Below are 115001 nucleotides of genomic sequence, written 5' to 3'. Positions count from 1 at the left end.
GGTCGGCGGCACGATTGAGGTACGGCGCGGCAAAGCTGCCGGCCCGGACCCGGACGCCAGGCCGGTGACTGCGGTCTGCTACAGGTCGGTGGCGTCCGCCACGTCGCCGAGGTCGACGAACTTGAAGCCGGTCGCGGGGCGTGCGCCTGCCTCGCCGGGCGGGAGGTCGGGGGTCTCGTGCCCGTCCTGGACGACCAGCAGGCCGTTCGGGAAACGGCTGCCCAGTGGTGCGTTCAGGACGGCGGCGCCGTCGCACTCCTCCGCGCCGTCGAGGGTCGTCGAGGCCGCACCGACACGGAAGCCGCCCTCGTACTCGTTGCCCTCGCTGACTTCGCGGTCGTAGAGGGCGAAAGTGTCGTCGCCCTGACTGGAGGCGAAGAGGTAGCCGTCGCCGTCCGGCTCCTGGAACAGTGTCAGGCCCTCGACGTCCGCTGACAGCCGTTCGCCACCGTAGCCGGGGTCTGCGCCTGCCGTGCACTCCTCGGTCGCCTCGTCGTAGACACCGGGAACGCCGTACTGGCGGACCTTGTCCACCAGGGCCGGCCTGGCGGTGAGGTCGGCGCGCATCCGCCAGATGCCGACGTCCTCCTGGCCGGCATAGAGCATGCCGGTGGCGGGGTCCACCACCATGCCCTCGATCTGCGGGAGCTCGCCCGGCTCCGCGCAGGGGGACCAAGTGGTGCCGTTCGGGAGGCGGAAGGAGGAGGGCAGGTCGAGGGTGCGGACCTTGTGGTAGGTGACGGTGCCGTTCGCGGTCGGCTGCAGTTCTACCAGTGCGAGGCGCGTCCGCTCCCGTCGGCTGACCAGGGCGTAGGAACGCCCGGTGGTCTTGTCCTGCCAGGTTGCGAGGCCGTAGGCGGTGCGCTGTTCGTTGATCTCGCCCTGGTCGCGGGAGAAGACCGGGGCTGCGGCCGGGTCGGTGATGTCGGTCAGCGGGCCGCCGGGCCGCCGGGGGTCGATGCGGTAGATCCTCAGCCGGTCGTTGCCACGGTCACTGACAACGGCGACGTCGGCCCGGCCGGTGGCGGTACGGAGACCGGTGACGAGGTCGACGTTGTTGAACCGGCCCGGAGCATCCTCCTCGGCGGGCGGGGACGGCGCGGGGAGCGACTGCACCAAGCGGGCGCCCAGGTCGTACACGCGGAGGCCGCCTTCCTTGGCCGTCGCGAGGACGAGGCTGCGGCCGGGCTCGTCCGGGTTGCGCCAGATCGCCGGGTCGTCCGCGTCGGAGTTGCCGCCGGCTTCGTCGTCGTAGAGTGCGGGGGTTTCGCCGACGGGCGTGACCGTCGGCAGGTTTCCTCCATCCGCTCCGGCCTGGGTCGGGGCCAGGAGAGCGAACACGGCGGCGCCCGCGGTGAGGGCAACGGTTGGGAATAAGCGGCGATGCGATCTCACTGGCGCTCCCTGGGTCGATGTTGTGAACATGCCCATGATGCGGAGACAACTTTGCGCGCACCAGGCGTCGATCTGTACGAATGAGCACCGACGAGACGGCGCACGCCTACTGCCGTTCATGATCTCTCCATTGCGGGCAGCTCCGGGATACCCCGTGTCTTTCCGCCGCCGCTGGCGCCTCCTCTTCTCTCTGCGCCTGCATGGAACCCTCACAGGCGGGGCAAACGGTGTCTCTGACGTGGGGAGGATGCCATGACCATGACGGAGCGGTCCGTCGAGCCAGAAGGCCACAACACCACTTGCTGCGCGGGGCACGACAGCCCGCGGGCGACACCGGACAGGGAATCGCCCGAGACGCCGCATGAACGGGTCAACAGACGCTGGAACGAGATTCTGCAGGAGACGCGGGTCACCCAGACCGGCGTGCAGATTCTCTTCGGTTTTCTGCTCAGCGTGGCCTTCACACCGCTCTTCAGGGAGCTGGAGGCCTTGGACCGCGGCATCTACGTGGCCACCGTGGTGCTCGGTGCGGCGGCCACCGGATCCCTCATAGCGCCGGTATCCATCCACCGCTTCCTGTCCGGTCAGCGCATGAAGGACGACGTGGTGGAGATCGCCGGCCGTTTGATGATGTGCGGCATGGTCCTCCTCGCCCTGACCATCGGCTGCACGCTCCTGCTGATACTCCGTTTCGTCGTTCCCGGAGTTCTCGCCGAAGTGCTGGTCACCGGCGTCATGCTGTGGTTCGGCCTGTGCTGGTACGGGCTGCCGCTCTATCTTCGCCGCCGTGCCGACCGACGCTCCCGGCACGCGACGCGTAAATGACCCTGCCGTCCTTCCCTCCGGCGGCGCGGTAGTCGGTGGTCGTGAGCGGGGGGCGAGCCCATGGCCCGACGCTCTTGGCGGCAGACCGTCAGCATTGGCGGGCCTTCCCGCCTGTCACCACGCCAGGCGCCCCGGCCGGGGGCCTTGAGCGCTTCCAGTTCCGCGTCGCCGAGCGTCTTGCGGCGGCGGAACGCCTCCGTCAGCAGCGGCTCACCCGTTGATCGACGGCTCCACTGTGGGGCCGGTGGGCAGGGCGCCGGCATCGCGGGAACCATGGACGTTCCCGCCCGCAGTGGGTGTTCCCGCGACCAGCAGCGCGTCTCGAACTCGAAGGGTCGTGCACGCGTCCCGGTGCAGGCCGTCCAGAGGTCCTGCAAGCTGGGGCGTCGGCCCACCCGTCGGCGTGGTCCATGGTTGCGCGACATGCTCCCTCCACAACGGACCTCGCATCATCCGAACGGGTGAAGGTCCCTTTGCTCCGCAACCGCCGGACCAGGGGGCATGTCCTTCGCAAGCGACACCACCCGCTCACTCATCGGGAGCGCGCCCTCTTGCGCAGGAACCTCGTCACGGCTGCCGCTGCTGCGGCCGGAGTACTGACCGTCATGTGCTTGCGCAGCCTCCCGTTCTCGCCCGGCTGCATCGGGCTTTGAACAACCGCTGCACGCTTCAGAGGCCAGAACTGCCTGCCTCAAGAACCCCTCGAAGGGACCAAAAGCTCCATGGGCAAGAAGAAAGGGCGTCCGCACGGCATCGGCCACACGACGATGCCAGGCCGGAGAGAGGAGAGCCGCTCCAAGCGTGTGTCCGGCAAGTTCGTGCGCATGTACCGCCGCTACCACGCGTGGCGCTCTCCGTTCCCCCTGTGGGCGCGGCTCGTGTGCGACATCCTGTTCTGGGCCGTCATCGCCGCAGCAGCCTACGTGGCGATCGGCAGCCTGTGCGGAGCGATCCTCATCGCAGCTCCACTCCTCGGGTTCCTCGGGCTCGCGTCGAGCAAGGAGTACGACGACGGCATCGATTGGGGCGATCACCGCATGGGAGGACAGCCCAGGAACCCCGGACCCAAAATCTAGGGCGGGCGCCCACACGGTCCATGGTCGGCTTCCCTCGTGGACCACGCCAACGACCGCCCCTTCGCGCGGGTGGACGACGAACGAAGCGATGTTGACCAGGCGTGCGTGGCCGCCGCTCACCGTGCACGTGGCCTTCTGCGACACGTCAATCCTCGGATCGTCCTGCGCGAGGATGGCCTCCGGAGGCTCGGCGACTTCGTCCGTTCCTCGGATACCCCACGACTTCTGTGAGGTTCGCCTCAGCCCGCCGTGACACTGGCGACAGAACGGTGACGAAGCACCACGGGTCTCATGATGCGTGGACGGCAACGACCCGCCGTCTCCGACGCATTGGCTCAGACCACAACCGGGGGAACATCATGAAGTCGACCCGCCGCAAGGCAGCCGACGTCCCCGACGACGGGCAGTGCCTGACGTGGAGCGGTTCGATCGACATCTACTTCGACTCGGACAACGGCAAGTGCACCTGACCGACGCCTTACGGTCGCAGAGCCCGTCGACCGGCGAGCTGTGACAGCTGACCTCTTCGGGAGCATCAGCGAAGGAAGCGAGGTCGCGCCCGGCACGAACACGTCGCTTCCACGACGGGGACGACGCCGCGCCCCGCCTCCAACCCGTTTCTTATCTCTGGCACGGCCGGACAGTCTCAGGCCTTACGACGGGCTCACGCCGGGATCCGCCTGTGGACCAGCCATGCTGGCCAGGATGTGAGGAACTGCATCGCGCAGATGGACGAAGTGGCGATGCACTCCCTCCACCGCAGCAGCGGCGTTCACGCCCCACACCGTCATCCCTGCGCGTAGCCCGGACTGCACTCCGGACGGGGCGTCCTCGATGACCAGGCAGTCTCCTGGCTCGGCGCCCAGCCGAGCAGCGGCCCGCAGATAGGGCACGGGGGACGGCTTGCCCTCTTCTACAGCGGCTGCGTCCACGATCACGTCAGGAACAGGCAGACCCGTTCTCAGGAAACGGCCGCGCACTCGGTGCTCGTAGTTCGAGGTCACCAGCGCCCAGGCCCGGGGCGGGAGGCCGCGCAACACGTCCGACGCGCCGTCGAAGGCCGCATAGACGCCGGATCGGACGTCTTCGTCCTCCAGCTCGTGCAGCAGGGCCAGGCACTCGTTCGGGTCACGGTCGGCAGCGACTTGGGCGAACGTCTCCAGCGGCCGCGTCCGCAGGGCCACACGGTAGACCTCGTCCGCATCGAGCCCGTATCGCAGCGCCCAGTTCTCCCAAACGCGGCGCTGGTTGCTCACCGCGTCGATCAACGTGCCATCCACATCGAACAGGACGTACTTCATACGGTCCGGCCTCCCGGGTCTCCTCGTCACGCGTCGATCATGCCAGGCAGCCGGCAGGCGATTGCTGGACAGTTCGAGGGCCGTTGGCGGGGATGGCCTCGCCCCGTCCATGAAGCCTCGACGCCCTCGATGAGCCTTTCTGTCCGACGGCGTCGGGAGGAATGTGGCAACGGGCCGTCGCGGATTTCATGTTGCCGGCCATTCTCGGCCCCGGTCCGCTGCCGGGGGGAGCGGCGGTGGACGTCGGGCCTCGGTTCCGTGGCCGCGGTCGCAGCCGAAGGCCGCTCGTGCCACGGGCTGCCCGGTCCACGCGTTACTCACCGGCATCCGATCGGGGGACGCTCGCCGGTGGACCGCATCCGGTGCCGGTCCGGCGGGGACTCATCGCCCGTACGCGTGCCCCACCTCCGGCGGAAGGCTTCCGGCCATGCCCACCCCGCACTGGCTCTTCGGTGACCAGCTCGGCCCGCATTTCCTCACTCCCGCCGGTGAGCACGGCCCCGAGCCCGGGGCACCCGTGGTGATGATCGAGGCAAGGTCGGTGTTCCGGCGCAGGCGTTTTCACCGCGCCAAGGCCCATCTGGTGCTCGCGGCGATGCGGCACCGCGCGGCGGAGCTGGGTGAGCGCGTGACGTACGTGCGGGCGGAGACCTATCGCGAAGGTCTGCGCCGGGCGGTGGGCGACGCTCCGGTGACCGTGTGCCATCCCACCTCGTACGCGGCGTTGCGGCTGGTGCGTTCCCTGCCGGGGGTGCGGGTGCTGCCCGCCCGGGGCTTCCTGGTCTCGCACGAGGAGTTCGCCGAGTGGGCCGGGGAGCTGGGTGGGCGGCGGCTGCTCCAGGAGAACTTCTACCGCTGGGTGCGTGCGCGGCACGACCTGCTGATGGACGGCGGCAGCCCGGCCGGGGGCCGGTTCAACCATGACCACGACAACCGTGAGCCGCCGCCGCGCGGCGCCCACGCACTGGATGTGCCGGGGCCGTACCGGCCGCGGGAGGACGACATCGACGCCGGGGTGCGCCGGGACCTCGACCGGTGGGAGCGCGAGGACGGGGTGCGGTTCGTCGGGCGGGACGGCCCCCGCCGCTTCCCCGCCACCCGGCGCGAAGCCCTGTCGGCGCTGCGCCGCTTCGTGGCGCACCGGCTGTCCGCCTTCGGGCCGTACGAGGACGCGATGCTGGCCGGTGACCCGGTGATGGCGCACAGTCTGCTGTCGTCCTCGATGAACCTGGGCCTGCTGCATCCCGCCGAGTGTGTGGAACGCGCAGAGGTCGCCTGGCGGGAGGGCACCGTCCCGGTGAACAGCGCCGAGGGGTTCGTCCGGCAGGTCGCGGGCTGGCGGGAGTACGTCTGGCAGCTGTACTGGCACTTCGGCGAGGACTACCGGCACGGCAACGCTCTCGGTCACACGGGGGAACTGCCGGCCTACTTCAGCGAACTCGACGCGGACGCGGTCACCGCCCGCTGCCTGTCGGAAGTGCTGGCCCAGGTCCGGGACACCGGATGGACGCACCACATCCCCCGCCTGATGGTGCTGGGCAGCCACGCCCTGCAGCGCGGCTGGGACCCGGCCGCCGTCACCGACTGGTTCCACCGCTGCTTCGTCGACGGCTACGACTGGGTGATGCTGCCGAACGTGGTCGGCATGTCCCAGTACGCGGACGGGGGCCGGATGACCACCAAGCCGTACACCTCCGGGGGTGCCTACATCCACCGCATGAGCGATCTGTGCGGCGGCTGCGCGTTCCGGCCCGCCGACCGCACCGGCCCGCGCGCGTGCCCCTTCACCGCCGGGTACTGGGCCTTCCTGCACCGGCACCGGCACCGGTTGTCCGGCAATGCCCGCATGCGGCGCGCGGTGCAGGGTCTGGACCGGCTCGGCGACCTGGAGCAAGTGCTGCGTCAAGAGCGGCACCGAGGGGACCAGGCTCCGTGACACAGGTCGCGTGGCGGTCGGTACTCGCCCCCCCGCCTGGGCGGCCACCACCCGACACGCCCGCTGGGGCCGTGGCGGCCGTCGACTGGGCGGAGGTGAGTCCGACGACAACGTGTTGTGTCAGGAGCGCGTCAGCAGAGCAGCACGGAATCCTTGAGACGCGGTGTCATCGCGTGGTCTGCACCCTGGTGGTCTGCTTGTCGCCTCGCGGGATGACCGGCGCCCCCGTAGGGGCATGTCAGGGCAGTTCGAAGCGACCACCGAGATCGACCGGCCCGTCGAGGCGGTGTTCGACTACCTCGCCGACGGGCGTAACGACCCGCAGTTCAGTCCTCGCGTACTGAGGATCGAGAGCGAGCGGTTAGGGGCTCATCGTGACTGCCGAGAAGGGGCCCGACCGCTGTTCGATCGACGCGGGGTGCTGCTTCCACAGCGGCCCGGCTACGCCTCGACCGCAGTGCACGGAGTCGGGGCCGGACGCCGGCCCGCCAGGAAAGCGGCCGGTGGGACGCCCATGAAATGCCGGAACTCCGCCGTCATGTGGGACTGGTCGTAGTAGCCCGCCGTCGCGGCGATGTCCGACCACCGGCCGGCCTCGGCCGCAAGGACGTGGCGAACGCGGTCGATGCGTGCGAAGTGCTTCGGGGAGAGGCCGGTGCCGTCGGTGAACAGGGTGTGGAGGCGACGCTCGCTGATGTGCAACCGTGCCGCGGTCGTGGCGACACCGGCGCCGGCGAGCAGACGTGCCGCCTCACCGAGCCGTCCCGGCGGCTCCGGGCGGTCGGCCAATGCCTTCTCGAGTGCGGCGATCGGGTCGGTCGCGAGCCGGTCGACATCCAGGCCCGGTAATGCGTGGAGTGGCAGGGCTCGGTCGGCGAGATCGCGCAGCGGACGGCCGAGCAGGGCCCGGGCACGACCTGGCCGCAGGCGGATCCGCACGCACGAGTGGCCGGGCGCTGCCTCGTGATAGGCGGCGCGTGTACGGGGTCCCATGACGATCAGCTCGTGCTTGTCGGTGCGCATGACAAGCGTGGTGGCGTGATCGGGCACATCGACCGCCGCCGAACCGGACGCGGTGGCGATATCGATCCCGGCTATCCAACGCAGCAGACCGGGCGGCAGGTTGGGAGTGCTCACGCGGCCCACGATAGTGCCGAATTCTCCTATCAGGCGGCGTGAGAGCACTGGCATCGTCAGAGCATGATCCTTGTTACCGGTGCCACAGGCACCATAGGTGGTCACGTGGTCCGTCTGCTCATCGAGCGGGGCGTACCGTTCCGGGCGATGTCCCGTCGCGAGCGGCCCGGCGGGGTGCGGGCCGACTTCGACGACCCGGCGTCGCTGGCCCGCGCCGTGGTCGGCGTCGACACGGTCTTTCTCGTCACGGTGCCCCCCGTGCCGACCGCGGACCACGACATCGCCCTGCTCGCGGCCGCGCGGGCGGCCGGTGTCCGCAAGATCGTCAAGCTGTCCGCCATCGGCAGCGGCGAGCGGTTCGACGGGGGGACCGTCGGCGCCTGGCACCTCGCCGCGGAGGAGGCCATCCAGGCGAGCGGGCTGGCGTGGACGATGCTCCGTCCGCCGAGCTTCGGCTCGAACTTCTTGTGGTACCGCGCGCTGATCCAGGCCGGACAGCCGATCCCCGCCCTGACCGGCGACGCTCGGCAGGCCGTCGTCGACCCGAGGGACGTGGCTGCCGTCGCAGTCGCCGCCATGACCAGCGACGCGCACGACGGGCAGCGGTACGACCTGACCGGGCCGGAGCTGCTGACGTTCGCGGACCAGGCGTCGATCCTGGAGCGTGTGCTGGGCCGGCCTGTCGAAATCACCGACGCGGGGGCGCCCGACCAGTTGCCGGCCGGGGTGATCACCGGCATCCGCTGGGCTCGCGCGGGCGGTGCGGCCTACGTCACCGACCACGTGCGTCGGGTTCTCGGCCGGCCTGGGGGTACGTTCGAGCAGTGGGCACGCGACCACCGGGAGGCATTCGCGGCAATGCCGTAATCCGTTTCGGCAGCTGGTGCTCGGGCTTGAGGGGACTCGTCAGGGCCGAGGTTCCCTGTGTGAACCTGGTGTCGATCGTCGAGGGAGTTCGCCATGCCCACCGCCCCGCGTATCGCACTCGATTCTCCGGCAGCCGTCGACGGGCGCCATATCCGGGCCGTGACCTTCCAGTCCGTACGGATGGAGTATCTGCGGCGTGTGCTCGGGGAGCTGAGCCTCGAGACGGCCGGCAGCCGGGCGCTCGTCGTGGGCAGCGGGCGAGGCCTTCTGGCCCGTGGTCTCGCCGGGCTGGGGTTCGAGACCGTGGCCGTCGATCCCTCCCCCGCCGCGACGGCTCTTGCCCGGGACACGGACGGCGGGACCGGCGTCACGTACGTGACGATGCCCGCGGAGGAACTCGACCTGGCGGACCGCTCTTTCGACCTCGTGTACTGCACCGACACCCTCGAGATCACCGAACGGCCCGCTGCGGTCCTCACGGAGGCGGCACGCGTCCTGCGTTCCGGCGGTGCCTTCGTCTACGACACGGTGAACCGCACCCTCGTGTCCCGTCTCGTCTACCTCGGCGCCTTCCAAGCCGTCCCGAGCACACGCATCGTGCCCAGGGGCCGCTACGCCGCTCACCGGCTGCGCCGCCCCGTGGACCTTGCCGAGTCCATGGACCGCGCCGGGTTGTCAGCGCAGGAGGTCTCGTCGTTCAAGCCGCGCGACGTGCGCGCTCTGGTGCGCGCGACGCGGGGGCGCCGGCGTGGCCGTCTGACCGACGACCAATTGCCGGAGCTCGTCGGCATGGTGCTCGAGCCGGAGGGCAGGCCGGTCGTCACGTACCTGGGATACGCGGTTCGCCGGGTTTGAGTCACGCTTCCGTACCCGGCCCGGTCATCCCGAACGGAACGACGTGGCGGGTCAGGGCTGCGTCGTCGCGACCTTCACGCCGAAGCCGATGAGGACGACGCCGGTGACGCGGTCCATGGTCCGACGCACGGCGGGCCTCCGGAAGAAGACACTCGCCTTGGCCAGCAGCATCACGTAGCCGCTGAGCCATGCGGCGGTCAACGCCGCGTGGAGCAGGACCAGCAGTGCCATACCGCTGTGAGGGGAAAGCCCGGACGGGGCCAGCGTCGGCAGCAGGCCGGTGTAGAAGACTGCGATCTTGGGATTGAAGACGTTGCTGACCAGGCCGGTCCGCCAGGGGTTGCCGGCGGGGGCGTCGGGGAGGCCGCCGGGACCCTGGGCCCGAGCGCGTCGGCTGTGGAGCAGCGCCCGGGCTCCGAGGAAGAGCAGGTAGGCGGCACCCGCCAGTTTGACCACCGTGTACGCGGTGGCGGAGGCGGCGAGGACCGCGGCCAGGCCGACGACCGTGAGCACGCCCCAGATGAGCAGTCCGGCGGTGATGCCGCCGACCGTCCGCAGCGCGTCCTGCCTTCCGCAGGAGACCGCCCGCTTCGTCACCACGGCCATGTCCGGCCCGGGCACCATGGTCAGCACGGCGAGCACACCCGCCGCGGTGAGGAACTGTATGAGCATGCCTGCAGTTTCACACCCCGCGGCCCGTTGCACGGGGCCGCGGCGGCCCGGACACCCGGCGAGCGGAAGCGCCTGAGTACGGGTACTCAGACCGCCCGAGCTGTCCGCCCCTGCTGCCCTCGGGCCGGTCGTAGCCACACTGGACCGCCTTGTCCCCCTACGAAGAGGTTCCGATGGCCCGTGCCCTCATTCTGCGTTCCGCCACTGCCGGCGACATGTCCTGGATCCATCAACTGCGGCACCGCGTCTACGCGCAGGAGTTGGGCCAGCACGTACCCAACGCCGAGGGGCGGCTGGTCGACGGGTTGGACGGCGACAACGTCTATCTGGTCGCGGCTCGGGGTGCGGATCGTGCCGGGTTCGTGAGCGTGACGCCGCCCTGGGCCGGCCGGTACGGGCTGGACAAGTACCTGAGCCGGGCGGAACTTCCGCTCCTCGACGAGGCGGACGTCTTCGAGGTGCGGTTGCTCACCGTCGAGCCCGACGCACGGGCGGGCGCGGCGGGCGCGCTGTTGATGTACGCGGCGCTGCGCTGGATCGCGTCCCGGGGCGGGCGGCGGGTGGTGGCGATGGGCCGTGCCGACCTGCTCGGCATGTACCGGGCGGCGGGGCTGCGTCCCGTCGGCCGCACCGTCCGCAGCGGAGCGGTCGACTTCGAGGTACTGACCGGGGAGGTGGCGGAGCTGTCGCGAGGTGCCGCGGGGCGGCATGCGGCGACGGTGGCCCGGTTGGCGGCCGGCGTGGACTGGCGGCTGGACGCGCCGTTCGCGCCCCGGCCGGACGGCTGCGAGCACGGTGGGGCCTCGTTCACCGCGATCGGCGCGGACTTCCGCACTCTCGAACGGCGTCGCGAGGTGGTCGCGGCCGACGTGCTCGACGCCTGGTTCCCGCCGGCTCCCGGGGCGCGCGAGGCACTCACCGGCGACGCGGGGTGGGTCGCCCGGACCTCACCGCCGACCGGTGCGGAGGGATTGCTCGCGCAGCTCGCAGAGGTCCGTGGCCTGCCCCCGGAGACGCTCGTGGTGGGCGCCGGCTCCTCCGATCTGATCTTTCGGGCCTTCGGCCGGTGGCTGACGCCGACGAGCCGGGTCCTGCTGATGGATCCCGGCTACGGCGAGTACGCCCATGTCACGGAGCGGGTGATCGGCTGCCGCGTGGACCGGTTCCGGCTGCGGCGCGACGAGGGCTGGCGCGTTGATCCGGTGAGGTTGGCGGCGGCCGTCGCCGACGGGGCGTACGACCTTGTGGTCGTGGTCAATCCGAACAACCCGACCGGTCGTCACGCACCGGCCGCCGAGCTGTGCGAGGTGATCACCGGCTCCCCGGCCCGGACCCGGTGGTGGATCGACGAGGCGTACCTCGGCTACGTCGATCCCGCCGAGTCGCTCGCCCCGTTCGCCTCGCGGGACTCGCGCGTGGTGGTCTGCACCTCGATGTCGAAGACGTATGCGCTGTCCGGCGTGCGGGCCGCATACCTCGTGGCCGACCCGCATACGGCGGCGGAACTGAACCGGTGGACGCCGCCGTGGGCGGTCGGGCTTCCGGCCCAGCTCGCGGCCGTGGCGGCCCTGCGCGACCCCGCGTACTACGCAGCCGTGCTGCGGCGCACGCACGAGCTGCGCGGCCGGCTCGCCGCCGATCTGGCCGCGGTGGACGCCTCCGTCACGGTCGAGGAGTCGGTGGCCAACTTCCTGACGCTGACCCTGCCGCAGGACGGGCCGAGCGCTGCCTCCCTGGTCGCGCAGTGCCGGCGCCACGGGGTGTTCCTGCGGGATCTGTCGCCCTTGTCTCCGGCGTACGAGGGCCGCACCGTGCGCGTCGCGGTCCGCGACACCGGCGAGAACGCGCGCATCGTGGACGCCTTCCGGACTGCCCTCGGCGACGTGCGCGCGGACGGCCGCGCTGTGCCGGGTGCCGGGGCGGCACGGTGACCTCGGTGGCGGCGCTGGCTCCGTGGCTGGGCGGCGCGCTGCTGGTGAGCGGTGTGGCGGTGGGGGCGTCGCGGCGGCGGGAGTTGATGGTCCGGTGGTGTGCGTGGGCCGTGGGTGTGCCGGTGGTGACTGCCGCGTTCTGGTGGGGGCGGCCCGGGATCGCGCTGCTGGCCGGAGTGGTCGCGGTCGTCGCGGTGCTGGAGTTCGGGGTGCTGGCCCGGCTCCCCCGCGTCGACCGGGCGGTGCTCGCCACGGCCGTGGCAGGGCTGATCGTCGCCGCCGCGTGGGTGCCGCACCAGACCTGGCGGGTGGGCGCCGTCGGGGTGCTCGCGCTGGTCGCCGTCCTGCTCGTGGCCGGCGATGCAGAGGACGGACTACGACGGCTCGGCACCGGTCTGCTCGGCTTGGTCTGGCTGGGCGTGCCGGCTGTGCTGGTGCCGCTGGGGACGCTCGGTCTGGCGCTCTTCGCCGCGGTGTCGATCGCCGACGTGGTGGCGTACTTCGCCGGCCGACGGCTGGGCGGGCCGCGGTTGTCGCCCCTGTCCCCCGCCAAGACGTGGAGCGGAACGCTGTGCGGCGCCGCGGCGGGGCTCGCCGTACTCGCACTGCTGTCGGCGTGGAGCTGGCCGGCGGCGGTCGCGGTGGCCGTCGGCGGACCGGCGGGCGACCTGGTGGAGTCCCTCGTCAAGCGCGGCGCCGGGGTGAAGGATTCGGGCCGGTGGCTGGCGGGAGCGGGAGGGCTGCTGGACCGGATCGACTCGCTCTTGGGGGCGTTGGCGGTGGCCGTCCTGCTGGGGTGAACGGGGCGGCGGGCCGAGGACGGAAGTACGACGAGTGATCAGGTCCCTTCGCTGCCCGGGCGGGACAGAGAGCCGGTTTGTCCGTGGCCTCCTGCGGAATTGTCCGAGATCCGTAACGGAGGGATCCCGCAGCCACTGTCCGTCGTCCTGTCAGGTGGTCGCAAGGCGGCCGGGGATCGGGCGAGGAACTTCCAGGGAGCGGGGCGGACATGGCGCGGCACGGTGGTGGGCGGGGCTGGTACGGCAAGGTCATCGGGGCGGCGCTCGGGGTGACGGTGCTCGCCACCGGTGCCTCGGTGTGGACCGCGCAGGCCGGCGCCACCCGCACTCCGGCACCGAACCCGACGGCGTCCGTCTCGCCCGGCGGTGACTCCAAGCCGGTGGCCGTCGGCATCGCGCACGCCTCCGAGAAGGGGGCGCGTGGCGTCAACATCACCATCGACGACGGGCCCGACCCCGTGTGGACCCCGCACGTGCTCGACGTGCTGCGGGAGTACGGGGTGAAGGCCACGTTCTGCATGGTGGGGACGCAGGCGCAGGCCCACCCGGACCTCGTGAGGAAGGTCGTCGCGGACGGGCATCGGCTGTGCGACCACTCCGTGTCGCACGACACCACCATGGACAAGAATTCCCGGGCCCATCAGTCACAGCAGATCCTCGACGCCGAACGCATGATCACCAAGGCGTCCGGAGGGGTCCGGCCGATGTACTACCGGGCACCGGGCGGAGCGTTCACCCCGTACAGCCGCAAGCTCGCCGCGTCCCGGGGGATGCGGCCTCTGGGCTGGAACGTGGACACCAAGGACTTCGAGCGGCCCGGCGCGGACGCCATCGTGGCCACCGTGCAGCGCGAACTGCCCAACGGGCCGACGCTCCTCTTCCACGACGCGGGCGGCGACCGGTCCCAGACCGTCGAGGCGCTGCGCCGGATCCTCCCCTGGCTCAAGGAACAGGGCTACTCCTGCGGCTTCCCGGTGCGTTGAGGGGGCCTGCTCCGGCGTTGTCCAGCCGCAGTGCCGCGCGCAGCCAGTCGTCCGCGGAGCCCGGGGTCGGCTGCGGGGGGCTGCCGGGCGGGGTCAGGACGATCGCGGCGAGTTCCCAGTACCGGTCCAGGCGCTCCTCCGCCGACAGCCGGGTCGCCAGCGAGCGGCGGAAGGAGCGGGTGTCGCGGCTGCGGTAGGCGCTCGCGTAGGCCGCGACGTAGGCGTCCAGGGCCTCGCCCGGCTGCGGGTCGTGGGCGCGGCGCAGGTGCGGGGCGGCGAGGTCGAAGGCTTCGTTGAGGCCCGCGTACAGCAGGACGGCGCCGTCGGCTCCTGCGGTTCGGTGGACGTCCGGCTGGGGCTGCCGCCCGCCCGGGCAGGGGGCCGTCGTCATCGCGTGCAGCCGGGCGAAGGCGAGGACCTGGGACGGGTGTGGTTCGTCGGGCGGCTGGGGAACGGCGGCTTCCAGGAATGCGGCGGTCGCCCGGCGCGGCATCCGGGCCGGCAGCCAGGTGCGCCAGAACCTGGCCAGTGGTGCGGTGCTCGGCGGGGTGTTCAGCGTGCCGAGCAGCCTCAGCCGGTCTGCGCGCTGAGCCGGCGGGCAGACCCGCACCAGCTGGAGTGCCGCCTCCCGCCAGCGCAGTGCCTTCAGCTCACTGCCGAGCTCGCGCAGGCGGCTGTCGAGGGCGCCCTCCAGTGCCCGGCCGGCTGCCTCTTCGTCGTCGAGGATGCGGCGTACCTCGGGCAGGGGCAGGTCGAGGGTGCGCAGGGAGCGGATCAGCTGCAGTCGTTCCAGTGCCTGCGGGCCGTAGCGGCGGTGTCCGCCACTGGTGCGGGCGGCTTCCGGCAGCAGGCCCTGGTCGGAGTAGAAGCGGACGGTCTTCACGGTGGCACCGGCCCGCTCGGCGAGCTCTCCGATGCTCCACAACGACTCGTGTGAAGTGAACAGTTGAACCTCCCTCAGGGGGAGTTCCTACGGTACCGGGGCGCGGGCCGGGCGGATGCCGTCGCCCGCGGACGAGGGCGTGCGCGACCGGCGTGGCGTCAAGGGATGAGTCCGGGAGGGCTTTGTGCGGGTGTTCATCATGGTGGCGGGTGTGTTCACCGGGTCTCATGTCTGGCAGGAGACGGCCGCGCGGCTGGTCGCGGCGGGCAGCGCGGCGCACGCGGTCCCGCTGACGGGCATCGACCCGGCCCGGCCCGCCGCACCGGCCCACGTCGGTCTGGAGACGCACATCGAGGACGTGCTCGCGGCGATCGACGCGGTGGACGTGGCGTCCGGGCGGGAGATCGTGCTGGTGGGGCACGACTACGGGATCCACCCGGTGCTCGGCGCCGCCGACCGGCGGGCGGAGCGCATCGCACGCGTGGTGTACCTGGACAGCGGGATGCCGCAGAACGGAGTCCCGGCACTGGCCGCCGTGCCGGACCAGGCGCTGCGCGCGCGGCTGGCCGAGCGCGCCGAAGCAGGCGAGCGCGAGGGGGTGCTGGCGCCACCGGCTCGTGACGGGTGGGGGCGCTGGGGCAGTACCGATGGCGTCGGCGAGGCGGCCCTGGAGCGGCTCACCGCCCTGGCGGCGCCGCAGCCGCTGGGCACCCTGCTGCAGCCGCTGCGGCTGACGGGAGCGGTCGCCGCGGTTCCCGTGACCGGCGTGCTGTGCGCCGGGAACGGCGCCGGGATCGGCATGGCGCAAAGGCTCGTCGACTTCGGCGACCCCGCGCTGGCGGCCCTGACCCAGCCTCAGTCCACCTTCTTCGAACTTCCCACCGGGCATTGGCCGATGCTGTCGTGCCCGGCCGAATTGGCAGAGGTCCTGCTGCGGGCCGCGGCCGGTGAGGGGCACCGTCTGCGGCCGGTCGGCGGCGACGCGCCGGTGCCCGCCCACCTGCGCCCGTTCCCGCTGGACTTCCCCGAACCGCCTCGCGACCGTGAGGGCTCTGTCGATCTGTACGTTCCCGAGGGCGAGGGACCGCGGCCGGCTGTGGTGATGGTGCACGGGGGGCCGGTGCCCGCCGGGGCGCGGCCGCGGCCGCGTGAGTGGCCGACCCTGGTGGGCTACGCCCGATTGGCCGCGGCCGCGGGCATGGTCGGCGTGACCCTCGACCACAGCCTGCACGACGTCACGGACTACGAACGCGCCGCCGCGGACATCGCCGCAGCGGTGGACCGGGTGCGCGCCGATGCGCGGGTGGACGCGGACCGGATAGCGCTGTGGTTCTTCTCGGGCGGCGGCCTCCTCATCACGGACTGGCTGACACGGCCCCCGGCCTGGCTGCGCTGCCTGGCCGCCTCCTATCCTGTCCTGGCCCCTCTTCCCGCCTGGGGATTGGCCGGCAGCCGCTTCCACCCTGCCCGGGCGGTCGAGGAGGCGGGGTCCCTGCCTCTGGTCCTCCTCCGTGCCGGGCGGGAGGCGCCCGAGATCGCCGCGACCGTCGATGCGTTCGTGACCGCGGCCGAGAAGTGCTCGGCGCGACTCGAAGTGGTCGAACTCCCCAACGGGCACCACGGGTTCGAAACCCTCGACGCACCTGAGGAGACGATCCCGGCCCTGCAACGGGCGATGCGTTCGGTGGTCGCGCACCTGACCGAGTGACGCCCGCGGCCACGGCGACGGGCTCCGGTCGGGAGGGGGACGGCGATCGGCGGCCGCGCTGCGGCCTTCCCCCCGGAACCAGGGTGGCGCTAGCTCCACCTCAGACAGGGGGTGGACACCATTATGCCGTCGGGGAATGACTCGGATACTGAGTCGCATGACCAATCCACTGGTGCTTCCGGCAGTCCCGCCGACGCGAGGAGAACGACAGGAGAGAAAGCGGGGAAGTGACTTCTCCGAATTGTCCCGGCGCATATCCGAGGCCGGTCTTCTCCGGCGGCGTCCGCTGTATTACACGGTCCGTTTCGGACTGGTCGCCCTGGCTCTTACGGGGTGCGTGGGAGCGTTTGCCGCGCTGGGGGACAGCTGGGGTCAGGTGTTCGTCGCCGCCGCCCTGGCCGTGGTCTTCGGCCAGCTCGGGCTGGCCGCCCACGACCTGGCTCACCGACAGGTGTTCTCCGGCCGGCGGCCCAGCGAGGCGGGGGGACTGCTGGTCGCCGACCTGCTGCTGGGCATGAGCTACGGGTGGTGGATGAACAAGCACACCCGGCATCACGCCAATCCCAATCACGAGGGGAAGGATCCGGACGTCTCGCCCGACATTCTCGTCTGGTCGCGTCGACAGGCACGTAGGGCCCGGGGTCTGCCGCGGTTCGTCGGGAAGCATCAGGCCGCGCTCTTCTTCCCGTTGTTGACTCTGGAAGGGCTGAATCTGAGCTTCAGCAGCTTTCGAGCGCTGAGAAGTCCGTCGATGAAACGGCCCGTACTCGAAGGCACGCTCTTGGTGGCGCACTTCGTGGTGTACTTCGGCGGCCTTTTCACCGTCCTCTCCCCCGCCAAGGCGCTTTGTTTCCTCGCGGTGCACCAAGGTCTGTTCGGGATCTACCTCGGTTCGGTGTTCGCGCCCAACCACAAGGGGATGCCGATGATCGAGGAGGGGACCCGGCTGGACTTCCTGCGCCGCCAGGTTCTCACCTCGCGCAACGTCCGGGGCGGGGCGGTGGTCGACGCCTTCATGGGCGGGCTCAACTACCAGATCGAGCACCACCTGTTCCCCAGTATGCCGACACCCGCACTCGCCAGGGCCCAGGTCATCACCGAGCGGTACTGCGCGGAGTTGGGCATCCCGTACCACCAGACCGGGCTGATCGCCTCGCACCGGGAGGCGCTGCGCCATCTCAGGAGCGTCGGTGAGCCGCTGCGCGTCCGGTCGGAGGGCTGACTCGGCGGGGCGCCCGGCTGTGGCCTTCCCTCTGGTGCGCTGACCCTCTCCGGCCGGTGCCTGGAGGTGCCCTTCTGCAGCTCGATCGCCCCTGCCGGTGCTTCGGCCTGCTTTCCGGCGCCGCGATCTGCCGCCTATGCCCTTCCGGCCCGGGCGCCGGAGTGGTCCTGGCGTGGAACAGTGGAGACAGGGGGGACACGTGCCCTCGAGGGTGCGGGCCGGACGAAGGAGGCCGGGATGCGTCCCTCTGTGCTGGCGGGCATCGACGGATCCGCGTGTGCGGCGGCAGCGGCCGACTGGGCGGCGCGGGAAGCCGCTCTGCGCGGCGTTGCGCTGCGGCTGCTACAAGTGGCCCCGCGGCTGTCGGGGACCACTGTTCCGGGCCCGGCGCTGGAACGTCTGCAACGGATGGGCGCGCAGCTGGTTCGGCGGACGGCCGAGGACCTCGCCGCCCGCCACCCGGATCTCGAAGTGACGGGCGAGCAGGCGGACGAGCCCCCCGTCGCGGCCCTGCTCGGTGCGGCACGCGATGCCGGACTCCTCGTCGTGGGCACGCGCGGAACAGGCGGTTTCCGGGATCTGGCGGTCGGCTCGGTCGCCCTGCGGATGGCCGCGGCGACCCCCTGCCCCGTCGTGCTCGTCCCTCCCCCTGCCGGTGCCTTCGCCGACGGATCGTCCGCGACGCGTGGGACCGGCCTCATCGTGCTGGGATTCGACGCCCACCGGCCGGCCGGTGAAGCGGCCGACTTCGCGTTCGCGGCCGCCGACGCCCGCACGGCAAGCCTGCGCGTGGTGCAGGCCTGGGCCCTTCCCGCGGAGTCGGTGTCGCCGCGCACCTACGTGGTGACCGAGGAGGACCGGGCCACCTGGGAAGACCAGGAGGTGCTGAGGCTCTCCGACGCGCTGCGTCCGTGGCAGGAGAAGTACCCGCGCGTGGCGGTGGCCACCGATCTCATGCTGCTCCATGCCGCGGAAGCGCTTCTGAACGCCTCCCGCAACGCGGACCTGCTCGTCGTGGGGCGCCGCACCGACCCGGGCGCCGCCGAGGGCCGGCTGGGCCCGGTCGCACACGCCGTGCTGCACCATGCCCGCCGTCCGGTAGCGGTCGTACCGCACGGAGCATGACGACTCAGCCGAAGAACACCTCGAACTCGTCGTACAGCGACGGCTCCACCACCTTGTTCTTCGCCGTGGCGGCCGCCAGGGGCACCCGGACGATGCGGGTGCTCTCCAGAGCGACCATGCAGCCGAACTCCCCGTCCTCGACGGCCTCGATGGCGTGCAGCCCGAAACGCGTGGCCAGCCATCGGTCGAAGGCACTCGGAGTGCCACCGCGCTGGATGTGCCCGAGCACCGTGGTGCGGGCGTCCTTCTGGGTGCGTGCCGAGATCTCCTGGGCCAGCCACTCCCCGATGCCGGAGAGCCGGACGTGACCGAACTCGTCCAGCGACTGGTCCTTGAGGATCATCTGCCCTTCCTTGGGGACGGCGCCTTCGGCCACGACGACGATCGGCGCGTAGTTGATCTGGAACCGGCTTGTCACCTGCTCGCAGACCTGTTCGATATCGAAGGGCCGCTCCGGGATGAGGATCACGTTGGCGCCGCCGGCGATGCCGGCGTGCAGGGCGATCCAGCCGGAGTGCCGTCCCATCACCTCCACCACGAGGGCTCGCATGTGTGACTCGGCGGTGGTGTGGAGGCGGTCGATGGCCTCTGTCGCGATGCCGACGGCCGTGTCGAAGCCGAAGGTGTAGTCGGTTCCCGTGACGTCGTTGTCGATGGTCTTCGGCACGCCGACCAGGTTGATTCCCTGCCGGCTGAGCTCCGTGGCCGCCCCCAGCGTGTCCTCGCCGCCGATGACGACGAGGGCGTCCACCTCGTGCGCGGCGAGGGTCTCCCGTACGCGCTGCAGCCCGTTCTCGTGCTTGAACGGGTTCGTGCGGGAGGATCCGAGGATGGTCCCGCCCCGGGGGAGGATCCCGCGAACGCCGGCGATGTCCAGGGGGACGACATCGTTCTTGAGCAGGCCCAGCCAGCCGTCGCGCACCCCGACGAAGTCGAACGAGTACTCCTGGACGCCCTTGCGGACGACGCTGCGGATCACGGCGTTGAGGCCGGGGCAGTCACCGCCACCGGTCAGCACTCCGACCTTCATGGGTCCTCTCCCATCCGCCGCACACTGCCCGCCGACGGCCCTCGCGACGGCCGTGGTGAGCCGGGGCACAGGAATCGCCCCCTCGCTTACAGCGTCCCTCGTTTCCGTCCGCGATGGCCACTCGGAGGACGCCCAACCGGAGGCCCCGCCCGGCGAGCCGGGGGGCCGGCCGACGCGACCCGTGCGTCTCGCCGGCCGCCGTGCAGGCCCGCCCGTCGGCCAGTACGGTGCCTGCACGGCGTCCTGATGGAACCCCGGAGCGGGAGACGGCATGGCGGACAGCAAGGCGGCGAAGCTGCCACGCAAGGTGTACGAGAAGGAACTGCTGCGTCTGCAGATGGAGTTGGTGAAGCTCCAGGAGTGGGTCCGGGCCGAGGGGGCCCGGCTGGTCGTGGTGTTCGAGGGGCGCGACGCAGCCGGTAAGGGCGGCACCATCCAACGCGTCAGCGAGCACCTGAACCCGCGGATCGCCCGGATCGCCGCGCTGCCCAAGCCCACCGAACGCGAACGCACCCAGTGGTACTTCCAGCGGTACATCGAGCATTTGCCGGCCGCCGGCGAGATCGTGCTGTTCGACCGGTCCTGGTACAACCGGGCCGGCGTCGAGCACGTGATGGGCTTCTGCACCAGGGAGGAGTACCAGCTCTTCCTGCGGCAGTGCCCGATCTTCGAGCGGATGCTGGTGGAGGACGGCATCCTGCTGCGCAAGTACTGGTTCTCGGTCAGCGACACCGAGCAGCAGGAGCGCTTTCGCAAGCGTCTGGAGGACCCGCTGCGCCGCTGGAAGCTGTCGCCGATGGATCTGGAGTCGATCACCCGCTGGGAAGCGTACTCTCGCGCCAAGGACGCGATGCTGGTGCACACCGACATCGTGGAGGCGCCTTGGTACGTCGTCGAGAGCGACGACAAGCGCCGGGCCCGGCTGAACATGATCGCCCATCTGCTGGAATCCGTGCCGTACCACGAGACGCCCCCGCCGGTACTGGAGCTGCCCGACCGACCGCCCTCGACCGGCTATCAACGGCCGCCCCGCGATCTGCAGACCTACGTTCCGGACCACGCCGCGGGGCTGTGAGGACGTCGCTACGTCGCGGTGTGGCGGGGGGCGTGTTGTCCTGAAGTAGTAGTACGCAGGGAGTGCACCCATGCGGCGTTTCCGGACTTCCGTCCTCGTCTCCGCGCGGTCACCCGCACCCATGGGGCCGGGCGGGGGGTTGCTGCCGGCTCGGCAGCTCGCGGTCGCCTGGTCGGTGGTGGTCCTCATCACTGTTCCCGCCTGGGTGCTGACCGTCGGGCAGGCCCGGGACATGGGCGTCGAGCCCGGCACGATGGGGTTGGCGCTGCCACTGTTCCTCGTGCTCTGGGTGGCGATGACGGCGGCCATGATGCTGCCGTCCATGGCGCCGGTGGCCCTGACCTGGGTACGGGGGCTCGGGCGCCGTTCGTCCGGGTGGAGCCGGGCGGGGCACGTCCTGGAGTTCCTGAGCGGGTATCTGCTGGTGTGGACCGTCTTCGGGCTGTTCGCGTACGTCGCTCTGGACTTCACCGGCGAGCTGGTGGGCGATCATCCGGCGGCGGGACGCTGGATCGGAGCGGTGGCCTTCCTCCTGGCGGGCCTCCACCAGCTGGGCCCCCTCAAGAACGTCTGTCTGCGGCATTGCCGCGACCCCATGAGCCAGCTGGTGCGCTACGCCGGGTTCCGGCAGCCTGCCCGCGATCTTCGGGTGGGCCTCCACCATGGCGGCTACTGCGTCGGCTGCTGCGCGGGCCTGATGGTCGTCCTCATACCGCTCGGGGTGATGAACGTGGCGGCGATGGCCGGGCTGGCGGTGGTGATCTTCCTCGAGAAACTGTGGTCGCGGGGGCCGCTGCTCGCCGCAGTGGTGGGTGTGGTCTTCCTCGTCCTCGCCGTGCTGGCGCCGTTCCAGGACTGGCTGCTGCCGGGCCTGCAGCAGTCCGCGCCGTCGATGAGCGACATGTGAGCACCTGCGGCAAGCTGGAGGAGAGGCCGCCTCGCGATCCGCGTGCGGGCTCGGGACATGCGGTCTCGCCACTCCGATGGAGCTCCCTCGGGCTCGACGGGAGGGATGCGAGATGACGGAACAGGTCAGCAACGAAACCAGCTGGCATCTGGCGGGCGACTGGTTCGACGTGTGCAAGTGCGCCATACCGTGCCCCTGCACGTTCGCACAGCCCCCGACCTACGGTGACTGCGAAGGCGTGCTGGTCTGGCACATTCGCGAGGGCAACTACGGCGACGTCCGCCTCGACGATCTCAACGTCCTGATGCTGGGCGCCTTCGTCGGCAACGTCTGGGCCGGCGAGCACAGCGACGCGTACGCCGCCGTCTTCCTCGACGAACGCGCCGACGACCGGCAGCGCGCCGCGCTCGGGGCCGTCTTCGGCGGTGAGGCAGGCGGCTGGCCGGCACGGTTCGGGGAGATTCTCCGGCCCGAGATGCGCGGCATGGACGTCGTGCCGATCCGGGTGGAGATCGACGAGGACCTCGCCACCTGGCGAGCCGAGATCCCCGGCCGTGTCACGGCCACCGCCGAAGCGCTCACCGGCCCGACGACACCGGAGGGCACACGCGTCCAGGTCCACAACGCCCCGGGCGCCGAGGTGGGGCCGGGCCAGGTCGCAACCTGGGGCAGGGCCACCGCGGACCGCGCCGACGCATTCGGCTTCTCGTGGGAACGCTCGGGAAAGTCGAGCAAGTACTTCCCCTTCGACTGGAGCGGGCCCGACTGAGCGCGGGCGCTTTGGCCCAGCGCATGACCAGACGCGTGCGCGGCGTGGCAGGACCTGGGCCATGTCCCTCAGCGTTCCACGCCTCCGGATTGGCTCCACCGAGGTCATCGCACTCGCCGACGGAGAGGGCCCCTTCTTCTCTCCGCGCGCCGAGGCCTTTCCCGAGGCGACGTCCGCTCAGTGGGCCGAGGCCGACCGCTATGACCCGGATGCGGTCGACGCCGAGGGGCGTTGGCGGCTCCGGTTTCGTGCCTACGCGATCCGCGGCGACAAGGGCCTCACCGTCGTGGACGCCGGGATCGGTCCGTCGGACGGCCCGGCCGCGTCGTGGGCGCCCGTGCCCGGCGTGCTCCCCGAGTCGCTCGCCGCCGCGGGCATCGACCCGGCCGACGTCGACACCGTGGTGCTCACGCATCTGCACACCGACCACGTCGGGTGGGCGGTCGTGACCGAGGCGGCCGTTCCGGCAGCGAGCGGCGCAATGGACGGCAACGCTTCGGACGGCAACGCTTCGGGCGGCAGCGCGACCAGCGGACGCCGCCCCTACTTTCCCAACGCCCAATACCTCCTCCAACGCGCCGAGTTCGCCGCTTTCGACGTGCTCAACCCGCAGCTTCGCGAGACCCTCACCGACCCGCTCGCGGCCGCCGGCCGGCTCCGGCTTCTCGACGGGGACACGCCGCTGCGGGCCGGGCGTGTGGTCGCCACACCCGGTCACACACCCGGGCACCAGAGCGTGCTCGTCGAAGACGGGCGCGAGCCGGCGCTCGTCACCGGCGATCTCCTGGTGCATGCGCTGCAGCTGCTCCACCCGAGCTCGCCTACGCGCACGAGACCGACCCCCCGCACCGCGCCATACACGGCGACCAGATAGGAGACGGCGAGCACGTCGAACCCGGCCGCCTGATACCCCACGGCACTCAGTCCGGTGACGGCCAGGACCGGAAGGGGAGCCCGGCGGCCGGCCGCGAGTGCCAGCCCGCCGCCCGCCAGCAGGGCGTAGCCGAGCAGGTCGCTGCTCGCCGTGGAGCTCTCGGCGGACAGACCGGTGCCCAGCAACAGCGCCGCGACGCCGATGGCGACCGCCCAGTCGCGCACAGCGGCCGGGATTGCTGATCGCTCTCTGCCTATACGCGCACCCTAGCCGGACGCGGTCACGCGCGAGTCCCGCTCAGGAAGGAGCGGCCGGCTACCGCAGGCGCGGTATACGGGGCCCTGCTGCCGCAGCCGCAGGAGGCGCATGCCCCTCCGGCAGCAGCGCGCATTGTCCGCGTCTGCTGGACGACCGACGGCGGGGCCGACGGAGATGCTGGGCCGGCATCGAACAGCAGGAAGACGAGGAGGCTTCTCATGGCGGTTCCCTTCGTACTTGCCGCTCCGGCAAGCGCGCACATCGCAGTCCACTCGGCTGCCACCACCGGCCTGACCTCCGGGCGGCTGGTGGGCAGCACGGCTGCCCTCGTGACACTGGCCGGCATGATCATCGGTGGTCTCGCCCTGGCCCGCTCAGCCGATCGTCCCGGCACCGGCGCCAGGCGGAACAGGGCCGTCATGGCCCTGGCGGCTGGGGTGATCGGCCTGTCCATGGGGGTGGTGAACCTGGCCGTCGCCGACGGGGGCCCCGGCACCGGCAACGGCGTGGTCGCCGGTGCCATGGCTCTGGCATTCGGCCTGATCGGCACGGTTCTCAGTGGTCTGGCACTCACCCGCGCTCGGCGCACCGGCTGACGGTGGCAGGGGCCGGTCTGTACGGCGTGGCGCCGGCCCCGGTCCTGCGTGGAGAGGGCGACCTCGTGCAGGGCGGTCACTTCGAGCGGGCGGTGAGTGCCTCGTACAGTTGGATGACGGGAAGCTTCTCTACTCCCTCGCACCCATCCGTACGGGAGCACTCATGCACCACCCGTCCGGCAGCCCGGGCGACGGCCCCGACGCACTGTTCGAGCTCGACGCCCTCTCCCCCGGGCCCGTCGCAGCCGATCGACGCTCCGCGTTCCGTGCCTCCGCCGTGGCCGGCCGGCTGCTGCCCGTGCGGGAGATCTACGCCGAGCCCGCGGCGGCCGCGTCCCCCCGCGGGAGGCAGATCAGCGCCCGGTTTCCCGACGCCCGGGTGACCCTGGTGCAGTCCCACTGGGGCATCCCCGGGCTGCACGGCAACCAGGGCAACATCGAGCGCTGGGTGCGCGTCAAGGGGGAAACGCTGGTCCTCGGTGAGAGGAAGACCCTCACCACACGTCCCAACGGCCGGTCCGCGGACTGGATCGCTCCCGGCGCCTCCAACGGTTGCGCCATGGCCTGCGCCTACTGCTACGTGCCCCGGCGCAAGGGATACGCAAACCCCATCACCGTCTTCACCAACATCGACCGGATCATCGGGCACCTCGGCCGCCACGTGGCACGGCAGGGGCGCAAGCCCGAGCCGAACCAGTGCGACCCCGAGGCGTGGGTGTACGACATCGGGGAGAACGGCGACTGCTCGGTGGACGCGCTGATCTGCGACAACACCGCGGACCTGGTGCACGCTTTCCGGCAGTGGCCCACGGCGAAGGCGTCCTTCGCCACCAAGCTCGTCAACCCCGACCTGCTGGCCCTCGACCCTCGTGGCCGCACCCGCATCCGGTTCTCGCTGATGCCGCCGGACGACGCCCGGCTGCTCGATGTGCGCACCTCACCGGTCGCCGAGCGAATCGCCGCCGCTGCGGACTTCCTCGACGCGGGGTACGAGGTGCACTTCAACCTCTCCCCCGTGGTCGTCCGGCCGGGGTGGCAGGACGCCTGGGCCCAGCTGCTCATCCACCTCGACGACGTCCTGCCCCGGCGGGTGAAGGAGCAGGCCGCCGCAGAAGTGATCATGCTGACTCACAACGAGGAGCTGCACGAGGTCAATCTCGGCTGGCATCCCCGTGCCGAGGAGGCCCTGTGGCGGCCGGAACTCCAACAGGCCAAGCGCTCCGAGAACGGCGCGCTGAACGTCCGCTACCGCAACGGCGTCAAGGGCGAGGCCGTACGGACACTGCGCACCTTGATCGACCTCCATGCGCCGTGGCTGCGGGTGCGCTATGCCTTTTGATCCGCCGCGGTTCTGCCGGGCGGTCACCGGCGGAGGAGGCAGCGGGCCGTGCGGCCTCTCGGTCTGCTCCGGCCTGGTTTCGCCTTCGCTCGTTCGGCCGAGTTCGGCCACGAGCAGCGGCAGCAGACCGGGGCAGTGCTCCTCGATGTCCGCCCTGAGCAGCCTCAGTGTGCTTCCGTTGCCGTAGAGGGGCCGACGTTCACCAGGAGTCGGCGATCAGTTTCTTCACCTCCGGGGGCAGTTTGTCGCCGGGGTGGACCGCGACGAACCTCAGGTCGTCGGATGTGTCTCCGACGGCGATGGCCACGGTGGGAGAGACGCCGTCCACGGCATAGGCGGTTTCCGTGGTGGACGGCTCCCCGACGCTGCTCCGGCCTCCGGTGTCGTGACAGGGCGGCCGGGTCGCTGTGCCCAGTGCGTTGCCGACGGTGAACTCCACGTTGGCCACATCCCGGTAGGTGCGCCCGTCGTAGGTCACCACGTAGACGCACGACGGCGCGGCCTCTCCGCTGTCCGCCTCCGGCTCGCAGGCGGACACCGACGCCGCTGCGGCTGCCGTCAGCAGTGCGAGCACGGATCGCTCGACCCAGCTCATGATCGGACCTCCAGGTTTCGAGTTCTCGACCGGCGTGCTGAGTTCGAAGACTCGTCCGGCCTCATCAACTCCGACGGACTGGAGGTCCTGTTCGTTCGGTCGCTTACGGGCGTACCTCGCGGGGCCGGGGCCCGTACGGACGGTTCCGGCCCCGCCAGGTGGGACTCACACGCGGTCGGCCGCGATCAGGACGTACTGGAAGGAGCCGTCCCGGTAGGACTCGATGAACGCTTCCTCGATCCCGGTGACCAGCGAGGACGTGGCTCGCAGCTCCCAGTAGGGCAGCGTGTCCGGGGTGAGGTCGACGATGGTCTGCGGCACCAGCCGGTTGTCCGCCATGGCGCGCAGATACTCGCGGCGGGAGTGGATGTTGCATTCGAAGTGGGCGTTGATCTGGGAGACCCACTTCGACGGCTGGCCGTAGCGGGGGTTCCAGCAGCCGGTGATCGTCACGTACCGGCCGCCCACCTTGAGGAAGCGGGAGTGCTCGGCGAACAGGTCGTGCAGGTCGACGTACATCGTCGACTCGTTGTTCCACGACGCGGTGACGCTGCCCTTCTCGAAGGGCGTGTCGAGCATGTTGCACACGCGGGAGCGCACGTGGTCCTCGATCCGCAGTTCTCGCGCGCGCCGGTTGCCGAAGTCGGCCTGGGTGGCGGACAGGGTGACGCCCTCCACCCTGCAGCCGAAGCGGCGGTGGGCCATGACCATGGATCCGCCGCGCCCGCAGCCGGCGTCGACGAGGGTGTCGTCGGGCCCGACCGGGCCGAGGTGGTCCATCAGGAACTCCGCCTGTGCCGACTCCAGCCGGTGCAGCTCCGCGATGAGCTTCTTCTCGTACTCACTGTGGGCCGGGTCGCCGAGCGCGGCGTAGTCCACGGCGCCGATGCCGTAGTGGTGGTGGTAGAGCCCGTCCACGTCACCGAGACGGAGATTGACCGGCCGCGCCTCGTTGTTCCAGTACCGTGCGATGTCCCCTTGGTACGGCGTCGCCGGGGCCGGGATCTTCGCGGAGAGGGGGGAGGTCGTTTCAGTGGTCACAGAGATGTCCGTTCCTTACCAGAAGTCGGGCAGGCTGTAGCGGTAGGTGTTGGTGCGGTGCCAGTCGTGGTTGCCGTCGACCCACGCGGCCACACCCTTGAGGAAGCGCAGCACGGGGGGCAGGGGGCAGGCCTGTGCGAGGTCGGCCGCGGCGGCCTCGAAGGCGTGCTGGAGTTCGTTGTGGACCTCGACGGCTTTGAGATAGGCGTCGCGTGCGGAGAGCTGCTCCCGTTCGGCGATCACCACGGGCAGGTTCAGGTGGCGGCCGGGGCTGTCGAGTTCCTTGGTGTACGAGTAGAGGTCGTTGACGATGGTGGTCGCGTTGCCGGCGAGGGCGATGACCCGCTGCATGTCGGGCCGGGCGTGCAGGTCCGCGGGCAGTTCGTAGCCGCCGACGGTGTCGGTGATCGTGGGGCAGGGGCGGAAGTTGTTGAACTGGCGCATCGCCAGGTACTCCCACACCTCCGGGACGTGGTCGGTCTGTGCCCAGGCGGCCTCGGCGAGGTAACCCATGTGCAGCCGGGCCATGTCGTGCCGGTAGCGGTCGGCCTGGGAGTCCGTGGCCGCGCGGACGAAGTAGTCCATCGCGCTGCGGTAGGCCCGGCGCGGGGCGTCCGAGGTGAGCGACTCCCGCCACGTCGGCGCGTACTCCGCGGTGGTGTGGAAGTGGTCGAGGGCGGTGTGCGCGAGCAGGAGGCGGCCGCCCAGTCCGACGGGTGACCCGCCGTGGTCCTCGCAGTAGCAGTCGTCCACCGCGTTCTCCGCGACCATCAGCCGGGTGGCGAGCATCAGGTGGTCGACCGTCGGCGCGTCGGGGTGGCAGGCGACCATGTACCGGCCGACGGAGAAGCCGTCGAACTGCCCCTCCCACTCCTCGGGGTAGAGCTGGACCTCGTCCTCGGCCCACGCCTTGATCCGGCGGCTGACCTCCTCGACGCGTACGGGGTCCGGCTCCGGGACCGGGTGGTGGTAGAGGCCGGGGACGGCTTGCCCCGCGGCGGGCTCGCGGGGAGCCGGGGGCGGCGGAACGGGGAGCGCGGGTGTGAACCTGCTCGCCACGGAGAGCGAGCTCGTGCCCGGTCCGGTCGGGCCGCGCAGGATTCGCCGGAGCGCGGAGCCGGCCGCGGTCGCGGTCGCGGTGTGCGTGGCCGGTACGGCGGAAGCGGCCGCGGTCGCGTCGGACGTGGCCGGGACGGCAGAGCCGGCGGCGGATGTGTCGGGCTCGGCCGAAACGGCGGAGCGGGGCGTCGAGGGCGGTGGCGCCGGCGGGCGGGGAATCGCGACCGGCGGATGCAGCGCGGCCAGGAAGTGCCGGACGGTCGGCGTGATCTGACGGTCGGGGGCCGACGGGGCAGGGGCGTCCGGCAGGACGGCGGGCGGCGTCGGCCGTTGTTCGGGCGGGGTTGTTCCGAGGTGCCCGGAGTCGGGCATCGGCGGCTCCTTGCTGCGGTGGGGTGGGCGCTCCGTGGCAGGCGTGGGCGACAGACGTGCCGCTGCCGCGGTTCAGGGCTTCAGCGCGGCCTGGGGGCGATCTGCACGTTCTCCATCACGCCCAGGGCGTCGGGCAGGAGCACCGCGGCGGAGTAGTAGGTGCTGACGAGGTAGGAGGTGATCGCCTGTTCGTTGATGCCCATGAACCGCACGGAGAGCCCCGGTTCGTACTCGTCCGGCAGTCCGGTCTGCCACAGGCCGATGACGCCCTGGTTCTTCTCGCCGGTGCGCATCGCGATGATGGAGCTGGTCTGTTCCTTGCTGATCGGGATCTTGTTGCAGGGCAGGATCGGAACGCCGCGCCAGGCGGGGACGGACTGCCCTGCGAGGTCCACATGGTCGGGGTAGAGGCCGCATGCGTTGAAGCCGCGTCCGATGGCGGCGATCGTCCTGGGGTGGGCGAGGAACATCTTGGTGCCGCGCCGGCGGCAGAGCAGATCGTCCATGTCGTCCGGGGTCGGCGGGCCGGAGCGGGGCTGGATGCGCTGCTTGAAGTCGGCGTTGTGCAGGAGCCCGAAGTCGCGGTTGTTGATCAGCTCGTGTTCCTGGCGCTCCCGCAAGGCCTCGACCGTGAGCCTGAGTTGCTCCTCGCTCTGGTTCATCGGACCGTTGTAGAGGTCGGCGACCCGGGTGTGGATCCTCAGGACGGTCTGTGCGACGGAGAGTTCGTACTCGCGCGGGTGCAGGTCGTAGTCGACGAAGGTGCCGGGCAGTTCGGCTTCGCCGACGTGGCCGGCCGACAGGGCGATCTCGGCCTCGCCGTGCTTGTTCTGCCGCCGCCGCGTGCGGGCGGTGAACTGGCCGACGTGAGCCTGGAGGTGGGGGGCGGTCGCCAGGACCGCGCTGAAGTCGGCGCGGGTGAGGGTGAGGAGGGTGCCGGAGGTCTCGGCGGTGGTCGTGCAGTCGTGGCGGGCGTCGGAGTCGAGCAGGGCGCCCTCACCGAAGTGGTCGCCGTCCGCGAGCACCCCGACGGCGATCTCTCCGCCGTACGTGCCCACGGAGGTCTGGCTGACCCGGCCGTGGGCGATCAGGTGGAGTCGGTCTGCGGGGCCGCCGCGCTCTGCGAGGACTTCCCCCGCCGCGAAGTCGCGCTGCGTGCAGCGGTCCGCGAGAGCGGTGAGGACGTCCGTGTCCTCGAATCCGCGCAGCAGGGCCAGTTCCCCGAGCTCCCGGGGGATCACCCGGACCGTGGCGCCTTCCTGGACGAACTCGATGTGCCCGTCGCCGAGGGTGTGGCGCAGCCGCCGGTTGACCCGGTAGGCACCGCCGCCGGCCTCGACCCAGGGCAGCATCCGCAGCAGCCAGCGGGAGGTGATCTCCTGCATCTGCGGGGCGGACTTGGCGGTCGTGGCGAGGTTGCGGGCGGCGGCGGTACCGAGGGACTGCTGCGGCGGGTCGGACGTGGTCCGGGCTTCCGGGATGCTGTCGACGGTCATCTAGGGCAGGTGCTCCTTGCACGACGGGTCGTCCGGTGCACACGGGTGCGCCGACCGGGAGACAGGGAGGGGTGGGCAACGAGCGCGACGGATCACGGGGATCCGTCCACCTGCAGAAAGCTAGCCGCTGAGGGGTCCGCATCCACCAGCGAGACGAGATGCTTACCTCGAAGCGGTGACAATCACTTGAATGCGGTTTATCGGTCCATCACGTGTCATTGCCCGGTACCGCTCGGCAGGTTTGCGGCGACGCGGGGCGCCGAACCGCGGCCAGGAGGCCTCCGGCGGGAAGCGCAGCGGGGTCGAGGCCCGGAATGTCTTCGACGGACGCACACGGGCGACCGCGGAGCGCTGGTGTCGGACCTCGTGATCGTATGGATCAACGGTACTCGTGGCGCCGGCAAGACGACGACAAGCGCACATGTGCAGGGACTGATCCCTGGTTCACGGTGTTCGACGCCGAGAAGGTCGGCGAGACGCTCATGGACATCACTCCGGCGCTTCCCGGGCCCGGCACTCCATCGAGGTACGGCGCTTCGTCCTCCATGCCGATCAGGACACTCTGCGCGGGCGCATCGAGGGGGAGCATGTCGTGCCCTCCCCGTTCCGTCTCGCCCACCTTGCGCCGTACGCCGAGGCGGCCCGTACGTGGCTGCACGGCGCGGCCGAAGTCGTCGACACGACGCACCTCGCGCCCGCCCAGGCCGCCGTGCACATCGCTGAGGCCGTCGGTGCGCAACGCCCCTGATCGGTCGGGGCGGCTCATCGGTGGCCTGCGTCACCATGACGCGTGTGTGGATTCTGCCGATGCTGCTCGTGCTGTGCGGCTCGTTCGCCGCGACCGGACTGGTCGTCGACGGGAGCCCGGGCACAGCAGCCGCACTTCTGCTGCTTTTCCTGCTGCTCGCCGACGTGAACTCGCCGCTGGTCTTCCCGCGATCGATGGGTGCGCGCGAGGCACGGCAGCGCAGCACGGCCGACGGCCGACCGGTGGTGTTCTGGCGGCCTGGCTGCGTGTACTGCCTGCGCCTGCGGATCCGGTTGGGGCGGAGCGCTCGCCGGTTGCACTGGGTCGACATCTGGCGTGACCCGGCCGGAGCGGCAGCGGTCAGGGAGGTCAACGACGGCAACGAGACCGTACCCACGGTCGTCGTGGACGGCAGCCCGCACACCAACCCTGATCCGGCGTGGGTACGCAGCCTGGTCTCCCCGTCCCGGTGACGCGGAGCCCCCGGCCACCGGTCGGCGGTGCCAGGGGGCGTCGGTGTCCCATCGATGGTCAGGACCTGCACGCCGCCGCGGAACGGCGAGGTGCGCTGCCTCGCTTCATGGCGCTTCATGGCGCTTCATGGCGCTTCATGGCGCTTCATGCACGGTCCGTGCGAAGACCGCCGGGTCGGGCTCGTCAGGCATCTCCGGCCGGCGCGCCGTCGGGGAGGTGCCGCCGGGGCGGGTTGTCCAGAGGCATGGTGGCCAGCCGGGGAGACAGCGCCACATCGTTCCCCGTGCGAGGCGGGCGCACATCCTGATCGATCCTCCCGGGGGGAGCGGTCGTCAGGGCAGGACCGGAGCCGGAGGCACCGCGGACAGCGGAGGGTTCGGTCAGGGCGATGCGGGCCGTGATGCGCTTGCCGACCGCCTCCCGGTCGACGGACAAGCCCTCCGAGACGGCCTTGACGATCTCCAGGCCGTGGCCCCCGATCCTGCCGGGATCCGCGGCGCGGGCCGCCGGGGCCTCGGGGCTGCTGTCCCATACGGTCACTTCCACGGCGCCCGCCGTCAGACCCAACTCCACCAGGACGGGTCCCGGAGCGTACTTGCAGGCGTTGGTGACCAGTTCGCTGACCACCAGCTGGGTGAGGTCCCTCACCCGCGCGGTGACCAGCAGGCCGTACTCTTCGCCCGCCTGGTCGAGGAAGGCGGCCGCGTGCTGGCGTGCGTCAGCGATGCAGCCGTCGTCGCCGCCCAGGGCGAAGCCGACCCGCACCAAGTGCTCCTCGCGTGCTGTACAGCCGTCACCGTCGATGTCATCCGCCACTGGCCTCGCCCTCACTCCCCCGTTTCGCGCGCGACTACCCGCCTGGCCGGCATGCATGCCGCACGGGTGATGTCAAAACGATCCCGTGGGTGCATCCGGGCGATCGGTGGGGCAGAATCATCCGCGCACGTCCTGAACCGGTGACAAGCCTAAATCGCAGTCGAGGAGACCGTGGCCCACATCGAACCAGCGGACCGGCCAGAACGGCTCTCCGTCGAACACCGCATGGTCGAGGGCATCCGTGTCGTGACACTGCGGGGCGAAATCGACCACGACGTCCAGGATGTGCTGCGGCAAGCCCTGCAGACCGAGGGCGGGGCGGCGCCGCCGCGGATAGTGGCCGACCTCAACGCGGTGACGTTCATGGACTCCAGCGGCATCAACGTCTTCGTCGCGGCCTACCAGCAGCTGAGCGACGCGGACGGCTGGGTGCGCATCGCCGGGGCCCAGGACTCCGTCCTGCGGGTCCTGCAACTGGTCGGCGTCGACACCCTCATCCCCTGCCACCCCACGACCGAGCAGGCTCTGACCGCCTGACGTCTGCCTTCGGGCGGGGCCGGGGTGGCGCCGAGGGGCGCAGGGCACCGCGCGGCCGTGCCCAGCTGCCCGGCCCTGCGGTTCAGGTGAGTGCCTGCGTTGCGTAGAGCGCGCCGATCGCGGCGGCGAGGGTGCCCAGCAGGAGGCGGAGAAATTCTTCCGGCAGGCGGGGTTGGAGGCGTGCGCCCAGGTAGCCGCCGCTCAGCCCGCCCAGTCCGCAGGCCAGTCCGAGAAGCCAGTGGGGGGCGATGTCGTCGCCGCCGGTGAGAGCGAGCAGTCCGTAGGTGCCGGCGCCGACCAGGGAGGTCAGGAAGGTGGAGGCGAGTGCGGCCGGCGCTACCCGGGCGAGGGGCATGCCCCGGCCGACCAGGACGGGGCCGAGGAGGGAACCGCCGCCGATGCCGTAGATGCCGCCGATCGTGCCGACGGCCAGCGCCAGCATGGTGATCGCGCGCGGGGAGGGCCCGGTCGTGCTGAGGGCGGTCGGTGTGCGGAGCGTGCGGGTGATCAGCCAGAGTCCGAGGGGGAGCAGCAGGACGGCGACCAGCAGGCGGAACACGCCCGGCCCGGGAACGGCGAAGACACGGATGACGGCGCCGAGGACTACGCCCGGGAGCGTGCCTGCGATCAGACGGCGGGTCAGCGGGCCGTAGAGGTTGCCGTCACGCCGGTAACGCAGCAGCGCGCCAGGTCCGGCAACGACGTTGTAGAGCAGGTTCGTGGGGGTGACCGCGGGACTGGGGACGCCGAGGACGCTGAGCTGGACCGGCAGCAGGAACACGGCGCCGGACACTCCGACCGGTGCGGTGACCAGTGCGATCAGGGCGCCTGCGGCGAAGGCGAGCAGCGACGCCGACCAGTCCAACCGTTTCCCGCCCTTTCCGAGCCTCCGTTCAGTATCGGCTGCGGACCGGCGGCGGTCCTCGGGGCCCCCGGCGTGATGGACGAAGTCGGGCCCTGACGCTCCTGCGCCTGCGCCTGCGCCTGGGTCACAGGCGTTCGATGATGGTCACGTTGGCCTGGCCGCCGCCCTCGCACATCGTCTGCAGCCCGTAGCGGCCGCCGGTGCGTTCCAGCTCGTGCAGGAGGGTGGTCATGAGCCGGGTCCCGGTGGCACCGAGCGGGTGTCCGAGGGCGATGGCGCCACCGTTGGCGTTGACCTTGCCGGGGTCGGCGCCGGTCTCCTTCAGCCACGCCAGCACCACGGAGGCGAAGGCCTCGTTGATCTCGACCAGGTCGATCTCGTCGAGCGTCATCCCCGACTTCTTCAGGGCGTACGCGGTGGCCGGGATCGGGGCGGTCAGCATGCGGATCGGGTCCTCGCCGCGTACGGAGAGGTGGTGCACACGGGCCCTGGGGGTCAGACCGTGTTCCTGTACGGCCCGCTCCGACGCGAGAATCAGGGCCGAGGCGCCGTCGGAGATCTGCGAGGAGAGGGCGGCCGTCAACCGGCCGCCCTCCACCAGCGGCTGCAGTCCCGCCATCTTCTCCGGGCTGGTGTCGCGGCGCGGCCCCTCGTCGTGGGTCACGTCGCCGTACGCGACGGTCTCCCGGTCGAAGCGGCCCTCGTCGATGGCCCGGATCGCCCGCTGGTGGGAGCGGAACGCGAACTCCTCCATGGCCGTACGGGAGATGTCCCACTTGCGGGCGATCTCCTCGGCACCGAGGAACTGGTTGACCGGCCGGTCGCCGTAGCGGGCCCGCCAGCCGGCCGAGCCGGCGAACGGGCCTTCGGTCAGACCCAGCGGTGCGGCGGCCTGCCGGGTGGCGAAGGCGATGGGGATCTGCGACATGTTCTGTACGCCGCCGGCCACGACCAGGTCCTGGGTGCCCGACAGGACGCCCTGCGCGGCGAAGTGCAGGGCCTGCTGCGAGGAGCCGCACTGTCGGTCGACGGTCACACCGGGCACCTCTTCGGGCAGTCCGGCGGCCAGCCAGCAGGTGCGCGCTATGTCGCCGGCCTGGGGGCCGACGGTGTCGAGGCAGCCGAAGACGACGTCCTCGACGGCGGCCGGATCGACGCCCGAGCGCTCCATGAGCGCGGTCAGCACATGGGCGCCCAGGTCGGCGGGGTGAACGGCGGACAGTCCGCCGCCGCGCCTGCCGACCGGGGTGCGCACGGCTTCGACGATGTAGGCCTCGGCCATGACGTCTCCTTCTCTGTGTCTGCGCGTTGCAGGACTGCCTAGGAGTCGTGCAGGGCGATGCCCTCCAGCACCATCGACAGGTACTGGCGGGCGATCTCCTCGGGGCTGTGCCGGCCGCCCGGCCGGTACCAGGACGCGGCGACCCAGACCGTGTCGCGAACGAAGCGGTAGGTGAGCCGTACGTCCAGGTCGGGCCGGAAGACCTTGGCGGCCACTCCGCGCTCCAGGGTTCCCAGCCATGCCTTCTCGAACTTCTGCTGCGACTCGACGAGGTAGGCGAAGTGCGGCCGGGTACCGAGGTGCCTGGATTCCTTCTGGTAGATGGCGACCGCGTCGAGGTGCCGGTCGATCTCCCGGAAGGACTCGGTGACCAGGGCCTCCAGGGTTTCCCTGGGGCCGAGGCCGGCGCCGAGCACGGCGTCGTACCGGGCCCAGAGCTCGTCCAGGAACCCGGAGAGGATCTCGTCCAGCATCGACTCCTTGGAGTCGAAGTGGTAGTAGAGGCTGCCCGCAAGGATCCCCGCCGCGTCGGCGATCTTGCGGACGGTCGTGGCGTTGTAGCCCTGCGCGGCGAACACCCGGGCCGCGATGGCCAGGAGTTCCTCGCGCCGCTCGGCCGGGCTCACCGTGGACTTCTTGTGGTCGCTGTTGCTGCTTTTCGGCACCGGACCATTCTCGCCTCACGGGTGCTGGCTGCTGACCGACAGGACCTCGCCGGTCAGGTAGGACGAGTAGCCGCTGGCCAGGAACACGATCACGTTGGCCACCTCCCACGGTTCGGCGTGGCGCCCGAAGGCCTCCCGGCCGGTGAGTTCCTCCAGCAGTTCGGGGGTGGTGACCTTGGCGAGGTGCGGGTGCATGGCCAGGCTCGGCGAGACGGCGTTCACCCGCACCCCGTAGGCGGCGGCCTCCATCGCGGCACAGCGGGTGAGGGCCATGACACCGGCCTTCGCGGCGGCGTAGTGGGCCTGGCCACGCTGTGCGCGCCAGCCGACCACCGAGGCGTTGTTGACCACGACGCCGCCGGTGCCTGCGGCTTTCATGCGGCGCAGTGCGGCGCGGGTGCAGCGGAAGGTGCCGTTGAGGGTGACGTCGAGGACCTTGTGCCATTGCTCGTCGGTCATGTCGGCGATGTCGGCCGTGCCGCCGAGGCCCGCGTTGTTGACGACGATGTCCAGCCGTCCGTGGTGTTGCTCGGTGTGGTCGAACAGCGCGGTGACCTGGTCCTCGTCCGTGACGTCGCAGCGCAGTGCGGTGACGCGGTCGGCGCCGAACCCGGCGGCCAGTTCCGCCTCGCACTCCTTCAGGCGGCGGGCGTGGGCGTCGGAGATCACGACGCGTGCGCCCTCCTCCAGCAGCCGGCGGGCGGTCGCGCCGCCGATCCCGGCGCCCGCGGCAGCGGTGACGACGGCGGTGCGGCCGGCGAGCAGGTCGTGGCCGGGCAGGTAGGGCGGTGGGGCCGTGATCATGGCCTACCTCCTCGGACAGCGTGCCACCGACGCCACCGACGTCCGTTCCCCCGGCGGGCTGTGGCGCCGGGGCGACGCTCGACGGCCGACGCCTCGTACGTTAACCTACCAAACACTTGTTAGGGAAGGAGGGGGCGATGTCCACTGCCCGCCCCGCGCCCACGGAACCCGTCCGTTACGAGCGCCGGGGAGCCGTCGCCCTGGTGACGATGGACCGGCCCGAGTACCGCAACGCCCAGAACTCCGCGATGACCTACGCACTGGACCGGGCCTTCTACCGCGCGGCGGACGACGACGAGGTGAAGGTGGTGGTCCTCGCCGGAGCCGGGAAGCACTTCTCCGCCGGTCACGACATCGGCACTCCCGAGCGGGACGCTCATCTGCCGTTCGACCGCACGGCGGGGCTGTGGTGGGACCACTCGCAGAAGACGGGAGCCGAGAGCCGCTTCGCCCGCGAGTCCGAGGTGTACCTGGGCATGTGCCGGCGCTGGCGCGAACTGCCCAAGCCGCTCGTCGCCTCGGTGCAGGGCGCGTGTGTGGCCGGTGGGCTGATGCTGGCATGGGTGTGCGACCTGATCGTCGCCTCCGAGGACGCCTTCTTCGCCGACCCGGTGGTACGCATGGGGATCCCGGGCGTCGAGTACTTCGCCCACCCGTGGGTGATGCCGCCGCGCATCGCCAAGGAGTTCCTCTACACCGGCGACCGGATGAGCGCGCGGCGCGCCTATGAGGTCGGCATGGTCAACCGGGTCGTACCCCCCGGGGAACTGGCGGGTCAGACCCTGGAGTTGGCGGAGCGGATCGCGGCGATGCCCCGGCTGGGGCTGGCGCTGACGAAGCGTGCCGTCAACCAGGCCGAGGACCTCCAGGGCCTGCACGCGGGGCTGGACTCGGTCTTCGGGCTGCACCATGTCGCTCACGCCCACAACGCCGAGACACGCGACGACCCGCTCGGCGGGATGGACGTGCGCGCGATGAAGGAGGCGCGCCGCTGATGGATCTCGACTTCACCGCCGCCGAGGAGGCGTTCCGGGCGGAGGCGCGGGACTGGCTCGCCGCCCGTGTGCCGTCCGTCCCGCTGCCGTCGCTGGAGACCGCCGAGGGGTTCGCCGCCCACCGGGAGTGGGAGGGCACGCTCTTCGCCGACCGCTGGTCGGTGGTCTCCTGGCCCGAGCAGTTCGGCGGCCGGGGCTCCTCGCTGCTGGAGTGGCTGATCTTCGAGGAGGAGTACTACCGGGCCGGAGCGCCCGGCCGGGTCTCCCAGAACGGCATCAGCCTCCTGGCCCCCACACTCTTCGAGCACGGCACCGAAGAGCAGCGCGCGCGCATCCTGCCGCCCATGGCGCGTGGTGAGGTGATCTGGGCACAGGCCTGGTCCGAGCCGGAGGCGGGGTCCGATCTGGCCTCGCTGCGGTCCGCGGCCGTGCGGACAAAGGGGGGCTGGCGTGTCAGCGGCCAGAAGACGTGGTCGTCCCGGGCGGCGTTCGCAGACCGTGCGTTCGGTCTGTTCCGCAGTGACCCGGACGCCGGCCGGCCGCACCTGGGCCTGACGTATCTGATGTTCCCGCTGGACGCCGACGGGGTGAGCGTGCGGCCCCTCGGACGGCTGGACGGCAAGCCCGCTTTCGCCGAGTTGTTCCTCGACGACGTCTTCGTGCCCGACGAGGACGTCATCGGGGAGCCGGGGCGGGGATGGCGGGTCGCGATGAGCACCAGCGGGAACGAGCGGGGGCTGACCCTGCGCAGCCCCGGCCGCTTCACCGCCGCCGCCGGCCGGCTGACGGAGCTGTGGCGCTCCGCCGCCGAGCCCGGTGCCGCAGCGCTGCGCGACCGGGTCGCCGACGCGGTCATCGGTGCGCGCGCCTACCAGTTGTTCACGTACGCCCATGCCTCACGCATCGCCGCCGGTGGGTCGATCGGCGCCGAGTCCAGCCTGAACAAGGTCTTCTGGTCGGAACTGGACATCGCCCTGCACGAGACCGCCCTCGATCTGCTCGGCCCCTGGGGCGAGCTGTCCGACGAGGCCGGTGAGGCACCGGCGCACGGCAGTTGGGCGGAGGGCTACACCTTCTCCCTGGCCGGCCCGATCTACGCCGGCACCAATGAGATCCAGCGCGACATCATCGCCGAGCGGCTGCTCGGCCTGCCGAAGGGCCGCCGGTGATGCGCTTCCTCCTCGACGACGGGCAGCGGGAGTTCGCCCGCACGCTGGACCGCATGCTGGGATCCGCGGGCACACCCGGTGTCGTACGGTCCTGGGCGGCCGGCGACCACGACCCGGGGCGGGCCTTGTGGGACAGGCTCGCGGAGGCCGGCGTCTTCGCCCTCTCCGTTCCGGAGGAGCACGAGGGTCTGGGGCCGCTCCCCGTGGAGCTGACCGTCGCCTTCACCGAGCTGGGCCGGCACGCCGTGCCCGGTCCGCTGGCCGAGGCGGCCGCCGTCGGTGCCCTGCTTGGCCGGCTCGGGGGCGAAGTGGCCCACGCCTGGCTGCCGCAGCTCGCCTCCGGCAAGGCGGTGGCGTCCCTGTGTGTCCGGTCACCCGGGGGCAGCCCGTACGCCCTGGACGCCGACGCGGCGGACGCGGTGTTCGTCGTGGACGGCGCCGCTCTGGGGCTCGCCCGGTCGCACGGTCCGGTGCAGCCGTCGGCCGACCCTGCACGGCGGCTTGCCCGTCCGCTGAAGGAAACCGCGCTCGTGCAGGGGCCCGCGGTGGTGGCGGCTGCCGCGTACGCCGCCGATGTCGCGGCGCTGGCGACGGCCGCGCAGGCCCTCGGGCTGGGACGGGCGCTGCTGGAACGCACGGTGGGGTATGTGCGGCAGCGCACCCAGTTCGGGGTGGCCGTCGGCTCGTTCCAGGCGGTGAAGCACCGTCTGGCCGACACCCTGATCGCCCTGGAGTTCGCCCGGCCTCTGGTCCATGCCGCCGCCGTGGCCCTGGCCGCGGACGAACCTGCGGCGGGCCGGGAGGTGGCCGCGGCGAAGGTGTCGGCCTGCGAAGCGGCGTACGCGGCGGCGCGCACGGCCCTGCAACTCCACGGCGCCGTCGGCTACACCGAGGAATTCGACCTGTCGCTGTGGATCCGCAAGGCCCGCCCGTTGCGCAGTGCTTGGGGCACGCCGGCCGCCTGCCGCGCCCGCGTCCTGGCGGTGCACGGTCGGCGATGAGCGGCCTGCGCAGCACCCTCACACGGCCGTCGACAGCCGGCCCAGGGTGGCGTGTGCCTCCGCCATGATCCTGTCGACCAGTTCGGCGCAGGACGGCAGGTCGTCGATGAGTCCTGCGACCTGACCGCCGGCCATCACGCCGAGGTCGGTGCGGCCGTCGACCATGGCGGCCTTGAGAAGCATCGGGGTGTTGGCGGCCAGGAGGACCTGGCTCCAGGTCAGGTCCTTGCCGTGTTTCATGGCCAGGCCGTCGCGTACCACGGCGGTCCAGCGCATGCCGGAGGTCCGTTTGAAGGCGGAGGCGTGCCGCAGGGCGCGCAGCAGGGAGGCCGTACGGCCGGAGCGCTCCAGCGCGTCCACCAGGTCGGTGCGCAGCATCCGGTGGGGCAGGCCGTCGACCTTGGTGGTGACCGTGACGTCCTGGACGCCCGCGGCGAGGTAGCGGGCCTTGACCGCGTCGGGGACGGTGCTGTCGGAGGTGAGCAGGAAGCGGGTGCCCATGGCCACGCCGGCGGCGCCGTAGGCCAGGGCTGCGACGAGTCCGCGTCCGTCCCGGAAGCCGCCGGCGGCGATGACGGGGATGTCGACGGCGTCCACGACCTGCGGCAGCAGCACGGTAGTGGCGACGCTGCCGGTGTGCCCGCCGCCCTCGCCGCCCTGCACGAGTACGGCGTCGGCGCCCCAGGCCGCGACCTTCTCGGCGTGCCGGCGGGCGCCCACGGAGGGGATGACGACGACTCCGGCGTCCTTCAGACGGGAGATCAGCTCCGGCCGTGGCGCGAGCGCGAACGAGGCGACCTTCACACCCTCGTCGAGGATGATCCGGACCCTCTCCCCCGCGTCCGAGGCGTCGGCCCGCAGATTGACGCCGAAGGGCGCGCCGGTGCGGGACCTGACCTCGCGCACGGCCGAGCGGAGCTGTTCCGGGGTCATGGTGGCGGACGCGAGGATGCCCAGGGCCCCCGCGTTGGCGGCGGCGGAGACCAGGCGTGGTCCGGCCACCCACCCCATGCCGGTCTGGACGAGGGGCGTGCGCACTCCGACGAGTTCGGTGAGGGCGGTGGCGATCGCGGTGTCGCTCATGCGGGCACCTCCCGGTCTCGGACGCCCTCCGGGTCGATGACCTCGCGGACGAGGCGCAGCTCCTCGGTGGTGGGGTCACGGGTGTACGGCACCTCGTCCGGGACGGTGAGGGCGAAACCGGTGGCCGCGAGGACCTGTTCGACCGTGACCCCCGGGTGCAGCGAGCGCAGCCGCAGCGAGTGGTCCGGGGTGGCGAAGTCGAAGACGCCCAGGTTGCTGATCACCTCCGTGACGTGGTGGAAGCGGCTTGCCGACGAACCGGCTTCGGCCGCACGGTCGTAGCCGACTCCGCACACCATGTCGACGTGCTCCACGAAGACCCGCCGGGAGTGCTTGGGTACCCAGTAACTGGTCGGGTTGTTCAGGGTGTTGACGGGAGCGCCCCGGACACCCAGGAGTTGCCGGGCGGGGCGGGCCCAGTCACCGACGCACGAGATGTTCTGGTTGCCGTGGCGGTCGATCTGGCTTGCGCCCATCATCACGTGCCGCCGTCCCGTGGCCACGAGGGCCAGGTGCTGGCGGTAGGGCAGCCAGCCCTCCACGACCTGGGCCCGGGCACCGAGCGGCGGGACGTCGCCGATCAGCAGTGCCTCGCCGTCGGTGAGCAGCAGGTCGGGCGCGAACGTCAGCTTCGCCAGGCGGGCGCCGATGGTGGGGACGGTGCCCATGGGTGCGGCCAGGACCTCCCCGGCGTGGCGCCAGGCCTCCGCGCAGGCCACCACGCAGTACTCGGCGCGCGTCGCCTTGTTCGTCGTAGGACTGCTCACGCCCGCTCCTCGTGGAATGCCGTGACCCCGGCCTGGTAGGTCTCTTCGTCTGCGGAAAGCCAGCGATCCGTGAACGTCTGCCAGGTCTCCGGGCCGCGGGCGGCGACGGCGTAGGCGCGCTGGAAGGCTTCGTCGCGGTCGTAGTCGGGGGCACAGGAGGTGAAGTGGGCGCCGCCGGGCGTCCGGACGACCCCTGTCACGAACGCGCGCTTGACGAGCAGGGTCTGCGGGGCCGCGTCCTTGAGCAGGTCGGCCGTGTCGACGAGCTGCTCACAGGAGACGTAGGCGGCGTCGGCCGCCTGGCAGAACAGGTCGTCGAAGTACGGGTCGGGCCCCAGGTACTGGGCGTTGCCCTGTGCGTCCGCCCGGTTGAGGTGCACCAGCGCCGCGTCCAGCCGCAGCGCCGGCACCGCGACGAACTCCTCGCCGTCCGCATAGGGCGAGACCACCGTACGCAGGTGCGGGTTGACCTTCATCACGTCGGAGCCGAGACCGGCCCGGACGGGCAGGAAAGGCAGCCGCTGCGCGGCGGCGGTCAGACCCCACATGAACATCGCCTCGTCCAGTTCGACCAGGTCGAAGGCCGCGCGCTGCCGGGCCGCGGTGAAGTGGGGCTCGAGCGGGATGGAGTCCAGGGTGGCGAACGGGGCCACGAGGGTACGGATGCGTCCCGCCGCGGCGAGCAGGCCGACGTCGGGACCGCCGCAGGACACCACGGTCAGGTCGGTGACGCCGGAGCGCAGCAGTGCGCGGATCAGGGCCATCGGCTTGCGGCGTGATCCCCAGCCTCCGATGCCCAGCGTCATGCCGCTGCGGAGCCGGCCGGCCACCTGCTCGGCGGTCATCGTCTTGTCGCTCAACGCGTCTCCCCTTCGGACGGCTTGGACGACGCCGACGACACGAAGGCCTCGCGGTACCTGTCCGACACGCCCAGGAGGTTGGCCTCGAAGGTGAAGCCCTGCTCGAAGCGGTAGCTGCGGCGGACGTCCACCGGGTCGATGCCGTTGATCGAGGCCTTGGCGAAACGGATGAGGAGCCCGTCCTTGGCCGCGATCTCCCTGGCCAGCTCCATCGCCGCGGCGTGCAGCTGCTCGCGCGGGACGACCCGCCACACCGAGCCGTGGCGGTGGAGTTCCCCGGCCGTCACGGTGCGCGAGGTGTAGTAGAGCGTGCGCATGAGGTGCTGGGGGACCAGCCGGGCCAGGTGGGTGGCCGCGCCGAGCGCGCCCCGGTCCAGTTCGGGCAGCCCGAAGGTCGCGTCGTCGCTCGCCACGATCGAGTCGGCGTTGCCGATCAGGCCGATACCGCCGCCCACGCAGAAGCCCTGCACAGCGGCGACCACGGGGACTTCGCAGTCGTAGACCGCCGCGAACGCCTCGTAGCAGCCGCGGTTGGTGCCGACGAGCGCCGTGTGCCCCTCGGTGCGCTGCAACTCCTTGATGTCGGCGCCGGCGTTGAACCCGCGCCCCGTGGCGGTGAGGACGACGCAGCGCACGGCGGGGTCGGAACCGGCCGCGCGCACCGCGGCGGCCAGCTCGTACCAGCCCTGGACGGGGACGGCGTTGACCGGTGGGAAGTCCACGGTGATGACGGTGATGCCCTCTTCGGGGCGTGCGGTGGAGACACCCATGGGCGGATCAGCTACCTTTCCACCAAACGTTTGTTAGGTGTGAAGGTAGCAGCGCGATACACGTCGCGGGAGGCCTCTCATGGCAACGATCACCGACCTGAGCGGGCGGGTGGCGGTGGTCACCGGCGGAACGAGGGGTGTGGGCGCGGGCATCGCCCGGGCCCTGCTGGCGGCCGGGGCCGAGGTGGTGACCTGCGCCCGGCGCCCCGCGGCCCGGCCTGTCGAAGCGGCCGGGCGCACCGCCCGGTTCTTCCCGGTCGACCTGCGTGACGCGGACGCCGTCGGTGCCTTCTTCACTCGCCTGAGGGGCGAGTACGGCGGGCTGGACGTCCTCGTCAACAACGCCGGGGGCACGCCGTACCGGATGCTCGAGGAGGGCGGCGCCGAACGGCACGCACGGGTCGTCGAGTTGAACCTGCTCGCTCCCCTGACCGCCTCCCTCGCCGCGTACGAGCAGATGCGCGGCCGGCCCGGCGGCGGGTCGATCGTCATGATCGGCAGTGTCAGCGGCAGCCGTCCCTCCCCGGGTTCGGCGGCCTACGGCGCCGCCAAGGCGGGGCTGGAGCAGCTGGCCCGCAGCATGGCCGTGGAGTGGGCCCCGCGGGTCAGGGTCAACACCGTGGTCCTCGGCATGGTGCGCACCGAGCTGTCGCATCTGCACTACGGCGACGAGGAGGGCGTCGCGGCCGTCGGCCGCACCGTACCGCTCGGCCGGCTCGCCGACCCGGCGGAGGTGGGCGACGCCTGTGTCTTCCTCGCCTCCGACCGCGCGGCGTACATCAGTGGCGCGAGCCTGCTCGTCCACGGCGGCGGTGAACGCCCGGCCTTCCTCGACGCCGCCACGGCCGGCAACTGACCCGCCGAGCCCGCCCGTTCCCCGGCCTTCCAGACTTCTCAGCGAAGGGAATCAGAGCATGTCCGGACTGTGCAGCGAACGTGTCGCGATCGTCACCGGGGCGGGGCGCGGGCTGGGCCGGGCGCACGCCCTCGCTCTCGCCGCCGAGGGCGCGAAGGTCGTCGTCAACGATCTCGGTGCCGGTCTCGACGGGACCGGCACCGAGGCGGGGCCCGCCCGGCTCGTCGCCGACGAGATCGTCGCCCGCGGCGGGCAGGCGGTCGCCCACGGTGGGGACGTCGCCACGACGGAGGGCGCGGCCTCGTTGATCCGTACCGCGGTCGAGACCTACGGCCGCCTCGACACCCTGGTCAACAACGCCGGATTCCTGCGCGACCGCATGCTGGTGAACCTCGACGAGGACGACTGGGACGCCGTCATGCGCGTCCACCTCAAAGGTCACTTCCTGCCGCTGAAGCACGCGGCGGCCCACTGGCGCGCGGAGGCGAAGGCGGGCCGCGCCCCCGCGGCCCGGGTCGTCAACACCAGCAGCGGGGCGGGGCTGTCCGGCAGCGTCGGCCAGGGCAACTACTCCGCGGCCAAGGCCGGGATCATAGGGCTGACCCTGGTCGCCGCCGCCGAGATGGGCCACTACGGCGTCCTGGTCAACGCCGTCGCCCCGGCGGCTCGCACCCGGATGACCGAGGCGACGTTCGCCGAGACCATGGCGGCTCCCGACACCGGTTTCGACGCCATGGCCCCGGAGAACGTGTCCCCACTCGTCGTGTGGCTCGGCTCCGCGGCTTCCGACGGTGTGACGGGGCGGGTCTTCGAGGTGTCGGGCGGTCGCATCACGGTGATGGAGGGGTGGCGCCCCGGTCCCACGGCGGACAAGGGCGCCCGCTGGTCACCGTCCGAGGCCGGGGAGGCCGCTCGGAGACTCCTCGCGGAGGCGGCGACTCCTGAACCGGTGTACGGGGCGAGGTGAACACCACCTGGGCGTGCCGCCGCAGGAACGTGCGGGCGGGCAGCAGGTCAGCCCGCGGGGGACGCCTCCGGCAACGTCTCGGGGCCTGTGGCGGGGGCCTGCGGGTGCCGGCGTTCGTTTCGCCACGAAGCCGCCCAGGACAGCAGCGCGCCACCGATGGCGTAGGCGCCGAGCACCCAGAGTGCGGACGTGACGGCATGGCCCGAGAAGTAAACCGTGTTGCGGACCAGCGTGGTACCGGCCCCCGGCGGCAGGGCCTGTCCGATCGCGCTCCAGAACGCGGGGAGCAGCGGTGCCGGGTAGACGCCGCCGGAGCTCGGGTTGCCCAGCACCACGAAGAGCAGGATGACCACCCCGGTGCCCAGGAGGCCCAGCAGGGTCTGCAGGGCGAGCGCGGTCGCCGCCGAAGCGAGGACGACCAGGGCACCGATGCCGCTCAGGGCCCAGAAGTGACCGCCGAGTGCGCCGAACACCGGCCCCACGACGGCCGCTCCGGCGATTCCGGACACGACCGCGTACAACGCGAGGACGGCGAGGCGGATCAGGGTGCGCTGCCGGTTGGCGGGGCGGGAACCCGCTGCCATCCCCATGATCGTGGCCGTCAGATAGCCGCCGATCACCCAGCCCACCACCAGGTAGAAGGACGTCATCCCTCGGCCGTCCCCGGCGTTGGGGGGCCGGATGTCGGAGACGGTGATCTGCCGTTTCTGTGCCGTCTCGATCTTCTGGGCGATCTGTGTGGCGGTCTGTGACACCGACGGGCCACCCGCCGAAGCGACCAGGAGGGTGTCCTCGGTGCCGGACGCGTCGAAGAGGAAGGCGGCGTCCGTCTTCCTCGTGAGCACCCATTGCCGGGCCGTCTCGGTGCTCGGCGCCGCGGTCGCCTCGACCGGGTTGCCGGACAGGGCGTCGAGCTGGGCGACGATCTTGGCGGACGCCTGTTGCGGAGCGGCGACCGCCACGGCTATCCGGTGGGGTGTGGGCGAGTGGAAGGCCCCGACGTAAGAGACGATGAAGGCGAGCTGGACGAGCAGGCCCCCGAGCACGAGCCCGAAGGCCCGGAGCGTGACGGCGTCCTTGAACTCGGCCGCGAAAACAGGCGACTTGGCGTCGCGCTCGATCGGCGATTCACCTGAAGGCGGGCTGGAGGGTGCATTCACGGGCGAATGATCGCACACGGACGTGAATGCCTTACTCCGCTTGTTCCGTTCCCCCGGCGACCGGTGACGCACGCGCGCCGCGTGGCCCCTCGCCCGGGCCTCGGCTTCGCCCGTGGCTACCCGAACAGACGCCGCTGGATCTCCCGCCGGTAGTCCTCCAGCGTCCTGTCGAGGTGCACCGCCGTGGCCTCGGCCGCCTCGTCCGGGCGACCGTCGCGGATCGCCCGGTAGATCGCCTCGTGCTCCTCCACAGCGGCCTTGGTTCCGTCACCGAACGTGTCATGGATCCCGATGGCGCTGGACTGCCGCTGCAGGCGCCGCGCGTCGCGCACCGCACTGACCAGGAAGGTGTTGTGCGAGGCCGCGGCCACACCGATGTGGAAGTCGTCGTCCGCCTGGTTGAACACATCGACCTGGCCGTGGACGAACCCGTGCCGGCACTGCTGCATCGCGACTTCGATGGTCCGGAGCTCGGCGGGCGTGGCACGCGTGGCCGCCAGACTGCTGGCGGCCATCTCCTGCACCCGCCGGAACTCGAACAGCATCAGGACGTGGTCGATGTCGACGGGGCGGAAGAAGCCGCCCCAGCGGCTGGTGATGAGCATGCCCTCGTCGTCAGCGACGAACAGTCCGCGCCCCTTGTGCGCCCGGACCCGTCCGAGGGCCGAAAGGATCTTCACGGCCTCCCGCACGACCGCCCTGCTGGTGTTGAGCGTCTGGGCGAGGTCGTTCTCCGTCGGCAGCCGGTCGCCCGGGGTCAGGCGCGCCTCGGCGATGAACTCCAGGATCCGCTCGGCCACCACTTCGTAGCCGGGCCGGTAGTCACGCCGCTCCTCGTCCGAGCCGTTCACCGCCGCGGCAGCGGAGGTGGAGGCCTGCGCGGGCAGGGCCAGTTCGGTCGCGGGCGTGTCGTTCATCTGTCATGCCTCCGGGTGACTGCGACGACAACGACTGGTCGCTGTCGAGCCGCGCTCATCGTACCCTCACCCAACAATGAGTCGTACTCATTTGGCAATGGCCCTGACAGTAAAGGTCGACGTATAAATGGTGCAGACAGCCCTTAATAGGGTCAAAACACCCACCGATCTCCGAGGTAACGCTTTGAAATTGGGCGAATAGAGCTGCGCACACCCTTGACTGCCTGCTGGATAGGGCGCCTAATTTCTTCCGCGACGGCAGTGAGAGAGCAGTCGTCGCCCCATCCCCGCGCCACCTTCCCGGATCTGCTTCGGGGCGCCCGCACACCAAGTGGAGTCGTTCATGACCCTCAACGAGTCTTCGGCCGGCCAGGCAAGAGTGTCCAGCAAGAGACGTTCGGCGTTGCTGGCCGGCTGCGCGGCCACCGTGCTCCTGACCGTGGCCGCCTGTGGTGGCGGTACTGCGAGCACGACCGAGAAGGACGGCTTCGCCCAGGCGCCCCAGAAGGACGGCGCGTTCACCGTCTGGGTGGACGCGACCCGGCTGGCCGCCGCGAAGCAGTACCAGCAGCTGCACCCGGACGTGAAGATGAGCATCGTCAGCTACGACGGCAACGCCAACGGGTCGAACTACCTCCAGACGAAGGTCCAGCTCTTCAACCGCACGAAGAAGGGGTGGCCGGACGTCGTCTTCAGCTCCCAGAACAACGAGGTCACCTGGGCGGTCGACGCGGGCTTCGCCGCGCCGCTCAACAAGGGACTGATCCCGGACGCGACCCTGGGGAACTTCGCCAAGGGCGCCAACGACGTCTGCACGGTCAACGGCACGCTCTACTGCCTGCGCAACGACCTCTCCCAGGCGGTGCTCTGGTACAACGCGCCGCTGATGAAGAAGTTCGGCTACACGGTGCCCACGACCTGGGAGGAGTACCAGAAGCTCGGCGAGAAGGTCGCCAAGGACCACCCCGGCTACCTGGTGGGTGACGCGGGTGACTCCTTCACGCCCGAGATCTACCTGTGGGCGAGCAAGTGCGGCGCCAACCACATCACCGGCCCGAAGGCAGTGTCGGTGAACACCACCAGTGAGGCCTGCACCAAGATGGCCAAGCTCATGGACGTGCTCATCAAGAACAAGTCCATGTCCATCAGCGGCGTGTTCAGCACCGACTTCACCAAGAACAAGGCCGACAAGGTCCTGCTCATGCCCGGTCCGGCCTGGTTCGGCGGCGCGGTGTTCAAGGACGGCCTCAAGACCCCGGCGAAGCAGATCGGAGCGGCCCCCATACCCCAGTGGAAGGGCGACACCGCCACGTCCACGGGCAACGTCGGCGGCGGCACCTGGCTGCTCTCCCAGCACTCCGCTCATCTCAAGGCGGCCACCGACTTCCTGAAGTGGGTCACCACCGACAACGCCTACCAGGGCGAGAAGGCGCCCGGCTTCCCGGCCTACGCGCCCGCGGCCGAGAACTGGCTGAAGGCCCAGGACGCCTCCGGCTACTTCAGCGGTGACCTCGGCGCGCTCAAGGACGCCTCCGGTCAGGTCTGGCCGGGCTGGGGCTCGGGCCAGTTCAGCCAGGAGGCGATCTGGGCCGCCACCGTCAAGCCCGGCCTGACCCAGGGCAAGAGCATCGTCTCGATGCTGCCGGCCTGGCAGGACTCCATCGTCAAGTACGCCAAGTCCGACGGATACAAGGTCTCCCAGTGACCCTGACCCTCTCCTCGACCGGCTCTGCCCGTCGGCGCCGTCGCGGCCCCGCCCGGCAGAGCCGGGCCGGCGCCGCGTTCGTCGCCGCCTATGTGATCCTGCTGATCGCCTTCGGCATCCTTCCGACCGGCTACGCCGTCTACTTCGCCTTCACCGACGCCGGGGGCACCTTCACCGGCTTCGCCAACTTCATCACCACGGCCCAGGACTTCCGCTTCCTGGACGCCGTGAGCCACGTCGCGGTCTACCTCGTCCTCTGGCTCGTCTCGCTGGTCGTGTTCGTGGTGGGCCTGGCCCTGCTGCTGCACCGCCTGTCCTCCGGCAAGACCGGGCAGGCGCTCCGGTTCCTGTACTACATCCCCGGAGCACTCGCCGGCGCCGCGAGCGTGCTGGTGTGGCTGTTCATGCTCGATCCGACGGTGAGCCCGGTCAGTTCCCTGCTGGGAACACTGGGGTTCCACACCTTCGGCGAGGTGATCGCGCCCGGCAACCTGGCACTGCTGTTCACGATCATCGCGTTCTGGACCGGTGCCGGCGGCTGGATCGTCGTCATGTACGGGGCACTCAACAACATTCCCCAGGACGTCATGGAAGCCGCGCGCATCGACGGTGCGAACGCCTGGCAGATCGCCTGGCGGGTGCAGATCCCGATGCTTCGCAAGTGGATCGTGTACATGGTGATCCTGGCCTTCGCGGGCGGCGCCCAGCTGTTCGTCGAGCCGCAGTTGCTCTCCCTCGCCAGTGTGGGCGTGGCCGGACGTGACTACTCGCTCAACCAGCTCACGTACGACTTCGCCTTCCAGATGAACAACATCAACGGCGCCGCCGCCGTGTCGGTGGAGCTCCTGGTCGTCAGTGTGTCGGCCGCCGCCCTCTTCGTCGCACGGTCGGGATTCTTCGATGCCGATTAAGACCTCCCCCAGTCCGGTCGCCGCACCCCGCACGGAGCGGGGACCCGAGGCGATGAGCCGGTCCCGGCGCCGGACCTCACAGCCGCGCCGGCGGTCCGCACGGCACCTGCCGTCCCGGCTGCTCGCAGCATCCGTACTCGCCGTGTTCGTCGTGTTCTTCGTACTGCCGGTGCTCTGGCTCGTCCTCGCGGCGACCAAGACCGACCAGCAGCTGGTCCACGACAGCCCGCTCTCCATCGGCTCCTGGCACACACTCAAGGCCAACTGGCACGCACTCTCCGCGTACCAGGACAACGCCATCCTGCTGTGGCTGCGCAACTCGGCGGTCTATGCGGTGATCTCGCTGGTCATCACGCTGTGCGTGGCCGTACCCGCGGGCTATGCCCTGGCGATGACCGAGTTCCGGGGCCGACGCGCGCTGCTGATCTCGACGCTGGTCGTGATGCTCATGCCGAACGCCACGCTGGTGGTGCCGCTGTTCCTGGAGATCAACGCGGTGGGCCTGATCGGCACGATGTGGTCGATCATCCTGCCGTACTCCTTCTACCCGTTCGGCGTCTACCTGACCTACATCTACTTCACCACCGCCGTGCCGAAGGACCTTTTGGCGGCGGCGCGGATGGACGGCTGCTCCGAGTTCGGTGTCTTCCGTCTCGTGGCACTGCCGCTGGCGACACCGGTCATCGCGCTTGTGGGCTTCTTCAGTTTCGTCGCCAACTGGACCAATTACTTCCTGCCGTACGTGATGCTCCCCGAGAGCGACCAAATGCCCGTCCAGGTGGGCGTCGGCAACCTGCTCAGCAGTGTGCCGTCGTTCAACCCGACGGTCGGCTCGCTCGCCATCGAGCGCCCGCAGCTGGCTCTGGCAACCTTGGTGGCCATCACACCGGTGCTCGTCGTCTTCCTCTTCGCCCAGCGCTTCCTGGTGAGCGGAATGCTCGCCGGAGCGACCAAGGAATGACGTCCGCCCCGCCACCCCGAACGGAGAACCCCGCATGCCACTCAGCTCTGCCGACCACGATTCGGGGGAGGACGCCCAGGCCACCGGCCGCCCGGCTCCCCCGCCCGAAGTCCGGGCCGGGGTGCCGCTGCTCGAACCACCCGGCTGGGCCACGGCACAGCGTGCGCTGTTCGACCTGCTCGACCACGCCTGGCGCCGTTTCGCCCGCGACTTCACCGGCCCGGACGGACGGCTGAACTACAACGACCGGCTCACCACGCGGGACGGTGTGGACGACTTCTACGAGGTGTTCTTCAACTGGCCGCAGCTCTACCTCCTCGGCGGCGCCGACGATCTGCTGCCCGCCAGTGAGAAGCACTGGGAGGGCGTGACCCGGCAGCTCACCGAACTGGACATGCTGCGCGACGAGTACGAGCGCGGCTACGACTGGTTCCACCAGGGCGAGAGCCTGCTGCTGCTCTACTTCCTGTGCATGGCCGCCCCCGACCGCTGGTCCGAGCGCGCCCTGCGCTTCGCCGAGCTGTACGTCGACGCGTCCCAGGGCAACTACGACCCCGAGCACCGCGTCATCACCCGCCCCCACAACGGCAGCGACCCGAGCCGGTCGGGCCTGTTCGACGGTGACGTCTATCCCTGGCTGCTGAAGGAGGCCGAGACCTACGGCTTCCCCCTCGAGTGGATCCCCGAGGCGCAGGGCGGCCCGTTCCCCCTCTCCGAGGATCCTCGTCTGGGCGCGCAGATGCGCGAGCGGATGGGCGTCGGCGACACAGCGGTCAACCTCGCCGCAGCCGGGCTGGTCCTCAACGCCTGGATCCTGTCGGGCGAGGAGCGCTACCGCGACTGGATCGTCGAGTACGTGGGCGCGTGGCGGGAACGGACGCGGGCGAACGAGGGACTCATCCCGGACAACGCCGGCCCGGACGGCGAGGTCGGCGGTCTGCTGGAGGGGCGCTGGTACGGCGGTCACTACGGCTGGTCCTGGCCGCACGGCTGGCACAGCGTGGGTCACGCGGCCTGTGTGGCGGCGCTGGCGGCGGCGACGGTCACCGGGGACGACGACTACCTTTCCATGGTCGCGACCTCACTCGACACCCTCATCGGCCGCGGCAAGGTGATGCCCCACACCGAGGCGGACTCGAGTCTGCCCTCCAAGTGGGCGGTCGAGCTCGGTCCGGACGTCACGACGCCGACGCTCCACCTCCCCTTCCGGCACAACGACTCGGGCTGGTTCGACTACAACCCGGTCACCGCGCCGGTGCCGGTGGCCCTGTGGCACCACACGGCCTCCGACACCGACCGCGCGCGGCTGGAGGGGCTGCGCGAGGCCGACGGCATCGACTGGCGTACGGTCCGGCCGTTCCGTGCCAAGGAGGAATCCGGGCACGAGAAGGCGTGGTTCGCGTTCCTCGCCGGCGACGACCCCGACTACCCGGAGCGCATCCTCGCCACCGCCCAGGCCCAGATCCGCCACCGCCTGCGGCGCATCGACCGCTACCGCGACCTGGACGTGCCCGAGGCCGACATCCACGTGTGGCAGCTGTGCAACCCCGTCGCCACCGAGGCCCTAGTGCAGCTGACCTGGGGCGGCCCCCAGGTGCTGTACCAGGGCGGCCTGCAGCAGGCCCGGCTGCGCTACCACGACGCCGACGCCCGCCGCGCCGGTCTGCCGCCGGACGTGGCCGCGCTGGTCACGTCCATCGAGCCCGAGGCGACGACCGTCGAACTGGTCAACCTCGCCCCCGAAGCGGACCGCACGGTCATCGTGCAGGCCGGCGCCTTCGCCGAGCACACCATCACGGCGGTCCGGTACACGACCTGCACGGACGACGGCTGGATCGGCGACATGTACGACTACGGGCACTCGGAGCCGGTGGTCACCGAGGCGGAGCAGTCCTGTGACAGTGCCTTCCTGACGGTGCACCTGCCCGCCTCCACCCGCATCCGGCTCACTCTCCGGCTCCGGCTGCGCACCAGCACCCCCAGCTACCGGACGCCCTTCACCCCCCAGGAGGGTGCGTGATGAAACGCGTCGCCCAGACCATCAGGCTCCGTCCCGAACACCGGCAGGAGTACCTGGAACTGCACTCCGCCGTCTGGCCCGGAGTCGAGGCCGCCCTGCGCCGGGCGCAGATCCGCAACTACAGCATCTTCCTCCACGGCGATGCGCTGTTCGCCTACTTCGAGTACCACGGGGAGAACTTCGAGGCCGACATGGCGGAACTCGAGGCCGACCCCGAGACCCAGGAGTGGTGGAAGCTCACCGACCCCTGCCAGGAGCCCTGGCCGGACCGGGGCGACTCACGCCAGTGGACACAGATGCCGGAGGTGTGGCATCTGAGCCCCGAGGGGGGTGCGCAGTGACCGGCGCTCCTGCACTCGTCGACGCCCACCACCACCTGTGGGACCTCGACCGGCGTGAGCAGCCCTGGCTCGACGACCCCGCCGTGACGTCGATCCGCCGTACGTTCACCCCCGGCGATCTGCGTTCCACCGCCACGCACCCGATCGCGGGCCGACGGCTGCACAGCACGGTCGTGGTGCAGTGCATCGCGGACGTGCCCGAGACCGAGGACCTGCTCGCGCTCGCCGCGCAGGAGCCGCTGATCGGGGCCGTGGTCGGCTGGGCGGATCTGACGTCCCCGGCGATCGGTGACGTGCTCGACCGCCTGAGCGCCGGACCCGGCGGCACGTATCTGCGCTCGCTGCGCCACCTCGTCCAGGGCGAGACGGACCCCGGATGGCTGCAGCGGCCCGATGTGGAACGTGGCCTGGCGGCGCTGCGGGACCGCGGGCTCGCTTACGACGTGCTCGTCCGCAGCCACCAGCTCGACCAGGCGATCCGGCTGGCCGAACGGTTCCCGGACCTGCCCCAGGTGCTCGACCACGCGGGAAAGCCGCCCATCGTGGCGCGTGACCTGGCGGGCTGGGAACGCGAGGTGCGCCGGCTGGCCGGTCATCCCCAGGTGGTGTGCAAGGTGTCGGGGCTGATCACCGAGGCCGACCACGACAGCTGGACGACGGCCGACATCCGGCCCGTCTGGGAGGTCCTGTTCGACTCCTTCGGCCCCGACCGGCTGATGTTCGGCTCGGACTGGCCGGTCGCGAACCTCGCGGGCGGCTGGAACCGCTGGGCCGCCACCGTCGAGGAACTGCTCGCGGGCTGTACCGAGAACGAGATCCAGTCCGTCCTGTCCGGCACCGCGACCGCTTTCTACCGCCTCGCGCCCGCCTCCGCGGGGGGCGACGCCACGACGCGCATGACAAGGGGGGACGGTTGACCTCTTACCGCCGTCCGCCCGCGTCCCACGGAGAACACGTGGCGCGGCGGACCATGGGAAACACCTCGGTCGCCGTGACCGGGCTGGGCTTCGGGGCCTCGGTGATCGGCAACCTCTACCGGGTGACTCCCGCCAAGGACGCGTCGGCCGCCGTCGACGCGGCCTGGGACGCGGGCATCCGCTACTTCGACACCGCGCCGCACTACGGCCTCGGCCTTTCCGAGCGCCGGCTGGGCGCCGCCCTGCGCACCCGTCCGCGCGGGGCCTACGTCGTCTCCTCCAAGGTGGGCCGGCTCCTCGTCCCCAACGAACGGCCCCGAGGCGTCGACGACGAGGGCTTCGTCGTGCGCGACGACCTGCGCCGGCAGTGGGACTTCAGCCGTGACGGCGTCCTGCGCTCCCTCGACGACACCTTGGAACGCACCGGTCTGGACCGCCTCGACGTCGTCTACCTCCACGACCCCGACGACCACTGGCGGCAGGCCGCCGAGGAGGCCATGCCCGCCCTCGCCGACCTGCGCGACCAGGGCGTGATCGGGGCCGTCGGGGCCGGCATGAACCAGTCCGCCATGCTCGCCCGCTTCCTGCGCGAGACCGCCGCCGACGTCGTCATGCTCGCCGGGCGCTACACCCTGCTCGACCAGTCCGCGCTGGACGACGTGCTGCCCGCCGCGATGGAGCATGGCAAGAGCGTCGTCGCGGTCGGCGTGTTCAACTCCGGGCTGCTCTCCCTCGACCGGCCCGCCGAAGGCATGAGGTACGACTACCGGGACGCACCGCCGGACCTGGTCCGCCGGGCGCTGGCCATAGCCGAGGTGTGCGAGCGGCACGGCACCACGCTGCCCGCCGCCGCCATCGCCTTCCCGTTCACGCACCCCGGCGTCGTCAACGTCACGCTGGGCATGCGGACTCCGGAGCAGGTCCGCCGGAACGCCGCACTCCATGCGGGTGCCGTTCCCGCGGCACTCTGGGACGACCTCCGGTGCCAGGGTCTCATCAGGCCCGACGTCCCCCTCGCAGCGGACGAACCGTTACGCCGGCCCTGAACTCCCGTCGCTCCGCCTCCGTCGTGAGGTGAGCCCACTGTCGTGCCCCGACCTCCGGGGCACTCAGAGCCGAAACCGCTGAAGATCCCAGCCCACCGCACCGAGGACCCACGAGGACATACAGGGAGCCGCCGTATGTACGCCCACCCGATCGTTCGCACCAGGGGGAGGGACAGACGATGAAGCACGTCATCCCCTCCGTCCGCATGTTGTCCGCAGGCCTCACGGTGGCGGTCTCCGCCGCCCTGCTGACCTCCCTCACACCGCCGACCCCGGCCTCGGCCGCGACCCAGGCGACGTACTACGTCTCCCCCGACGGCAGCGACTCCAACTCCGGGACGGTCTCGGCGCCGTTCAAGACCCTGCAGCACGCGCGGGACGTCGTGCGCACGGTCAACGACAACATGACCGGGGACATCAACGTCTATCTCCGCGGCGGCACGTACCCGGTGAGCAGCACCATCGGCTTCACGTCGGCCGACTCCGGAACGAACGGGCACCGTGTCGTGTACGCCGCCTACCCGGGCGAGAAGCCGGTCCTGGAGGGAGGCGTTCAGGTGACCGGCTGGACACAGCACAGCGGGAACATCTGGAAGGCCACCCTCAACCGCGACAACAAGCTCCGTGCTCTCTATGTCAACGGCAAGCGCGCAGAGATGGCGTCGAAGACGATCAACTCGGCCGGATGCTATGCGAACTTCGACGTCAAATCCCCCCTGCCTTCCTGGGCCTGGGAAACGGGAACGGAGTGCGACGGGTCCAAGTACAGCCTCTCCGACCTGCCCGCCATCGCGTCCAACCAGGACGACGTGGAGATCAAGACGACGTGGACCTGGACCACGGCGATCATAGGCGTCCGGCAGATCACCACGAGCTCGGACGGCGCCAACCGCGTGGCCATGTACCAGCAGCCGGGCGCGGCCATCGCGCAGGGACCGCCGAACGGCAACTTCAACCCCAGCGGCAGCCACACGTTCATGAACGCGTACGAGTTCCTGAACCAGCCGGGTGAGTTCTACTTCGACAAGACCAACCACGCGCTGTACTACTACAAGTCCAGCTCCGAGGACATGACCACGGCGAAGGTCTTCGCTCCGAACAACGTGTCCACCATCCTCAAGATCGCCGGCACGTCGAAGACCGACCACGCCAAGAACATCACGTTCTCCGGTCTCACGGTCGAGCACTCCGACTGGAACCTGACCAAGGTGGGGGACTCCGTCTTCCGGCAGGGCCAGCAGGGCAACGCCAGCGCGAACGTGTACACGACGGGGAACTTCCACGTCTACTACTACCGCAACGTGGATCTGCCGCCGGCGATGATCCAGATCGAGAACGCCGACGGGATCGTCCTGCAGCGCAACACCGTGCAGCACACCGGAGCCGACGGGATCACCCTGGCCAACGACGTGACGGACTCGCAGGTGACCGGCAACTTCACCAATGACATAGCCGGATCGGCCCTCACCGTGGGGCACCCGCAGCACGTCTACATCGGGGACTACACCTCGACCAACCACGAGAAGTACCCGGTGGACGTCGAGGGCGTCTGCAAGAACATCACCGTCACGAACAACTACCTCTACGACAGCGCCGTCCTGTTCGAGGGTTCCAGCCCCGTGTCGGCCTACTTCGCCGACACCCTGTCGCTGCAGCACAACCGCATCGAGAAGTCCCCGTGGGCGGGCATCACGCTCGGCTGGGGATGGTGGAACTTCGACGGTTCGGACAAGTCCATCGTTCCCGGGACCGCGACCAGCACGGCGAGAAACAACAGCGTCAAGTACAACGAGCTCATCGACACGATGCAGTTGCTCAGCGACTCCGCTCCGATCTACACGCTGGGCAACCAGCCGGGCACCGAGATCAGCAACAACTACATCCAGGGTGTGCCGGCCGGCCACAAGTACGGCATCCACCCGGATGAAGGCTCCGCCAACATCAACGAGCACGACAACGTTCTGGACATCGACCCTGGCGTCAAGTACGCCATCAACTCCGGTACCTGGGGCAACCAGAAGAACCTGCTGATCACCAACACCTACGGCCCCGTCAACACGATCTTCAGCACGAGCGTCCCGGGCAGCACCATCGAGAACGTGCGCGTGCACGCGGACCGCGTGTGGCCGTCGCAGGCGTACAGCATCGCGGTGAACGCGGGGCTGGACGACCTCTACAAGGACATCATCCCGTCCGGCAATGTGACGCTCCAGGACTACGCGCTGCCCGCCAGCACGTTCACCGGCAAGGGTGTGACGACCATTCCGGTGCGCAGCCCCGGAGACAGCACCAAGACCCTCTGGCTGGCTCCCGCCGGCACGACGACGTTCACCGCCGGTTCCACCAAGACCAGCGCGAGGGGCACGGCGACGTCCATCAGAGTCCCGCAGGCTGCGGGCGACTACCGCCTCTACGTCGTGGACGCCCAGGGGAACGCGTCCGCCGCGTCGAAGGCGCTCGTGCGGCAGCGCTGGGACCACGTCGACGACAAGGCAGCCGGCGTGACCTACTCCGGCACCTGGTCGAACTGGAACGACACGCAGGACATGAACGGGTCCGAGAAGTTCACGAGCACCGCGGGCAACTACGCGGAGTTCGCGTTCACCGGTTCGGGCGTCCGCTACCTGAGCATGACGCAGCCGAACATGGGCAAGGTGGACGTCTACATCGACGGCACCCTCGTCCAGTCGGGCATCGACGCCTACGCCTCGACGGTGACGAAGCAGGTGCCGCTGTTCGAGAAGACGGACCTCGCGGCAGGTCCCCACACGATCAAGGTGGTGTGCACCGGCACGAAGAACACCGCGTCGTCCGGCACCGTCTGCGCACTGGACGCGTTCGCCTCCATCGCGTTCCCCACCACCAACGCCAACTACAAGCTGCTCAACAAGGGCAGCGGCAAGGCGGTCGACGTCTCGGCGGCGTCGAAGAACGACGGAGCCAACGTCATCCAGTGGACCGACAGCGGAGGCCCCAACCAGAACTGGCGCTTCGTCCCGGTCGGTGACGGCAGCTACGAGATCGTCAGCCGGAACAGTGCCCTGCTCCTGAGCGTCAGCGGTGGCGTCACCACGGACGGCGCGTCCATCGTCCAGTCGACCGACAACAACGCCGCGAGCCAGCGCTGGACGCTGGTCGCCGCCGGGAACGGCTTCTACAAGATCAAGAACGTGAACAGCAACGACCTGCTCACCGTGTCCTCGGGAGGCACCCAGCTCGTGCAGTCGACGGACACGAGCGCAGACAGCCAGCTGTGGAAGGTCGTGAACGTGGACTGACCGCTCACCGACGCAGGTGAGTCAGACGACTGAAGGAGGCGAACAACCCTGCGGGGCGGTGCCGGCGGAGAAGCCGGCACCGCCCCGCAGGCCTGTCTGTGGACATCCGCGGTGGGAGGCGGCACACCTCGGCACGCGTCATACGGGCCCGGCCTCGGACGTGCCGAAGGAGAAGGAGGAGAGGCGGAAGTCGCCGTGCAGGATCAGTCGCAGGTCGTGGACGCCGTCGGCGGGTGCCGTCACGTCAGCCGCCACGCTGGTCCGGATGTAGGGGCCCCCGGTGACGGGCACAGCGAGTTCGGACAACGGCCGGTGCCCGGCCCGGATCTCCAACCGTGCCTCTCCCCCGCCGGCGTCCGCGCGCGCGACCTGCGCCTCGAAGCGGGCCGCGCCGCTCAGATCGGTGCGGCGGAACAGCAGGGTGGCGGGGTGTGCGGGGTCGGCCGGGGCGACCGCGTCGCCGGTGGCTCGGTCGGCGTCGACCAGGGTGACGGCCGTGTGGTCGTCGAAGTCGACGGCCAGGGTCCGGCGGCCGACGACCACGCGAGGCGCGGGAGGCGCCCCGGTCACCGTCAGGGGTGCGGTCAGGACCACGTCTTCGGCGGACCGGGCGACGAGGACCTCGTAGGCCCCGGGGTCCACGGTGAAGGCGCCCGTGCCCACGTCCCAGTGTGCCAGCCGGTCGGCGGGCAGCCGGAAGACCACCTCCCGGCTCACCCCCGGTTCGAGCCGCACCTTGCGGAAGTCGGCGAGCCGCAGCCTGGGCGCCTCGTAACGGGCGTTCAGCGCCCGGACGTAGAGCTGGACCACCTCGCTTCCGGTGCGGCCGCCGGTGTTCGTCAGGGTCAGCGAGACGTCGAGCGCACCGTCCCCCGCCACCTGTGCAGCTGACAGCCGCAGGTCGCGGTAGGTGAAGTCGGTGTAGGACAGACCGTGCCCGAAGGCGTAGCGGGGTGCGGGCCGGTGGTACTGGTAGGTCCAGCCCGCCTTGATGACGTCGTAGTCGAGGGGGTGCGGCAGCTCGTCGTCTCCCCGGTACCAGGTCTGCGGCAGGCGCCCGGCAGGGTCGGCGTCACCCAGCAGGACGGCGGCCAGTGCCGTGCCGGTTTCCTGCCCGCCGTGAGACGTCCACATCACGGCGGGCAGGCGCTCGTCGGCCCAGTCGAGGGCGTAGGGGTAGCTGCTCATGACGACCAGGGCGGTCTCCGGGCGGACCGCTGCGACCGCGCGCAGCAGCGCCTCCTGGGCCGCGGGCAGGGCGATGCCCGAACGGTCTTCGGTCTCGCGGCCGTCGATGAGCGGGTGGTTGCCGAGGACGACGATCGCGACCTCGGCCGCCTCGGCGGCGGCGCGGGCCTCGGCCGTACCGTCGCGCAGCAGCTCCCGCTGCCAGCGTTCGGCCCCCTGCGGGGTTTGGGCGGTGGCGGCGACGCGGCCGTCCGTGGGGTCGACCGCGGCGTAGCGGCCGCTGTGGATGTTGCGCAGGAGCACGGTGCCGGGGTCACCGAGGGGATCGGGCTCCAGCCGGAAGGTTTCGTTGACGAACCAGCTCTTGATCATGGTGTGTTCCGCGAGGAGGGCGTCGTCGTCCTTGCGGGTGAGGTAGCGTCCGGTGCCGGTCTCGCGCAGCGTCAGGGCGCCGCCGCCCCACTCCTGGACGTCGAAGGTGGTCCCGCCGAGGGGTACGCCCGTGGTGCGCGAGCGCAGGGCGATCCGGTCGGCGCCCTCGGCGGTGACGACCTCCGCCGAGGCGGCACGCAGCCCGGACGCGATGCCGACCTGGTAGGGCAGGGTGCCGCTGTACCAGTCCTCGTACACGCTGTCGGCGTGCGGGCCGATGACGGCGATGCGGGGGGACCGCTCCGCCCGGAGGGGCAGCAGGCCGTCGTTCTTGAGCAGGACCACCGACTCGGTGGCGGCGCGTCGGGCGAGGGCGCGGTGGCCGGGGCAGTCGATCACGTCCGGGCCGATTCCGGCGTACGGGTCCAGGTCGGGGTCGAACTCGCCGAGCCGGAAGCGGAGTTGCAGGTGACGGCGGGCCGCGCGGTCGATGTCCGCCTCGTCGATCAGGCCGCGTTGCAACGCCTCCCGCAAGCGGCCGGTCACCGTGGAACTGTCCTCGTTCTGGTCGGTGAAGCTGTCGATGCCGGCCTTGAGCGCCGCCGCGTGTCCCTCGGGGTGATCGGCGAAGTAGCGCTCCGGGTCGACCAGGTTGGACGGCGCCTCGGCGTCGCTGACCACGAAGAGCTCGTGTCCGGTCGGCACGGCCCACTCGCGCAGCTGCGTCCGGATCAGCGGACTGACATGGCAGGGGCGGCCGTTGACGAGGTTGTACGCGGCCATCGCGCCGGTGGCCGCGCCCGAGGCGACGACGGGCCTGAAGGCCGCAAGGTCGTACTCCTGGAGCACGCGAGGGCGCAGACCGGATGAGGTGACGCAGCGGTCGTCCTCGTTGTTGTAGGCGAGGAAGTGTTTGAGCACGGGAGCGGCCCGCAGGTAGGTGGGGTGGTCGCCGGCCAGCCCCTGGCAATAGGCCGTGCCGAGCCGGGCGGTGTGCTCCGGGTCCTCGGAGTAGCCCTCCTCGTTGCGGCCCCAGCGCGGGTCGCGCAACAGGTTCAGCACGGGCGCCCACGCCTGAAGGCTGTTGGTGCCGGCGCCGTTCGCCGTCGGGCGGTGGCGGTGGAAGGCGCGCAGTTCGACCGAGACGGCTCGGGCGACCTCCCGCACGAGGTCCTCGTCCCAGGTCGCCCCGAGCCCCACGGCCTGCGGGAAGACGGTCGCTTCGCCGAGCCAGGACACACCGTGCAGTGCCTCCGTGCCGGTGCGGAACGAGGCGACGCCGAGTCGCTCGACGGCCGGGGCGTACTGGTGCAGAAGGGCGATCCGCTCGTCGAGTGTGAGCCGCCCGAGCAGGTCGTCGACGCGCTTCGCCATGGGCAGCGCGGGGTCACGGAACGGAAGCCGATCGGCGGCGGGCAAGGACGGAGAACCCACGAGGCAAACCCCTAGAAGCAGGCCGGTTTCGAATCGTTGAAGCGCTTCGACGCTGCCACTGGTCGTCACGGCCTGTCAATGCACGGGAGGAAAGAAACTTTCTCAGGTATCACCCTCTTGTTTCGCGAGAAACCTGTCATTAACGTTCGCCGCCAAGTGAAGCGCTTCGACGCTCCGAGGGAGAAGGGCCGCTATGAGCAACGAGTTGAACCGCAGGAGCTTCGTCGGCAAGGCCTCGGCGGTGGCGGGGGCCGCGGCGATGGCCCCCTTGCTCTCCGCCTGCGGCAGCGGCGGCGGAGGGCAGACCGGTTCGAACACCGCGTCAGGACTGAAGAAGGCACTGCCCGCCTACGTGCCCAACACGGCCGTCAAGCCGGACATCCCCCCGGTGTCGAACGGCCCGGACGCGGTCACCGACCCGGGCTTCCTCCGCTACCCCACCGAACACCCGACCACGGTCTCCGGCGTCCCCGGCAAGGGCGGCAAGTACACCGCGGTCACCCCGCTGTGGGGCACCGTGCCGCCACCCGGTAACTCCTTCTACCAGGCCATGAACAAGGCCCTGGGCGTCGATCTCACCATCAAGCCGGCGGACGGCAACAACTACGCGACCATCATCCCGACGATGACGGCCGCCAAGCGCCTGCCCGACTGGATCCAGCTGCCGTCCTGGTGGAACGCCAACTTCAGCGTCGGCCAGCTGGCGGGCTCCCAGCTCGCGGACCTGACGCCCTACCTGTCCGGCGACAAGATCAAGAAGTATCCCAACCTCGCCGCGATCCCCACCGGCGCCTGGCGGACGGGCGCCTGGGGCAACAAGCTGTACGGCATACCCTGCGGGGCCACCCGGTTCTCCATCGCCGGCACCACCTTCTACCGGCGCGACATCCTGGAGGCGAAGGGCATCACGGCGGACGACGTGAAGTCGGCCGACGACCTGATGAACCTCGGCAAGGAGCTGACCGACGCCAAGCGCGGCGTGTGGGCCTTCGACCAGGTGTGGACGTACACCTTCCCGTTCTGGGGCCTGCCGGACACCTGGAAGGTCGTGGACGGCAAGCTGGTCCACAAGTACGAGATGCCGGAGTTCCTGGAGGCGCTCGACTGGCACTACAAGCTGGCCAAGAACGGCTACATGCACCCGGACGCGCTCGCGAACACCCCCTCGGGCCCCCGTTTCTACTCCGGGAAGGTGCTGATCGTGGGCGGCGGCACCGGTACCTGGAACCTCGCCGACTACCAGTCCGGGATCGCCGCGGACAAGAACTACCGGCGCGGCTCGTTCAACTTCTTCGCCGCCGACGGCAAGAGCAAGCCCAGCACCTTCATGGGCAGCTTCACCAGCATCGTCAGTTACCTCAACGCCAGGCTGAAGCCCAGCCAGATCGAGGAGCTGCTCGCGGTCGCCGACTACCTGGCCGCCCCGTACGGGTCACGCGAGTTCACGATGGTCAACTACGGTGTCGAAGGCGTCCACTACACGATGAAGGACGGTGTGCCCACGGCCACGGACGCGGGCCAGAAGTACGTCCAGCAGCAGACCTACCCGTTCCTCGCCAAGTCCTCGTCGGTGATCAGCAACCAGGGTGCCGACATGGTCACCAAGGACTTCGCGGCCTTCCAGGCGGCCAATGTGAAGGCCCTGTACAAGCCGGTCTTCTGGGGCATGAACATCAGCATGCCGCAGTCCATCGCCACGGCCGCGGCGGCGCAGTCGGTCGACGACACGATCCAGGACTGCACCCGCGGCAAGAAGAAGGTCTCGGACGTACAGGCCGCCATCGCCAGCTGGAAGTCGAGCAGCGGCAACCGGCTGAAGAGCTGGATGACCGAGAACGTGCTCGACAAGTACGGGACCGGTCAGTGAGCACGGCGGAAGCTCGGCAGGCTCAACAGCCCGAGCGGCTGAACTGGCGCATCAGACTGCGCCGCGACCGGACGCTCATCATCATGACGCTGCCCACGGTCGTCCTGCTGCTGGTCTTCAACTATGCGCCGCTCTTCGGGCTCGTCACGGCCTTCCAGTACTACGACCCCCTGATCGGGGTCTGGCACAGCGACTGGGCCGGCCTCGACCAGTTCAAGCGCCTGCTCACCGACCCGATCTTCTGGGGGGCTCTGAAGAACACGCTCTACCTGAGCTTCGTCCAGCTGATCCTGTTCTTTCCGATCCCGATCGCGCTGGCCCTGCTGCTGAACACCGTGATCAGCGAACGGATCCGCAACTTCTTCCAGTCGATCGTCTACCTGCCCCACTTCTTCTCGTGGGTGCTCACCATCACGATCTTCCAGCAGATGCTGGGCGGCGCGGGCATCCTGAACCACCTCCTGCGCACGCACAACATCGGTACCTGGGACATCATGACGGACCCGCACACCTTCGCCTTGCTGGTCACCTCCCAGGCGATATGGAAGGAAGCGGGCTGGGGCATCATCGTCTTCCTCGCCGCGCTGGCCGCGATCAACCCCGAGAATTACGAGGCGGCGGCGGTGGACGGCGCGGGGCGCTGGCGGCGTATGTGGCACATCACGCTGCCCGGCCTGCGCGGGGTCATCGTCCTGTTGCTGGTGCTGCGGCTGGGCAACGCCCTGTCGGTGGGCTTCGAGCAGTTCCTGATCCAGCGGGCGTCGGTCGGTCACGACGCGGCCGACGTCCTGGACACCTTCTCCTTCTACTACGGCATCGCCACCAACGACTACAGCTACGGCGCGGCGGCCGGCCTCTTCAAGAGCGTCATCTCGCTGCTGCTGATCTGGGGTGCCAACAAGCTGGCGCACGCCTTCGGGGAGGACGGGTTGTACCGGAAATGACCAACACATCCACGATCGAACGCAGCCGAGTGGTCTCGCGCACCTCCGCGGCCCCGGTCGTCCGGCGCAGATCACGCGGCGGGCGCCCCGCCTGGGAGGAGCCGTCGACCCCCGTCGGCCAGGCGGCGAAGGGGCTGACGCTGGGTGGAGTGCTGGCGGTGATCGTTGTCCCGTTGTGGATCATCGTCCTCACCAGCGTCTCCTCCCCCGGCGCCGTCAACCGCGCCGGGGGGCTGGTCATCTGGCCGGACGGGCTGAGTCTTCAGGCCTACCGGGAGATGCTGGGCGACTCGACCGTACGCACCGCGCTGCTGGTGAGTCTCGGCGTCACCGTGGTCGGCACCGCGCTGTCGATGGTGGTCTCGGTGCTGTGCGCCTACGGCCTGTCCAGGTCCCGCTCGCTCGGGCACCGCTTCATCCTGCTCCTGCTCATCATCACGATGTTCGTCGGCGGCGGCATGATCCCCACCTTCCTGGTGGTCACCGGGCTCGGCGGCTACAACCAGTACTGGGCGCTGATCCTGCCGAGCGCGGTCTCCGTCTTCAACATCCTGGTGCTGCGCTCGTTCTACTCCTCGACCTCCGGCGAGCTGATCGACGCGGCCCGGGCGGACGGCGCCGGCGACTGGCGGATCCTCTGGTCGGTCGTCCTGCCCACCTCACGGGCGGTGACCGCGGTGATCGCCCTCTTCTACGGCGTCGGCTACTGGAACTCCTTCTTCAACGTCATGTTGTACATGCCGACGGAGAGCGAGAAGTGGCCCCTGCAGTACGTCCTGCTGACCTACGTCAACCGCGGGGTGGGCCTGCCCGGCTCGGTCAACTCCGGCTTCGGCAGCGCGAACGCGCAGACCGCTCCGCTCTCGCTGCAGATGGCGGTGGTCGTCCTGACGCTCGTACCGCTGCTGATCGTCTACCCGTTCGTCCAGAAGCACTTCCGCACCGGTGTGCTCACGGGCGCGATCAAGGGGTGAACCGGCCACTCGCCGGCACCCCCGCCCCCCTCGGACCGGGAGCGGCTCCCCCTGCCCAACCCCGCTGCCGGAGCGGAGCCGCTCCCCCCCACACACCCAGGAAGGACCCGCGGACAGCATGGTGACCATCGCCGATGTGGCTCGACACGCGGGCGTCTCGTCCAGCACGGTCAGCTACGCGCTCAACGGCAGGCGTCCGATCTCCGACGCGACCCGGCTTCGCGTCCAGCGTTCCGTGGCCGCGCTCGGCTACCACCCCAACGCCGGCGCCCGTGCCCTGGCGGGCCGCCGCTCGCACATCATCGCCCTTGCGGTGCCGCTGCGCACCGACGTGTACGTCCCGATCATGATGGAGATCGCCGTCTCGGTCACCACGGCGGCCCGCCTGCACGGCTACGACGTCCTGCTGGTCACCAGTGACGAGGGCCCCGAAGGGGTGCGCCGGGTCGCGGCGAGCGGCCTCGCGGACGGTGTGATCCTCATGGACGTCGTCCTGGACGACAAGCGTCTGCCCGCACTGCGGGCCGAGGGCACACAGGCCGTGCTCATCGGCCTGCCCGACGATCCACGCGGACTGTCCTGCGTCGACCACGACTTCGCCGCCGCCGGGGCGCTGTGCGCTGACCACCTCGCGGACCTCGGTCACCGGCACGTCGCCTTCGTCGGCTACGCGTCCGGTGTGTACGAGCGGCACGCCGGATACGCGGAACGCACCCTGGCGGGCTTCTGCGAGCGCGCGGAGAGCCGCGGCCTGCGTTTTCTGCACCGCCCATGCGACGGCACCTACGAAGGCACCGCGGGCACGCTCGCCCGCGTCCTGGCCGACCGGCCCGACACCACGGGTTTCGTGGTGCAGAACGAGGGGGCGATCGGCCCGCTCCTCAGCCTGTTGCGCATCAGCGGGCGCGCGGTCCCCGAGGACGCGTCGGTGGTCGCGCTGTGCCCGGACCAGCTGGCCGAGCAGCACGCGCCCCTGCTCACCGCCGTCTCCGGACCGGCGCAGGAACTGGGCCGGGTGGCGGTCGAGCAGTTGATGCGCCGGCTCGACTCAGCGACGCGGGGCGAGCCGCCGCAGGACGAACGGACACTGCTGCCCCCACTCCTGACGTTGCGTCAGAGCAGCACTCTCGCCACGTCGACCCACCGGGAGGGCCCGTCATGACCTCGCTCAGCCTCACCGACCGTCTGGGCGGACTCGCCTTCGGCGGCGACTACAACCCCGAGCAGTGGGACGAACCGGTCTGGAAGGAGGACGACGAACTGATGCGCCGGTCCAGGGTCAACCTGGCCACCCTCGGAGTCTTCTCGTGGGCCCTGCTGGAACCCGAGGAAGGGCGGTACGACTTCGCCTGGCTCGACACCCACCTCGACCGGCTGCACGCGAACGGCGTGGCCGTCGACCTGGCTACCCCCACCGCCTCCCCGCCGCCCTGGTTCACCCTGGCCCACCCCGACGCGCTGACCGTCCGGCCCGACGGCACCCGCCTCACCCACGGCAGCAGGGACACCTACTGCCTGACGGCTCCCGCATACCGGAACGCGTCCCGCAGGATCGCCGGGGCCCTCGCGGAACGCTACGGCGACCACCCGGCCCTCGCGCTGTGGCACGTGCACAACGAGTACGCCACGCTGTGCTACTGCGACCACACGGCGGCCGCCTTCCGGATGTGGCTGCGCGAGCGCCACGGAACACTGGACGCGCTCAACGAGGCGTGGGGAACGGCTTTCTGGAGCCAGCGCTACGGCTCCTGGGAGCAGGTGCTGCCGCCGCGCGCGACCAACTGGCACAAGAACCCCGGCCAGCAGCTGGACTTCCACCGCTTCTGGTCCGACGAGGTGATCGCCGCCTACCGCGAGCAGCGCGAGGCGATCCGCGCGCACAGCGACCGCCCGGTGACGACCAACCTCATGCTGCCCGCCTACCAGAACATGGATCTGTGGGCCCTCGCACGCGAGCTCGACGTGGTCAGCTCCGACCAGTACCCGAGCGCTCCGGGTCTGGATGCCGCCGCCGACGCCGCCTTCCACGCCGACCGCGCCCGCTCCCTGGGCGGCGGACGGCCGTGGCTGCTGATGGAGCAGGGCACCAACACGGTGTACGACCGGGACCGGGTCCTCGCCAAGGAGCCCGGGGACGTCCTGCGCCACACCCTCGGCCACATCGCGCGCGGTTCGGAGGGCGCTCTCTTCTTCCAGTGGCGGCAGTCCCGGGCCGGCGCCGAGACATGGCACTCGGCGATGGTGCCGCACGCGGGACCCGACAGCCGGATCTTCCGCGAGGTCACGCAGACCGGCGAGGCGGTGGCCCGGCTCGGGGAGGTGGCGGGGTCGACGGTCACCGGGTCGGTGGCGGTCCTGCACGACGCGGACGCATGGTGGGCACTCGGCGTGGACGGCCTGCCGTCTGCGGGCCTCGACTACCACGCGGCACTCGGCCGGGCCCACCGCGCTCTGTGGGACGCCGGTGTCACGGTCGACTTCGCCCACCCCGGACACGATCTGGGTCGGTACCCGCTCGTCGTCGCACCGGCCCTGTTCCTCCTCGCCGACGAGGCAGCCGAGAACCTGCGCCGCTACGTCGCCGGCGGCGGAACGCTTCTGGTGCAGCACGCGAGCGGATACGTCGACGACCGCCTGCACGCCCGTCTCGGCGGGTATCCGGCCGCTCCCCTGCGCGAGGCGCTGGGCATCCGCGTCGAGGAGTACCGGCCGCTGCGGCGGGACGAGCGGATCATCCTGTCGGACGGATCGCACGGCACCGTGTGGAGCGAGTCCGTGCGCTCCGACGGTGCACAGACGCTCGCCGCCTACACCCACGGCATGCTCACGGGCCGCCCGGCGCTCACCCGTCACCGCTACGGCACCGGTCAGGGCTGGTACCTCTCCACCCGCCTCGACGACGCCGATTACACGGCCCTGGTCGCACGGCTCCTCGACGAGGCGGGCGTGGGACCCGAGGTGCAGGGCCTGCCTCCGCGGGTCGAGGCCGTGACCCGGCACGCCCCGGACGGCCGCCGCTGGCGCTTTCTGATCAGCCATCGCACCGAACCCGTGCCGCTGCCCGAGCCCGCCCACGACCTGCTCACGGGCGCCCCGGTGTCCGAACTGCCGCCCGGCGGCTGCGTCGTGCTCCGTATCGCCTGAACCTCGCTGACCGATCGGAAGGGCAACCATGACCAGCGCACCGCAGACTCTCCGATGGGGCCACCGGGCCCTGGAGGTCGAGATCGGCGTCGCCGAGGACGGCATCGCCCGCCTCACCCGGATCGGCCGCCCCGGGGGCACGCCTCCCGAGCCGCGTACCTGGCCTCCGCTGCCCTTGGTGGAGGTGACGGCCGCCGGTCACGGCCGCGCCTGGTCGGGCGGGCGCCTCATCGACACCTCCCTCGGCGCGCGTCTGCGGTACCGCGAGCACCGAGTGACGCGCGACGGCGAGTGGCACCTGCTCACGGTCGGACTTCACGACCCCGAGAGCGGTCTCGCCGCGGAAGTCACCTACCGCTCCCCGGACGGGGTGCCCGTGTTGCGGGCCGACGTGGCCCTGCGCAACGACGGGGAGGCCACCCTTCACCTGGAGTCGGTCTCCTCCCTCGTCGTGGGGGCGCTCGCCGACGGTCCGGAGGCCGTCGAGGCGGCGGACCTGCTGTGGGCCGAGAACGACTGGGTCGCCGAATGCCGGTGGCAGCGACAGCCGATGCGGGTGACCTCTCCCTTCCTCGGCGACCGCGTCGTCTACGACAACGGCAAGGGCGAGTTCACCCGGACCGGTCGGGGCGTGTGGTCCAGCTGCGGCCGGCTTCCCATGGGCGGCCTGACCGATCGTGGCACGGGCCGTACCTGGCTGTGGCAGATCGAGCACAACGGCGGCGGCTGGCACTGGGAGTGCGGCGAACGCGACACGCTGGCCTACCTGGCCCTGTACGGCCCGAACGACACCCACCACGGTTGGCGGCATCCGCTGGAGCCCGGTGCGGAGTTCGCCACCGTACCGGTCGCTCTCGCCTTCAGCGACGACGGCGGCCCTGACGAGGCGTTCGCCGCGCTCACCCGCTACCGGCGCCTCATCCGCCGCCCGCACCCGGACCACCAAGGGCTGCCCGTCATCTTCAACGACTACATGAACTGCCTGATGGGCGACCCGACGACGGAGAAGCTGCTGCCGCTGATCGACGCGGCCGCCGATGCGGGGGCGGAGTACTTCGTCATCGACGCCGGCTGGTACGACGGCGACGACGGCGGCTGGTGGGACAGCGTGGGCGCCTGGGAGCCCGCCGCCTCGCGCTTTCCCGGCGAGCGCGGCATCCACGAGGTGCTGGACCGCATCCGGGAGCGCGGCATGGTCCCCGGTCTGTGGCTGGAGCCCGAGGTGATCGGCGTCCGCAGCCCCATGGCCAAGTCCCTCCCGGACGAGGCGTTCTTCCGTCGTGACGGTGTCCGCGTCACGGAGACCGGCCGCCACCACCTGGACCTGCGCCACCCGGCGGCCCGCGCCCACCTGGACCAGGTCGTGGACCGACTGGTCGGCGAGTGGGGCGTCGGTTACCTCAAACTCGACCACAACATCGACCCGGGCTCCGGTACCAGTGCCCACCCCGGGGAAACGCCGGGCGCCGGTCTGCTCGGTCACAACCGGGCCCACCTCGACTGGCTCGACGGCATCCTGGACCGCTTTCCGCAGCTGGTGGTGGAGAACTGCTCGTCCGGCGGTATGCGCTGGGACTACGCCCTGCTGTCCCGGCTGCAGCTGCAGTCCACCAGTGACCAGCAGAATCTCCAGCTGTACGCGCCCATCGCCGCCTCCGCCCCCACCGCGGTCACACCCGAGCAGGGCGCCGTCTGGGCCTACCCGCTGCCGCAGAACTCCTTGGACGAGGTGGCCTTCACGATGGCCAACGCCCTCCTCGGGCGCATCCACCTGTCGGGCCTGCTGCCGGACCTGCGGCCCGAGGCCCTCGCCCTGGTGCACGAGGCCGTCGCCGTGTACAAGGCCATCCGCGACGACCTGGCCCGGGCCGTCCCCCTCTGGCCGCTCGGCCTGCCGGCCTGGGAGGACCCCTGGCTCGCCCTCGCCCTGCGCACCCCCGACACCACGTACCTCACGGTGTGGCGCCGCCCCGGAGCCGAGCCCACCAGGCGTCTCGCCCTGCCGCACCTGCGCGGCTCCGCGGCACGCATCGAGGTGCTCTACCCGACCGCGAGCCAGGCCGACGCCCACTGGGATCCCGGCATCGCCGATCTCACGCTGACGCTGCCCACGGCTCCGTCCGCAGTGCTGCTCCGCCTCGACCACACGTCGACGAACCGCTGACGACAAGGATGTGACCGCGTGCCAGAGAAGCAGCTTCCGACAGCCGCCGTGACCAACCCCGTGATTCCCGGCTTCCATCCCGACCCAAGCGTGTGCCGGGTGGGCGACGACTACTACCTGGTCTGCTCCAGCTTCGAGTACTTCCCCGGCATCCCCGTCTTCCACAGTCGCGACCTGGTGCACTGGACCCAGATCGGCAACGCCCTGGACCGGCCCAGCCAGCTGCGTCTGCCCACGGAGATGTCGTCGTCCGGCGGCATCTACGCCCCCACCCTGCGCCACCACGACGGCCGTTTCTGGCTGATCGTCACCAACGTCGCCGAGGGCGAGGGGAACCTGCTGTTCACCGCGACCGACCCCGCCGGGCCCTGGTCCGAACCGGTGCGGCTGCCGGGAGTCAAGGGCATCGACCCGGACCTCGCCTGGGACGAGGACGGCACCTGCTGGTGCACGATCGCCGGGGTCTCTCAGGTGCGCATCGACCCGTCCACCGGGGAGACGCTCGGCGAGCCGCGACCGCTCTGGTCCGGCGGCGTCGACGCCATGGCCCCGGAGGCACCGCACCTGTACCGCATCGGCGCGTACTGGTACCTGCTGATCGCCGAGGGCGGCACCGAGCGCGGTCACGGCGTCTCGATCGCCCGCGGCACGTCTCCCTCCGGCCCGTTCGAGCCGTGCCCCCACAACCCGTTCCTGACCCACCGCGGCACCAACCGTCCTGTTCAGAACACCGGACACGCCGATCTGGTCCAGGCACCCGACGGCTCGTGGTGGATGGTGCTGCTCGCCGTCAGGCCGAGGGGCGGCACGCCCGGCTGGCACGTGCTGGGCCGTGAGACGTTCCTGGCGCCGGTGGAGTGGGTGGACGGATGGCCGGTCGTCGGCGAGGTGCCGTCCGAACTGCCCGTACCGGCCTGGCCGCTCGTCCCCGTGCCCACCGAGCCCGTCCGTGACGACTTCGACCTCAGTGAGCTGCGGCCGCAGTGGATCTCCGTGCGGGACCGTCTCGTGGAGCACTGCACCACCAAGGAACGCGCCGGCTGGCTGACCCTGAGCGCCCGCGGCGCCTCGCTCGACGAACGGGACGTCGTTTTCGTGGGTCGCCGTCAGCAGCACCTGACGTGCGAGGCGCGGACCCGCGTCGACCCGGCGGAGGGCCGTGGCGGCCTCGCGGTCCGCCTGGACGAGGAGCACCACTACGCGATCGAGGCGTCCGCGGGAGAGGTGCGGATGCTCGCCCGCGTGGGACCCCTGCGCACCGTCGTGGCGTCACGGTCCGTGCCCGCCGGGCCTGTGGTCCTCGGCCTCCGCGTCTCCCCCACCCCCGCACGGGACGCCCGCACCGGGCCGGACACTCTCACGTTCGGCGTCGAGGAGCCGGACGGCACGTTCACCGAGCTCGGCGCCCTCGACGGCCGCTACCTGTCGACCGAGGTGGCCGGTGGCTTCACCGGCCGCGTCATCGGCCTGTACGCCGGGGCCGGCACGGTCCACTTCGACTGGTTCGACTACGAGCCCCTCGGCTCCTGATCCGGCGCCAGGGCGCCGCGGGAACTGCTCTTCCTCGACCGGCCTGAACGCACCATCCCCCCACGGGCGGATTCCGCCCGGCTGACACAGAAGGGTCAGACATGAAGAGATCGCACCACCTGACCGACCGCCGCAGTCGCGGCCCGGGCCGTGTGCTCGGCCTCCTGCTGGCGCTGGTCACCATGATCGGGCTGACCGGCACCACGGCCTTCGCCGCACCCGGCCACAGGGACTCGCTGCCGATACGGCTCCCGAAGCTCGCCGCCACCCCGATGGAGACGGTGGCCGCGATGCAGCCCAGCTGGAACCTGGGCAACACGCTGGACGCCATTCCCGACGAGACGTCCTGGGGCAACCCGAAGGCCACCAAGGCCGTGTTCGACACGATCAAGGCCCAGGGCTTCCGCAGTGTCCGCATTCCCGTCACCTGGACCGACCACCAGTCCTCCACGGCCCCCTACACGATCGACGCGACGTGGATGAACCGCGTCAAGGAAGTCGTCGACATGGCCTTGGCCGACGGTCTGTACGTCGTGATCAACGTGCATCACGACTCGTGGCAGTGGATCGCCGACATGCCCACCGACCATGACGGCGTCCTGGCCCGCTTCAAGGCCAGCTGGACCCAGATCGCCGCCAAGTTCAGGAACTCCCCGCAGAGGCTGCTGTTCGAGAGCAACAACGAACCGCAGTTCAACAACACCACCGACGCCCAGGGCATCCAGTACAACAGCGAGCTGAACACCGCGTTCCACACCGTGGTACGCCAGTCCGGCGGCAACAACGCGACCCGGCTGCTCGTCCTGCCCACCCTGCACACCAACTCCGGCCAGGCGTTCCTGGACGCCCTGGCCGGCGAGATGAAGGCGCTGAACGACAAGAACCTCGTGGCCACCGTGCACTACTACGGCTACTACCCGTTCAGCGTGAACGTCGCGGGCGGCACCACCTTCGACGCCACCTCGCAGAAGGACATGAGCGACAACTTCGCCAGGATCCGTGCCACCCTCACGTCCAAGGGCATCCCCGTGTACCTCGGTGAGTACGGCCTGCTGCAGTTCCCCGACTCCAACCACCCCTCCCGAATCGAGCGGGGCGAGGCGCTGAAGTTCTACGAGCAGCTCGGCTACAACGCCCGCACCGCCGGTGTGACCACGGCCCTGTGGGACGCCGGAAGCTGGAACTACCTGAACCGCACCACCCTGCGGTGGTCCGACCCCGCGCTGTTCGCCGCGATCAAGTCCAGTTGGACCACCCGCTCGGGAACCGCGTCCTCGGACCGGATCTTCCTGGCGAAGTCGAGCGCCATCACGGCCAAGACGCTCACGCTGAACCCGAACGGCACCTCCTTCCGGGGCCTCTGGCAGGGCACCACACAACTCGTCCGGGGGCGGGACTACACCGTCTCCGGCAACCAGCTCACCCTCACGGCCTCCGCTCTCACCAGACTGGCCGGCAACCGCGCCTACGGAACCAACGCGACGATCCAGGCCCGTTTCTCCTCGGGCGTCCCCTGGAACGTCTACGTCACCACGTACGACCGGCCGGTGCTCTCGGGGGCGAGCGGTTCCACCTCCGACGGGCTCGGCATCCCCACCCAGTTCCGTGGTGACCTGCTGGCGACCATGGAGTCGAAGTACGCCGACGGCAGCGCCGCCGGCAACACCTCGTGGACTCCTTACCAGGAGTTCAACGGCGCCTTCTCCCCCGACTACTCGGGCAACGCACTCACCCTGACCCCCGCCTACCTGAACGCCCTGCGTGACGGTGAGCAGGTGACGCTGACCTTCCACTTCTGGAGCGGCTCGACCGTGACGTACCGCGTGATCAAGAACGGAGGCTCGGTGACGGGAACGGTCGCCTGACCGTGCCTCGCCTCGCCTCGCCCCGGGTGCCGTCCAGGCACCCGGGGCCCGCCCCCTCTCCCTCAGCTCTTGGGCGGGGCCGTGCTCTCCCGGATCGTGAGGGTGGTCGCGATCTCCAGTCCGACCTGGGGCACGTCCTCCCCACGGCCCAGGGCCAGCGCCAGTTCGGTGGCGGCGACGGCCATGTCGGCGAGGGGCTGGTGGACCGTGGTCAGGGGCGGGTCGACCCAGGCCACGGCCGGTACGTCGTCGAAGCCGACCACGCTCAGGTCCTCCGGGATGCTCAGTCCCAGCTCGCGCGCCGCCTGGTAGACGCCGAGAGCCTGCATGTCGTTGGCGGTGAAGACGGCGGTGGGGCGGTCCGTCCGGGCGAGCAGATCCCGTGCCGCCTCGTAACCGTCCTCGCGGGTGAGCAAGGTCTTGACCATCAGGTCCGGGTCCACCGGAAGACCGGCCTCGGCGAGAGCCGAGACGTAGCCGGAGGACCGCGCGAGACAGAAGGGGTGATCGGGTCCGCTGATCATGGCGATGCGCCGGTGTCCCAGATCGATCAGGTGCCGGGTCGCGGCCTGGCCTCCCCGCCAGTTGGTCGCACCGACGAACGGCACGTCGTCGGGGAGTTCCCCGTTCGGATCGAACACGACGAACGGGATGCCCTTCGCCTTGAGCTGGTCCCGCTCGTCCTCGGACAGCCAGGCCACCGACAGGACGCACTGCGGGCGCCGCCCCACGGTCTCGTCGATGGTCCTGGCCGGTGTGTCGTGAAGACCGAACTCCGAGACCAGCACACCGACCTTGTTCCTGCGGGCCGCCCGTTCCACGCCCCGGATGATCTCCACGGCCCACATGCTCTCCAGTTCGCGGAACACGAGCTCCACGAGGTTGCTGCGGTTCTTCGGCGGCTTGCGGTAGCCGTACCGCCGGATCAGTTCCTCGATACGGGCCCGGGTCTCGTCGGACACGCCGGACCGGCCGTTGAGCACCTTCGACACGGTGGGGACGGAGACGCCGGCCGACTCGGCGATGTACGCGATGGTGACGGCCGCCGGACCTCCGCCGTCCGTGCTCCGTTCTTCCGACTCTTCGGTCTCTTCCGTGGAAGGCGCTTCTGATCGGTTGTCCGGCACGTTGCCTTTCCCATCCCTCGCCGAGTGAGGCCGTCATTCCGGCACCCCCGCGCGACCCCGGGGGTCACGAAAGCATACCCGCACTTTCGTCATCGGCAGGAGCCTCGGAACCCACCACTGAGACTCGCCTGACCAGGCACAAAGCCGATCACGACGCTTCTCGCAGGACACCTTCGCCACCACGACCGCCCGCGATACTTTCGCAACGCGTGAAAAGGAGCATCATGCCCCCGCGTTACTTCGAGGCGTTCTCCCCCGGCCACGGCAGGACGAGCCCACGATCCGCCTTCTCCTCGAGCGCACCGAGGATCGACCTGACCGGCCCCTGGGCGTTCCGGTTCTCGCCCACCGGACTCGACGAGACGGACGGCTTCGAGCATCCCGCCTTCCCCGACGGGGACTGGGACCGGCTGCCCGTCCCCGCCCATTGGCAGTTGCGCGGCCACGGCAAGCCCGTGTACCTGAACATCCCCCACCCGATCCCCCTGGACCCGCCGTACGTCCCCGACGAGAACCCGACCGGTGACTACCGCCGGGTCTTCGACCTGCCCGACTCGTGGGCCGGCACGCCCGCTGTGGTGCGTTTCGAGGGCGTGGAGTCCTGCGCGCGGGTCTGGCTCAACGGTGTGGAGCTCGGCGTGACCCTAGGCAGCCGCCTGGCCGCCGAGTTCGACGTGACCGACACGCTGCGGCCGGGACGCAACGTGCTGGCGGTGCGGGTGCACCAGTACTCGTCGGGCACGTACCTGGAGGACCAGGACACCTGGCGACTGGCCGGGATCATCCGGGACGTGTCCCTGCTGGCCCGCCCCGCCGACGGTATCCGGGACGTGTTCGTGCACGCCGACTACGACGTCGCGACGGGCGCGGGCCGGCTGCGGATCGACGTGGACACGGACGTGGAGGCCACGATCGACGTCCCCGCGCTCGGGGTCACGGGAGCTTCCGCCACCGAGACGTTCTCGTTCGACGGGGTCCGGCCCTGGAGCGCGGAGGAACCCCACCTCTACGACGCCGTGATCGCCACGCCCGGCGAGGAGGCCCGGGTCCGGATCGGTTTCCGCACGGTCGCCGTCACCGAGTCCGGCATCCTGACCGTCAACGGCCGCCGGGTGGTCCTGCGCGGGGTCAACCGGCACGAGTTCCATCCCGACCGCGGCCGTTGCGTCACCGTCGAGGACATGCGTGACGACGTGCTGTCGATGAAGCGGCACAACATCAACGCCGTACGCACCTCGCACTATCCGCCCCACCCGGCGTTCCTCGATCTGTGCGACGAGTACGGCCTGTGGGTCATGCTCGAATGCGACCTGGAGACCCACGGGTTCGAGATGACGCAGCCCGAACCCTGGCTGGGCAACCCCTCCGACGACCCCCGGTGGCGTGAGGCCTACCTCGACCGTGCCGAGCGGACCGTGGAACGCGACAAGAACCACGCCAGCGTCATCTCCTGGTCGCTGGGCAACGAAGCCGGTGACGGCCGCAACCTCGCAGCGATGGCCTCCTGGATCCGTGAGCGGGACCCGTCCCGGCCCCTCCACTACGAGGGCGACCGCCTGGGCCGCTACGTCGACCTCTACGGCGAGATGTACCGCACCCCGGCCAATGTGAGCCGCATCGGCCGAGGCCTGCTGCGACCGGGCGAGACGTTCTACCCGGCCGCCGACGGCGAGGGCGACCCGGCGGACGAGCCACGCAACCGTATGCCGTACATCTACACCGAGTTCGCCCACGCGATGGGCAACGGTCCCGGCGCACTGGCCGAGTACATGCAGTTGTGCGACCGGTACCCGCGAGTCCAGGGCGGGTTCGTGTGGGAGTGGAAGGACCAGGGCCTGCGCACCACCGACGACCGGGGCCGTACCTTCTTCGCCTACGGGGGCGACTTCGGGGAGGACCTGCACGACGGCAACTTCATCTGCGACGGGCTGGCCTTCCCCGACGGCACGCCGTCACCGGGCCTGCTGGAGTACCGCAAGGTCATCGAGCCCGTCGTCATCGGCCCGGGCAGCACACCGGACCGGCTCCGCGTGCGCAACCGCTACGACCTCGTCGACCTGTCACATCTGAGGTTCGCCTGGTCACTCACCCGGGACGGCGTCCTGCTCGACGAAGGCACGCTCGCGACGCCGGACCTCAACGCGGGGGAGGAGACCGAGATCCCGCTCCCCTCCGCGGCCAGGAACGGTGGCGGCGACGGCGAGCACTGGCTGACCGTACAGGCGGAGCTGGCCAAGCCCGCGACATGGGCCCCCGAGGGGCATGTGGTGGCCTGGGGCCAGGTCCCGTTGCCGCCCTCCGGTGGTGAGGCGGTCCGCGCGGTACTGGGCACCGGGCTGCAGGCCGCCGAGTACGCGGGGGCGCGGCTCCTTCTCGGTCCGGCCCGTTTCGACCGGCGCACCGGACGTCTGCTCGGCCTCGGGGACCACGCGTTCGACGGCCCGCGACTTTCCCTGTGGCGGGCGCCGACCGACAACGACCGCGCGTGGTCCCAGCGCGACGCCATGTACTGGGAGGCACGCGGCCTCCAGCGGCTGCGTCATCGGACGGTGTCCGTCGACCCGGACACGGAGGGTCTGACCGTCGTGGTGCGCAGTGCCGCGTCCGCTGCGGACTGCGGCTACCTCACCACGTACCGCTGGGAGACGGACGGGCGGCGGCTGCGGCTGCGCGTCCACACCGAGCCGGTCGGCCACTGGCCCGAGCGGGACGACCGCTTCCAGGAGTCGATGGTGGAAGCGGATCTGCCGCCGGAGCAGTACGCGGAACTCGTCCGCCGGAACCGGGCGCCGTCCCTCGCCCGTATCGGCCTGCACTGGGAACTGCCCGGGGAGTGGTCGTGGGTCGACTGGTTCGGGGCGGGCCCGGGTGAGGCCTACCCCGACTCCCGGCGGGCGGCCCGGGTCGGCCGCTTCCGGGCGGGTGTCGACGAGCTGCAGACGCCGTACGTGCGCCCCCAGGACAACGGCAACCGGGCCGATGTGCGCTGGGCCGAGATCGTCGACGCGGAGGGCGCCGGTCTGCGCGTCGAGGGAGCCGAGCTGTTCAACCTGGCGGCCCGCAGGTGGAGCGACGGGCACCTGGCGCAAGCCCGGCACCAGACCGACCTGACCGCCGGGCCGACCGTGCACCTGCACACCGACCACGTCGTGCAGGGGCTGGGTTCCGGCGCCGTCGGACCGGGTGTCCTGCCCGGGTACCGGCTCGAAGTCAGGCCCGCCGACTTCACGTTCGTACTCACCGCACTGTCGGCCGAGTGACCGGCGGCCGGCTCCCGGCGTCCGTGAACGCGGGGAGCCGGCCGCCCCCTCAGCAACGCACGTGGTGCACGGTGGCCCGCTGCGCCGTGAACTCGGCGAGGACGAAGCCTCCCTCCAGCGCGGTCCACCGCGTCTCGACGCTGTCGGAACGGTCGTCGGTGACAGCCGGGAGCGGGTCGGACGCGGGGAGCCGGACGCGGTACGTGCCGGGCCGCGAGAGGTGCAGGCGGGCGTGCGAGAGCCGGCCGTGCTGCCAGTCGAGGTCGACGGTGACGCCGCCGCGGGCGCACAGGCCGCGGACCGTGCCGCTGGGCCAGGCGTCCGGCAACGCGGGCAGCAGCCGCAGTTCGCCGGTGTGGCTCTGCAGCAGCATCTCGGCGACGGCTGCCGTGGCTCCGAAGTTGCCGTCGATCTGGAACAGCTCCGGTGGGTGCAGGTCGAAGAGGTTGTCGGAGGTGGAGTCCGCCAGGAGCCCGCGCAGGCTCCGGTGGGCCAGGGCGCCGTCGCCCAGGCGGGCGGCGAGCGCCACCACCCAGGCGAGACTCCAGCCGGTGCCCCCTCCCCCGTGCGCCAGCCTGAGGTCGAGGGCGGCCCGGGCCGCGTCGAACAGCTCCGGGGTGCGTTCCGGGTCGATCCGGTCACCGGGGTACAGGCCGTAGAGGTGGGAGAGGTGCCGGTGGCCCGGGTCCTCGGGCACGGCGTCGTGACGCCACTCGGCGAGGGGGTGTCCGGGCTGGTACGGCAACGGGGGCAGCCGTCGTCGGGCGCTGTCCAGGGCGTCGGCGAGCGGATCGGCCAGGCCCAGCTCCTCGATCGCGGCGAGGCAGTTGCCGAACAGTTCCTCGATGAGCCACAGGTCCATGGTGACGGCGGCGGTGGTCGCGACGAGGGCCGGCCCGCCCGGTGTCTCCACCCGGAAGCGGTGCTCGGGCGAGGTGGAGGGGCAGGTGACCAGGTGACCGTCGGCGTCCTCGACCAGGAAGTCGAGCAGGAAGACGGCGGCCTCGCGCATCACCGGCCAGGCCCGGTCGGCGAGGAAGGCGCGATCGCCGGTGAAGCGGTAGTGCTCCCACAGGTGGGCGCACAGCCAGGCGCCCGCCATCGGCCAGTTGGCCCACTGGGGGCCGCCCTGGACCGGGTTGGTGCTGCGCCAGACGTCGACGTTGTGGTGCGCGGTCCAGCCACCGCAGCGGTAGTAGGCCCGGGCCGTGCGCCGCCCAGCCGTGGCGAGGTCGGTGATCAGGTCGAACAGCGGCTCGTGGCATTCGGGCAGACCGGTGGTCTCGGCGTGCCAGTAGTTCATCTGGAGGTTGATGTTGGTGGTCCAGTCGGACTGCCAGGGCGGCTGGATCTCGGTGTTCCAGATGCCCTGGAGGTTCGCCGGCTGGGTGCCCGGGCGGGAGGAGGCGATGAGGAGGTAGCGGCCGTAGGCGAAGAACAGGGCGGTCAGGCCCGGGTCGTCCGCGCCCGAGCGGACGGCGGCCAGGCGTTCGTCGGTGGGCAGGGCTTCGAGCGCCCGGTCGTGGCCGAGGCTGAGGACGGTCCGGTCGTGCAGGGTGCGATGGTCCGCGATGTGCTCGGCCCGCAGCCGGTCGTAGGGAACCTCGGCGGCGGCGTCCAGCAGCCCGGCCACCTCGGCCTCGGGGCCGGCTTGCGGACCGGCGGGCTCGGTGTCCCACCCCCGGAAGCCGGTGGCGGCGGCGACCAGGACGGTGGCCGTGGTGGCACCGGTCAGTCGCAGGCCACCGGTCTCCGGTTCGGGGGTGACGGTGCCGTCATCGGGGACGATGTGCAGGGCCGCCGCGAACCCGGTTCCCGCGTCGACGGCGTAACGGACGGCATCGGGGCCGGTCGCCTGGAACGCGACGTCGGTGGGTGCCCGTCCTGAGACCATGGCGCCCGAATCCGCGCCGGGGTGGGCGGATTCCAGGCGGGCGGTGAAGGACAGCGCGCCGGGTGTGTCACACGTCAGCCGGACGACGAGGACGCCGGCCACGGCGGAGACGAACAGCTCGCGGGTGTGGCGCACCCCGTCAGCGCTGTAGCTCACCGAGCAGAGCGCCTCCGCGAGGTCCAATTCCCTTCGGTAGTCGGCGACTTCGTCACCATGTCCGAGGTCGAGGAGCAGGGCGCCCAGGGGCTGGTACGCCTGGGTGTCGGGGCCCTGCATGCGCTCGGCGAGTTCCTCGGCGCGCAGGTGGTCGTGGTCGTGGAGCACCGCGCGGCGCAGTGCGTCCAGGTGCTGCGCGGCGTCGTGGTCGTTGTGGTCGGCCGGGCCGCCCGACCACAGCGTGTCGACGTTGAGGTCGACGCGCTCGCGGGCGGTGCGACCGGGCACCATGGCGCCGAGGGAGCCGTTGCCCAGGGGCAGCGACTGGGGGAAGCCGTCGGCGGGGCGGCGGTACCAGAGCTTCAGCATGCGCGGAATCCGAGGGTGAGGCTGACAGGGCGGGTGTGGGGGCTCGTAGCGGGACTGTACGCGGGGCCGCAGGAGTGGCTGCCGGTGCCATGCCATCCGGCCAGGGCGGTGCGGGTGGTACGAGAAGCTGGCCGCCCGTGACGCCACGGGCGGCCTGCTCGCGTTCCGGACCGTTCGGGTGACCACCGCGGCCGACGCCCGGGGCGGAGAGCACGAATGCCCGGTCGAGGCTCTCGGGCTGTGAGACCTAAGGTATGCACCGCGTGTCCGCGATGACGATGATGGCCCCTGCTTCGAGGCAGGGGCCGTGGACGGCACAGGCTCCGGCGTGCGGGGCGACCCTCAGGGCGACTTCTCCGACGGCGTGCCGGCGGGGGTCGGTGTGTCCGGGGTCAGCAGTCCCTCGGCGCGCAGTTCGTCCCAGAGGGCTGCCGGGACCGGGTGCCGCAGCTGGGTCACGGTGTCGCGCACCTCCTCGGCGGAGCGGGCCCCGGTCAGGACGCTCGCGACCGCGGGGTGGCCGTGGGGGAAGTGCAGGGCTGCGCTGCGCAGCGGTACGCCGTGGCGTTCGGCGACGGCCCTCAGCCGCAGCGCGCGGTCGAGCACGGGTTGCGGGACGGGCGCGTAGTCGTACATCGCGCCGGGCCGCGGGGCGATCAGCAGCCCCGAGTTGAACACCCCGCCGATGATGACGCTCCTGCCCCGCGCGGTGGCCTCCGGCAGCACCTCGGCGAGGCCCTCCTGTTCGAGCAGGGTGTAACGGCCGGCGAGCAGGACGACGTCGATGTCGGTCTCCCGCAGGAAACGGGCGGGCAGCGCGCACTGGTTCATCCCGACGCCGATCGCCCCGATCACACCTTCGCCGCGCAGCCGCTCCAACGCCGGATACGCCTCGCCCAACGCCTGGTCGGCGTGGTCGTCGGGGTCGTGCAGCAAGGCCACGTCGACGCGGTCCAGGCCGAGGCGCTCCAGGCTCGCCTCCAGGGAGCGCAGCACCCCCTCGGCGCTGAAGTCCCAGACGCGCCGATGGGTGTCGGGCACGGCGAAGCCGTGCGCCAGGTCGTCCCCCCTGCCGCCCTGGGGGTTCGGCTCCAGCAGCCGCCCGACCTTCGTGGACACGGTGTACGTGTCCCGGGGGCGGTCGCGCAGTGCCGCGCCGAGGCGGCGCTCGGACAGGCCCAGCCCGTAGTGGGGCGCAGTGTCGAAGGTGCGGATGCCCGCGTCCCAGGCGGCGTCCACGGCGGCGAAGGCCGACTCGTCGGTGATCGGGCGGTAGAGGTTGCCGATGCCCGCGGCTCCGAACGACAACTCGGTGACCCGGACACCGGTGCTGCCCAGTGTCGCCGTCCTCATGAGCCGGCCGCCGGGCGGAGCCTGAGCCCCTGCATGCCGCCGTCGACGGCGAGGGCCGTCCCGGTCACGGAAGCGGCGGCCGGTGACGCCAGGTAGGCGATGGCCGCGGCGACCTCCTCCGGGGTGACCAGGCGGCCCATCGGCTGACGGGCGTTCAGCGCGGCGCGTTCGGCCTGGGGGTCGTCGGCGGCGTCCAGCAGCCGCGCCACCCAGGGAGTGTCGGCGGTCCCGGGGTTGACGCAGTTGACGCGGATGCCTTCGCGGACGTGGTCGGCGGCCATGGCGAGGGTCAGCGACAGGACCGCGCCCTTGCTCGCGCAGTAGAGGGCGCGCTGCGGCAGGCCCGCGGTGGCTCCGATCGAGCAGGTGTTGACGATCGCCGCGTGGGCCGAGCGCCGCAGATGCGGCAGGGCCGCGCGGGTGGTGCGCACGATGCCGAGGACGTTGACGTCCATCACGCGGTGCCAGTCCTCGTCGGAGTTGTCCTCGATGGTGCCGATGGCTCCGACGCCGGCGTTGTTGACGAGGATGTCGAGACCGCCGAGGTGTGTGGCCGCTTCCTCCACGGCGAGGCGCACCGAGGTGTCGTCCCGGACGTCGGCCTTGACGGGGTGCAGCGGTTCGGGCACTCCGGACGGTTCAAGGTCGAGCACGGCCACCGTCGCGCCCCGCGCGGCCAGCGCGTGTGCGGTGGCGAGCCCGATGCCGGACGCGCCGCCGGTGACGAGGGCCCCGAGTCCTGACAGTTCGCTCATGTGTCACTCTCCTGCCGGGCGCGGTCGGCGGCCCAGAAAGTTCCGTGCGGGAAGTGGTAGGCGGCGATGGACTGCTCCCTCATGGTGGCGGAGAAGCCCGGGTCGAGGTGCCGCGACCGCGGCGCGGGCGCGGTCGATACCGTCCGAGGCGAGGAACGCGCCGCCGATGCCGGAGGTCACGGAGGACAGGTCCGGCAGCCGGTCCTCGTCGGTGCGGGCTGGGCGCTCTTCGCCGGTGGCGCCGACTCTCAGCGGTTTCACTCGCGGTCTTCCCTTGCCCTGGGCGGTTCACGGAGGGAGGCGGCGGCCGGATTCCGCGCTCTCCCGGTCATCGGATGTATGGCCACAGCGCGACTGTAGACGCACCGAAAACCCGCTGGCAACGGATGCCTCGGATATCTTTCCCTGCGCGCGGGTTGCATCCCTGGTCCTCACAGGGATGTCAGTAAGCGATGACGGAGTCTTGCCAGCGTCGGCAACGCCGTCGTACATACCTGCGGTGCCCCTGGATACATCGGAGGAATGACCTGCAGCTTCCCAGATGGGCCGCGGAAGACCGTCCACGAACGCTTTCGCCGCCCCCCTCCCATGCCGCCGTGCCTCACCAGGTCATCGCATCGCGGACCAGCGCGGTGTCGGTGAACTGTTCGAAGCGGACGATCAGGCCGCTGCGCACCACGAAGCGATGAGCCACCCGGACGGCGATCGGCTTGCCGGTGCCCTTGTGGGTCGCGGTGTAGCGGGCGAGGACGACGACGTTCTCGCCGTCGACGACATAGGTGTCGTCGACGGCCGCCCAGCCGTCCCAGTCCTGGCCGAGCTTCTCCATCACGTTGGAGGTGACGCCCTCGGGGGTGCGGTAGGTGCCGGCGAGGGGGAAGCCGGCCATTTCCGTCCACTCCACGTCGGGGCGAGCGTGGGGCGCAGGGCGGCCAGGTCGCCGGCCGCGGAGGCCGGGTACTGGCGGCGCACGACGTCGCCGGGTGCGGTGGAGGTGGTGAACTCGCTCATCGTCCGCCCCACCGCACCTCGCCCTTGGCGACCTTCGCGCCGATCTGGGCGGCGATCAGCATGCCGTTGCCGGGATAGCGCTGGACGAGGCCGTCGGTCAGCGCCGCGCCGTCGGCCGCCTTGCCGAGCTCGTCCTCGAAGGCGACGAGGTACTCCATGCGGGGTGCCGCATCGCCCAGGACTGCGACCGCCCGGACGTCCCGGCCGCGAGAAGGGGCCCACTGCAGCAGCGGGCCCCTGACCTCAGTTCCTCTCAGTGGATGTGGGAACCGCCGTTGACGTCGTACGTGGCACCGGTGACGTATCCGGAGCCGGGGCGCGCCAGGAACGCGATGACCTCGGCGACGTCGTCGACGCCCCCGATCCGGCGCACCGGGATGTCCGCCACCATGGCCGCCTTGCGGGCCTCGTCCAGCTTGCCCTGGGTGATGTCGGTGTCGATGAGCCCGGGCGCCACGCAGTTGACCGTCACGCCCGACGGGCCCAGCTCGCGGGCCAGCGCCCGGGCGAAGCCGAGGAGTCCTGCCTTGGCCGCGGAGTAGGCCACCCCGCCGAAGACCCCTCCCCCGCGTTCCGCGGAGACGGAGGAGAGGAAGACGATGCGTCCGAATCCTCGTTCCGCCATGCCTGCGGCGACGCGCTGGGTGATCAGGAAGCCGCCGCGCACGTTGACGTCGAAGATCCTGTCCCACTCGGCGGGCGAGACCTCCAGGAACGGCACGGGCGAGGTGATGCCCGCGTTGTTGACGAGCGCGCCGATGGGTGGCAGAGCCGCTTCCGCCTGCGCGACGGCCGCGTCGACGGCGTCGGCGTCGGTGACGTCCGCCGCGAGGGCGAGCGCCTCGACCCCGTGGCGGGCGGCCACGTCGCGGGCCGCTTCCTCGGCGGCTTCCTTGTCGAGGTCGAGTACGGCGACGGCGTAACCGTCGGCTGCGAGCGCGTGGGCGGTGGCGCGGCCGATGCCGCGGCGGGACCCGGCTCCCGTGACGAGGGCGGTGCGCGGGGTGTTCTGGGGGGTCATGCGGGCTCCTGACGGGGGCGGTGAGTTCACGGTCGTCGACTCAGTGGCTCTCGGTGTCACAGTTCACGGCGGACGAGATCCTTGATCGCCGCCACCGACAGGCCGTACCGGTCGTGCAGCGTGGGCAGCGCGCCCGCCGCGAGGAACTCGTCCGGCAGACCCACCGGGACGAGGCGTGCCGTCACCCGGGCGAAGGCCAGGCTGGAGGCGACGGACTCGGCCAGGCCTCCGATCACACTGTGGTTCTCGAGGGTGACGACGAGCCGCCCCTTGGCGGCTTCCCGGACGACGGCCTCGCGGTCGAACGGCTTGATGGTCGGCACGTGCAGGACCGCGGCGTCGATGTGGTCGCGTTCGAGTTCCCGGGCCGCCGACAGCGCGCGTACGGTCATCAGGCCGGTGGAGATGAACAGCACGTCGCGCCCGCCGCGCAATTCGGCGGCGCGTCCCAGCCGGAAGGTGTAGTCGTACTCGTCGAGCACGGTGGGGACCGCGCCGCGCAGCAGTCGCAGATAGGTGGGGCCGGGGTGCGCGGCCAGAGCGGGTACGGCCTGCTCGATGTCGACCGAGTCCGCCGGATCCACGATGGTCAGACCGGGCATGGCGCGCAGGATCGCGAGGTCCTCGGTGGCCTGGTGGCTGGGGCCGTAGCCAGTGGTCAATCCGGGGAGGGCGCCGACGACGTTGACGTTCAGTCCCGGCTCTGCGATGTCCAGGCACAGGAAGTCGTAGGCACGGCGGGTGGCGAAGACGGAGTAGGTGGAGGCGAACGGGGTCAGGCCCGACTCGGCGAGCCCCGCGGCCGCGCCGAGCATCGCCTGTTCCGCCATGCCCATCTGGAAGAAGCGTTCGGGGTGCGCCTCGCGGAAGACGTGCATGTCGGTGTACTTGGCGAGGTCCGCCGACAGGCCGACGATGTCCGGCCGTTCGTCGGCGAGCCGGGCGAGGGCGTGCCCGAAGGGGGCCTTGGTGGTGCGCTGACCCTCCTCCGCGATGGAAGCGATCATGGCGGAGGTGGTGAGCCGGCGTGTGCCGGTCGCGGGGGCGCCGACGGCGTTCATGCGGTGTGCTCCTCATGTGCGTTCGTTGCGTTCCGGTCGGCGCACGCGGCGTGGAATCCCGCGGTCAGCTGGTCGCGGGCGATCTGCCACTCGTGCTCCTCGACCTGCAGAAAGTGCGCCTTCTCCCGCGTCTCGAGCATCGGCACGCCACGGCCGACGCGGGTGTCGCAGATGAGTACGGACGGCGAGCCCCGGTGGGCGCGCAGGCTGTCGAAGGCCGCGACGAGGGCGTCGATGTCGTTGCCGTCGACCCGGACCGCGTGCCAGCCGAATGCCTCCCACTTGGCGGTGACGGGCTCGGTGCGCAGCACGCCGTTCGTCGGTCCGTCGGCCTGCAGGGCGTTGACGTCGACGATGGCGGTGACGTTGTCGAGGCCGTGGTGGGCGCAGGCCAGGGCGGCCTCCCAGGTGGAACCCTCGTCCAGTTCGCCGTCGGAGAGGAGGTTGTACACGTGGGCGCGGCTGCCCTGGTGGCGCAGGCCGAGCCCCAGTCCGGCGGCGATGCCCAGGCCGTGGCCGAGCGAGCCGCCGGAGATCTCCATACCGGGGGTGTAGGAGGCCATGCCGGACATGGGCAGGCGGGAGTCGTCGCTTCCGTAGGTGTCCAGTTCCGCGGTGTCGAGGATCCCTGCCTCCGCGAGCGCCGCGTACAGGGCGATGGCGTAGTGCCCGATGGAGAGCAGCAGCCTGTCCCGCCCGGGCCACTCCGGGTCCTCGGGACGGTGGTCGAGCACGTCCTTGTAGACGACGGCGAGGATGTCGGCCACACCGAGTGCCTGTCCGACGTAGCCCTGGCCCTGGACCTCGGCCATGTTCAGGGCGTGGGTGCGGATGCGGTACGCCGACTCGCGCAGAGCACGCAGTCGCTCGGCGTGCGACGCGGGTGGGTCGGTCCGCGGACCGGCAGCCGGTGTGGTGGTGGCGGTGGAGGCCACGTCTGCTCCTTCTTCGGGGGTGGGAGTCAGTGGGAGAGGGCGGCGGGAGCGGCGGTCTCGCGCGCTGTCCGGGCTGCCAGGTCGGCCTGCTGTCGCTCGGGTGCTCCCCAGGTCTCGCGGGTCAGCACGGTGGCGACGAGGCCGAGCAGCCCGTAGAAGCTGAAGAGGACGGCCGGGCCGGTCCATCCGACGGCGGAGTACAGCGCGGTCGCGATCATGGGCGTGAACCCGGAGACCACGGCGGAGAGCTGGTAGGCGAGCGAGGTGCCCGCGGTGCGAGTCCGGGTGGCGAACAACTCGCAGAACCACGCCCCCTGGACGCCCGCCAGGGAGTTCTGGCAGATCGTGTAACTGATGACGAAGGCGACCAGGACGAGCGCGGCGGTGCCCGTGTTGACCAGCAGGAACAGCGGGAAGCCCCACAGCAGGGTCACGGCACAGCCCAGCAGGTACACCGGTCGGCGTCCGACCCGGTCGGACAGCAGGCCCCACCCTGTCGTGGCGAAGATGCCCAGGGCCGCGGCGGTCACCAGCGCGGTGAGGCTGACCGCGCTGGAGACGTCGGGAGCACGGTCGTCGTTCAGGTAGGACAGGACGAAGGTGACCGAGACCGCGTATCCGGCCGTTTCGGTGGTCCTGAGGCAGAAGGCCCGCAGCAGACCCCGCCAGTCCTTGCGGAGCACCTCCCCGAGGGGGTTCTTGGCGACGTCGCCGGACTCCTTCAGCTCCTCGAACTGCGGGGATTCGTCGATCTTGAGCCGGATGAAGATGCCGACCGCGATCAGCACGGCGCTCAGGAGGAACGGCACCCGCCAGGCCCAGTTGTCGTCCAGGGTGTGCCTGCTGAGGAGAAAGGCCAGGTTGGCCAGGAGCAGCCCGACGGGGAAGCCCGCCTGGGTGATCCCCGTGTAGAGACCTCGTCGCCGCCACGGCGCGTGCTCGAAGGTCATCAGGATGGCGCCGCCCCACTCCGCGCCGAAGGCGAGTCCCTGGACGATGCGGACGGCCACGAGCAGCACCGGGGCCCAGACTCCGACCATCTGGTAGGTGGGCAGACAGCCGATCAGGACGGTGGCCACTCCCATCAGCAGCAGCGATCCGACCAGCACGGGCTTGCGCCCGATGCGGTCTCCCAGATGGCCGGCGATCACACCGCCGAGGGGGCGGGCGGCGAAGCCGATGCCCAATGTGGCGAAGGACAGCAGAGTGGCGGACAGCGGGTCGGAGTCCGGGAAGAACACGTCCCCGAAATAGAGCGCCGCGGCCGTGCCGAAGCCGATGAAGTCGTAGGTCTCGATGGTCGCGCCGACACCGCACCCGATGGCGACTCTCATGCGCTCGGGTGAGCCCTCGGCCGACGGCCCGGGGGGCGGGGAAGCAGCCATGCCGATCCTCCTTGATCGCTGACGGAACGGTCCGTCCCTGAACCGCACCTGTTGGCTGTTGACTGTTAACAGTCGAGAGTCGACTCTGGGGAGTGCGTCCGCGTGTGTCAACCCCTGGCCACGAAAAAGGCCCCCAGCGGTCGCCGGTGGGCCTTTCTGAGAGGAGGGAAGGGTCAGCGAACGGCCTGATCGTCCCCGGTGCCCCTGTCCGCGGCTCCGAGCTGCTCGATGGCGGCGGCCATATGGGCGCGCAGAACACCCTGCGCGGCGGCCGCGTCCCCACGCTCGATCGCCTCCACGAGGGGCAGGTGAGCCGACGCCGCCATGGCCACCTCACGCCGCTCGGCCGCCGCGCTCATGACGACCACCCGGATCGGCCCCTCGAGCCCGCGCCAGGTCTTCAGGAGCACGGAGTTGCCCGACAGTTCACACAGCAGAAGATGGAAGGCGAGGTCGGCCTCCACCTTGACGCTCAGGTCCGCACCCGACTCCACGGCGGCGTGGAGCCGCGCCACGGCCTCCCGCAGGGACCGAAGCGCCTCGGGCCCTGGCGACGACTCGATGATCTGCGTGATCGCCAGACCTTCGAGCACCTCGCGGACCTGGAACAACTCCCTGACCTCGGCCGGCGACAGCTGGGACACCCGCAGCATGCCCCGGGCGCCGGCGGTGACGAGCCCCTCCTGCTGGAGGTGACGCAGCGCCTCCCGCACGGTCCCGCGGCTCACGGCCAGCCGCTCCGCGATCTCCACCTCGCCCAGATGGTCACCGGGTCGGTACCGGCCACTGGTGATCGCCGCTCGCAGCGTCAGGAGCGCCTGCTCCCGCAGGGTCGTCGAGCGGGCCAGACTGGAAAACGTCGGACCGGTCACAGACCAGGCCTCCTTCAGGCTCCGGGGAAACCCATCGTAAGGGACGCCCTGTCATCTGTTGACAGTCGGCACTGCTGTCCGACGCGGCCGTCCGCCTGGTCCGGACCGGTCGGTCAAGATTCGGTCTCGCTTAACCGAGTAGTCGGCAAGCGGTTGCGTTACCCACGGTAAGTTCCGCTTCCCCACTTCCCGTTGTCAGGAGCCCCGGTTTCATGCGCCGACTTCCAGCCGCCATCGCGGTGGTGACCATGGCCATCGGCGGGTTCATCACGAACACGTCCCCCGCCGCTGCCGCCGACCCCGCGTCCGGTTCCTTCAGCGTCCTCGCCTACAACGTCGCGGGCCTGCCGGAGAGCATCTCCAGCGCTCCCACCCCGCGCGAGCCCGCCACCACGGAGATCGGCCGGCGGATCGCGCCGTACGACATCGTCAACGTCCAGGAGGACTTCAACTACCACGCCTTCCTCTACGCCGGCGACACCGCGCACGCCTACCGCACCCCCACCAGCGGCGGTGCGGGGATCGGCAGCGGCCTCAACACCCTGGCGAAACTCCCCTACGACACCGACGACTTCGAGCGCGTGCGCTGGAAGTCCTGCCAGTTCGACTCCGGTGACTGCCTCACGCCCAAGGGATTCACCTTCAGCCGCCAGCGGCTCGCCGAGGGCGTGTACGTGGACTTCTACAACCTGCACACCAACGCCGGGACGAACCCCGGCGACCTGGCCGCGCGGGCGGACAACCTCAACCAGCTGACGGCCTTCATCAAGAGCCACTCGGCCGGGAACGCCGTCGTCGTCATGGGCGACACCAACACCCGCTACACGCGCTCCGGCGACACCATCGCCGAGTTCGCGGCAGCGAACGGCCTGAAGGATCCCTGGGTCCAGCTCATCCGCGGCGGCACCCCGCCGGCCAAGGGCAGCGACGCCCTGGTCTGCGACCAGACGGGCCCCACCGTGCCCAACACCTGCGAAGTCGTCGACAAGGTCTTGTACCGCGACAGCAAACTGGTCTCGCTCGACGCCACCTCCTACAACAACGAGCACGCCAAGTTCCTCACCGACGACGGGCTCATGCTGTCCGACCACGACCCGATCAAGGTGGACTTCTCCTGGTCGCGCGCCGCGGACTTCCAGTTCAGCGACCAGTTCGGCGGGCCGCACGGCGACTACTACAACGACATCGACGCCGTGCCGGCGGGTGCGCGCCCGGTCAGCGTCTCGCTGCGCAGCGGCACCCGGGTCGACGGTGTCGCGCTGACGCTCGGCAACGGCAGGACCGTCAGCCACGGCGGAACCGGCGGCACGGTGTCGACCCTGAACCTGGGCAGCGGGGAGTTCCTCAGTTCCGCCCAGCTGTGCCGGGGCGAGAAGGACGGCCGCACACGGATCTTCTCAGCCAGGTTCACCACGAACCTCGGCAGGAGCCTGTCCGGGGGGACCACCACGTCGGACTGCGTGACGCGCACCGCGCCGACGGGGTGGCAGATCGCCGGGTTCCACGGGCGCGCCGGTGCCGAGGTCGACAAGCTGGGCTTCATCTACACGAAGCGCTGACGCGCTCCTCAGCCGACATCGGCACACAGGCGGCGACGGGCTCCCCGGCTGTCGCCGCCGTCCGGCGTGACGGATCCATACGCCGGCCCTTCCACACGGCCGCGCGGGCTGCCGTCGGCGGGGCCGGGGTGCGCTCGCCGCCTGCTCTGACGGCGCCGTCAGGGCAGGCGGGGCAGCATGTCCCGCGCGCTGTGGCTGAGGACGCGGAGGTTTTCGGCGAACCGTTCCCGGTCCTCGACCGGCAGGGGCGCCAGGAAGTGGCGCTTGATGTTCTCCACGTGCGCACGGGCCGCGGCGACCGTCGTCTCCTCCCCCGTCGCGGTCAGGCGCACCAGGCGCGCACGCCGGTCACCGGGGTCCTCGACCCGCTCGACCAGACCGGCCGCCACCATGCGGTCCACCAGGCGGGTGGCCCCTCCCGTGGTCAGCACCTGCTCCTGGGCGATGGCGCCCATCGACAGCCCGGGCTCCCCCGCCCGTCCCAGGATCAGCAGCACCTCGAACATCAAGTGGCTGACGCCGCACTCCGCCTCCAGCGCCCGGCCCATGATGTACTCCAGCCGGTTCGCCGCCCCCTGCAACCGGCCGAAGGCCAGCACCAGGCCGTCGTTCGCCGCTTCCCCGGCGTCGAGATCTCCGCCTGCTCGTTCACGGCTCCGACACCCCTTTCCTCCTCGCAGCCATCCCTCCGGATCAGGCCGCACTCTCGCCGGGTGTCACCTGGCGGCTTTGATGCACCTGCCGGAACGTGCCCGGCGGCATGCCCGTGTGGCGGGTGAAGAACTTGCCGAAGTTGGTGGGTTCGGGGAAGCCGAGGCGGCGTGCGACGGTCGCCACGGGCTCGTCGGTGTGGGCGAGCAGGCGCCGGGCCTCCAGGGCGACACGGCCGTCGATGACGTGCTTGACGGGCTGTCCGGTGGCGGCCGCGCAGGCGCGGGTGAGGGTCTTGACGGTGTAGCCGAGGCGCTGGGCGTAGTCGGCGGCGCGCCGGGTGGTGGCGTAGGAGCGCTCCAGCTCGGCGCGGAAGCGGGCGTAGACCTCCCCGCCCGCGTGCGGGTCGCCGCCACCCTCCGGGTGGGGCAGCCGGTCGACCTGCAACAGCACGGTGGCCAGCAGCAGTTGCAGGATCTCCGAGGACACGTCCTGCAGCGGCCGGCCGTATTCGGCCCGCAACTGGCCCAGCAGCGTGGACAGCACGGCGTACTCGGGACTTGCGCCCAGCTGCCGGCACGTGGCCCCGTACCAGTCGCCGACCAGCCGGTCGGCACTGCTGGCGTGTGGCGGGAAGGCCGAAGTGAACAGCAGGTGCGTGCCGTTCGCGGTGCCCGGCCGCACGAAGCTCTGCACCTGTCCGGGGCGGACCCACAGCAGGGTACCCGGGCGGATGGGGTAGGTCACGAAGTCGACGGCGTGCTCGCCGCTGCCCTCGGTGATGAGGGTGAGGGTGTGGAAGTCGACCCGGTGCACCGCGTCCGGCCGACTCCGCCGGCGTCGGCGTCGCTCGTGCAGGGTGGACAGGTCGATGATCTCGAAGCCGGGGATCCGCTCCTCGGGCGGGTTGAAGTCGAACCGGGGGATGGCGCCGCCCCGGGAAGGGTCGTCCGCGTCACGGCCGGGGGCGATCATCGCACTCTCCGAATGTCCTCGATTTACCACGCCGGGTCTCCAGCGTATCTCGCCTGCCTGCGCTTTCGCGGCGAGAGTGGAGGACATCAAGGGCGACGCAAGGCCGCCCTCACCTTCAGGGAGCACCCCATGAACGGCACGGTCACGGTCCTCGACAAGGGCGCGGTCCGCATTCACAGCTACATGTCCCCGGCGGACACCTTCCACACCACCACCCAGCTGATCGAGACCCCGGCGCGCATCATCGCGATCGACGCCCAGCTGATCCCCGCCTACGCGGACGAGGCGATCGCCTACGCCAAGGGGCTGGGCAAGCCGCTGGACCGGCTCATCGTCACCCACGCCCACCCCGACCACTACAACGGTGCCGCCCGGTTCGGCGTCCCCGTCCACGCTCTGGCCGTGGTGCGCGAGCAGATCATCGCGCGGGGCGACAGCCGGCTTCCGACCGGACTGGTCATCCCCGTCGGCGACTTCACCCCGACCGTGGATCTCACCCCCGGCACCGAGGTCGTCGACGGCGTCCCGTTCGTCTTCGAGGCCGTCTCCGGCGGTGAGGCCGCCGACGAACTGCTCATCAAGCTGCCCGAGCAGGGCGTCCTGGTCGCTCAGGACCTCGTGTACAACGACGTCCACCTCTACCTGGGCAACAACGACATCACCGGCTGGCAGCAGGCGGTCGACGCGCTGGCCGCCGAGTCCGGCTACGACACGATCCTGGCGGGCCACGGCCTGCCCACCGGGCCCGAGGTCTACGCGGACGTGCGCCGTTACCTGACCGACGCCCGCGAGCTGCTCGGCGACGACGGTGACGCGTACAAGAAGGCGATCGTGGACCGCTACCCCGCCCACGTCGGCCCGTTCATCATCGACATCGCCAACCGGTCGCTGTTCGGCGCCGGCCACTGACCGCGCACCCCCTGATCGCGAAAGGAACCAGGCATCATGCGGATCACCATCATCGGCGCCGGCAACATGGCCCGCGGCATCGCGACCCGGGCACTGGCGGGCGGGCACACGGTGACCCTCACCGGCAAGGACCCGGCCAAGGCGGCCCGGCTCGCCGAAGAGCTCAGCGCACAGGCGGCGGGCGACGCCGCCGTGCGGGCGGGTGACGACTCCGCGGTGGACCCCGCCGAACTCGTCGTAATGGCCGTGCCGTTCGCCGCCGCCAAGGAACTCACGGCCTCCCTCGGGGCCCGGCTGAGCGGCAAGGTCCTCGTGGACATCAGCAACCCCGTCGACGCCTCGCTGGAGGCGCTCGTCGTCGCACCGGGGACCTCGGCCGCCGAGGAGATCGCCGGGGCCGCCGCTCCCGGCACGCGGGTCGTCAAGGCGTTCAACACCACGTTCGCCACGACGCTGGTGACCGGCCAGGTGGGCGGCACCGCGCTGGACGTCTTCATCGCCGGTGACGACGAGCCGGCCCGAAAGCAGGTCGCGCAGCTGGTGACGTCCGGCGGACTCCACGCGGTCGACGTCGGGGCGCTGCGGCACGCGCGCGAGCTGGAGGGATTGCAACTGCTGCACATGGCCCTGCAGCTCAGCGAGGACGGCTACGGCTGGGCGAGCACGGTCAAGATCGTCGCACCCTGATCCCCGCTCCGCCCATTCCCGGACATGCCCCGTACACCCGGCCCCCGATGCCGGTGGGAGGCCACACCGGCGTGATCACGGCGGTCGACAGCCACGCGGACCCCGATCCCGGTCGCCGTCCGTCGCGGCACCGTCCGCGTCCCCGGCGCCGCGTACCTCACGAACCCTCCTGAGGGCCCGTTTCGGCCGACGCGGCGGAACAGGGTCTCCTCCGTCGCGCGCCGGTGCCCGTCCCGTCCGGCCGGCACCGGCACGGCGGCACCGGCGGCGCTCCCGGCCCGCCTCCACTCCCGCATCCCTGGACCACCCATGTCAGAAACACACCCGGCCGTCGCCGTCACGGAGGACCGTGCCGCGGTCCGGCCAGTCGGCCCCCGCCGTCTGCCGCTCGTCCTGATCCTGGGCGCGCTGACCGCACTCGGCCCGCTCACCATCGACCTCTACCTGCCCGCGCTCCCCGAGGTCAGCGGGGATCTGCATGTCTCACAGGTCGTCACCCAGCTCACTCTGACCGCGTTCATGGTGGGCATCGCGGTGGGCCAGCTGGTCATCGGCCCGCTCAGCGACACCCTCGGCCGGCGACGGCCGTTGCTGGCCGGACTGGCCGTGTACGTGGTGGCGGGTGCCGTGTGCGCCGTCGCGCCGGACCCGGCGGTTCTCATCGGGATGCGGCTGGTGCAGGGGCTGGCCGGCGCGGCGGGCATCGTCATCGCCCGGGCCGTCGTCCGCGATCTGTACGACGGTCTCGGCGCGGCCCGGCTGCTGTCCTCGCTGATGCTGGTCTCCGGCACCGCGCCGATCCTGGCTCCGGTGCTGGGCGCCCAGTTGCTGCACCTGACCTCCTGGCGCGGCGTCTTCGTCGCCCTCACCCTGCTCGGCCTGGCGGTCCTGGTGGCCACCGCCGCCCTGCTGACCGAGACCCTGCCTGCCCCCCGGCGCCGTCCCGGCGGATCGGCCAGCACCCTGCGCACCATGCACGGCCTGCTCCAAGACCGTCCCTTCACCGGCTACCTGCTCACGGGCAGCCTCGGCTTCGCGGCCCTGTTCGCCTACATCGCGGGCTCCTCCTTCACCCTCCAGCAGGTGTACGGCGCCTCCCCGCAGACCTACAGCCTGCTGTTCGCCCTCAACTCGATCGGCATGGTGGCGACGGGTCAGCTGAACGGCAAAGTCCTGCTCGGGCGTTTCCCCTCGCACCGTGTCCTGGCAGTTGGCCTGATCGTGCTCGTCTGCGCCGGCACCGCCCTGGTCCTGCTGGTCACGACCACGCATGCGAGCCTGTCCACCATCGCGGCTGCCCTGTTCCTCATCGCCTGCCCCGTCGGTATGATCTTGCCCACTACCACGGCCCTCTCTCTTCAGCGGGCCCCGCACACGGCAGGCAGCGCATCCGCGCTGCTGGGCACCACTCAATTCCTCATGGGCGCTCTGGCCCCCGCCCTGGCCGGCCTCGGCGAGCAGCACACCGCCCTGCCCATGGCCGCGTCGGTCCTCGGCCTCGCGCTGGCCGCGGCAGCCTGCTTCCTCTCCCTGTGCCGTCCTTGGAGAGCCACCCCCGACCCGCTCGCTCGGTGAGCGCGGGAAACCTCAAAAAGCGAGCCACATTCATGGAAAAAGTGTCCACAGCGGCGGACGTCCGAGCCTACGAAACACTCGCACTGCTCAGCCGTCTCGTCGAAACCTCGGTGAACCGCGTTCTGCAGCAGGAGTTCACCCTCACGTGGGAGGAATACGCGACCCTCTCCCATCTCCACAGAACCCCTCTTCAATTCCTGCACATGACAGAGTTGGCGACCGCGCTCGGATTCTCCAGAAGCCGTGTGTCCCGCGCTGTCGCCCGTCAGGAACTCCGAGGGCTGATCTCCCGCACGGCATGTCCCCGAGACGCCCGCGCGGCCCACGCTGCCGTCACCGACCAGGGCATCGTCCTCCTCCGTGAGGTCGGCGGCCTGTATGAAACCACCGTGCGTGGCAGCCTCACGAAGCTCGGCGTCGACACCGAACAGGTAACAGATCTGGTGGAACGACTGACGACGAACGGGTCCGGTCGCGCCCTTACGACCGATCGGTCCTTTCTGGCGCTTACACGTGTCGCAAGCGGCTGTCATTTTGTCGGACGCACACGTACAAGCGGAAGGCACGCTCGCTAAATTGATCGTGCGGGCGCCGCAGACCACAGCGGCCGAGTTCCCGCCCATTCTCTCTTCCCTCCCCCACCTCACGGCATGCCTTCCGGCATGGCACTCCCCACAACAATTGGAAAGCGCGCAAGTGATGAGAATCCTTCAGCGGTTCGGTCCGGGACTGGTCGTCTCCGCCATGGCGGTCGTGCTGGGCACGTCCGGGCCGGCCGCCGCCGACGAGACGAGCGCCGACAGCGGCGCCACGTACTACATCTCGCTCGGCGACTCCCTGGCCTCCGGCTACCAGCCGGACGTCGACAAGGACACCCACCTCGCCTACACGGACCGGCTCTACGCACAGCTCAAGCAGCACGACCCCAGGCTGAAGCACATACGCCTCGGCTGCACCGGGGAGACCACGCAGTCGCTGATCAAGGGCGGCACCTGCCACTACCCCGGCGCCGCGTCCCAGCTCGACGCCGCACTCAAGGCCATGACTCAGCACCACGGCAGGGTCGCCTATGTGACGCTCAGCGTGGGCGCCAACGACATCCAGGCGTGCGTCAGCCCCGCCGGGACCCTCGACGGCACGTGCCTGAACAAGGCGAGCCGGACCATGGGGACGAACCTCGCCCGGATCACGGGCGCGCTCCACAAGGCCGGTACGAAGAACACCCGGTTCAGCGGCTCGACGTACTACAACCCGTTCCTGGCGACGTGGCTGCTGGGCGATGCGGGGCAGAAGGCCGCCAAGGCGTCGGCTCCCCTGATCAAGGAGGGCAACAAGGGGATCGCCCAGGTGTACGCGGCCACCGGCTTCAAGGTCGCCGACGTGGCCGGGGCCTTCTCGTCGGACGACTTCGACACGCTCGTCGACATGCCCGGTGCGGGCAAGGTCCCGGCGAACGTGGCAAAGATCTGTCAGCTCACCTGGGCGTGCACGCCGAAGCAGGACCCACACCCGAACACCGAGGGCCACGAGGTGATCGCGTCGGCCTTCGCGGCGACGTTGTCGAAGCAGAGCGATGCTCCCGGCCGGAAGGTGGCTCCCGGGGCCAGTACGTCGCCCTCCCCGGTCGCCGCGAGCGACACGGGCGCCAACCACCCCACCACGAACGGGGATCTCGCCGAGACCGGCGCGTCGAGCAACACGCCCCTGGTCGCGGGCGGCGGTCTCGCGGTGGTGGTGGCCGGCACGGCCGCGGTCTGGTTCGGGCGCAGGCGCCGTACGGCCGGTCAGAGCTGACGGACGCACCGGAGAGCCGGGCCGCCCGCGGTGTCGCGGGCGGCCCGGCGGTCGACGAGGCCGGGAAGGGCGACGTCACCGGCGTCGTATCACCCTGGCGTACCGGCCGTCCCGGTGGGCCTCACAGAGTCGTGAAGGTCCACATCAGGTTGGTGCTGCCGTCGTAGGTCCACTGCTTGGTGACGGAGCCGGATGGCACGTTGCCGCCGCCGTCGAGGACCAGGCCGGTGGTGCGGTTGGCGATCGAGTAGCGGCCGTCGCCCCGGTGCGTGATGCGCCACTGCTGGTTGCTGCCCCCGTTCCAGGCGGCTTGCCGGGCGGTGGAGCCGTCGGCGGCGGCGCCCCAGCCGTCGGCCACCATGCCGTTGGCGCGGTTGACCAACTTGTAGTAGCCGCCGCCGACTTCGACCGCCTGCCAGTGCAGGTTGGGACTGTTGTCCCATTTCCACTGCTTGAGGTCGGAGCCGGAGGCGACGTCACCGCCGGAGTCCAGGGCCAGGCCGTCCGTGACGTTGGTGATCCGGAAGTACGAGGACGGCGCGAACTGGACCCTGAGCGAGGCGATCTTGTCGTTGCCGCCCGTGCCCCGTAGGTCGGGGAGATCGGTGGTGAACGTCCACGAGGTCCCGGTGAAGTCCTCTCCGGAGTAGCCGGTCACCTGGTAGCCGGGGGCCAGCCGCAAGGAGGAAAGACTGCGGGGGCGGAGACCTGCGAGCCGAAGTTGCTCAGCGTCGTAGTCGCCGACGGCGAGCACCGCGGCCGGCCCGCGGTAGCCGGAGTCCGGGAAGACCACGGCACCGCGCAGGGGGCGCAGACCGGGGATCTGACCGGAGAACCCGAGCTTCAGGACATAGGCGTGGGCCTGGAACGGCGCTGTCGCCGGCAGGGTCACCCGCAGGCCGGTCGCGTCCTGGACCGGCTTGGGCAGGGTGATGTAGTGACCGGCCTCGTCGTCGAGCAGTTTCACCGACCGCAGCGAGGTGAGATCGATCCGGTCGGAGTTGAGCGTGCCGATCGTCAGCGAACTCCCGGGCCAGCCCAGGACGGTGGCGTACAAGGCGGTGTTGGCCTTGTTCCGGGTGAACCTGATGTCCTGTGCCGTGCCGGCGGTCGGGTTGGTGAAGGAACCGCCGCCCATCTTCGTCGGGCCCTCGCCGTACGCGGTCCAGGCGCGGGTCGAGTACACGGACTCCCCGAAGCGCTTCAGGTAGTCGCCGATGCCCAGCAGGATGTCCTTCTGCGCCTGCGGGATGGTGCCGTCCACCTTCGGCGCGATGTTGAGCAGCATGTTGCCGTTCTTGCTCACCCGGTCGATGAACGAGTGCAGCATCTGCTGGATGCTGTAGTAGCCGATGCCCTCCGTGTAGCACCAGCTGGAGCTGGAGATGCTGTCGTCGGTGAGCCAGTACGGGGCGGTGAGGTCGCCCGGGCCGCCACGCTCGTAGTCGAAGACCTGACCGCGGTCGCTCATGCCGTCCTTGTAGGTGGCGACGACTTCCTTGCCCCACGCTTCGGCCTGGTTGTAGTAGTACGCCAGGAAGTCGAGCCGCTGCTTCTCGTCGACGGCGTCGAGCTTGAAGTCCTGCCAGAGGATGTCGGGGCGGGCGCGGTCGATGACCTCTTTGAGCTTGTCGTACCAGAGTTGGTTCTCCTCGGCCGTACTCAGCTGCCCGTACAGCTTCTTGAGGCTGGGGTCGGTCTGTGCGGGCACATGGTCGAAGAAGCCGTTGAAGTGGTACGCGTGATGCATGGCGACCAGGAGTTTCAGTCCCCTGGCGCGGATGGCGTCGGTGAAGAGCCGCAGCAGGTCGAGCTTCGGGCCCTTGGCGACCGAGTTCCACTCGCTGACCTTGCTGTCCCACATCGAGAAGCCGTCGTGGTGCTCGGCGACGGGGCCGGCGAACCGGGCACCGGCGTCGACGAACAGCTGAACCCATTCCTTCGGGTCGAAGTTGCCGCCCGCCGACTTCAGCTTGGGCGCGAACTGCACGGTGTTGCCCGCCAGATCCTTCCCTCCGTCGATGAAGTTGCGGTAGGGCCAGTCCGAGGGCGAGCCATAGGTGGCGACATGGTGCTTGTTGGCCGCGTTGCCCTCGATGTACATGTGGCGCGGGTACCACTCGTTGTCGTAGGCGGGGACGCTGAAGGCACCCCAGTGGAAGTAGATCCCGAACTTGGCGTCTTTGAACCACTCCGGGGCCGGCGTGTGCCGGTCGACCGATTCCCAGTCGGGTGTGTAGGTGGTGCGGGTGCGGGGTGCTGCCTGCGCGCCACCGGCGCCGAACAGGCCTCCGGCGGTGGTCGCGGCAGCCACCACTGTGGCTGCCGCGAGGAACTGACGTCTGTTGGTCCGACTCGACATGGGCGTCCCTGCGACGAAGAGGAAGGGGGTGCGCTCGGAGGCGAGGCTCCGAGCGCCCTGGTACCAGGGACGAAGGTCAACCATGCAACCTGCTCATGTCAACGGGTCTGCACGTGATTGATGGGATGGATATTGCGGAGAATCGGCTTCACATCGAGGAATCCAGACTTTCAGCCCGCACTCATCCCATCAATCACGTGCTCTGCAGCTGTACCGACCCGTCAGGCGGTGCGCTGCTGGAACTGCTGGTTCGTGCCGGCGCCGCAGGTCCACTGGATCAGGCGGGCGCCGTTGGCGGTGGAGCCGTTCTCGACGTCCAGGCACTTGCCGCTGTGCCGGGCGACGAGACGGTAGTAGCCGTTGCCCTGGTCCTGCAGGAGCCACTGCTGGTTGGTGCCGGTGGTGCAGCGGTACTGCTGCACGTAGGCGCGGTCCGCGGTGGAGTTGTTCGCAACGTCCAGGCACTTGCCGCTGTGCTGGGCGATGATCTGGACGTAGCCGCCGCCGGCGTCCTTCAGGCGCCACTGCTGGTTGAGGCCGCTGCCGCAGTCGTACTGCACGACGTCATAGCCGTCGGCGGCCGAGTTGTCCTTGACGTCGACGCACCTGCCGCTGTGCCGGGCGACGAAGTTGTAGTAGGGGCCGCCGCCGACGCCGGTGACGGTGCCTGCGGCCGTGTCGATGGCGACCTGCGGGTACCAGGGCAGGTTCATGGTCCTGCTGGTGGGGAAGGTCAGCGGCAGCCAGACGTACTGCGAGTCGTTGACCGTGCCGCCGATGGAGTTGCCCCAACGGTCGCCCATGTACAGGTACGAGGTGCCCGACGTGCCCTGGACGGGCAGGACGAAGGTGGTCTGGGAGCCGTATGCCGTCGCGTCACCGACGTCCACCATGGCGCTCCAGGGGCCGGCGAGGTTGGTGGCGGTCGCGTAGCGCTGCTGGTTGGGGTTCCAGCCGCTGGTGGTGGAGGTGAGCATGAAGTAGACGCCGTTGCGCTTGAACAAGGCCGGCGCCTCACGGAAGGCGCCGGGCCACGGGTCGGCGACCAGCCTGTCGATCTTCGTGTAGTCGGCGCTCAGCTTGTAGATGTGGAGGTCGGCGTTGTTGTTCGCGGCCGAGATGAAGTAGGCCGTGCCGTCGTCGTCCTTGAACAGGGTGTCGTCGCGTGACATTTCACCGAGCGGCCGGAAGCTGCCCTGGAAGGTGTAGGCGCCGTCGACCGTGTCCGAGACCGCGACGGCGGCCCGGGCCTCGGTGTAGTCCTTGCCGTTCTCCTTGTGCATCCACATCACGAACTTGCCGGTGGCGCTGTTGTAGATCACCTTCGGCCGCTCGATGTTGGCGAGAGCCAGCTCGGGGGCGCTGCTCTGGGTGAGGGCGTCGCCGCGGGACTCCCAGGTCTTCAGGTCCGTGGACCGGTAGACCGAGACGGCCTTGAACGTGTTGTCGGGATTGCGGTTCTCGCCGAACCAGTAGTAGTACGAGCCGACCTTGATCATGCCGCCCCCGTGGGCGTGGATCACGGCTCCGGTGGTGTCGGTGAACTGGGTCGCGTTGGTCACGGTAACGGAAGCGGCCTGCGCGGGCGTACCGGCGGACAGGAGTCCGAGCACGCCCACGAGCAGGGCCGACAGGAGCAAGCAGGCACGACGGAGCATGGCATCCATGCCTTTCTTCGCAATGACGGGAGAACGTGTCGCCGGAGCCCCGCGCCTGCACGGCCTCGTCGACATCAGATGAGACATCCCATCCGATCACTTGGGAAATTGTTCGAACGTGCGCGTTTTAGATGGAGGGACGTTAAGCCCGCGTTTCGCTCTCGTCAAGACGTGACGCTTCCGGGATACATCCCATGTTGTGGCACCCCTTCCCCACTTCGTCCGTACGTCAGCGGCATCAGTGGCGAATCATGCGTCACAACCCTGGACAGACACCCCTCGGATGCCCGTTAATCCATCCCATGTATCCCAGTGGGTCGGGACGGCGAGAGGGGACACTCATGCGCCTCGAGCCCGCGGCCGAGCCCCACTGATGCCGCCCGGCCGGCCGTCAGCGGCGCCGGGCTGCCTCCGTCGAACGAACAGGACGCATCACAGTGTCGGAACCCCTCTCCCGTAGATCAGTTCTCGCCGGCATGGCGGCCATGACAGTGGCGGCGACGATCGGCACCGTCGCGGCCGGAACCCCCGCGTACGCCGCGGTCGCCCCCTCCCCTCTGCCCCTGGTGCCCCTGCGGATCCCGAAGACCGAACTGGGCATCGAGCAGCAGTCCAACGCGAAGCTCCAGTGGCTGCAGGACGCGAAGCTCGGCATGTTCATCCACTGGGGTGTGTACTCCGGCCCGGCCAAGGGCGAGTGGTACATGGAGAACTCCGCCGTCACGCCGGAGACCTACAAGAAGTACTTCACCGACGCGACCGGCGAGCAGTTCACGGCCAGCGCGTACAGCCCGGCCGACTGGGCCCAGCTGGCCAAGGACATGGGCGCGAAGTACATGGTGCTCACGGCCCGGCACCACGAGGGCTTCGCGCTGTGGCCGTCCACCCACCCGAACGCCTGGCATTCCGGCCAGGCCCCGATGCAGCGGGACCTGATCAGCGAGTACGTCACCGCCGTACGCAACGCCGGGCTCAAGGTGGGCCTCTACTACTCCCCCATGAGCTGGCGCTACCCGGGCTACTTCGACGTCACCGGCACCAACTGCCTGCCGAACAAGTGGGGTTACACCACCGATCCCGCGCACAAGGAGAACGCGCGGATCATGAAGAACGAGGTCTACCAGCAGATCAAGGAGCTGATGACCAACTACGGCAAGATCGACGACATCTACTTCGACGGCGGCTGGCTGGGCCAGCAGGGCACGGACGCGTCCGCCGCCTTCTTCTGGGAGCCCGGCAAGCTCCGCAGCAGCTCCAACCAGTGGCCGGTGGACGCCGCCTACAGCGAGACCGACTCCGCCACCGGCAGCCCCCTCGGTGTGATGGGCGTGGTGCGCAAGCACCAGCCCGACGTCGTGGTCAACCCGCGCTCCGGCTGGATGGGCGACTACGTCAGCGAGGAAGGCCCGTCCATCCCGAGCGGCGCCATGCGCACAGACCGTCTGTCGGAGAAGAACTTCACCATCGGCGGGGCCTGGGGCTACAAGGCCGGCACAGGCGTGATGAGCTTCGGCACCATCATGAACATCCTGGTCAACTCCTGGGTGCGCAACATGGTCGTCCTGCTCAACGTCGGCCCCGACCGCACCGGTGTGATCCCCGCCGACCAGGCCGCGGCGGTGCGCAGGGTCGGCGACTTCCTGACCACCTGCGGCCAGGCCGTCTACGGCACGCGCGGCGGGCCCTGGCAACCGGTGGACGGCCAGTACGGCTTCACGTGCAAGGACAACACCTTCTACGTCCACCTCCTGGGCACCTACAGCGGCACCTCCTTCACCACCCCGTCCATAGGAGACGCGCAGGTCACCCGCGTGTTCGACGTCGTCACGGGCGCCAGCCTCCCGTACACCGTCGGTGCGGACGGCAAGGTGTCGATCAGCGGCATCAACCGCACCCGCATCCCCGAGGACAGCGTCGTCGGCGTCACCCTGGACCGCTCCGTACACCCGACCGACATCGCCGCCGGCAAGACCGCGACCTCCGACAGCGAGGAGACGTCCAAGGGCAACACCGCGGCCAAGGCGCTCGACGGCTCCACCGCCACCCGCTGGTGCGCGAACGACGGCAGCGCCGGCCACTGGCTCAAGGTCGACCTCGGCACGACGCGCTCGCTGACCGGCGCCCGGATCGCCTGGGAACTGGCCGACACCAACTACCAGTACAAGATCGAGGGCTCCACCGACAACAGCACGTGGACCATGCTCGTCGACGCCAGAGGCACCGCCAGCACGCGCCAGGTCCAGGCGACCGCGTTCCAGGCCCAGGCACGCTACGTCCGCGTCACCGTCACGGGGCTGCCCAACACCATCTGGGCGTCCATCCGCAGTCTGGAGGTCTACGACCGGCCCTTCATCGGGGACGTGGGCACGTACAAAATCATCAACCGCAACAGCGGCAAGGCGCTGGACGTCGCCGACGCCTCGACCCTGGACGGCGCCGAGCTCATCCAGTGGCCGTATGGCGGCGGACCCAACCAGCAATGGCGCCTCCTGCCGAACACCGACGGCTCCTTCCGGCTGGTCAACGTCAAGAGCGGCAAGCTCCTGCAGAGCCCCAACAGCGTCCAGGGCGCCACCTTGACCCAGATGCCCGACAACGGCGGCGACAACCAGTGGTGGAACCTGGTTCCCTCGGCCACCAACGGCTATCACCGGCTCGTCAACGTCCGCACCGGATGGTGCGCCGACGTAGCCGGTGGATCGACCGCCGACCGTGCCAAGGTCATCCAGTGGCCCATCGGCAGCGGCGCCAACCAGGAATGGCAGATCGTCGCCCTCTGACCAGCGGCACGGCGGTCAGGCCGTTCGCTCGCGGGAACGCGCGACGATCGGCCTGGCCCCACCGCTGATACGGGGTCACAGTCGGGAATCTCCTGGGCCACGGGAGGTGTCGAACCCGTCATTCCGTGGTGCAGTCGGCTCATGGCCCCATCTCTCACGGACGACCAGGACGCTCCCGCGCCGCTGCGGCGTGAGCGCCCTTCCCGGCTGATCGATGTCACCGTCGCCCTGCTGCTCCTGATCGCGGACGCGGTCATCGTCGTCGTCGGCGGGGTGCTGCTCTTCATGGTCGGCATGGGCAGGTCGGAGCCGCCGTCCTCCCCGCCGGCCGAGCGGTCCTCCGGCACACCGGTTCTGGCGTGGCTCGTCATCTGGGGCGTTCCGGCCGTGGCGGCGGCAGGCGCCGTCGTGCACGCCCGGCTGAGGATGCCCGTCACCGCCGCAGTGCAGAGCCTGTTCACGCTCGTCTGCGTGCTCCTGGCCGTCGCATGGACGCGCATGCTGTTGTCGTGAGAAGGGTCCGGCGCACCGCCCCCGCTGGCTGTCACCAGGTCACGGGCAACTCCAGGGGGAAGCGCCGGATGGTCCGCGTGTCCCAGCGCACGGCCTCGGCCGGAACGGCCAGGCGCAGGGCGGGCAGGCGGGTGAACAGGACCCCGATCGCGGTGCTGAGTTCCGCGATCGCGAGCGTGCTGGCGATGCAGTGATGGTTGCCCCAGCCGAACGTCATGTGGGGGTGGGGCGAACGGTCGACGTCCAGGGCGTCAGGGTCCTCGAACACCGCGGGGTCCCGGTTGGCCGCGAGGTAGGAGACGTGGACGAAGTCGCCCGCGCGGATCAGCACGCCCTCCACCTTGACGTCCTCCAGGGCGATGCGCGGGATGCCGACGCCCTTGCGGAAGGGGATGTGCCGCAGGAGTTCGTCCAGCAGCCGGGGCAGACGTCCGGGACTGCTCCTCAGCAGATCCAGCAGCTCGGGACGGGTGAGCAGGGTGAAGGCGATGTTGCTGATCTGGCAGGTCGCCGTGTCGTTGCCGCTGAGGATGAGAGTGAGTGCCAGGACGGCCAACTCGTCGTCGCTCAGGGGCTCCTCCCCCGGCTCGCAGGCCGCCATGGTGTTGATGAGGTCGGCACCTCCTTCCCCCCGGCGTTCGGCGACGAGCGCGGTGAAGTAGGCGCGCAGGAACTGCTTGGCCTCGGCCGCCTCCTGCCTGGCTTCGGGGGCGGTCGTGAGCATCTGCTGGGTGCAGCGCAGCATGAGGGGCCGGTCCGCGGCGGGTACGTCCAGCAAGGCGCAGATGGTGTGGTTGGGCAGTTGCGCGGACAGACCGAGGGCCAGGTCGGCCGGCGGGCCGTGTTCGATCATCTCGTCCACGAGGCGGTGGGCCACTTGCTCGATGGCCGGCGTCATGCGCCTCACGCCGCTCTGCGTGAAGGCCCGGGCGGCGGCATGGCGGAGCCGGGTGCTGCGCGGCGGGTCCATGACGTTGAGCGACTCCGGCGAGACGATCGGCTCCGGAGTCATCCGGGGGTAGTCGCGGCCGACGATGCCGGCCCGGCTGAACCTCGGATCGGTCGTCACCTGCCGTACGCCCTCGAAGCTGGTGACCAGCCACGCGTCGGCTTCGCCGTAGGGCAGCCGGATACGGCTGACCGGGCCGCCGGCCATGAGCTGTACGAGTGACGGGTCGAAGGCCAGTTGCTCACTGAAGTCGAAGGGGCAGGCGGCGGCGTGGGCCATGTGTACTCCTGAACGCGTGCGGAGGTGCCGCCATGTGGGCGGAACCGGGCGGGCCCGGGGCACGGCCGCCCGGCCCACGGGGGACATTTCGCATAGTGCGGCAGAGCGCCGCTCCATGCACCCAGTGCCGGGTCAAACGGCAGAAAGCGGGGAGACGTGCCCGATCCCACCCCTCAGCCAACGCGGCAGCCTGACGTGGACGTGCTGGTCGTCGGCGGCGGCCCCACCGGTCTCACTCTCGCCTGCGACCTGGCCAGGCGTGGTGTGCGGACCCATGTCATCGAGGCCGGCGACCGGCTCCTGCCCGGGTCGCGCGGCAAGAGCCTGCAGTCCCGCACGCTGGAGGCCTTCGACGACCTCGGTGTCGTCGAGGCTCTCACGGCCGCAGGCTCCCCCTTCCCGCCGATGCAGACCTGGCACGACGGCGAACGCCGGGGAGAGTGGCAGCTGATCCGGCCGGACCCCGAGGCTCCGGTGTCACGGCACCCGCGGCCGTGGCTGGTCCCTCAGTGGCGCACGCAGGAGATCCTGCGCGATCGGCTGCTCGATCTGGGCGCAACGCTGGAGTGCGGTGCCCGGCTCACCTCCCTCACGCAGACGGACACGGAGGTGACGGCCGAGGTGACGCGCTCGGACGGTGACCGTCGCCGGATGTCGGCGCTCTACCTGGTGGGCGCCGACGGCAGCCACAGCACGGTGCGTGAGTCCCTGGGCATCGCCATGAAGGGTGAGGAGAGCGGGCTGCGCTCGGCCGTGGTGGCCGACGTCCGCGTCGCGGGCCTGGATCGCGATCACTGGCACATCTGGGCCGATCCGGCAGGTGAACTGCTGCTGTGCCCGCTGCCCGGAACCACCGACTTCCAGCTGAACGCCAAGATCACCGGTGCGGAGTTCACCGCGACGCCCGAGACCGTGCGCGGTCTGGTCGCCGCCCGCACCCACCTGCCCCGCGACGCCCTCACGGACGTGCGGTGGTTCTCGTTCTACCGGCCTCGTACCGCTATGGCCGAACGCTTCCGTCAGGGGCGCGTCTTCCTCGCCGGGGACGCCGCGCACGTGCACCCGCCCGGCGGGGGCCAGGGGCTGAACATCGGCGTGCAGGATGCCTGCAACCTCGGCTGGAAGCTGGGCCAGGTCATCGGTTGCGGTGCCCCGGACGCGCTGCTGGACAGTTACGAAGCGGAGCGTCAGGCTGCCGCGGCGGACACGCTGGACCTGAGCACGCGCCTGTACCGGGCCGGTCGCACATCCCAGGACCCCGACGAGCAGGCACGCTACCGGGGGCGGGTCTGCCACCTGCTGTCGGTGCACTACCGCGACAGCCCGCTCTCGACCGACGCGCGGGTGCGCCGCTCTCCGACCGGTTCCGAGGCCGGCGACCGCGCGCCCGACCTCCCGTGCGTCACCACCGAGGGCCCCTGCCGCAGCCTCTTCGACCTGTTGAGAGGCCCGGACTTCACTCTGCTCGCGGTGAACTGTGCATTGCCTCCCGAGGCGGCGGGTCTGCGTACCCACCGGGTGACCGGCGGGCCGCTCGCGCAGGAACTGGGCACCGGGTTGTTCCTCATCCGCCCGGACCAGCACATCGGTCTGGCCGCTGACAGCCCTGAGCACCTCGGCAGCTACCTGGCGCGCGTCGGGCTCGGGAGCGCCGGGACGTAGCAGCCACACGTCCCTCGAGACCGTCCGGCCATCCTCACGTCGAGGCAGGTCCGGTGGCGAGACGTCACCGGACCTGCTGGAGCGTCGGGTCAGCGTCGGCGGGCCCAGCCTCCTCCGACGCCTGCCACCTGCAGCGCCAAGCACATCAGTCCCAGCAACATGACGTTCGTCGAAGAGAACACATCGTTGGTGCTGATCTCAGCCGCGTTGATCAGGAACGCCAGGAAGAACAGCACTGCCGCGACTATGCCGAGCATGACGAGCTCCTCTCGAAGGGGATGCAGCCCGTATGCCCCGCCTGCACGCCCGCAGACACCGCAATGTTCGCCCGCCTGTGCGGGCACCGATGAAGTCTTCTGCCGGCTGCCACTCTGACGCAGAAGAGCAACTCGGCCTGCCCGCAGTCCCGTTGACTCTCCAGATCGCCGACCGGAGACTGACATCGAGGAAAAGGACGCTGCTCACCGGGAACAAGCACGTGCTCTTGTCCGTACCATCTCCCACCAGGACGACGTGCGGTACACAGGAAGGGTCAGCGCCATGCCCGAGACAACAACTCCCGCCACCGAACTGGCATCGCAGTACATCGCCCAGGTGACGGGCGACCTTGAGGCGAACCTCAAGGAACAGGAGCGCATCAGCGCGGACATCGCCTCCCTGCAGGAAAGGCTCGCCGCTCTGCAACACGACCACGGCGTGCTGATCAGCATGCAGCAGGCACTCGGCATCACTCAGGCCCGGGCGGGGTCCGCAGTCGAGTCCGACAGCGCCACTGTGCCCTCCCCGCGGCGGAAGAAAGCCGACGCTGCGACCGGCGGGAAGCAGAAGGCACGCAAGTCGGCCACCGCCCCCGCGAAGAAGACAGCCCGGAAGTCCCCGGCCAAGAAGGCGAACACCGCCCAGGCCGCCGAGCTGACCCTCGTCGAGCTCATCCGCCGCCACCTCGCCGAGCAGAAGGAACCGCGCTCCGCCGCCGAGATCGCCACGGCGCTCGGCCAGGCCCACCCCGACCGCGACATCTCCCCCAAGGTCGTACGCGTCACCCTCGAGAGCCTCGTGGCCAAGAGCGGGGCCGAGCGTTCCAAGCAGGGCAGGTCCGTCTTCTACAGCGCGCCTGCGCAGAGCGGCAACACGGCAGCCGACGCCGAGGCACAGTCCGAGCCCACGGACGGATGACGATAGGCCGCGCCGGCCCGACGGGCCGGCAGGACGGCCGGGGGACAGCGCCGGGCTCGGGCCCCCGCCCCCGTTCGGCAGCGGCCGTCGCCTGCAACCCGACCCGAGGTCCCGGCGAGGCCGCTCGCCTGGTGCGCTACATTGCCCGCCATGCCTGAACTCGGGGCCACCGACTGGCCGCCCGCCCCCTTACGGACCGAACGGCTCGTTGTCCGCGCGTCCGAGGCACGGGACCGGGCGGCGTTCATCGAGCTGTTCGCGTCGCCGGAGGTGGGCACCTACGTCGGTGGCGCCCGACCCCATGATGAGCTCGAGCGTGCGGTCCCCGAGGTGCCCGGGCGCCGCTTCGGCCTCTTCGTGATCGAACTCGACGGAGCGATGGTCGGTATGGTCACCCTTGATCGGCGTGGCCCGGAGCGTCCAGGTCATGTCCGGCCGGAGGCCGATGAAGCCGAACTGGGTTACATGCTGCTGCCCGAGGTCTGGGGACGCGGCTATGCCGCCGAGGCGTGCGCGGCGGTGCTCGGCTGGTTCGCCGACGCTCGCCCCGGTGAGCCGGTGGTGATCTCCACCCAGACCGCCAACGTACGGGCGATGGGCCTGGCGGCGAAGCTGGGGTTCACCGAGGCGGGGCGGTTCGAGGAGTACGGCGCCGAGCAGTGGTTCGGCGTGCGGGCTCCGGGCACGCCTTCCGGTTGAGCGGCCGCTTCCCGAGGCGGGAAGGGTCTCTGAACCGAGCTTGCGTCGGCGATGCAGGTGTGGACATGCGGAAATCGAGGTGCCCGAACAGGGCGTGCGTCTCTACCCTCGGCCCCATGCGTCGCGAATCCGCCCTGCTGAACGTCATCGACGTGGAAGCCACCTGCTGGGAGGGGCAACCGCCGCCCGGCTCGGTGAACGAGATCATCGAGATCGGTCTCACCGTCGTGGACGTTTCCGCACTGCGCCGTGTGTCCCGGCACCGCATCGTGGTCCGCCCTGTCCGGTCGGCAGTGAGCGGCTTCTGCACTGCGCTGACCGGCCTGACACAAGCCGAGGTGGAACAGGGCGTCCCCTTCGCCGAGGCATGTCGGGTCCTCGTCGAGCAACACGAGGCCGGAGAACGCCCCTGGGCGAGCTGGGGCGAGTACGACCGCCGGCAATTCGTTCGGCAGAGCCGGGCCGACGGGGTGGCCTATCCGTTCGGGTGGCCCACGCAACACACCCACACCAACGCCAAGGCCGTCTTCGCCGCGGCGTACGGGCTGCGCAAGAAGCCCGGCATGGAACGCGCTCTGCAGATCGCCGGACTGCCGCTGGAGGGCCGCCATCACCGTGGCGAGGACGACGCGTGGAACATCGCGGCACTCGTCCTCGATCTGGTGGGCCGCGGGGCATGGCCGGTCTCGGCCGCGGTCACGTAGAGAGCGTTCCGTCGCGTCACGGCCCGGGGCTCAGTCGCTCGGCGACGGCCCGACCGGCGCGGTCACGCAGAGCTCGCTCCAACGTCTCTGCCACGATCGCGTACGGCAGCGCGGGAGGGTTTTCGAAGGCGGATGAGAGTGCGCCACGCGAGAGAAGTACCTGCACCGCGCCTTGTGGCTCCATCGGCAACACCCCGGCGTGCGTTGCCTGATGCTGCCTCAGCGGGCGGAGGCTTCCGCCGGGGCCGGGGCGTCGGGCCGCTGCGCGTGGCCGAGGGCTGCGGGGACCGGGCGGGCGTCGTCGGAGTCCAGGCGGAGCATGGCCGCCTCGTCCGGGGTGCCGGGGGGCGCCTGGTAGACGACCATGCGCTGGCCGCCCGTCCGGGCCAGTCGCATGACCTCGTAGGTCAGCGTCATCGGGCCGGCCTTGGGGTGCCGGAACGACTTCTGTCCACCGCCGCGTTCGCAGACGTCGTACCGCTCCCAGAGGCGTGCGAAGTGCGGTGACTTCAGCATCAGTTCCCCGACGAGTGCGGTGAGCTCGGGGCTGCCCGGGTCGGCCCCGCCGACCGCTCGCAGATGCGCGACCGACAGCGCGACGGTCTCCTCCCACGGCTCGTAGAGCGTCCGGCCGACCGGGTGGAGGAAGAGGTAGCGCGTCAGGTTCCGCTGGTCCTCGGGCCAGTCCCAGAGCCCGGGCATCAGCCGCCGGCCGGGCGGGTTCGCGGCCAGGACGCGGTTGTACCGGCTCACGACATAGGCGGGCAGCGGACGCACCGACTCCAGCATCCGCAGCACCGAGTCGCGCACGTCGTGGTCCGAGCAGGCCGGCAGCTCGGCGGTGCGGCCGGAGGCCAGCTCCGCGAGCTCGTGCAGGCGCTCGAAGCCGTCGCCGCGCAGTCGGAGGGTGCGGCCGATGGCGTCCACGACGGCCGGTGAGGGGTTGGTCTCCCGGCCGCGCTCCAGGCGGATGTAGTAGTCGACGCTGACTCCGGCCAGCGCGGCCAGCTCCTCGCGGCGCAGTCCGGGAGTGCGGCGCAGGCCCGCGCCGGCCGGGAGACCGACATCCTCCGGGCGCACCTGCGCTCTGCGGGCCTTCAGGTATCGGCCTAGCTCCGTGCCCCTCACATCCGCTGCTGTCATCCGGTCATTGTCGCAGGCGGTCAAGAGGCGTGGGGGGCCGTGTCAGGGCCAGGAACGCCGCGCCCGGGGCAGCGCGCGGTCTGTTGCCGACCGCGGATGGGGCGGAGAGTCGGTGTCGGAGCGGGCGGCCCGGCCGCCGGGGCCCAGGGGGTGCACGACACCGGACCGCGGCCCCGGTGCGCCGCAGCCGCCCGCCCGGTCACCCCTTCCACCATCCCCATTCCCAGCCGCTGTCGCGGAGTTCAGGAGCTCACCATGCCGGTCACCCCTCCCCCGCCCCTCTCCGCCGCCTCCGGTCCCGGGCGCGGGGCGGAGCCGCCGACACCCTGGCAGGGTCGAGGCACGCAGGACCGGCCCCGACCGGGCGTGCCGCCCGCCGGGAGCGTCACCGCACCGAGGCGAGGCGGTGCCGCCCTGGTCGCTTCGCTTCTCGGCTTCACGCTGATCACCATCGACGTATCGGCCGTGAACATCGCGCTGCCCTCGATCCGGAGCTCCCTGGACAGCGGAATGTCCGGACTGCAGTGGGTCGTTGACGCCTACACCCTGATGTTCGCGGCCCTGATGCTCTCGGCGGGCGCACTCGCCGACCGCACCGGCGCCCGTCGCGCCTACGGCTGGGGTATCGCCCTGTTCACCCTTGCTTCTCTCGCCTGCGCGCTGGCGCCCGGCATCGGTGTGCTGGTCGCCTCACGCGTGGCGCAGGGCGCTGCCGCCGCAATCGTCATGCCGGCCTCGCTGGCGCTGATCCGGCAGGCCTACGAGGACGCGCGGGCACGGGCCCGGGCCATCGCCCTGTGGACGGTCGGCGGCTCGGTGGCGATGGCAGCGGGGCCCGTGCTGGGCGGGCTGCTCACCGACACGGCCGGCTGGCGGGCGGTCTTCCTGCTGAACCTGCCCGTGGGCGCGGTCGTCCTGGGCCTGCTGCTCCGGGTGCCGCGCTCCCCGCGCCGGCCCGCCGCGCTGGACGTCGCCGGTCAGCTCACCGCCGTACTGGCGCTGGCGGGACTGGCGTTCGCCGTGATCGAGGGCGGTCACCTGGGCTGGACCAGCGGAGCCGTCCTGGGGGCTGCCGCGCTCGCGCTTGTCTCCGGATGCGCGTTTCGCGCGGTGGAGGCCAGGCACCCACGGCCGATGGTTCCGCCGGCCATGCTGAGGGACCGCCGGGTAGTCGTCCCGCTCGCCGTCGGTTTCGCCGTCAACGCCGCCTTCTACGGCGGGATCTTCCTGCTCGGGCTGTACTACCAGCAGCTGCGCGGCATGTCGGCCGTCGAGGCCGGGTTGATGTTCGTGCCGATGTCGGCGGTCGTGACGGCGACCAATCTGGTGTCGCCGCGCCTCGCCGAGCGTGTCGGGCGACGTGCGGTCATCGTCACCGGGCAGGTCGTCTTCACCGGGGCGATGCTGGCCATGCTGCCGCTCGCCGTACACACTCCGGTGTGGCTCGTGCTCGTTCTGCTGCTGCCGCTCAGCGTCGGCGGTGCGCTCGCGGTGCCCGCCGTGACCGCGCTGCTGATGGACGTCGTCCCCGAGGAGCGCGCGGGAACCGCCTCCGGGCTCCTCAACTCCGTCCGCCAGACCGGTGGTGCGCTCGCCGTCGCACTCTTCGGAGGTCTGCTCTCGGGCCCCGGCGGGGTCTTCTCCCTCACGGGCATGCGGATCGGCCTCCTCACGGTCGCCGCCCTCCTCTTCGCGACCGCCGCTCTCGCCCGGCTCCTCCTGCCCCGGGGGTGACGTGGCGTTACCACTTGCGCCCGAAAGGCGGCTGCCCGCCGGTCGCGGGTGGCCGGTGGGTAGCAGGCGGGGCCACGCCGCCGGATGGACCAACCCAGCCGATTACAGACATATAGGTCTTAACCTGCGCGATATGAAGAAATGTCATATCGCACCTCTGGCGTGCCTGGCGGCGCTGGTCGGGACGGGGCTCGGCGCCGCTCCGCCCACCGCCGCCCACACGGTCCATGTCGTCAGGCCGGGAGAATCGATCCAGAAGGCGGTGGACTCCGCCCGGCCGGGTGACACCGTGCTCCTCGCGCGCGGCACCCACTACGGGAGCGTCGACGTGACCACGCCCGGGCTCACCCTGCATGGCGTGGGCCGCGGTACGGTGCTCCGCCCGGCGGCGGGCACGAGTACCGCCACCACTGCCCCGAGCGCCGCATCGCCCCGCGCGAAGGCCCCCGGCAGCTGTGCCGCGGCCGGCAACGGCATCTGCGTGACGGGCACGAAGGACCACGGCGTCGACGACGTCACCATCGCCTCCCTGACGGTGACCGGCTTCGACAAGACCGGCATCCACGCCCATGAGGCGGACGGTCTGACCGTGCGGGACGTCACCGCGGTCAAGAACGGGGTGTGGGGCATCGCCACCGAGTACTCGCTCCGTGGCGTGTTCCGCGGCAACACGGCCCGCGACAACGGCGACGCGGGTCTGCTCCTCGCCAACACGGTGAAGGAGGAGCAGGGCGCCGTGGACACCGAGGGCACCGTGGTGGAGCACAACCGGCTGGAGGGCAACCGGATCGGCGTCACCGTCCGCCGGCTGCGCAACCTGACCGTCGACGGCAACCACCTCACGGGCAACTGCGCGGCTGTTTTCGTCGTCGGCGACGAGAACAAGCCCAAGGCCGGCCTCGTGACCGTGCGCAACAACCGCATCGAGCGCAACAACAAGTTCTGCCCGAAGACCGCCCGGCTGGACGCCCTGCAGGGATCCGGCATCGTGGTTACGGGCGCCGACGACAACCTGATCACGCACAACGTGATCAAGGACAACGTCGGCAACTCCTCCCTGTCGGGAGGCATCGTCCTGTTCAAGAGCCTGGTGGGCACCCCCAGCGAGCGAAACCGGATCGACGCCAATCTGCTGCAGGGCAACTCCCCCGCAGACCTGGTCAACGCGGACCCCGGCCAGGGCAACACCTTCCAGGACAACTCCTGCGGTTCGTCCCGGCCCACCGGCCTGTGCTGACCCCCCGCCTCGCTCTTCGTCAACCCGGGGCGCGCACGCATGCCCCGTGACCCTCGTGCTTCACACGACCGAGAAGGAAGGAAGGCGGCACATGACGACCACTCAGCCTGCCCCCGCGCCGTCCATGCGGCTGCGGGAACTCGCATTCGGGGCGGCATGTGCCGCCGCCCTGCGCGCGGCCGCCCGGCTGGGCGTCGCCGACGCCCTCGGTGACACCCCCATGGCCGTGGAGGACATCGCGGCCGCGGTGAAGACCGAACCCCGCCCGCTGCGACGGCTCCTGCGGGCCCTGTCCTGCTACGGCGTCTTCACCGAGCGGCCGGACGGGACCTTCGCGCACACCGACGTATCCCGGCTGCTGCGCGAGGACGACCCGAACAGTCTGCGCGCCATCACGCTGTGGTGCACCGAGCCTTGGACCTGGGACGCCTGGCCGAAGCTGGACGAGGCGGTGCGCACCGGCCGCAACGTGGTGGAGGGCCTGTACGGCAAGGAGTTCTTCCCCTACCTCAACGAGGACGCCCCGGAGTCGGCCGACGTCTTCAACCGCGCCATGACGACCTCCAGCGTGCAGTCGGCGCGCGATGTCGCCGAGTTCCTCGACCTGTCGGGGAGTGCGTCGGTCGCCGACATCGGCGGTGGCCAGGGGCACGTGGTGGCGAGCCTGCTGGACAAGTACCCCGCGATGCACGGGACGCTGCTCGACCTCCCCCGGGTGGTGGAGAACGCCGTGCCGAGGCTGCGCGCCGGCGGCGACCTCGCGGACCGTGCGCGTGTGGTGCCCGGCGACGTCCGCACGGCCGTACCGGTGAAGGCCGACGTCTACGTCATCAAGAACATCCTGGAGTGGGACGACGAGAGCACGGCGCGCACGCTGCGCAACGTCCGTGAGGCCGGTGGTCCCGGGACGCGGGTCGTGGTCATCGAGAACCTCGTCGACGACACGCCCTCCATGCGGTTCAGCACGGCGATGGACCTGCTGCTGCTCCTCAACGTGGGCGGGGCGAAGCACACCACGCAGAGCATGGTGGACCGGCTGACCGAGGCGGGCCTGGTCATCGACGACATCAGTCCGGTCAACCCCTACCTGCACGCGTTCGACTGCCACGTTCCCGGCTGATCCGTCCGCGTCCCGTGGAGCCCTGGCCGCGGGGTTCGAGCTCGCCGCCCCCCGGCGTCTGGAGGCCGCCCTGCGCCAGGGCACCCCCCAGGTGCGGATCTCGCCCCGCGCG

92 protein-coding genes and 8 pseudogenes are annotated in these 115001 nt (G+C 70.6%); 59 read left to right on the top strand and 41 right to left on the bottom strand.

What is annotated here, in order from left to right:
• Positions 1–78: 78 nt before the first annotated feature.
• Positions 79–1395: a phytase gene (locus AB0F04_RS33980; RefSeq protein ID WP_362048992.1), complete on the bottom strand. Its 1317-nt coding sequence runs from the start codon at positions 1393–1395 to the stop codon at positions 79–81.
• A 252-nt stretch (positions 1396–1647) separates the two neighbouring features.
• Between AB0F04_RS33980 and AB0F04_RS33975 the strand changes: the two genes are divergently transcribed.
• The 3 genes and pseudogenes from AB0F04_RS33975 to AB0F04_RS33965 form a co-directional block, all read left to right on the top strand.
• On the top strand, positions 1648–2220 hold the full coding sequence (locus AB0F04_RS33975; RefSeq protein WP_362048989.1) for a DUF6328 family protein: 573 nt from the start codon (positions 1648–1650) through the stop codon (positions 2218–2220).
• Between the two features lie 722 nt (positions 2221–2942).
• The gene (locus AB0F04_RS33970; protein ID WP_362048986.1) at positions 2943–3296 is read left to right on the top strand and encodes a hypothetical protein; all 354 of its coding nucleotides are present in this window, start codon (positions 2943–2945) and stop codon (positions 3294–3296) included.
• 33 nt (positions 3297–3329) lie between these two features.
• Positions 3330–3527, top strand: a pseudogene (locus AB0F04_RS33965) (hypothetical protein); the annotation flags it as partial.
• 422 nt (positions 3528–3949) lie between these two features.
• Here the strand turns inward: AB0F04_RS33965 and AB0F04_RS33960 are convergent.
• A complete protein-coding gene (locus tag AB0F04_RS33960) occupies positions 3950–4597 on the bottom strand; it encodes an HAD-IA family hydrolase (protein ID WP_362048983.1) in 648 nt (215 codons plus the stop codon).
• A gap of 427 nt (positions 4598–5024) precedes the next feature.
• Here AB0F04_RS33960 and AB0F04_RS33955 point away from each other — a divergent pair, with 427 nt between their 5' ends.
• Positions 5025–6533: a cryptochrome/photolyase family protein gene (locus AB0F04_RS33955; RefSeq protein ID WP_362048980.1), complete on the top strand. Its 1509-nt coding sequence runs from the start codon at positions 5025–5027 to the stop codon at positions 6531–6533.
• A 235-nt stretch (positions 6534–6768) separates the two neighbouring features.
• Positions 6769–6885, top strand: a pseudogene (locus tag AB0F04_RS33950) (polyketide cyclase); the annotation flags it as partial.
• Positions 6886–6974: 89 nt separating this feature from the next.
• Here AB0F04_RS33950 and AB0F04_RS33945 read toward each other — a convergent pair.
• Positions 6975–7775 (bottom strand): AraC family transcriptional regulator, encoded by an 801-nt coding sequence (locus tag AB0F04_RS33945; RefSeq protein WP_362048977.1) that lies wholly within the window; start codon positions 7773–7775, stop codon positions 6975–6977.
• Here AB0F04_RS33945 and AB0F04_RS33940 point away from each other — a divergent pair.
• Both AB0F04_RS33940 and AB0F04_RS33935 read left to right on the top strand, forming a co-directional pair.
• Positions 7734–8537: an NAD(P)H-binding protein gene (locus tag AB0F04_RS33940; protein ID WP_362048974.1), complete on the top strand. Its 804-nt coding sequence runs from the start codon at positions 7734–7736 to the stop codon at positions 8535–8537. The two genes, AB0F04_RS33945 and AB0F04_RS33940, sit on opposite strands and share 42 nt — an antisense overlap.
• Before the next feature lie 93 nt (positions 8538–8630).
• Positions 8631–9392 carry a class I SAM-dependent methyltransferase gene (locus AB0F04_RS33935; protein ID WP_362048971.1) on the top strand — a complete coding sequence of 254 codons (762 nt, stop codon included), beginning with the start codon at positions 8631–8633 and terminating at the stop codon, positions 9390–9392.
• Positions 9393–9443: 51 nt separating this feature from the next.
• On the opposite strand, the gene AB0F04_RS33930 is transcribed toward AB0F04_RS33935, so the two are convergent.
• On the bottom strand, positions 9444–10064 hold the full coding sequence (locus AB0F04_RS33930; RefSeq protein ID WP_362048968.1) for a LysE family translocator: 621 nt from the start codon (positions 10062–10064) through the stop codon (positions 9444–9446).
• Positions 10065–10237: 173 nt separating this feature from the next.
• On the opposite strand from AB0F04_RS33930, the gene AB0F04_RS33925 reads away from it, so the two are divergent.
• The 3 genes from AB0F04_RS33925 (at position 10238) to AB0F04_RS33915 (ending at position 13778) form a co-directional block, all read left to right on the top strand.
• Entirely contained in the window at positions 10238–11995 is a 1758-nt protein-coding gene (locus tag AB0F04_RS33925; protein ID WP_362048965.1) for a histidinol-phosphate transaminase, read from the top strand.
• Positions 11992–12795 (top strand): phosphatidate cytidylyltransferase, encoded by an 804-nt coding sequence (locus tag AB0F04_RS33920; protein WP_362048962.1) that lies wholly within the window; start codon positions 11992–11994, stop codon positions 12793–12795. Before AB0F04_RS33925 ends, AB0F04_RS33920 begins: the two co-directional genes overlap by 4 nt.
• Positions 12796–13004: 209 nt before the next feature.
• Positions 13005–13778 (top strand): polysaccharide deacetylase family protein, encoded by a 774-nt coding sequence (locus tag AB0F04_RS33915; RefSeq protein WP_362048959.1) that lies wholly within the window; start codon positions 13005–13007, stop codon positions 13776–13778.
• Here the strand turns inward: AB0F04_RS33915 and AB0F04_RS33910 are convergent.
• Entirely contained in the window at positions 13738–14724 is a 987-nt protein-coding gene (locus AB0F04_RS33910) for a MerR family transcriptional regulator (RefSeq protein WP_362049013.1), read from the bottom strand. The two genes, AB0F04_RS33915 and AB0F04_RS33910, sit on opposite strands and share 41 nt — an antisense overlap.
• Before the next feature lie 121 nt (positions 14725–14845).
• Between AB0F04_RS33910 and AB0F04_RS33905 the strand changes: the two genes are divergently transcribed.
• The 3 genes from AB0F04_RS33905 to AB0F04_RS33895 all read left to right on the top strand — a co-directional run bounded on the left by AB0F04_RS33905 (position 14846) and on the right by AB0F04_RS33895 (position 18716).
• Entirely contained in the window at positions 14846–16369 is a 1524-nt protein-coding gene (locus AB0F04_RS33905) for an alpha/beta hydrolase (RefSeq protein WP_362048956.1), read from the top strand.
• Positions 16370–16526: 157 nt separating this feature from the next.
• Positions 16527–17591, top strand: coding sequence for an acyl-CoA desaturase (locus tag AB0F04_RS33900; protein ID WP_362048954.1), 1065 nt, complete (start codon positions 16527–16529; stop codon positions 17589–17591).
• A 237-nt stretch (positions 17592–17828) separates the two neighbouring features.
• Positions 17829–18716 (top strand): universal stress protein, encoded by an 888-nt coding sequence (locus AB0F04_RS33895; RefSeq protein WP_362048951.1) that lies wholly within the window; start codon positions 17829–17831, stop codon positions 18714–18716.
• Between the two features lie 4 nt (positions 18717–18720).
• Here AB0F04_RS33895 and AB0F04_RS33890 read toward each other — a convergent pair whose 3' ends face one another.
• Entirely contained in the window at positions 18721–19746 is a 1026-nt protein-coding gene (locus AB0F04_RS33890) for a 6-phosphofructokinase (RefSeq protein ID WP_362048948.1), read from the bottom strand.
• A 271-nt stretch (positions 19747–20017) separates the two neighbouring features.
• On the opposite strand from AB0F04_RS33890, the gene ppk2 reads away from it, so the two are divergent.
• The 4 genes and pseudogenes from ppk2 to AB0F04_RS33870 all read left to right on the top strand — a co-directional run.
• Entirely contained in the window at positions 20018–20821 is an 804-nt protein-coding gene (gene ppk2, locus AB0F04_RS33885) for a polyphosphate kinase 2 (protein WP_362048945.1), read from the top strand.
• 70 nt (positions 20822–20891) lie between these two features.
• Positions 20892–21728: a DUF2182 domain-containing protein gene (locus AB0F04_RS33880; protein WP_362048942.1), complete on the top strand. Its 837-nt coding sequence runs from the start codon at positions 20892–20894 to the stop codon at positions 21726–21728.
• Between the two features lie 112 nt (positions 21729–21840).
• A complete protein-coding gene (locus tag AB0F04_RS33875; protein WP_362048939.1) occupies positions 21841–22497 on the top strand; it encodes a DUF1326 domain-containing protein in 657 nt (218 codons plus the stop codon).
• A 61-nt stretch (positions 22498–22558) separates the two neighbouring features.
• Positions 22559–23340, top strand: a pseudogene (locus tag AB0F04_RS33870) (MBL fold metallo-hydrolase); the annotation flags it as partial.
• Here AB0F04_RS33870 and AB0F04_RS33865 read toward each other — a convergent pair.
• Positions 23341–23628: pseudogene (locus AB0F04_RS33865) on the bottom strand (sensor histidine kinase); the annotation flags it as partial.
• 219 nt (positions 23629–23847) lie between these two features.
• Here AB0F04_RS33865 and AB0F04_RS33860 point away from each other — a divergent pair.
• Both AB0F04_RS33860 and AB0F04_RS33855 read left to right on the top strand, forming a co-directional pair.
• Positions 23848–24225: a DUF6223 family protein gene (locus tag AB0F04_RS33860; protein ID WP_362048936.1), complete on the top strand. Its 378-nt coding sequence runs from the start codon at positions 23848–23850 to the stop codon at positions 24223–24225.
• Between the two features lie 163 nt (positions 24226–24388).
• Positions 24389–25564, top strand: coding sequence for a spore photoproduct lyase family protein (locus AB0F04_RS33855; protein ID WP_362048933.1), 1176 nt, complete (start codon positions 24389–24391; stop codon positions 25562–25564).
• Between the two features lie 199 nt (positions 25565–25763).
• On the opposite strand, the gene AB0F04_RS33850 is transcribed toward AB0F04_RS33855, so the two are convergent.
• From AB0F04_RS33850 to AB0F04_RS33835, 4 genes are all read right to left on the bottom strand, one after another.
• Positions 25764–26159 (bottom strand): DUF6281 family protein, encoded by a 396-nt coding sequence (locus tag AB0F04_RS33850; RefSeq protein ID WP_362048930.1) that lies wholly within the window; start codon positions 26157–26159, stop codon positions 25764–25766.
• 165 nt (positions 26160–26324) lie between these two features.
• On the bottom strand, positions 26325–27200 hold the full coding sequence (locus AB0F04_RS33845) for a geranyl diphosphate 2-C-methyltransferase (RefSeq protein ID WP_362048926.1): 876 nt from the start codon (positions 27198–27200) through the stop codon (positions 26325–26327).
• Between the two features lie 15 nt (positions 27201–27215).
• Positions 27216–28631 (bottom strand): family 2 encapsulin nanocompartment cargo protein terpene cyclase, encoded by a 1416-nt coding sequence (locus AB0F04_RS33840; protein ID WP_362048923.1) that lies wholly within the window; start codon positions 28629–28631, stop codon positions 27216–27218.
• A gap of 80 nt (positions 28632–28711) precedes the next feature.
• On the bottom strand, positions 28712–30127 hold the full coding sequence (locus AB0F04_RS33835) for a family 2B encapsulin nanocompartment shell protein (protein ID WP_362048920.1): 1416 nt from the start codon (positions 30125–30127) through the stop codon (positions 28712–28714).
• A gap of 366 nt (positions 30128–30493) precedes the next feature.
• Here AB0F04_RS33835 and AB0F04_RS33830 point away from each other — a divergent pair.
• Together AB0F04_RS33830 and AB0F04_RS33825 are read left to right on the top strand one after the other, a co-directional pair.
• Positions 30494–30875, top strand: a pseudogene (locus AB0F04_RS33830) (ATP-binding protein).
• Positions 30876–30910: 35 nt separating this feature from the next.
• Positions 30911–31348 carry a glutaredoxin domain-containing protein gene (locus tag AB0F04_RS33825; RefSeq protein ID WP_362048917.1) on the top strand — a complete coding sequence of 146 codons (438 nt, stop codon included), beginning with the start codon at positions 30911–30913 and terminating at the stop codon, positions 31346–31348.
• A 376-nt stretch (positions 31349–31724) separates the two neighbouring features.
• Here AB0F04_RS33825 and AB0F04_RS33820 read toward each other — a convergent pair.
• A pseudogene (locus tag AB0F04_RS33820) lies at positions 31725–32114 on the bottom strand (ATP-binding protein); the annotation flags it as partial.
• Positions 32115–32336: 222 nt separating this feature from the next.
• Here AB0F04_RS33820 and AB0F04_RS33815 point away from each other — a divergent pair.
• Positions 32337–32702: an STAS domain-containing protein gene (locus AB0F04_RS33815; RefSeq protein ID WP_362048914.1), complete on the top strand. Its 366-nt coding sequence runs from the start codon at positions 32337–32339 to the stop codon at positions 32700–32702.
• Between the two features lie 82 nt (positions 32703–32784).
• Here the strand turns inward: AB0F04_RS33815 and AB0F04_RS33810 are convergent, their stop codons facing one another.
• The 4 genes from AB0F04_RS33810 to AB0F04_RS33795 all read right to left on the bottom strand — a co-directional run bounded on the left by AB0F04_RS33810 (position 32785) and on the right by AB0F04_RS33795 (position 36318).
• Entirely contained in the window at positions 32785–33567 is a 783-nt protein-coding gene (locus AB0F04_RS33810) for a sulfite exporter TauE/SafE family protein (RefSeq protein WP_362048911.1), read from the bottom strand.
• Positions 33568–33691: 124 nt separating this feature from the next.
• Positions 33692–34849, bottom strand: a complete 1158-nt coding sequence (locus AB0F04_RS33805) for an acetyl-CoA C-acetyltransferase (protein WP_362048908.1) — start codon at positions 34847–34849, stop codon at positions 33692–33694.
• 38 nt (positions 34850–34887) lie between these two features.
• Entirely contained in the window at positions 34888–35514 is a 627-nt protein-coding gene (locus tag AB0F04_RS33800; RefSeq protein ID WP_362048905.1) for a TetR/AcrR family transcriptional regulator, read from the bottom strand.
• A gap of 15 nt (positions 35515–35529) precedes the next feature.
• A complete protein-coding gene (locus AB0F04_RS33795) occupies positions 35530–36318 on the bottom strand; it encodes an SDR family oxidoreductase (RefSeq protein ID WP_362048902.1) in 789 nt (262 codons plus the stop codon).
• Between the two features lie 137 nt (positions 36319–36455).
• Between AB0F04_RS33795 and AB0F04_RS33790 the strand changes: the two genes are divergently transcribed.
• From AB0F04_RS33790 to AB0F04_RS33780, 3 genes are read left to right on the top strand one after another with little or no spacing between them, the layout of a single operon-like run.
• A complete protein-coding gene (locus AB0F04_RS33790) occupies positions 36456–37313 on the top strand; it encodes an enoyl-CoA hydratase (protein ID WP_362048899.1) in 858 nt (285 codons plus the stop codon).
• The gene (locus AB0F04_RS33785) at positions 37313–38482 is read left to right on the top strand and encodes an acyl-CoA dehydrogenase family protein (protein WP_362048896.1); all 1170 of its coding nucleotides are present in this window, start codon (positions 37313–37315) and stop codon (positions 38480–38482) included. The genes AB0F04_RS33790 and AB0F04_RS33785 overlap by 1 nt, the downstream gene beginning before the upstream one ends.
• The gene (locus tag AB0F04_RS33780) at positions 38482–39483 is read left to right on the top strand and encodes an acyl-CoA dehydrogenase family protein (protein WP_362049010.1); all 1002 of its coding nucleotides are present in this window, start codon (positions 38482–38484) and stop codon (positions 39481–39483) included. The genes AB0F04_RS33785 and AB0F04_RS33780 overlap by 1 nt, the downstream gene beginning before the upstream one ends.
• An 18-nt stretch (positions 39484–39501) precedes the next feature.
• Here the strand turns inward: AB0F04_RS33780 and AB0F04_RS33775 are convergent, their stop codons facing one another.
• From AB0F04_RS33775 to AB0F04_RS33760, 4 genes are read right to left on the bottom strand one after another with little or no spacing between them, the layout of a single operon-like run.
• A complete protein-coding gene (locus AB0F04_RS33775) occupies positions 39502–40566 on the bottom strand; it encodes a nitronate monooxygenase (RefSeq protein WP_362048893.1) in 1065 nt (354 codons plus the stop codon).
• On the bottom strand, positions 40563–41333 hold the full coding sequence (locus tag AB0F04_RS33770) for a CoA-transferase (RefSeq protein ID WP_362048890.1): 771 nt from the start codon (positions 41331–41333) through the stop codon (positions 40563–40565). Before AB0F04_RS33770 ends, AB0F04_RS33775 begins: the two co-directional genes overlap by 4 nt.
• Positions 41330–42193, bottom strand: a complete 864-nt coding sequence (locus tag AB0F04_RS33765; protein WP_362048887.1) for a CoA-transferase — start codon at positions 42191–42193, stop codon at positions 41330–41332. The genes AB0F04_RS33770 and AB0F04_RS33765 overlap by 4 nt, the downstream gene beginning before the upstream one ends.
• Positions 42190–42963, bottom strand: coding sequence for an enoyl-CoA hydratase family protein (locus tag AB0F04_RS33760; protein WP_362048884.1), 774 nt, complete (start codon positions 42961–42963; stop codon positions 42190–42192). The genes AB0F04_RS33765 and AB0F04_RS33760 overlap by 4 nt, the downstream gene beginning before the upstream one ends.
• A gap of 79 nt (positions 42964–43042) precedes the next feature.
• On the opposite strand from AB0F04_RS33760, the gene AB0F04_RS33755 reads away from it, so the two are divergent.
• Together AB0F04_RS33755 and AB0F04_RS33750 are read left to right on the top strand one after the other, a co-directional pair.
• Complete coding sequence (locus AB0F04_RS33755) at positions 43043–43819, top strand: SDR family oxidoreductase (RefSeq protein WP_362048881.1); 777 nt, start codon at positions 43043–43045, stop codon at positions 43817–43819.
• A gap of 58 nt (positions 43820–43877) precedes the next feature.
• A complete protein-coding gene (locus tag AB0F04_RS33750; RefSeq protein ID WP_362048878.1) occupies positions 43878–44786 on the top strand; it encodes an SDR family oxidoreductase in 909 nt (302 codons plus the stop codon).
• A 47-nt stretch (positions 44787–44833) separates the two neighbouring features.
• Here the strand turns inward: AB0F04_RS33750 and AB0F04_RS33745 are convergent, their stop codons facing one another.
• Both AB0F04_RS33745 and AB0F04_RS33740 read right to left on the bottom strand, forming a co-directional pair.
• Positions 44834–45907 (bottom strand): DUF3533 domain-containing protein, encoded by a 1074-nt coding sequence (locus AB0F04_RS33745; RefSeq protein ID WP_362049007.1) that lies wholly within the window; start codon positions 45905–45907, stop codon positions 44834–44836.
• Positions 45908–46062: 155 nt separating this feature from the next.
• Positions 46063–46863 (bottom strand): FCD domain-containing protein, encoded by an 801-nt coding sequence (locus tag AB0F04_RS33740; RefSeq protein ID WP_362048875.1) that lies wholly within the window; start codon positions 46861–46863, stop codon positions 46063–46065.
• Positions 46864–47206: 343 nt separating this feature from the next.
• Between AB0F04_RS33740 and AB0F04_RS33735 the strand changes: the two genes are divergently transcribed.
• From AB0F04_RS33735 to AB0F04_RS33700, 8 genes are all read left to right on the top strand, one after another.
• Positions 47207–48568 (top strand): ABC transporter substrate-binding protein, encoded by a 1362-nt coding sequence (locus tag AB0F04_RS33735; protein WP_362048872.1) that lies wholly within the window; start codon positions 47207–47209, stop codon positions 48566–48568.
• Positions 48565–49479 (top strand): sugar ABC transporter permease, encoded by a 915-nt coding sequence (locus AB0F04_RS33730; protein WP_362048869.1) that lies wholly within the window; start codon positions 48565–48567, stop codon positions 49477–49479. The genes AB0F04_RS33735 and AB0F04_RS33730 overlap by 4 nt, the downstream gene beginning before the upstream one ends.
• Positions 49480–49585: 106 nt before the next feature.
• Positions 49586–50440 carry a carbohydrate ABC transporter permease gene (locus AB0F04_RS33725; protein WP_362049004.1) on the top strand — a complete coding sequence of 285 codons (855 nt, stop codon included), beginning with the start codon at positions 49586–49588 and terminating at the stop codon, positions 50438–50440.
• Positions 50441–50474: 34 nt separating this feature from the next.
• Positions 50475–52460 carry a hypothetical protein gene (locus tag AB0F04_RS33720; protein WP_362048866.1) on the top strand — a complete coding sequence of 662 codons (1986 nt, stop codon included), beginning with the start codon at positions 50475–50477 and terminating at the stop codon, positions 52458–52460.
• Positions 52460–52801 (top strand): L-rhamnose mutarotase, encoded by a 342-nt coding sequence (locus AB0F04_RS33715; RefSeq protein WP_362048863.1) that lies wholly within the window; start codon positions 52460–52462, stop codon positions 52799–52801. Before AB0F04_RS33720 ends, AB0F04_RS33715 begins: the two co-directional genes overlap by 1 nt.
• Positions 52798–53718, top strand: coding sequence for an amidohydrolase family protein (locus AB0F04_RS33710; protein WP_362048860.1), 921 nt, complete (start codon positions 52798–52800; stop codon positions 53716–53718). The genes AB0F04_RS33715 and AB0F04_RS33710 overlap by 4 nt, the downstream gene beginning before the upstream one ends.
• Positions 53719–53771: 53 nt before the next feature.
• Positions 53772–54764, top strand: coding sequence for an aldo/keto reductase (locus AB0F04_RS33705; RefSeq protein ID WP_362048857.1), 993 nt, complete (start codon positions 53772–53774; stop codon positions 54762–54764).
• A gap of 179 nt (positions 54765–54943) precedes the next feature.
• Positions 54944–58042 (top strand): RICIN domain-containing protein, encoded by a 3099-nt coding sequence (locus AB0F04_RS33700; RefSeq protein ID WP_362048854.1) that lies wholly within the window; start codon positions 54944–54946, stop codon positions 58040–58042.
• 138 nt (positions 58043–58180) lie between these two features.
• On the opposite strand, the gene AB0F04_RS33695 is transcribed toward AB0F04_RS33700, so the two are convergent.
• Complete coding sequence (locus AB0F04_RS33695) at positions 58181–60976, bottom strand: glycoside hydrolase family 3 C-terminal domain-containing protein (protein ID WP_362048851.1); 2796 nt, start codon at positions 60974–60976, stop codon at positions 58181–58183.
• 253 nt (positions 60977–61229) lie between these two features.
• On the opposite strand from AB0F04_RS33695, the gene AB0F04_RS33690 reads away from it, so the two are divergent.
• From AB0F04_RS33690 to AB0F04_RS33655, 8 genes are all read left to right on the top strand, one after another.
• Positions 61230–62903: a Tat pathway signal sequence domain protein gene (locus AB0F04_RS33690; RefSeq protein ID WP_362048848.1), complete on the top strand. Its 1674-nt coding sequence runs from the start codon at positions 61230–61232 to the stop codon at positions 62901–62903.
• Positions 62900–63847, top strand: coding sequence for an ABC transporter permease subunit (locus tag AB0F04_RS33685; protein ID WP_362048845.1), 948 nt, complete (start codon positions 62900–62902; stop codon positions 63845–63847). The genes AB0F04_RS33690 and AB0F04_RS33685 overlap by 4 nt, the downstream gene beginning before the upstream one ends.
• Positions 63844–64821 carry a carbohydrate ABC transporter permease gene (locus tag AB0F04_RS33680; RefSeq protein WP_362048842.1) on the top strand — a complete coding sequence of 326 codons (978 nt, stop codon included), beginning with the start codon at positions 63844–63846 and terminating at the stop codon, positions 64819–64821. The genes AB0F04_RS33685 and AB0F04_RS33680 overlap by 4 nt, the downstream gene beginning before the upstream one ends.
• A 118-nt stretch (positions 64822–64939) precedes the next feature.
• Positions 64940–65983, top strand: coding sequence for a LacI family DNA-binding transcriptional regulator (locus AB0F04_RS33675; protein ID WP_362048839.1), 1044 nt, complete (start codon positions 64940–64942; stop codon positions 65981–65983).
• Positions 65980–67965, top strand: coding sequence for a beta-galactosidase (locus AB0F04_RS33670; protein WP_362048836.1), 1986 nt, complete (start codon positions 65980–65982; stop codon positions 67963–67965). The genes AB0F04_RS33675 and AB0F04_RS33670 overlap by 4 nt, the downstream gene beginning before the upstream one ends.
• 28 nt (positions 67966–67993) lie before the next feature.
• A complete protein-coding gene (locus tag AB0F04_RS33665; protein ID WP_362048833.1) occupies positions 67994–70129 on the top strand; it encodes an alpha-galactosidase in 2136 nt (711 codons plus the stop codon).
• 18 nt (positions 70130–70147) lie between these two features.
• A complete protein-coding gene (locus AB0F04_RS33660; RefSeq protein WP_362048830.1) occupies positions 70148–71659 on the top strand; it encodes a glycoside hydrolase family 43 protein in 1512 nt (503 codons plus the stop codon).
• 101 nt (positions 71660–71760) lie between these two features.
• Positions 71761–73524, top strand: coding sequence for a cellulase family glycosylhydrolase (locus AB0F04_RS33655; protein ID WP_362048827.1), 1764 nt, complete (start codon positions 71761–71763; stop codon positions 73522–73524).
• A gap of 62 nt (positions 73525–73586) precedes the next feature.
• Here the strand turns inward: AB0F04_RS33655 and AB0F04_RS33650 are convergent, their stop codons facing one another.
• A complete protein-coding gene (locus tag AB0F04_RS33650) occupies positions 73587–74558 on the bottom strand; it encodes a LacI family DNA-binding transcriptional regulator (protein ID WP_362049001.1) in 972 nt (323 codons plus the stop codon).
• A 317-nt stretch (positions 74559–74875) separates the two neighbouring features.
• Between AB0F04_RS33650 and AB0F04_RS33645 the strand changes: the two genes are divergently transcribed.
• The gene (locus AB0F04_RS33645; RefSeq protein WP_362048824.1) at positions 74876–77911 is read left to right on the top strand and encodes a glycoside hydrolase family 2 TIM barrel-domain containing protein; all 3036 of its coding nucleotides are present in this window, start codon (positions 74876–74878) and stop codon (positions 77909–77911) included.
• Positions 77912–77960: 49 nt separating this feature from the next.
• Here AB0F04_RS33645 and AB0F04_RS33640 read toward each other — a convergent pair whose 3' ends face one another.
• From AB0F04_RS33640 to AB0F04_RS33595, 10 genes and pseudogenes are all read right to left on the bottom strand, one after another.
• Positions 77961–80330 (bottom strand): glycoside hydrolase family 95 protein, encoded by a 2370-nt coding sequence (locus AB0F04_RS33640; RefSeq protein WP_362048821.1) that lies wholly within the window; start codon positions 80328–80330, stop codon positions 77961–77963.
• A 342-nt stretch (positions 80331–80672) separates the two neighbouring features.
• Positions 80673–81683: an aldo/keto reductase gene (locus tag AB0F04_RS33635; RefSeq protein WP_362048818.1), complete on the bottom strand. Its 1011-nt coding sequence runs from the start codon at positions 81681–81683 to the stop codon at positions 80673–80675.
• The gene (locus tag AB0F04_RS33630; protein WP_362048815.1) at positions 81680–82438 is read right to left on the bottom strand and encodes an SDR family oxidoreductase; all 759 of its coding nucleotides are present in this window, start codon (positions 82436–82438) and stop codon (positions 81680–81682) included. Before AB0F04_RS33630 ends, AB0F04_RS33635 begins: the two co-directional genes overlap by 4 nt.
• 601 nt (positions 82439–83039) lie before the next feature.
• A pseudogene (locus AB0F04_RS33625) lies at positions 83040–83449 on the bottom strand (nuclear transport factor 2 family protein).
• Positions 83446–83601: pseudogene (locus AB0F04_RS33620) on the bottom strand (MBL fold metallo-hydrolase); the annotation flags it as partial. The pseudogenes AB0F04_RS33620 and AB0F04_RS33625, both read right to left, overlap by 4 nt.
• Before the next feature lie 101 nt (positions 83602–83702).
• Positions 83703–84470 carry an SDR family NAD(P)-dependent oxidoreductase gene (locus AB0F04_RS33615; protein ID WP_362048812.1) on the bottom strand — a complete coding sequence of 256 codons (768 nt, stop codon included), beginning with the start codon at positions 84468–84470 and terminating at the stop codon, positions 83703–83705.
• Between the two features lie 56 nt (positions 84471–84526).
• Entirely contained in the window at positions 84527–85531 is a 1005-nt protein-coding gene (locus tag AB0F04_RS33610; protein WP_362048809.1) for a transketolase C-terminal domain-containing protein, read from the bottom strand.
• Positions 85528–86466 (bottom strand): transketolase, encoded by a 939-nt coding sequence (locus AB0F04_RS33605; protein ID WP_362048806.1) that lies wholly within the window; start codon positions 86464–86466, stop codon positions 85528–85530. Before AB0F04_RS33605 ends, AB0F04_RS33610 begins: the two co-directional genes overlap by 4 nt.
• 26 nt (positions 86467–86492) lie before the next feature.
• Positions 86493–87851, bottom strand: a complete 1359-nt coding sequence (locus AB0F04_RS33600) for an MFS transporter (protein WP_362048803.1) — start codon at positions 87849–87851, stop codon at positions 86493–86495.
• A 173-nt stretch (positions 87852–88024) separates the two neighbouring features.
• Positions 88025–88723: a GntR family transcriptional regulator gene (locus AB0F04_RS33595; protein WP_362048800.1), complete on the bottom strand. Its 699-nt coding sequence runs from the start codon at positions 88721–88723 to the stop codon at positions 88025–88027.
• Between the two features lie 212 nt (positions 88724–88935).
• On the opposite strand from AB0F04_RS33595, the gene AB0F04_RS33590 reads away from it, so the two are divergent.
• Entirely contained in the window at positions 88936–90282 is a 1347-nt protein-coding gene (locus AB0F04_RS33590; protein ID WP_362048797.1) for a jacalin-like lectin, read from the top strand.
• Positions 90283–90440: 158 nt separating this feature from the next.
• Here the strand turns inward: AB0F04_RS33590 and AB0F04_RS33585 are convergent, their stop codons facing one another.
• On the bottom strand, positions 90441–90881 hold the full coding sequence (locus AB0F04_RS33585; protein ID WP_362048794.1) for a MarR family winged helix-turn-helix transcriptional regulator: 441 nt from the start codon (positions 90879–90881) through the stop codon (positions 90441–90443).
• Positions 90882–90975: 94 nt separating this feature from the next.
• Positions 90976–91908: an AraC family transcriptional regulator gene (locus tag AB0F04_RS33580; protein WP_362048791.1), complete on the bottom strand. Its 933-nt coding sequence runs from the start codon at positions 91906–91908 to the stop codon at positions 90976–90978.
• A 129-nt stretch (positions 91909–92037) separates the two neighbouring features.
• Here AB0F04_RS33580 and AB0F04_RS33575 point away from each other — a divergent pair, with 129 nt between their 5' ends.
• From AB0F04_RS33575 to AB0F04_RS33555, 5 genes are all read left to right on the top strand, one after another.
• Positions 92038–92817 carry an MBL fold metallo-hydrolase gene (locus AB0F04_RS33575; protein ID WP_362048788.1) on the top strand — a complete coding sequence of 260 codons (780 nt, stop codon included), beginning with the start codon at positions 92038–92040 and terminating at the stop codon, positions 92815–92817.
• Between the two features lie 36 nt (positions 92818–92853).
• Positions 92854–93504, top strand: coding sequence for an NAD(P)-binding domain-containing protein (locus AB0F04_RS33570; RefSeq protein WP_362048785.1), 651 nt, complete (start codon positions 92854–92856; stop codon positions 93502–93504).
• Between the two features lie 309 nt (positions 93505–93813).
• Positions 93814–95079: a multidrug effflux MFS transporter gene (locus tag AB0F04_RS33565; protein WP_362048782.1), complete on the top strand. Its 1266-nt coding sequence runs from the start codon at positions 93814–93816 to the stop codon at positions 95077–95079.
• Positions 95076–95654, top strand: a complete 579-nt coding sequence (locus AB0F04_RS33560) for a MarR family transcriptional regulator (protein WP_362048779.1) — start codon at positions 95076–95078, stop codon at positions 95652–95654. The genes AB0F04_RS33565 and AB0F04_RS33560 overlap by 4 nt, the downstream gene beginning before the upstream one ends.
• Positions 95655–95778: 124 nt before the next feature.
• A complete protein-coding gene (locus tag AB0F04_RS33555) occupies positions 95779–96873 on the top strand; it encodes an SGNH/GDSL hydrolase family protein (RefSeq protein ID WP_362048776.1) in 1095 nt (364 codons plus the stop codon).
• A gap of 121 nt (positions 96874–96994) precedes the next feature.
• Here AB0F04_RS33555 and AB0F04_RS33550 read toward each other — a convergent pair whose 3' ends face one another.
• Positions 96995–99235 carry an alpha-L-fucosidase gene (locus tag AB0F04_RS33550; RefSeq protein WP_362048998.1) on the bottom strand — a complete coding sequence of 747 codons (2241 nt, stop codon included), beginning with the start codon at positions 99233–99235 and terminating at the stop codon, positions 96995–96997.
• 221 nt (positions 99236–99456) lie between these two features.
• Positions 99457–100893 carry an RICIN domain-containing protein gene (locus AB0F04_RS33545; RefSeq protein WP_362048995.1) on the bottom strand — a complete coding sequence of 479 codons (1437 nt, stop codon included), beginning with the start codon at positions 100891–100893 and terminating at the stop codon, positions 99457–99459.
• Between the two features lie 476 nt (positions 100894–101369).
• On the opposite strand from AB0F04_RS33545, the gene AB0F04_RS33540 reads away from it, so the two are divergent.
• Both AB0F04_RS33540 and AB0F04_RS33535 read left to right on the top strand, forming a co-directional pair.
• Entirely contained in the window at positions 101370–103673 is a 2304-nt protein-coding gene (locus AB0F04_RS33540; protein WP_362048773.1) for an alpha-L-fucosidase, read from the top strand.
• 141 nt (positions 103674–103814) lie between these two features.
• Positions 103815–104186 (top strand): hypothetical protein, encoded by a 372-nt coding sequence (locus AB0F04_RS33535; RefSeq protein WP_362048770.1) that lies wholly within the window; start codon positions 103815–103817, stop codon positions 104184–104186.
• Between the two features lie 31 nt (positions 104187–104217).
• Here AB0F04_RS33535 and AB0F04_RS33530 read toward each other — a convergent pair whose 3' ends face one another.
• On the bottom strand, positions 104218–105414 hold the full coding sequence (locus tag AB0F04_RS33530) for a cytochrome P450 (protein ID WP_362048767.1): 1197 nt from the start codon (positions 105412–105414) through the stop codon (positions 104218–104220).
• Positions 105415–105609: 195 nt separating this feature from the next.
• Between AB0F04_RS33530 and AB0F04_RS33525 the strand changes: the two genes are divergently transcribed.
• Positions 105610–107076 (top strand): FAD-dependent oxidoreductase, encoded by a 1467-nt coding sequence (locus AB0F04_RS33525; protein ID WP_362048764.1) that lies wholly within the window; start codon positions 105610–105612, stop codon positions 107074–107076.
• A gap of 89 nt (positions 107077–107165) precedes the next feature.
• On the opposite strand, the gene AB0F04_RS33520 is transcribed toward AB0F04_RS33525, so the two are convergent.
• The gene (locus AB0F04_RS33520) at positions 107166–107333 is read right to left on the bottom strand and encodes a hypothetical protein (RefSeq protein WP_199825594.1); all 168 of its coding nucleotides are present in this window, start codon (positions 107331–107333) and stop codon (positions 107166–107168) included.
• 283 nt (positions 107334–107616) lie between these two features.
• Here AB0F04_RS33520 and AB0F04_RS33515 point away from each other — a divergent pair, with 283 nt between their 5' ends.
• The 3 genes from AB0F04_RS33515 to AB0F04_RS33505 all read left to right on the top strand — a co-directional run bounded on the left by AB0F04_RS33515 (position 107617) and on the right by AB0F04_RS33505 (position 109655).
• The gene (locus tag AB0F04_RS33515; protein ID WP_362048761.1) at positions 107617–108252 is read left to right on the top strand and encodes a hypothetical protein; all 636 of its coding nucleotides are present in this window, start codon (positions 107617–107619) and stop codon (positions 108250–108252) included.
• Positions 108253–108402: 150 nt separating this feature from the next.
• Positions 108403–108951 (top strand): GNAT family N-acetyltransferase, encoded by a 549-nt coding sequence (locus AB0F04_RS33510; protein WP_362048758.1) that lies wholly within the window; start codon positions 108403–108405, stop codon positions 108949–108951.
• A gap of 116 nt (positions 108952–109067) precedes the next feature.
• Complete coding sequence (locus AB0F04_RS33505) at positions 109068–109655, top strand: 3'-5' exonuclease (RefSeq protein WP_362048755.1); 588 nt, start codon at positions 109068–109070, stop codon at positions 109653–109655.
• A gap of 219 nt (positions 109656–109874) precedes the next feature.
• Here AB0F04_RS33505 and AB0F04_RS33500 read toward each other — a convergent pair whose 3' ends face one another.
• On the bottom strand, positions 109875–110798 hold the full coding sequence (locus tag AB0F04_RS33500; protein ID WP_362048752.1) for a helix-turn-helix domain-containing protein: 924 nt from the start codon (positions 110796–110798) through the stop codon (positions 109875–109877).
• A 255-nt stretch (positions 110799–111053) separates the two neighbouring features.
• Here AB0F04_RS33500 and AB0F04_RS33495 point away from each other — a divergent pair, with 255 nt between their 5' ends.
• From AB0F04_RS33495 to AB0F04_RS33485, 3 genes are all read left to right on the top strand, one after another.
• Positions 111054–112532, top strand: a complete 1479-nt coding sequence (locus AB0F04_RS33495) for an MFS transporter (protein WP_362048749.1) — start codon at positions 111054–111056, stop codon at positions 112530–112532.
• A 133-nt stretch (positions 112533–112665) separates the two neighbouring features.
• Positions 112666–113769, top strand: a complete 1104-nt coding sequence (locus AB0F04_RS33490) for a right-handed parallel beta-helix repeat-containing protein (protein ID WP_362048746.1) — start codon at positions 112666–112668, stop codon at positions 113767–113769.
• 91 nt (positions 113770–113860) lie between these two features.
• A complete protein-coding gene (locus tag AB0F04_RS33485) occupies positions 113861–114889 on the top strand; it encodes a methyltransferase (protein WP_362048743.1) in 1029 nt (342 codons plus the stop codon).
• Positions 114890–115001: the final 112 nt, after the last annotated feature.

Origin of the sequence: Streptomyces sp. NPDC029041, from assembly GCF_040637515.1 — a bacterium.
GTDB lineage: Bacteria > Actinomycetota > Actinomycetes > Streptomycetales > Streptomycetaceae > Streptomyces.
Note: the sequence above shows the minus strand (reverse complement) of the source record. Positions and strands in the feature narration are given on the sequence as shown.

Bases quoted from the DNA above. Each gene is read 5' to 3' on its own strand.
- AB0F04_RS33825 (WP_362048917.1), top strand. From the start codon at position 30,911: ATGACGCGTGTGTGGATTCTGCCGATGCTGCTCGTGCTGTGCGGCTCG.
- AB0F04_RS33515 (WP_362048761.1), top strand. From the start codon at position 107,617: ATGCCCGAGACAACAACTCCCGCCACCGAACTGGCATCGCAGTACATC.
- AB0F04_RS33935 (WP_362048971.1), top strand. From the start codon at position 8,631: ATGCCCACCGCCCCGCGTATCGCACTCGATTCTCCGGCAGCCGTCGAC.
- AB0F04_RS33855 (WP_362048933.1), top strand. From the start codon at position 24,389: ATGCACCACCCGTCCGGCAGCCCGGGCGACGGCCCCGACGCACTGTTC.
- AB0F04_RS33540 (WP_362048773.1), top strand. From the start codon at position 101,370: ATGGCGGCCATGACAGTGGCGGCGACGATCGGCACCGTCGCGGCCGGA.
- AB0F04_RS33590 (WP_362048797.1), top strand. From the start codon at position 88,936: ATGCGCCGACTTCCAGCCGCCATCGCGGTGGTGACCATGGCCATCGGC.
- AB0F04_RS33960 (WP_362048983.1), bottom strand. From the start codon at position 4,597: ATGAAGTACGTCCTGTTCGATGTGGATGGCACGTTGATCGACGCGGTG.
- AB0F04_RS33715 (WP_362048863.1), top strand. From the start codon at position 52,460: ATGAAACGCGTCGCCCAGACCATCAGGCTCCGTCCCGAACACCGGCAG.
- AB0F04_RS33555 (WP_362048776.1), top strand. From the start codon at position 95,779: ATGAGAATCCTTCAGCGGTTCGGTCCGGGACTGGTCGTCTCCGCCATG.
- AB0F04_RS33875 (WP_362048939.1), top strand. From the start codon at position 21,841: ATGACGGAACAGGTCAGCAACGAAACCAGCTGGCATCTGGCGGGCGAC.
- AB0F04_RS33565 (WP_362048782.1), top strand. From the start codon at position 93,814: ATGTCAGAAACACACCCGGCCGTCGCCGTCACGGAGGACCGTGCCGCG.
- AB0F04_RS33575 (WP_362048788.1), top strand. From the start codon at position 92,038: ATGAACGGCACGGTCACGGTCCTCGACAAGGGCGCGGTCCGCATTCAC.
- AB0F04_RS33580 (WP_362048791.1), bottom strand. From the start codon at position 91,908: ATGATCGCCCCCGGCCGTGACGCGGACGACCCTTCCCGGGGCGGCGCC.
- AB0F04_RS33860 (WP_362048936.1), top strand. From the start codon at position 23,848: ATGGCGGTTCCCTTCGTACTTGCCGCTCCGGCAAGCGCGCACATCGCA.
- AB0F04_RS33930 (WP_362048968.1), bottom strand. From the start codon at position 10,064: ATGCTCATACAGTTCCTCACCGCGGCGGGTGTGCTCGCCGTGCTGACC.
- AB0F04_RS33655 (WP_362048827.1), top strand. From the start codon at position 71,761: ATGAAGAGATCGCACCACCTGACCGACCGCCGCAGTCGCGGCCCGGGC.
- AB0F04_RS33610 (WP_362048809.1), bottom strand. From the start codon at position 85,531: ATGAACGCCGTCGGCGCCCCCGCGACCGGCACACGCCGGCTCACCACC.
- AB0F04_RS33740 (WP_362048875.1), bottom strand. From the start codon at position 46,863: ATGAACGACACGCCCGCGACCGAACTGGCCCTGCCCGCGCAGGCCTCC.
- AB0F04_RS33975 (WP_362048989.1), top strand. From the start codon at position 1,648: ATGACCATGACGGAGCGGTCCGTCGAGCCAGAAGGCCACAACACCACT.
- AB0F04_RS33720 (WP_362048866.1), top strand. From the start codon at position 50,475: ATGCCACTCAGCTCTGCCGACCACGATTCGGGGGAGGACGCCCAGGCC.
- AB0F04_RS33850 (WP_362048930.1), bottom strand. From the start codon at position 26,159: ATGAGCTGGGTCGAGCGATCCGTGCTCGCACTGCTGACGGCAGCCGCA.
- AB0F04_RS33880 (WP_362048942.1), top strand. From the start codon at position 20,892: ATGCGGCGTTTCCGGACTTCCGTCCTCGTCTCCGCGCGGTCACCCGCA.
- AB0F04_RS33675 (WP_362048839.1), top strand. From the start codon at position 64,940: ATGGTGACCATCGCCGATGTGGCTCGACACGCGGGCGTCTCGTCCAGC.
- ppk2 (WP_362048945.1), top strand. From the start codon at position 20,018: ATGGCGGACAGCAAGGCGGCGAAGCTGCCACGCAAGGTGTACGAGAAG.
- AB0F04_RS33835 (WP_362048920.1), bottom strand. From the start codon at position 30,127: ATGACCGTCGACAGCATCCCGGAAGCCCGGACCACGTCCGACCCGCCG.
- AB0F04_RS33790 (WP_362048899.1), top strand. From the start codon at position 36,456: ATGTCCACTGCCCGCCCCGCGCCCACGGAACCCGTCCGTTACGAGCGC.
- AB0F04_RS33805 (WP_362048908.1), bottom strand. From the start codon at position 34,849: ATGGCCGAGGCCTACATCGTCGAAGCCGTGCGCACCCCGGTCGGCAGG.
- AB0F04_RS33915 (WP_362048959.1), top strand. From the start codon at position 13,005: ATGGCGCGGCACGGTGGTGGGCGGGGCTGGTACGGCAAGGTCATCGGG.
- AB0F04_RS33615 (WP_362048812.1), bottom strand. From the start codon at position 84,470: ATGACCCCCCAGAACACCCCGCGCACCGCCCTCGTCACGGGAGCCGGG.
- AB0F04_RS33535 (WP_362048770.1), top strand. From the start codon at position 103,815: ATGGCCCCATCTCTCACGGACGACCAGGACGCTCCCGCGCCGCTGCGG.
- AB0F04_RS33705 (WP_362048857.1), top strand. From the start codon at position 53,772: ATGGGAAACACCTCGGTCGCCGTGACCGGGCTGGGCTTCGGGGCCTCG.
- AB0F04_RS33900 (WP_362048954.1), top strand. From the start codon at position 16,527: ATGACCAATCCACTGGTGCTTCCGGCAGTCCCGCCGACGCGAGGAGAA.
- AB0F04_RS33840 (WP_362048923.1), bottom strand. From the start codon at position 28,631: ATGCCCGACTCCGGGCACCTCGGAACAACCCCGCCCGAACAACGGCCG.
- AB0F04_RS33700 (WP_362048854.1), top strand. From the start codon at position 54,944: ATGAAGCACGTCATCCCCTCCGTCCGCATGTTGTCCGCAGGCCTCACG.
- AB0F04_RS33940 (WP_362048974.1), top strand. From the start codon at position 7,734: ATGATCCTTGTTACCGGTGCCACAGGCACCATAGGTGGTCACGTGGTC.
- AB0F04_RS33775 (WP_362048893.1), bottom strand. From the start codon at position 40,566: ATGAGCGACACCGCGATCGCCACCGCCCTCACCGAACTCGTCGGAGTG.
- AB0F04_RS33895 (WP_362048951.1), top strand. From the start codon at position 17,829: ATGCGTCCCTCTGTGCTGGCGGGCATCGACGGATCCGCGTGTGCGGCG.
- AB0F04_RS33665 (WP_362048833.1), top strand. From the start codon at position 67,994: ATGACCAGCGCACCGCAGACTCTCCGATGGGGCCACCGGGCCCTGGAG.
- AB0F04_RS33760 (WP_362048884.1), bottom strand. From the start codon at position 42,963: ATGGGTGTCTCCACCGCACGCCCCGAAGAGGGCATCACCGTCATCACC.
- AB0F04_RS33645 (WP_362048824.1), top strand. From the start codon at position 74,876: ATGCCCCCGCGTTACTTCGAGGCGTTCTCCCCCGGCCACGGCAGGACG.
- AB0F04_RS33530 (WP_362048767.1), bottom strand. From the start codon at position 105,414: ATGGCCCACGCCGCCGCCTGCCCCTTCGACTTCAGTGAGCAACTGGCC.
- AB0F04_RS33505 (WP_362048755.1), top strand. From the start codon at position 109,068: ATGCGTCGCGAATCCGCCCTGCTGAACGTCATCGACGTGGAAGCCACC.
- AB0F04_RS33890 (WP_362048948.1), bottom strand. From the start codon at position 19,746: ATGAAGGTCGGAGTGCTGACCGGTGGCGGTGACTGCCCCGGCCTCAAC.
- AB0F04_RS33785 (WP_362048896.1), top strand. From the start codon at position 37,313: ATGGATCTCGACTTCACCGCCGCCGAGGAGGCGTTCCGGGCGGAGGCG.
- AB0F04_RS33550 (WP_362048998.1), bottom strand. From the start codon at position 99,235: ATGTCGAGTCGGACCAACAGACGTCAGTTCCTCGCGGCAGCCACAGTG.
- AB0F04_RS33485 (WP_362048743.1), top strand. From the start codon at position 113,861: ATGACGACCACTCAGCCTGCCCCCGCGCCGTCCATGCGGCTGCGGGAA.
- AB0F04_RS33630 (WP_362048815.1), bottom strand. From the start codon at position 82,438: ATGAGCGAACTGTCAGGACTCGGGGCCCTCGTCACCGGCGGCGCGTCC.
- AB0F04_RS33495 (WP_362048749.1), top strand. From the start codon at position 111,054: ATGCCGGTCACCCCTCCCCCGCCCCTCTCCGCCGCCTCCGGTCCCGGG.
- AB0F04_RS33755 (WP_362048881.1), top strand. From the start codon at position 43,043: ATGGCAACGATCACCGACCTGAGCGGGCGGGTGGCGGTGGTCACCGGC.
- AB0F04_RS33780 (WP_362049010.1), top strand. From the start codon at position 38,482: ATGCGCTTCCTCCTCGACGACGGGCAGCGGGAGTTCGCCCGCACGCTG.
- AB0F04_RS33970 (WP_362048986.1), top strand. From the start codon at position 2,943: ATGGGCAAGAAGAAAGGGCGTCCGCACGGCATCGGCCACACGACGATG.
- AB0F04_RS33640 (WP_362048821.1), bottom strand. From the start codon at position 80,330: ATGCTGAAGCTCTGGTACCGCCGCCCCGCCGACGGCTTCCCCCAGTCG.
- AB0F04_RS33545 (WP_362048995.1), bottom strand. From the start codon at position 100,893: ATGCTCCGTCGTGCCTGCTTGCTCCTGTCGGCCCTGCTCGTGGGCGTG.
- AB0F04_RS33795 (WP_362048902.1), bottom strand. From the start codon at position 36,318: ATGATCACGGCCCCACCGCCCTACCTGCCCGGCCACGACCTGCTCGCC.
- AB0F04_RS33955 (WP_362048980.1), top strand. From the start codon at position 5,025: ATGCCCACCCCGCACTGGCTCTTCGGTGACCAGCTCGGCCCGCATTTC.
- AB0F04_RS33735 (WP_362048872.1), top strand. From the start codon at position 47,207: ATGACCCTCAACGAGTCTTCGGCCGGCCAGGCAAGAGTGTCCAGCAAG.
- AB0F04_RS33680 (WP_362048842.1), top strand. From the start codon at position 63,844: ATGACCAACACATCCACGATCGAACGCAGCCGAGTGGTCTCGCGCACC.
- AB0F04_RS33695 (WP_362048851.1), bottom strand. From the start codon at position 60,976: ATGGCGAAGCGCGTCGACGACCTGCTCGGGCGGCTCACACTCGACGAG.
- AB0F04_RS33600 (WP_362048803.1), bottom strand. From the start codon at position 87,851: ATGGCTGCTTCCCCGCCCCCCGGGCCGTCGGCCGAGGGCTCACCCGAG.
- AB0F04_RS33570 (WP_362048785.1), top strand. From the start codon at position 92,854: ATGCGGATCACCATCATCGGCGCCGGCAACATGGCCCGCGGCATCGCG.
- AB0F04_RS33925 (WP_362048965.1), top strand. From the start codon at position 10,238: ATGGCCCGTGCCCTCATTCTGCGTTCCGCCACTGCCGGCGACATGTCC.
- AB0F04_RS33500 (WP_362048752.1), bottom strand. From the start codon at position 110,798: ATGACAGCAGCGGATGTGAGGGGCACGGAGCTAGGCCGATACCTGAAG.
- AB0F04_RS33520 (WP_199825594.1), bottom strand. From the start codon at position 107,333: ATGCTCGGCATAGTCGCGGCAGTGCTGTTCTTCCTGGCGTTCCTGATC.
- AB0F04_RS33670 (WP_362048836.1), top strand. From the start codon at position 65,980: ATGACCTCGCTCAGCCTCACCGACCGTCTGGGCGGACTCGCCTTCGGC.
- AB0F04_RS33490 (WP_362048746.1), top strand. From the start codon at position 112,666: ATGAAGAAATGTCATATCGCACCTCTGGCGTGCCTGGCGGCGCTGGTC.
- AB0F04_RS33690 (WP_362048848.1), top strand. From the start codon at position 61,230: ATGAGCAACGAGTTGAACCGCAGGAGCTTCGTCGGCAAGGCCTCGGCG.
- AB0F04_RS33750 (WP_362048878.1), top strand. From the start codon at position 43,878: ATGTCCGGACTGTGCAGCGAACGTGTCGCGATCGTCACCGGGGCGGGG.
- AB0F04_RS33510 (WP_362048758.1), top strand. From the start codon at position 108,403: ATGCCTGAACTCGGGGCCACCGACTGGCCGCCCGCCCCCTTACGGACC.
- AB0F04_RS33635 (WP_362048818.1), bottom strand. From the start codon at position 81,683: ATGAGGACGGCGACACTGGGCAGCACCGGTGTCCGGGTCACCGAGTTG.